Source organism: Mycobacterium sp. NGS41, from assembly GCF_059812725.1.
The window spans coordinates 112859-228201 of sequence record NZ_JCALDF010000005.1 but is presented as its reverse complement, the minus strand read 5'-3'; the positions used below and the strand labels follow the sequence as shown (position 1 = coordinate 228201).

Here is a 115343-nt window from a genome sequence, read left to right as displayed (position 1 = left end):
CCGAATGCATCGACGACGGAGATCTGGAGGGCGCAGCTGCGCTGTTCGAGCATGCCCGGATCCGGATCAGCCCTGACGCCGACCACGACACCATCGACGCCGGCGCGCTGCTGGGGATCTGGAAGTCGCTGATCGTGCTACACGAGGACGGCACACCTCGAACCAAGCACGTGGTCAGCAATCCGATCATCCAGGTCGACGAACACGCCGGCACGGCCGACTGCCGTAGCTACTACACCGTGCTGCAGCAGACCGACGATTTTCCGCTGCAGACGATCGTCACCGGCCGCTATCACGACCGCTTCGAACGCGTCGACGGCCAGTGGCGTTATTGCTACCGCGATCTCACGCTCATCGACATGGTGGGTGACGTCAGTCACCACCTCACTCATCCGATTGCGCCCCGGGTCAGGTGACGCGTCGGGATAAAAACCGTCTGAGTTGGCTACCTGGACTACGGTTACCTAGACGATGTCTTGCCTAGGCCGAACGGCCGCTGATCCAAAGGCTGGGACAATTCTGGTTTCTTTCCCCGACGCAGGAGGTTACGGGATGAGCAAAGCGCACCACCGCGCTTCCTGGTGGTCATGGTCGGTCAGCGTGCTGGCTGCGGTGGGGCTGGGCCTGGGCCTGGTCACCGCGCCGGCAAACGCCGGGACTGGGGCGTCCACGCTGGCGCTCGGCAGCTTCGCCGAACGACCTCCGCTACCGCTCGATCCCGCCTCGATGGTGTCGCCGCAGGTCGTCAACATCAGCACGAAGTTCGGCTACAACAACGCCGTGGGAGCCGGGACAGGCATCGTCATCGATCCCAACGGCGTCGTGCTGACCAACAACCACGTGATCTCGGGTGCCACCGACATCAACGCTTTCAGCGTCGCCGACGGCCGCAGCTATGGCGTCGACGTGGTCGGCTACGACCGCACCCAGGATGTCGCGGTGCTGCAGCTGCGCGGCGCCGGAGGCCTGCCCGCCGCCTCCATCGGAGGCGGGGTTGCGGTCGGTGAGCCGCTGGTGGCTCTCGGTAACGCCGGGGGCGCGGGCGGAAAGCCCAGTGCGGCGGCGGGGCGGGTGGTCGCGGTCAACCAGACCGTGCAGGCGACCGACACGCTGACCGGCGCCACCGAGACATTGGGCGGGTTGATCCAGGTCGACGCCGCGATCAAACCCGGTGATTCGGGTGGGCCCCTGGTCAATCAGGGTGGGCAGGTAGTCGGAGTGAACACCGCCGCCACCGAAAGCTACAAGATGTCCGGCGGGCAGGGCTTCGCCATTCCGATCGGTCAGGCGATGGGGGTCGCCAACGCTATCCGGGGCGGTGCCGGCTCGAACACCGTGCACATCGGCCCGACGGCCTTCCTCGGGCTGGGAGTGGTGGACAACAACGGCGGCGCGCGCGTCGAACGCGTCGTGAGCACCGGCCCCGCCGCGGGAGCCGGGATCTCCGTCGGCGACGTCATCACCGCGATCGACGGCGTGCCGATCAACTCCGCCACCGCGATGACCGATGTGCTGGTCCCGCATCACCCCGGCGACACCATCGCGGTGACGTTGCGCGCCAAGTCGGGCGGGGACCGCACCGTGAACGTCACGTTGGCGGACGGCCCCCCGGCCTGACGTCGCGTATACTGCTCGTCCGCCCAATTCGATTGTGGCTAACCATGTTTCCCGCCGTGATTCCCGAGGCCGCACCTCGGGTACACGTGGCATCGTGGATTTGATGAACGGCGCACAGGGGGCTGTCGAGGTTGTCGAGCACCATTCCCACCATTCCGGAGAGGGCAGTCACGTCGAGGGCGGCGTGGTCGAGCACCCCAATGTCGAAGATTTCGGCAACGCCACCAAGCTCCCCGCCGACCCGACCTGGTTCAAACACGCAGTCTTTTACGAGGTGCTGGTCCGGGCGTTTTTCGACGCCAGCGCGGACGGTTCGGGGGACCTGCGCGGACTGATCGACCGCCTCGACTATCTGCAGTGGCTCGGCATCGACTGCATCTGGCTGCCGCCGTTTTACGACTCACCGCTGCGCGACGGCGGGTACGACATCCGCGACTTCTACAAGGTGCTGCCCGAGTTCGGCACCGTCGACGATTTCGTCGCGCTGATCGACGCGGCCCACCGGCGGGGTATCCGGGTGATCACCGACCTGGTGATGAATCACACGTCTGAATCGCATCCGTGGTTCCAGGAGTCGCGGCACGACCCCGACGGGCCCTACGGCGACTACTACGTGTGGAGCGACACCAGCGAAAAGTACACCGACGCCCGCATCATCTTCGTCGACACCGAAGAGTCCAACTGGACGTTCGATCCGGTCCGCCGGCAGTTCTACTGGCACCGGTTTTTCTCGCACCAGCCGGATTTGAACTACGACAACCCTGCCGTGCAGGAGGCGATGATCGACGTCCTGCGCTTCTGGCTCGGTCTGGGTATCGACGGGTTTCGGCTGGACGCGGTGCCCTACCTGTTCGAACGTGAGGGCACCAACTGCGAGAACCTGCCGGAGACGCACGCTTTCCTCAAGCGGTGCCGCAAAGTGGTCGACGACGAATTCCCGGGCCGGGTGCTGCTGGCCGAAGCCAATCAGTGGCCCGCCGACGTGGTCGAGTACTTCGGCGATGCGACCACCGGCGGCGACGAGTGTCACATGGCGTTTCACTTCCCGCTGATGCCGCGCATCTTCATGGCGGTCCGCCGCGAGTCACGCTTCCCGATCTCGGAGATCCTGGGCCAGACGCCACCGATTCCGGACATGGCTCAGTGGGGGATCTTCCTGCGCAACCACGACGAGTTGACGCTGGAAATGGTCACCGACGAAGAACGCGACTACATGTATTCCGAGTACGCCAAGGACCCGCGGATGAAGGCGAATGTCGGCATCCGCCGCCGGTTGGCGCCACTGCTGGACAACGACCGTAACCAGATCGAGTTGTTCACGGCGTTGCTGTTGTCACTGCCCGGCTCGCCGGTGCTCTACTACGGCGACGAAATCGGCATGGGCGACGTGATCTGGCTGGGGGACCGCGACGGCGTCCGCACGCCGATGCAGTGGACGCCCGACCGCAACGCCGGCTTCTCCACCGCCAACCCCGGCCGCCTGTACCTGCCGCCCAGCCAGGACCCGGTCTACGGTTACCAGGCCGTCAACGTCGAGGCGCAACGCGACACCTCGACGTCGCTGCTCAACTTCACCCGCACGATGCTGGCGGTACGCCGCAGGCACGAGGCGTTCGCCGTCGGGTCATTCCAGGAGTTGGGCGGATCCAACCCGTCGGTGCTGGCCTTCGTCCGCCAAGCGCCAGGCGAGCACGGCGACACGGTTCTGTGCGTCAACAACCTGTCCCGGTTTCCCCAGCCCATCGAACTGAACCTGCAGCATTGGAACGATTACACGCCCGTAGAACTGACCGGGCAGGTCAATTTCCCGCACATCGGCCACCTGCCCTATTTGCTCACGCTGCCGGGACACGGGTTCTATTGGTTCCAGCTGTCTGCATCTGAGGAGAATCAATGAACCGCCAGCTGGCGGCCAAGCTGCCCTGGTCAGAGTGGCTTCCGCAGCAACGTTGGTACGCGGGCCGAAGTCGCGAGCTCAAGACCGCCGAGCCGGGCGTAGTCGTCCCCCTGCGGGACAATCTTGACCTGGTTCTCATCGACGTGGCCTATACCGACGGCTCGTCGGAGCGCTACCAGGTGATCGTGGGCTGGGATTCCGCGCCGATCTTCGAGTTCAGCACGGTAGCCACCATCGGCGCGGCCGATGACCGCACCGGTTTCGACGCGCTGTACGACGTCAGCGCACCGCAATATCTGTTGTCGCTGATCGACTCGTCTGCCGTACGAGAGTCGGCGGGCACCGAAGTACGGTTTGCCCCGGAACCCGACGTAAAGCTCCCGCTGGAGGAATATCCGCGTGTTCTGGACGGAGAGCAGAGCAACACCAGCGTGATCTTCGACCCGCACGCGATCCTCAAGGTGTTCCGCCGGGTCAGCAGCGGCATCAATCCCGACATCGAGCTGAACAGGGTGCTGGCCCGCGCCGGAAATCCGCATGTGGCGCGTCTGCTCGGCGTCTACGAGATCGCCGCGCCGGACGAGTCGGACCAGCCGGGATGCCCGCTGGGCATGGTGACCGAGTACGAACCCAACGCCGCCGAGGGCTGGGCGATGGCTACCGCCAGTGTCCGCGACCTGTTCGCGGAAGGCGACTTGTATGCCCACGAAGTCGGCGGCGATTTCGCCGGCGAGTCTTACCGGCTCGGCGAGGCCGTCGCCTCGGTCCACGCCACCCTGGCCGACCGGCTCGGAACCGCCCAGGCGGCGTTTCCGGTGGACACCATGCTCGCGCGGTTGTCGTCGACGGTTGCGGCGGTTCCCGATCTGGGCCAGTACGCGGCGACGATCGAAGAGCAATTCCAGAAGTTAGGCCGAGAGGAGATCACGGTTCAGCGGGTGCACGGCGATCTGCACCTCGGGCAGGTGCTGCGCACCCCGGAGAGCTGGCTGCTGATCGACTTCGAAGGCGAACCTGGTCAGCCGCTGGACGAGCGGCGGGCACCGGACTCACCGTTACGCGACGTGGCCGGTGTCTTGCGTTCCTTCGAGTACGCCGCATACGGACCGCTGGTGGACCAGGCCTCCAAAGACACAGACAAGCAGCGCGCCGCGCGCGCCCGGGAATGGGTCCAGCGCAATCACACCGCGTTCTGCGACGGCTACGCCGCCGCCTCGGGCGTCGATCCACGGGATTCGGCGCTGCTGCTGGCCGCCTACGAGCTGGACAAGGCGGTGTACGAGACCGGTTACGAGGCTCGGCACCGGCCAGGCTGGCTGCCGATCCCGTTGCGGTCGATCGCGCGCCTCACCGCTGCGTAGGGTTGGCGAATGGCCGGTGAGATTAACAACAGCGAAACGCGGCTGGCGTGGGTCCTGGCAGGGTTGGCGGGAGTGCTGGGCGCAACCGCGTTCAGCCATTCCGCTGGCTACTTCGTGACCTTCATGACGGGCAATGCGCAACGCGCCGTGCTGGGGTATTTCCGAAACGACGTGGTTCTGTCGGTGACCGCGGGTCTGCTGATGCTGTGCTTCGTGTGCGGCGTGGTGGTTGCGTCGGTGTGCCGGCGTTATTTCTGGGTGGCGCATCCGCACGGACCAACGGTGTTGACCACTTTCAGCCTGGTGCTCGCGACAGCGATCGACATCATCAAGAGTGAGTGGGACCAATCTCAGCTCGACTTCATCCCAATCATGGTCGTGGTCTTCGGGGTTGGAGCGTTGAACACGTCATTCGTCAAGAATGGCGAGGTGTCGATCCCGCTGAGCTACGTCACGGGCACGCTGGTGAAGATGGGCCAAGGCATCGAACGTCACATCGCCGGCGGAAGGGCCGCGGACTGGTTCGGGTACTTCATGATGCTTGCGACCTTTATCGCCGGGGCGACGGTGGGCGGCATCATCGCCATGTTCGTCACCGGGACCCAGATGCTGTTGATCGCTTCGGTCGTGTGCGCGGTGACCACCGGCTACACCTACTTTCACCAAGACCGCCGCGCTTTGGTGGAGAGCAGCCAGGAACGGGTGAAGTAGGAATTAAAAAGCATCGGCAGCAGCGCTGGCCGTTGCACTGCTGCCGATGCCGGCTTGGGTTACCTTTGTCTGCTCTTACGCGCGGTTGGCACCGGCATTGAGCACTTGCAGGATGTCGGGCTTCATGGCAAGGAGCTGTTGATTCCAGTAGGGCCATGAGTGCGTCCCGTTGGTCGGGAAGTTGAACACTCCGTTGCGTCCGCCCGCGGCCGTGTAGGTGTTCTGGAAGGCCTGGTTGGTGCGCAGCGTGAGGCCCTCCAGGAACTTCGCCGGCATGTTGTCGCCGCCGAGGTCGCTCGGTGTGCCGTTACCGCAGTAGACCCAGATCCGGGTGTTGTTGGCGACCAGCCGTGGTATCTGGACCATCGGGTCGTTGCGCTTCCATGCCGGGTCGGTGGACGGGCCCCACATGCTGTTGGCGTTGTAGCCGCCGGCGTCGTTCATCGCCAGGCCGATCAGCGTCGGCCACCATCCCTCGGACGGGTTGAGGAAACCCGACAGGGATGCGGCGTAGGGGAACTGCTGCGGGTAGTAGGCCGCGAGGATCATCGCCGCGCCACCCGACATCGAAAGACCCACCGCCGCATTGCCGGCCGGCGAAACCTGCTTGTTGGCCTGCAGCCAGGTGGGCATCTCCTGGGTCAGGAACGTCTCCCACTTGTAGGTGTAGTTCTGGCCGTTGCCCTGCGAGGGCTGATACCAGTTGCTGTAGAAGCTGGACTGGCCACCGACCGGCATGATCACTGACAGGCCGGACTGGTAGAACTCCTCGAAGGCCGGGGTGTTGATGTCCCAACCGTTGAAGTCGTCTTGCGCGCGAAGGCCGTCGAGCAAGTAGATCGCGTGTTGCCCGCCGCCCTGAAACTGGACTTTGATGTTGCGGCCCATCGACGCTGATGGCACCTCCAGGTACTCCACTGGAAGACCCGGCTTGGAGAACGCCCCCGCGGGCACCGTGCCACCGATGGCAGTGACGAGACCCGCCAACAGCGCAGCCCCTACACCCGCGATAGCCAGCCGGCGCGGCAAACGTGCCGTGGCACCACGCAACTTTCGCATCTCTTCGACGAACGACATAGTCCCCTAACTTTCATCTTCTGCCAGATGCCGCGGATTACGGTGGAATCTGTTCTGGGCGAGTGAAACACAGGGGAACCGCGTATCTCAGGCGTCGCGGCCGTGGTCCGACGTCGCGGTTGGCTAACGATTAAGCGTCGGCGCGGAGACGTCACAGCCGGGTCACAATGGGCCATCGGAACTGTATCGATGGCTTCAAATGCGCTAGCGCATGCGCTATTTAGGCGCGCTACGAAACGAGGCGGCGCAACAGCGTTGACGCCGAGGCGATTCCGAGCACCGCCGCCACCACCAACACAACGATGTCCAACGGGTGAAATGGCGTGCCGATCAGTAGCGCACGCAATGCGTCGACCTCGTAGCTCAGCGGGTTGACCCTGCTCAGCGCGTGCAGCCAGGCGGGCATCACGTCGACGGGATACAGGGCGTTGGACGCGAAGAACAACGGCATGGTGATCGCTTGTCCGATCCCCATCAGGCGATCGCGATTGCGCACCAGTCCGGCCAGCGTCATCGACAGGCACGCGAAGAACGCAGCGCCGAGCATGACCGTGCCCATCGCCGCCAGAATCCGCAACGGATTGACGGTCAGGCCGATGTGCATCAGATAGGCCAGCGCCATGACGCCGACGACCTGGGCGACCGATCGCACGCCGGCCGCGAATGCCTTGCCGGTGATCAGTGCCGATGCCGGGGCCGGAGTCACCATGAGTTTGGACAGGATGCCGGCGTCTCGATCCCAGATGATCTGTATCCCGTAGAAGATCGAGATGAACAGTGCCGATTGTGCGATGATCCCCGGCGCCAAAAACGCCAGATAGGGCACCGAGCCGGTATCGATGACGCGTAAGCGGCTGAACGTGGTACCGAAGATCGCCAGCCACAGCGCCGGTTGCACCATCCGGGTGAGCAGTTCGGTGCGGTCGTGCTGCAACTTCTGCAGTTCGACGATTGCGAACGTGCTGATGCAGCTCAACGTGGCGCCGACCCGTTGCCAACCGTGTGGGGCACGGACGAGCGTCACGGTGGCCTCTTCAGCGGCTTTGATGGCTGGGTTAGCCTGCACGGCGGGCAACCTTTCTGCTGGAACGGATTTCGCGGATGCCGGACGATTCCTCGGTTGCATCGTCCAACCCCGAAGCCGCGTAGTGCCGAAACACATCTTCGAGCGTGGCCTGGGCTGACCCCGTGGATATCTGGGACTTCAACGTGGCGGGCGTCCCTACGGCCCGCAATGCGCCGTGATGCATCAGCGCGACCCGATCGCACAAGGTGTCGGCCTCTTCCATGTAGTGTGTGGTGAGCAGCACGGTCATGCCGAACTGGGCCTGCATGTTCTGCACCTGAGTCCACACCTGGTCACGCGCGATCGGATCCAGCCCCACGGTCGGTTCGTCAAGCACCAGCAGCGAGGGCCGGTTGACAAGCGCCTGTGCCACTTCCAGGCGGCGGACCATGCCACCCGAGTACGTGGCCGCCAGCCGATCCGCGACGTCGAGCAGCCCCATGGCGTCCAGTGCCCCGTCCACCCGGTCGGACCGGTCGGCGCGCCGAACCCCGTACAACCGGGCGAACCACTGCACGTTCTGTCGGCCGGTAAGTGCTGGCTCGATCGAAAGCTGTTGCGGCACATAGCCGATATTGCTTCGAATATCCATGGTCTGATCGCGGGCGTCCATTCCGAAGATGCGCAGTTCGCCCTGCTGCACCGGTGTCAGAGTGGTCAGCATCCGCACTACCGTCGTCTTTCCGGCGCCGTTGGGCCCCAACAAGCCCATGGTTTCGCCCGGCCGCACCTGCAGCGTCAAGTCGTCGACGGCAGTGAACCGGCCGTAACGGAAGGTCAAGTGCCGGCAGTCGATCGCCGTCGGCAATGTTGCGCTCATGAGCGGTGCTCCTGCAATAATCGGGTCATCGTCGCAAGGACCTCCAATCCCTTTGTCAGGGCCTCGATTTGGTCGCCGTCAAGTTCGCCCAGCACTTCGGACAGCATGGCTCGCCGGGTGGCCCGAGAAGCGTCGACGACCTGCTGGGCGGGTTCGGCCAGTCGTAGCCGGCAAACCCGGCGGTCCGTTTCGCCGATGGTCCGGACCAGCAAGCCGTTGGCCACCAGTTTGGAGACCAGTGTCGACGCCGTATTGGGCACCAGCCCGAGTTCGGCAGCGGCGGCGCTGACTGAGATCCCAGGTTGACGGCCGACGAGCCACAGCAGCTCCGACTGGGACTCGGACAGATGCGTGGAGCCGAACCCGCGACCGGCTGACCGGCGCAATTGCCGTCGGAATTTGCCCACCACGCTGAACACGTCGGTGACCAGGTCGGTACGGGACTTCACTGTTTCGATAATACCTCTGTATACGAGCTATATATGTGAGTGAGCTGTGTACGGGCGTGTCGGAGGGCCGAGGCCACTTGGGCTTCGCTACTTCTCGACGCGGTGCAGGACCACATCTGCAAGAGCCGCGTTGTCGGCCACGGCCGTCATGTAGCTGCAAAACGGCTGCCGGCGGCGATCCGTCGGCGAGCCGGGATTCAGCAGGCGTAACCCTGTTTTCGTCGTCGAATCCCAAGGAATGTGGCTGTGCCCGAACACCAGGACGTCGCGGTCGGGATACAGCCGTGACATGCGTGCTTCGCGACCGGATGCGGCGCCGGTCTCATGCACCACGGTGAAACGCACACCCGCCAATGTCACGTCGGCGCGTTCGGGTAGCCGCGCCCGCAGGGCGGGGCCATCGTTGTTTCCCCAGCACGCCACCAGCCGCGGGGCCCTGGATTCCAGCGCGTCAAGCAACTCGGGGGCCACCCAGTCGCCGGCATGGAAAACAACGTCGGCTTGGGCGACTTCGGCCCATATCTGCGCTGGCAGGTCGCGTGCCCGCGCCGGGACATGGGTATCGGCGATCAACAGCAGCCGCACCTGGCCATCATGCGTCAGCACCGGTTCAGTCGGCCGCCAGCGGATGGACCTGCAGGCTGCAGAGGCCCTCGTTGGGCCCGATCGACATCGGGACGCTGAACGTCTGCCATATTCCGGGTGGTATCACGCGCAGCCGTACGTCGGTCGGATTGGGCCCGTAGGTCGGGCACACCGGGTCGTCGGCAGTGCCGGAGGCGACCCACTCGACCACCGCGTGGGCGCCGTGGCCGGGTCCCAAGGTGACCGTGCCCAGGGTCGCGCCGCCCAAGTACCCGCTCGGGGTCTGCGCGGCAGGAACTGTCGTCGTACCCACCAACGCTTCCACCGTCGGGTAGCCCGACAGCTGACACGGGCTGACGTCGGGTTGCACCGTGAAATTCAGTGGGATGGCGCGATGGCCCGCGCCGGCCTGCTGCGGGCCCGCGGCCACCGCGAGCTGCTGGATATCGCACTGCCCGATTTCTGGGTCGGCGTGGACGCGACTCGCGAAACCCATCGTGGCCGCGGCGGCTGCCAGCCACACCGCCGTGGCCAATGTGGCCTGCCTTGCTTTCATTGCATGCCCTCCGTAGTCGGTTGCCGAGTCCCGCGCCAGGGGTGCCGATAGCAAGTGGCACCATGTTGATCACCCAAGCAGAGGAGAGACCCATGCGCACCTTTGAGTCAGTCGCCGACCTCGCCGCCGCTGCGGGCGAGACCATCGGGCAGAGCGACTGGGTGACCATCACTCAGGAAGAGGTCAATCTGTTCGCAGATGCGACCGGCGATCATCAATGGATCCACGTCGATCCGGAACGGGCGGCCAAGGGACCGTTCGGCACGACCATCGCCCACGGCTTCATGACCCTGTCGCTGTTGCCGCGGCTGCAGCACCAGATGTACACCGTCAACGGCATCAAGTTGGCAATCAACTACGGCCTCAACAAGGTTCGCTTCCCCGCGCCGGTACCGGTCGGCTCGCGTGTTCGAGCGACGAGCTCGCTGGTCAGCGTCGACGACGTCGGCAACGGTGCCGTGCAGGCGATCGTGTCGACGACCGTCGAGATCGATGGCTCGGCCAAGCCGGCATGTGTAGCCGAAAGCATTGTCCGCTATATCGCCTAAGATCGACCAATGGGGAATTCCCGCGGGTTGGTGTCGGCCGAAGACGTTCGCAATGTGGTGTTCTCGCCGCCACCGGCAGGCAAGCGTGGCTACAACAGCGACGATGTGGACAGCTTGCTCAGGCAGATCGAAGCGTGCCTCGAATCGCGAAATCAGTTGTCCGCGGACGATGTTCGCAATGTGGTGTTCAGGAAGCCTCCGCTTTTTCGCCGTGGTTACAACGAAGACGAGGTCGATGAATTCCTCGAGCGTGTGGTGGCCACCCTGCAGGGCCGCGGGCGCTGAAGGTCGGCAGCCGTCAGTACTCGGCGATCGCGTGTTCCAGGCGTTCGGCCAGGCGGGCCTGAGCTTCCGCGCGACGGGTCGGGATGTGCTGTGACGGGAATGGCGTTGTTACAGGCTGGTATTCACGCAGGGTGCGACGGGCCACCGTCATCTTGTGCAGCTCGGTGGCGCCGTCGGCGATGCCCAATGACTCGGCGCCCACCAGCATCTTGACAAACGGCATCTCGTCGGAGACGCCGAGCGCGCCATGCAGGTGCATGGCCCGCTGCGCCACGTCGTGCAGCACCTGGGGCATCGCGACCTTTACCGCGGCAATGTCGCGACGGACCTTCTGATAGTCGTCGTGCTTGTCGATCAGCCAGGCGGTTCGCAGCACCAGCAGCCGGAACTGCTCGATCTGGATCCAGCTGTCGGCGATCTTCTCCTGGGTCATCTGGAGGTCGGACAGCCGCCCATGGCGGGTCTGCCGCGACACCGCTCGCTCGCACATCATGTCAAACGCCTTGCGAGCCAGCGCAATTGTGCGCATCGCGTGATGGATACGGCCACCGCCGAGCCGCGTCTGCGCGATCATGAACGCCTGGCCCTCGCCGCCCAACACGTGGTCGGCGGGAACCCGGACATTGTTGTAGCGGACGTAGGCATGGCTGGCGTGCTTGGAGGCTTCACCGCCCACACCGACGTTGCGCACTATCTCGATGCCGGGGGTCTCGGCCGGCACGATGAACAGTGACATCTTGTCGTAAGTCCGCGACTCCGGGTTGGTGACGGCCATGACGATGAAGAACGACGCGTGCTTGGCGTTAGTGGAAAACCACTTCTCCCCGTTGATAATCCAATCGTCCCCGTCGCGGGCTGCGGCCGTGACGAACATCCCGGGGTCAGAACCGCCCTGCGGTTCCGTCATCGAATAGCAGGAGGTGATTTCGCCGTCGAGCAATGGTTGCAGGTAGCGGGCCTTCTGCTCGTCGGTGCCGAACAGCGCGAGAATCTCGGCGTTCCCCGAATCCGGTGCCTGACAGCCGAACACCGACGGCGCCCAGCGGGACCGCCCGAGGATCTCGTTGAGCAGGGCCAGCTTGACCTGGCCGAAGCCCTGACCGCCGAGCTCGGAACGCAGATGCGCCGCCCACAACCCCTGATCCTTTACCTGCTGCTGCAACGGCCGCAGGATCGCCATCATCTCCGGGTTCTTCTTGTCGTAAGGATCGAGGGCGACCAGATCGAGCGGTTCGAGTTCCTCGACCATGAATTTTTCGACCCAGTCCAGCTTCGCCTGGTATTCCGGGTCCGTTTCGAATTCCCACACCGTCGCCAACCGTTCTCCGGTGCAGGCCCGCACCGGCATTGTCGGATGAAGTCACACCATCGTAGATCTGGTGCTATATGGCCCGAACGTCGGAAGGTGACCAGAAGGCCCGCATCGAGGTGATCTTGGAGTCGTCGTCGAACGTCATCAACGAGATGGGCGAGATCCTGGTGCGGCTGTCGGGAGCGATCAGCGTGAGGTGCCACAGAAACGCCGCTTCGTTGCCGTTGACCCGCAGTTCGACGAGTTCGGTCTCTTTGGGCGCATCTTGGAATCCCGCGTAGAACTCGTGGATCGCGTCGTGGCCGCGCCGGACGTCCGATCCGATCGGGTCCTCGAGCGTAGCGTCGGCGGCATAAAGGGTCAGGACATCGTCTGCGGGTCCCTTTGCGACCAGCTCGAGATAGCGGTTGACGGTCTGTGCGATGGCTTCCTGAGTCGACATGGCCTCGGACGCTACACCGTCGTTGTCCGGAACCAACGACCTTGTCCCGACGAGTGGTAAGTACTACACTGCGTAGTAGTTATGCGTCGGGGCCGGTCGAGAGTTGGGAAAGATCGTGGCCGAACAACATGTTGGAGACCGAACCCAGTGGGATCGCCGGTTCTCCTGGGCGACTGTATTTTTCGCGGTGGCACTTGGGTTGCATGCCGCCGATCATCTGCGGCGGGGCATGAATGTCGTTCCGCACGCGGTCATGGTGGCGGGCATGGTGCAAATCGTCGCGGCCGTGATCACCGTGGTGCTGGTGATAGTCGGAAATAGATGGGCTCCCTATGCGGCGGTGGTAATCGGATTTGCCAGCGCCGTGGGATTCACTGTGGCGCATCTTCTTCCAACCTGGGGTGCGTTCAGCGACAGCTTCATCAATGCATCACCGGCCGCTCGTGTCACCTGGTTCTCCTGGGCGTCGGCCGTCGTCGAAATCGCCGCCGATCTGTTGTTCGCTGCGGTCGCCCTGGCAGTCCTGTTCAGGCGCAACCGCCTTCTGCTCACCACCGGCCAATAGCTTGATCGATGCGCGAACTCGATACGGGTGGACTGACCAAGTGTTAAGGCGTCAGACGCCATTCGTGGTCTTGGGATTTCGGTGTGAATCCTTGGCTTTGCGAGTGAATCGTTGGCTTTGCGAGTGCAGCCCGGGCGGAAATGCGCGCCGGTTCGCGCCGTCAGCTCACACCCAACGTCGTCAGCTCACACCCAAAGCCGTCAGTACACACTGAATGCGCGGCGCGCGACTGAACGCGCCGATTCGTTCCGTCATCAAGGCTGCTGGCTGGGTATCAGGTAACCGCACGTCGGATTGCTAGCGTAGTCAAACGATCGCATCGGAGCTTACGCAGGAGGTGTTCGTGAACTATCGGACCGGCACAGTGCTGTCAGCCGATGGAACGGCGGTCTCCCACCGAATATTCGGCGAAGGTAGCACACCGGTCGTGCTGGTCCACGGCGGAATACAGGCCGCACAGAGCTTTCGGCGGCTCGCTGAGATGCTCAGTTCCCGCTATACCGTTTACATTCCCGATCGGCGCGGGCGCCGACCCGATGTGCCGGCCGGCAACGACTATGGGCTCGCCCGCGAAGGTGAAGATCTCGAAGCACTGCTGCGCGCAGTCGGGAGCCGCCACATCTTCGGCTTGAGTTCGGGCGCGATCATCGCTCTCTACACCGCAATTCAATATGGCGGCGTCGACAAGCTCGCCCTCTACGAGCCGCCGCTGACAATCGACGATGCCGAGCCCGCGGCTTGGTTACCGCGATTCGAGAACGCACTTGCCACTTCAGGTCTCGCGGCCGCGCTGACCGAAATATTGAAAGGGACAGGCGACCAGTCAGCGCTCAGGCGGCTGCCGAACTGGCTCCTGACCACGCTGCTGCGAATAGCTCTCAAGGTGGACGAGAAAACTCACGCTTCCGACGACATTGCCCTTCGCGACCTGGTCCCGACCATGCGGCTCGACGGCATCGCCACGAAACAGTCCGTGACGCTGGTGAATCCTCGGATCGAGGAGCTGCGGTCGCAGGTGCTGTTGCTTGGCGGAGAGAAGAGCGCCCACCCGCTCCACCTCGTGCTTGACGCGCTTTCCAGGCGTCTGCCGACTGCCAAGCGTGTCGAAATCAAAGGAACCGGGCACATCGCAGCCGATAATCGCGGCGTGCCGCATAAAGTCGCAACGCTATTAGAGGGTTTTTGGGCGGACTGAGCACCCATAGGGCCGCTGGCAGCTGATCGACACGTCTTACTGTGACCTTAATTTACTCTTATTTTTCTTAATTTTGGTGTACGGTCGCTTGCCATGGCATCCCAGGAGCGATCACCTCGACTGTTGCCGATCGCCGACGCCGCGGCCGCCTACCACCTCGTCTACCGCCGTGTCGACGCGCTGATCCGCGGCCGTGCTGAAATCGCCGAACTGACAGTGCCGGCGTGTCCTGCCTGGACCATCGGCCAGACCGTTGCTCACCTAGTCGGGGTCGCGCAGGACATCGTTTCACTCAACATGGAGGCAAAGGCTGCCAACTCCTGGACCCAGGCGCAGGTCGCGCGCCTCGGCGGGCACAGCATCGATGACCTACTCGACCTGTGGGGGCAGATGATCGACTCGGTGACAACGACGCTCGCCGTGGAAGTATCCGCGTGCCAGCTCGTCTTCGATGCACTCACCCATGAGCACGATATTCGCGGTGCACTAGGTGAACCGGGTTCCCGCACAGGCGATCTCGCGTTCATGGTCGCCCTCGGATTTTCGACGACGATGGGCGATCATTTCATCCGACACGCGGGCCTGCCGTCGCTCCGGCTGATCACCCCCGCAATGGGCTCCGTACAGCTCGGCGACCCGCACACCGCGCGAGGCCAAGTCGCCCTAGACCTCTCCGATTTCGAGGCGCTACGTGCCTTCGGTGGACGACGCAGTATCCGGCAACTGTTAGCGCTGCCCTGGCATGGAGATCCGACAGATCTACTGCCCGCCTTCACGCACCTGCTGCCCGCGTTCACCAAAGACGGGATACGACCGCCAGACGCCGACCTCCTCGAATGATCGAAACGTAGCTACACGAACGCCGAACCTTTGGGTAATACCTCAGTGGGTTGGTCTAGAGAGGAGTCGTTTTGCGCATCATCACCGTCGAAGAGCATTTTCATCACCCGCAGGTCACCAGAAGGGTCCTGGAGCTCGAGGAGTCCCCGATCGTGCCGGACGCGGGGTTCGGCGCTTTTCTGCAAGGATTCATGCCGGACCCCGGCGTCGCCGAGCGCCTCGCTGGTGCGCGGTTGACCCATATGGACAGTGTCGGCATCGACGTGCAAGTGGTGTCCCACGGCGCGAACAGCCCGGGCACGCTAACCCACCCGGAGGCGGTCGATCTGTGCCGCCAGGTCAATAACGAATTAGCTCAGCAGGTTTCGGAACACCCAACCCGATTCCGTGGATTCGCCACGTTGCCTTTGTATGACCCGACGGCCGCCGCCGACGAACTGAGGCGCTGCGTCGAGGAGTTGGGATTCGTCGGAGCCCTCGTCATGGGAACCTGCGGCGGGTTGTTCCTCGACGACGAGCGGTTCGACGCGATCCTGGCTACCGCCGAGGCCGTGGACTTGCCGATCTATGTTCATCCGGGCATGCCGGAGAACCCCGTGTCGACCGCCTACTACGCCGGAAACTGGCCCGCCGCTGTGCATTTCCTGTTCGCCGGGCCGGGGTTCGGCTGGCACGCCGAAGCCGGCATCCACGTGCTGCGACTCATCTTGTCCGGAGCATTAGACCGGCATCCGAACCTGAAGCTTCTCAGCGGGCATTGGGGCGAGTTCCTAGCCGGCTGGCTCGACCGCTTCGACGAGATGCTGGACCGGCAGGTAACCGGCTTGGAGCGCACCGTCAGTGAGTACTACCGCGAACATGTATGGGCAACGCCGTCAGGCATGTACAACTACAACCAACTGAACTTCATCGTCGCCGAGATCGGCGCCGAACGAATTATCTACTCCGAAGACTTCCCGTACGTGGTACGTGACAACGTATCGGACTTCCTCGCCCACGCCGACCTCACCGACGACCAGCGCGACGCAATCGCTCACGGGAATGCCGAAACGGTGCTGCATCTCTGAAGTGGCAACCCTCAACGCAGTTTGGGTAGGACGTTGGTGCGATAGAAGTCGATGGCGGCTAGGGGATCCTGCTGGGGGAAGTGCAGAAAAGGGACGGCTCCGACGTCGAGAACCTTTTGCACGGACTTGATGTGGGTGGCGGGGTCGGTGCCGACCGTCCAGTCTGCGAGCACCTTGTCGGTGGGGTTGGACTCGGCGGCCCGCTGGATTTCGACGGGATTGGGCTGGTCGACGGCTCCGGCGGTGAACCGCCACAACGCGGCGGCCTGGCTGGCCGCGTTCTGGTCACCGACGACGGCGAACAGTTCAACTCGCTTGCCCATTTTGGCGGGATCACGCCCGGCGGCATGCGCGCCCGCGCTGAATGCGTCGAGCAGTTTCGTGTTCGTCAGGTCGCTGGCCTGGGCGATCCAACCGTCGCCGTACTGGCCGGCCAGTTTGGCGCTCTTGGGTCCGCCGGCGGCGACGAAGATCGGCGGTGGCGTGGTCGGCAGATCGTACAACTTCAACGAGTTGGTCTGAAAGTACTTGCCACTGGATGAGATTCGTTCACCCCTCCACAGCTGGCGGATCAGCTCGATGGCCTCGATCAGCCGGTCATGACGCTCGACATAACGGCCGAACATGTTGGTGGCGGCCTGTTCGTTGAGCCGCTCACCGGTGCCCAGTCCCAAGAACACCCGTCCGGGGCTCAGGATCGCCAGCGACGCGAACGCCTGGGCCACCGTCGCCGGATGGTAGCGGTATATCGGACAGGTCACTCCGGTGCCGAATGAGATGCGGCTGGTGGCGTTTCCTACCAATGCCAGTGTCAGCCAGGGAAACATCGAGTGGCCCTCGTTGTCCTGCCATGGCTGCAGATGGTCGCTGGCCCAAAGGTACTGAAAGCCGGCCCGTTCGGCGGCCTGTGCTTGCGCCACCAGTTGATCGGTGCGGAACTGCTCGTGCGACAACACAACTCCGACGCCCTTGGTTGACGGCGCGGGCGGGGCGCCCGGCTTGCCGCGCTCGGTTTGACACCCGCTGGACACCCCGCCCGCACCGAGCACGCCCATCCCGGCTGCTATCGCACCGAACGCCCGCCTTGAGATACCGATCATCCGAGCCGAATACCCGTGACGTGGCAGGTCACACTTGCCGCTACCCTGACTCAGGTGACCCCGCAGGCACGGCCCGCGCAAAAGCCCGACCTCCGCGCGCTGTCACGTAGTCTGGCCCGTGCCTTCTACGACGATCCGGTCATGCTGTGGCTGTTTCCCGACGACAAGACCCGGCTCGCGCATCTGGGCCGGCTATTCACGACAATGACCCGACATCACCATCTGCCTCGCGGCGGTGTCGAGGTGGCCTGCGACGGCGCGGACATCGGCGCGGCAGCACTGTGGGACCCACCGAATCAATGGCGAGAATCGCACCGCGGTGAATTGGCGATGGCGCCGACCTTCGTGCGGGTGTTCGGGCGCCGGATGGGGATAGGACGTGCCGTGCAGGAAGTGATGAAGCGCGCGCATCCCGAAGAGCCGCACTGGTATCTGGCCGTCATCGGTAGCGACCCGACAGTGCGCGGCCAGGGGTACGGCCAGGCGCTGATGCGGTCTCGGCTCGAGCGTTGCGATGCCGAATACTGTCCGGCGTACTTGGAGTCGTCCAAGCCCGAAAATGTGCCGTACTACGAACGTTTCGGTTTCACAGTTACCGGCGAGATCCTACTGCCCCACGGCGGTCCGCCGATCTGGCCGATGTGGCGCGAGCCTCGATAACGGCAGCCGCACAACTCAGGGGCTGCTGCGCCAACCGGCGACACCGATGGCGATCATGCGCAACTGCTTGACGGCGATGCGGTGAATCTCGTCCAGCGCCTCGGTGCTTTGGGCGTCCTCGATGGCCTCGGCGGTGACGATCATCGCGTTGACGAAAAGACTTGCCAGCACATTGAGATCCTCTGTGCTCCATTCGTTCAGCCGCGGGAAGCGCGCCAGGTCGGTCGCCAGCTCCGAGGTGATCAGCCGAATCTCGGTGCGAATCGCATAGCGCAGCACGGACACGCCGGTCGAGCGTTCGCGGGCAATAAAGCGCCAGTGCTCACGTTGCTCGGCCACACTGCCGACCAGGATCTCGACGGATGACTCGATAACCCGGCTCGGGTCGAGCTTGCCGGCGCGTGCTCCGCGCAATGTGTCACGCAGGCTGCGAAACGACTCGTCGATCAGGACCAGTCCGAGGGCCTCCATCGACTCGAAGTGACGGTAGAAGGCCGCGGGCACGATCCCGGCCTCGCGGGTCACCTCCCGCAGGCTCAGGTTGCTGAAGCTGCGGTCGTTGAGCAGCTTGAGCGCCGCGGAGATGATGGCGCGCCGCGTGGCCTCTTTGCGCTCCTCGCGGGAACGACTGTCCCGGCCTCTATCACGGGCCTTATCGCTGCCCGACCGTCGGGGATGTGAGCTAGGAGTACGGCTGTTCACTATGTGAACCGTAACACAGAGCTGCCAAAACCCTTGACCACCTGCGCAGAGCAATGCCACGGTGTACACATGTTCACTCAAACTTTCACTCGGACGATCGCGCGGCGAGTCTTGAGTTCTGACCTCGTTGATCTGCTCACCGGCCCGCACGGCGTTGACCGGTACACCGAGCTTGTGACGCCGACATGGACGTCGGGCGAGGCCCGCGCCAAGGTGGTCGACGTGCGGCGGACCACACCGCGCAGCGTCACCCTGACGCTGGTGCCGAACGCCGCGTTCACTGAGCGCAATACCGTCACGGCGGGTCAGTTCGTCAACGTCACCGTCGAGATCGACGGTCGCATGTACTCGCGGTGCTACTCGCCGGCCAACGCGGAAGGCGGCGAGCAGCTCGAGCTGACGATCGGCCACCACGAGGGCGGCCTGGTGTCGAACTACCTGTATGAGCGCGCCCGCCCCGGCATGGTGGTGGGGCTGGACGCTGTCGGCGGCGACTTCGTGTTGCCGGAGCAGCGACCGCGGCGGATCCTGTTCGTCTCCGGCGGCAGCGGCATCACGCCCGTCATGGCGATGCTGCGCACGCTGCTGGCCGAAGGCCACTTGAACAACGTGGGCGCTGAGATTGCGTTCGTGCACTACGCGCGTACCCCCAAGGAGGCCTGCTACCGCGATGAGCTGGCCGCGATGCCCCGGGTCCGGGTGCTGCACGGGTACACCCGATCGGACGCCGGCGACCTGGTGGGGCGCTTCGGAGCAGAGCATCTGGCTGCCGCCATGCCGTCACCCGACGCGGTGTTCGTCTGCGGGCCAACAACTTTGGTCGAGGCGGTGAAAGAGCACTGCCAGAACGTGTACACCGAGAGTTTCGTGCCACCGGTGTTCGACGCGCCAGCGAATCCATCGGGCGGACGAATCACCTTCGCGGACAGCGCCGTTGACGTCGTCGACGACGGGCGCTCGCTGCTGGAGCAGGCCGAATCGGCGGGCCTGACGCCGCAGAACGGCTGCCGGATGGGCATCTGCCACACCTGCACACGGCGCAAGATCTCTGGCGCCGTACGCAACCTGACCACCGGCGCGGTCTCGACCGGACCCGACGAAAACGTGCAGATCTGCGTCAGCGTCCCCGTCGGCAACGTCGATATCGCCCTCTAGTTCTAGGAGAAAAGCCATGTCAAACAAGATCACCCTGACCAAAGACCAAGCCGACGCCTTCGGCCGCGAGCTCGACGCCATCAAGGAACGTGTGATGGCAGACCTCGGCGAAGAGGACGCGGAGTACATCCGCCGCGTCATCAAGACCCAGCGTGCCCTGGAAGTCGGCGGCCGCGTGCTGCTGTTCCTGCCGCCAGCCTGGCTGGTGGGCACCGCGATGCTGGGCATCGCGAAAATCATGGACAACATGGAGATCGGCCACAACATCATGCACGGTCAGTACGACTGGATGCGTGACCCCACCATCTCCGGTCGCGACTTCGAGTGGGACACGGCCTGCCCGGCCGACCAGTGGCGGCACTCGCACAACTACATGCACCACACCCACACCAACATCGTGGGGATGGACCGCGACATCGGCTACGGCATCATCCGGATGAGCGAAGACCAGCCCTGGGAACCCTACTTCCTGGGTAACCCGGTCTACGCGTTCCTGCTGATGGTGCTGTTCCAGTACGGCGTCGCGTTGCACGAACTGGAAACCGAGCGGATCCGCTCCGGCGAGATCAAGCTCCGCGACAAGCGCGAGACGCTGCGGGAGATCTGGAAGAAGACCCGCCGGCAGACGCTCAAGGACTATGTCGCCTTCCCGCTGCTGGCCGGCCCGTTCGCGCCGTTCGTGTTCACCGGCAACCTCACAGCCAACCTGATGCGCAACGTGTGGTCGTACATGATCATCTTCTGCGGCCACTTCCCCGAGGGCACTCAGGAATTCACCGTCGAGGAAACCAAGGACGAGTCCCGCGGCCAGTGGTACTTCCGTCAGGTGCTCGGATCGGCAAACCTCACCGGCGGCAAGGTCTTTCACCTGCTGTCCGGCAACCTGTCGCACCAGATCGAGCACCACCTGTTCCCGGACATGCCGGCCCGGCGGTACGCCGAGATCGCGCCCGAGGTGCAGGAGATCTGCGAACGCTACGGCATCCCCTACAACAAGGGCCCGCTGTTGCAGCAGTTCGGCACCGTCGTCCGCAAGATCGTTCGGCTGACCTTCCCCGATTCCTGGAAATTCCGTTCGCGCGGGAAGACCACGGTCTCCGCTGAAAAGGAGCTCGTGGCCGCATAGCGCGTCATCGAGGCTGCGCTGACGGCGCCGAGACTGCGTCCAGGGTCTGCCCGCTCGACATCGGGCCACCCTGGGCGCAGTCTCGCGTCACACCGGGGGCGAGCTATGGCCGCGATGAGAGCAGAATGGGCGCCGTGGAATGGACCGGCGCACGCTATGCGGACAACCCGACGGTAGAGGGCTCAACGTGGATCGACGCCGATCCCGGGCGGGTCTGGAGCCTGGTCTCCGATATCGAGTTGATGCCGACCCTCAGCACCGAGCTGCAGGCGGTGGAGTGGGCCGACGGCGCCGATAGACCCCGACTCGGCGCTCGTTTCGTCGGCCACAACGAACACCAATCATTCGGACAATGGAGCACTACCTCGCACATCGTCGCCTGCGATAAGCCGCGCGAATTCGCCTGGGCCGTTGGTGATTCCGACAACCCCGCGGCGACCTGGCGCTTCCTGCTGACCCCGCGGGACGGCGGGACGGCGCTGACCTACCGGGCGCAGATGGGACCCGGCCGGTCTGGCTTGTCGTTGGCCATCGATGCGATGCCCGACAAGGAACAGAAGATCGTGTTTGTCCGCATGCGCGAGTTCGAGGCCGCAATCGGCAAGACGCTGGCGGCGATCAAGAGGCTGGCCGAACACGGGGTGCGTTGATGCGCACCGCCACGACGGTCGAACTCTCGGGGTCCGGCCCGGATGTGGTCGAGTTCGTGGTCGAGGCCGAAAAGCTGGGTCTGGACGTCTGCTGGGTCGCCGAGGCGTGGGGTACGGACGCGCCGTCGGCACTGGGGTATATCGCCGCGCGGACGCACCGGATGCTGCTCGGTTCGGGTGTGCTGCAGGTCGGCACCCGTTCGCCGGTGGTCGTCGCACAGACCGCGATTACGCTGTCCAACTTGTCATCCGGCCGTTTCCTGCTCGGCTTGGGGGCTTCCGGCCCGCAGGTGATCGAGGGACTGCACGGGGTGTCCTTCAGCCGGCCGCTGGCTCGGATCCGCGAGACTGTCGACATCGTTCGGCAAGCGTTCACCGGCGGCAAGATCTCCTACTCCGGCGACGAGTTTCAGATCCCGCGGCCGGGCGGTGAGGCGGTGCCCATGCGGTTGTCGACGCGGCCTGAGCATACGATCCCGATCTATCTGGCCGCGCTGTCGCCGGCGATGCTGCGGTTGACCGGACAGGTCGCCGACGGCTGGCTGGGCACCAGCTTCGTTCCGGAAGGCGCCGCGCGCGCTTACTTCGCCCACCTCGACGACGGGCTGGCCGCCGCTGGTCGCAGTCGCGCCGATATCGACATCTGCCAGGGCGCCGAGGTTGCGTTCGCGGTCGACGACGGCGAGCTGGCTGGCATCGTCGCTGGTCGGAAAATGGAGCTCGCGTTCAGCCTGGGCGGGATGGGCTCGTCGACGACCAACTACTACAACCAGGCCTATAGCCGCCAGGGCTGGGCCGGTGTCGCCGCCGAGGTGCGGGAGCGCTGGCAGCGCGGCGACCGCGACGGCGCGGCTGGGCTGGTGACCGACGAGATGGTACTGGCCACGACGCTGATCGGGACCGAGGAGATGGTCCGCACGCGGCTGGCGGTCTGGCGAGACGCCGGTGTGAACACCGTGCGGCTGTATCCCGCGGGCGACACGCTTGACGCCAAGCTGCAGACCCTGGGCCGGGCCATCGAATTGGTCCGCGAGGTTGGTGCGCCGTACTAGCGTCAGGCTGCATGGTCTCCATGCCCGCACTGGACGGCGTCGAACACCGGTTTGTGGATCTGGACGACGGTGTCACGATCCATGCCGCAGACGCCGGGCCGACCGACGGCCCGGCGGTGATGCTGGTGCACGGCTTTCCGGAGAATTGGTGGGAGTGGCACGAACTGATCGGTCCGCTGGCCGCCGACGGATACCGGGTGCTGTGCCCGGATCTGCGCGGCGCGGGCTGGAGCTCGGCGCCGCGTTCGCGATACCTGAAGTCCGATATGGCCGACGATTTGGCGGCCGTACTGGACCGGCTGGGCGTTGCCTCAGCCAAACTCGTCGCACACGACTGGGGCGGACCGGTCGCATTCATCATGATGCTGCGTCATCCCGCGAAGGTGTCCGGATTCTTCGGGGTGAACACGTCGGCGCCGTGGGTCATTCGCGACTTGGGAATGATCCGGCACATGTGGCGCTTCTGGTACCAGATCCCGATGGCGCTACCGGTGATCGGCCCACGGGTGATCGCCGACCCCAAAGGCCGCTACTTGCGAACGCTCGCCGGCGGATTCGGCGTGCCGGAAGCGGACGTCCGCATGTACGTCGAGTGCATGCGCCAGCCCGGTCACGCGGTAGCCGGATCGCGGTGGTACCGCAGTTTTCAGACCACGGAGATGTTGCGCTGGATGCGCGGCGAATTCGACGGCGGCCACGTCGACGTCCCGGTCCGCTGGCTGCATGGCATGGGCGATCCGGTGATCACGCCCAACCTGCTGCGCGGGTACGCCGACCGGATAAGCGATTTCGATGTCGAGCTGGTCGATGACGTCGGCCATTGGATCGTCGAGCAGCGGCCGGAGCTGGTGCTGGACCGGATCCGCGCCTTTCTTCGCCTCGAGACATAAACTGCTGCGGCGTTCTTACCAGTGCTCAGGGCTGGACCAGGATCCGGATCGGGTTGCCGTCCTGACGCTCCAGCTTCTCGATACCCGACTGGACGTCTTCAAGCGGCACGATCTCGCTGATCGACCGCGAAAGATCAAGGCGCCCAAGTGAAACCAGCTTCGCCAGAGTCTCGATGTCGACGTTCTGGTAGCCGAGGTGGCCGAGCACCTGCTTGCGGGTCAAGCCGAACATCGCGGTGGGCCCGACGGTCGGCGACTCGGCGCTCATCCCGACGCCCACCAGCCGGCCACCGGGCGTCAGACAGTCCAGCGCCTGCTCGAACGTCACCTTCAGCCCGACGGCGTCGAAGGCCACATCCAGCAGCCGACCGCCGGTGATCTCGGCGATCTTGTCCCTGAGCCGGTCTTCGCGGGAGCTGAAGGCGTAGTCCGCGCCCAGCTCGACGGCGCGGTCCAGAACTACCGGGTTGATGTCGACGGCGATCACCGGCACCGCGCCGACCAGCCGCGCGAGCTGGACGATGTGAGTGCCCACCCCACCGACGCCCCACACCCCGACCGATTCCCCCACCGCCACCTTCCCGGTCCGGACCACGGCGCCGAACGGCGTCGACACCGCGTCGGCCAGGATCGCGGCCTGCTCCAGCGGCACGTTGTCCGGCACACGGGTCAGGCCCGCCGCTTGCGCCACGGTGTATTCGGCCCACGCGCCGTCGTAGGCGAAGGCCATCAACTGGATCCGCTGGCAATTCACCACGTCACCGCGACGGCAGTTCGGGCAGCGCTGGCATGGTCGGCCGGCGGCGACCACGACCCGGTCGCCTTCCGCCCAGCCGGTGACGTCCGGACCCAGCTTCGCGATGGTGCCCGATGCCTCGTGGCCCTGAGTCACCACCGGTGCCTGGGCCGGGAACGTTCCGTTGATCAGGCTCAGGTCCGAGTGGCAGATCCCGCAGAAGGCAACCTTGACCAGCACCTCGCCCGGTTCCGGCTCCGGGATCGGAACGTCTTCCAGCGCAACCTTTTTAGTGTCGGCGTAGAAGCGCTCTGCGCGCATGGTGGACGCCATGACTACTCGACGCCGATGGTCACCTCTGTCGATTTGACGAACACCGTCGCGGGCCGGCCGACCTCGAGGCCGAGGTCGAGGGCGGCGTCTTTGGTGAGCGAGGACGTGACGACCTGGTCGCCGCCGTCGAGCCGAACCTTGACGATTGCCATCACATTGCCGAGGTCGACCTCGGTGATGGTTCCGGTGAGCTGGTTGCGGGTCGATAGCTTCATCGCAGTCCTCCTGGTCGAGGGTCGGGAATCTGAGCCTAGCCCCGGGGGCCGAGCAGGGCGATAGACGCATCTACCGCCGGTTCCACGATTTCCCGCACCGGCCGTCCGTCTTCGACGGCCAGCGCGACCAGTTCCCGCAGACCGCCAACCAGAATCACCGCCAGCGGAGCCGTCAGCGGTCGCAGGCCGGCGCGCCGCAACCCTGGGCTGCCGCTCAGGTCGATCAGCAGGTTGGTCAGCAGCTCCAAACCCTGACGCTGCACGGGCCGGGCGACGTCACCCAGCGACGGGAGTTCACGGATCCAGCTCAACGTGAGGGCCGGCCGGGACTCGATATGGCCGACGTAGCCCTCCACAGCCTGACGAATCTGTCGGTGCCACTCGGCCTCTGGATCGACGGCCACCCGGATGTCTTCGGCCATGACCGCGATCTCTGCCTCCAGCAGGTGCAGGAAGCATTGCTCTTTGCCGGCGAAGTGGTCGTAGAACGTGCGTTTCGATGTGCGGGCATGGCGGACGATGTCGGCGACGGTGGTGGCGCGGTACCCGCGCTCGCGGATGGAAGCGGCGAGGCCGTCGAGCAGCCGCAGCCGAAATGGGTCAGCAGCAACGAGATCCGCGTCCTCCGCCGCTGGTGCCACTGATGTCATCGATCGCGCCCTTTCGCCCTTGTCAGGCTTGGTACCACAGAGTACCGTACCGGGAAAGGCTCGCGGTACACCGTCGTACCACCCCGATCTAAGGGTCAGATATTGGGAGCATCAGCGTCATGACCGAAGTAGTCACCGCACCATCGGCTTCCCCCGCAGTCAGGCTGCCACCGGCGACCCGGCTGCCCAAGGTCGTCCAGGGCGTCATCTTTGCCATGTCGCGACGCTGGATGTTCCGGCGGCTGACCCGCCGCTACGGCAGCGTCTTCATGCTGAACGTCCCGATTTTCGGTCGCGTCGCGGTGGTTGCCGACCCGCAGTTGGCCAAGCAGGTCTTCACGACCAGCCCAGAGGAACTCGGCAACATCCAGCCCAATCTGAGCCGATTGTTCGGCTCCGGCTCGGTGTTCGCCCTCGACCGTGACGATCACCGCCGGCGGCGCCGGTTGTTGGCTCCGCCGTTCCACGGCAAGAGCATGAAGCACTACGAGAGCATCATCGAGCAGGAAACCCTGCGCGAGTCAGCCAACTGGCCAGAGGGACGGCCCTTCGCGACGCTGCCGTCAACCATGCACATCACCCTCAACGCCATCCTGCGCGCGATCTTCGGGGCCGACGGTGCCGAACTCGACGAACTGCGCCGGATCATCCCGCCGTGGGTCACCCTGGGCTCGCGATTGGCAGCGATGCCGAAACCGGAACGGAACTATGGCCGGTACACCCCGTGGGGGCGGCTGGCCGAGTTTCGGCGGAAATACGACGTCATCATCGACAAGCTGATCGACGCCGAGCGATCGGACCCGAACTTCGCCGACCGGAACGATGTGCTGGCGCTGATGCTGCGCAGCACCTACGACGACGGTTCGGTCATGTCGCGCAAGGACATTGGTGACGAGCTACTCGCCCTGCTGGCAGCCGGGCACGAAACCACGGCGGCCACGCTGGCCTGGGCATTCGAGCGGATAACCCGGCACCCGGACCTGCTGGCGGCGCTCGTCGAGGAGGCCGACAACGACGGCTCGGAGTTGCGGCAGGCCACGATCCTGGAAGTCCAGCGGGCCAGGACCGTCATCGACTTCTCCGGTCGCCATGTCTATCCAGAGGTTTACCAACTCGGCGAATGGGTTCTGCCACGCGGGGATTCGATCCTCATCAGCATTTCGCAGATCCACGACAACCCCGACGTCTTCCCCGACCCGGAGCGGTTCGACCCACAGCGTTACATCGACAGCAAGCCGCCCACGTTCGCGTGGCTCCCGTTCGGCGGTGGCACCCGTCGTTGCGTGGGAGCCGCCTTCGCCAACATGGAGATGGATGTGGTGCTTCGAACTGTGTTGCGGCACTTCACCCTTGAGACCACCAGCGATCCCGCAGAACCGTGGCACTGCCGGGGGGTCGCCTACACCCCGAAGTACGGCGGACGAGTCGTCGTACACCGGCGCTGAGCCGCGCCGGAAAGGGCTTTCAGCGGTTGGCGTCGGCCCGTCGCGGCAGTTTCCAGCCGGGGCGCACGTAGTGGCAGGTGTACCCGTGGGGATAGCGCTGCAGGTAGTCCTGATGCTCGGGCTCGGCTTCCCAGAAATCCCCGGCGGGGCTGACTTCGGTCACCACTTTGCCGGGCCAGAGGCCGGATGCCTCGACATCGGCGATGGTGTCCAGCGCGACGCGCTTCTGCTCGTCGTCGACGTAGAAGATCGCCGACCGGTAGCTGGTTCCGCGGTCGTTGCCCTGCCGGTCCTTCGTCGTCGGATCGTGGATCTGGAAGAAGAACTCCAACAGCGTGCGGTAGTCGGTGGCCGACGGGTCGAAGACGATCTCGACCGCCTCGGCATGCGTGCCGTGATTGCGGTAGGTCGCGTTGGGAACGTCGCCGCCGCTGTAGCCGACGCGGGTGGAGACCACCCCGGGCTGCTTGCGGATCAGGTCCTGCATTCCCCAGAAGCAGCCGCCGGCAAGGATGGCTCTTTGCGTGCTTGTCATTTCTCGTCCTCCTAGCCGGGCCGGGATCCGCTAACGACCCAGGCTACACTCCGGCCGTGAGGTGTAACGGCTCGTGAGCAGCCCAGAGTTCTCCCGCAGCGAATTGGCCGCAGCCTTCGAGAAGTTCGAGAAGACGGTTGCCCGGGCCGCCGAAACCCGGGACTGGGACGCCTGGGTCGAGCACTACACGCCCGACGTCGAATACATCGAACACGCCGCGGGCACGATGCGCGGCCGCGAGCAGGTTCGCGACTGGATCCGGCGGACGATGACGACCTACCCGGGTAGCCACATGGTCGCGTTCCCGGCGTTGTGGTCGGTCATCGACGAGCCGACCGGGCGCATCATCATGGAGCTGGACAACCCGATGCGCGACCCCGGCGACGGCAGCGTAATCAGCGCGACGAACATCTCGATCGTCACCTATGCCGGCGACGGCCTGTGGCGCCGTCAGGAGGACATCTACAACCCGCTGCGCTTCTTGAAGGCGGGGCTGAAGTGGTGTCTCAAGGCGCAGGAACTGGGCAAGCTCGACGACGACGCAGCCCAGTGGCTGCGGGATCACGGCGGCGGCACCAAGTGAGCGCAAAACCCAAGCTGGTGATCGGCGCCAACGGCTTTCTGGGCTCACATGTGACCCGCCTGCTGGTCGAGGACGGCGCACAGGTCCGGGTGATGGTTCGGCCCACCGCGAACACCCGCAGCATCGACGACTTGGAGGTCGCCCGGTTTCACGGCGACGTCTTCGACACCGCCACCGTGCGCGAGGCGATGGACGGCTGCGACGACGTGTACTACTGCGTCGTTGACACTCGCGCGTGGCTGCGCGACCCAACGCCACTGTTCCGCACCAACGTCGAGGGGCTGCGCAACGTTCTGGACGTCGCGAAGGAAGCCAACCTGCACAGGTTCGTCCTCACCAGCAGCTACGTGACAGTGGACCGGCGGCACGGGCACGTGGCGACCGAATCCGACCGGATCAGTCCGGATCGGCGGGTCACCGCCTACGTCCAATCCCGGGTGCAGGCAGAGGATTTGGCGATGCAGTATGTCGCCGAGCATGGCCTGCCCGCCGTCGCGATGTGCGTTTCGACGACGTACGGCGGCGGCGACTGGGGCCGCACCCCGCACGGCGCCTTCATCGCCGGGGCGGTGTTCGGCAAGCTGCCGTTCCAGATGAACGGCATCCAGCTGGAGGCGGTGGGCGTCGACGACGCGGCCAGGGCGCTGATCCTGGCCGCCGAACGCGGGCGCGACGGCGAGCGCTACCTCATCTCGGAACGAATGATCGCGTTGAGGGAGGTCGTCCGGATCGCGGCGGACGAGGCGGGTGTGCCGTCGCCGCGACGGTCGATTTCGGTCCCGGTGCTCTATGCCCTGGGTGCGCTGGGCAGCCTGAGGACGCGGCTTACCGGCAAGGACGCCGAGCTGAGCCTCGATTCGGTGCGGATGATGCGCGCCGAAGCCGACGTCGACCACGGCAAGGCGGTCCGCGAATTGGGCTGGCAGCCGCGCCCGGTAGAGGAATCGATACGTGAGGCGGCGCGATTCTGGGCGGCGATGCGCAAGCCGGAAGCGGCACGCGATCTTTTCAAGCCCAGTTGATCTTGAATAGGCTCGCGTCAATGGAACGCGTTCGTGTCGACCTCGATGGCCCACCGCAGACGATGCTCGCGACGCTTTACGCTAAAGCCCTCGACGCCGACTTCGCAAACCCGGTGCTGGGGGACCGGTACGCCAAGGAGGCCGTCGAACGCATCGACTACGACTGGAAGAACACCACGATCACCGCGCGCAACTCCGCGTCGGTGACGACGCGGACCGCGCATTTGGATATTTGGGCCCGGCAGTTTCTCGCGGCGCACACCAAAGCCGTAGTCCTGCACGTGGGTTGCGGGTTGGACGGCCGGTATTTCCGGCTGCAGCCGGGCCCGGAAGTGGACTGGTATGACATCGACTACCCGGAGGTCGCCGAACTGCGCTCAAAGCTCTATCCCGTCCGGGACCACTACCGCGTCGTCGCTGCCTCGGTAACCGACCCGGCCTGGCTGGCAGAAATCCCCGATGACCGGCCCACGCTGATGATCGGTGAGGGGCTGACCATGTACTTGAGCGAGCAGGACGGCGTCGGGTTACTGCGACGTGTGGTCGACCGCTTTCCGTCTGGCGAGTTGCAGTTCGATGCTTTCAACCGGCTGGGCGTCAAGTCGCAATGGATGAACAGAGTCGTGCGCCGATCCGGATCGACGTTGCGCTGGAGCATCGAGGGGCCCGGCGACATTCTTCAAGCGGTGCCCGGTACCCGGCTGCTGGCCTGGATGCGCTGGTTCGAATCCGACACTTTCGCGCGGCTGCCGCGCGCCTACCAGCTACTGGGCCGGGTCATGTCCGTCGTCCCGGCCGTGGCGAACATGTCCCAATATCACCGCTACGCGTTCTGACGGGAATGTCGACGGCCGGGCCACGTTGAACCGAAGACAGACCCAAGCCAGACCCAAGCCAGAGAGGTGAATCATGAGCCATCCAGAAATCAAAGAACCCAGCGCCGGTCATCCGATCACCATCGAGCCGACCAAGGGCCGGGTTCAGGTGCGCGTCAACGGCGAGCTGGTCGCCGACACCACCGCCGCGCTGCAACTGCAGGAGGCCACTTTGCCTGCCGTGCAATACATTCCGTTTGCCGACGTCGTCCAAGACCGGCTTACCCGCACCGACACCAGCAGCTACTGCCCCTTCAAAGGTGACGCCAGCTACTACAGCGTGACGACGTCGGGCGGCGACACCGTCGACGACGTGATCTGGACCTACGAACAGCCCTATCCGGCGGTGGCCGCGATTGCCGGGCACGTCGCCTTCTACCCCAACAAAGCCGAAATCAGCGTCGTCGCGGGCTAAGCCAATTCGGGAAACACTTTGACGAGCGATCGGGGATCGGTGTATTCGCGCATCGATACGATCAGCCCGTCGCGAGTCTCGAAGACGAAAACGAACGGGCTCTCGTAGTAAATGCCGTCGGTGCTGGTTCCTTCGCCCTGCCCCTCGACGACCACCGTCTCGCCCTCGTTGATGCAGCGCACAAGCTCGATTTTGACTTCGAGGGTCTGCTTTTGTTTCTCGATCCCGCGCCGCAAAGTCTCTTTGTCATAGCCGGTCCGGGTGACGATGCTCCAGTAAGTGAACTCGTCGCTGAGCAGCGCGAAGCCCTCGTCGAGGTCGCCGCCCTCGCATAGGCTCTGCAGGAACATCCAGGCCAGTTCGGCTTGCGGGTCATCGAACGGCGTCGTCACACCCGCAATATTGTCTTGGCGGACTGTTGCTGGTCAAACGAATGGAGCAAACGGTGGCGAGCGCGCGGACCGTCACGTTCCCCGGAGCGGCCAGCTTCGGGCATACGCTGGCGCCTCTTCGCCGGGGTCCTCGGGATCCGTGCTTTCAGCTGCCGGGGGACGGCACGATCTGGCGGACCAGCTTGCTGCCCAGCGGGCCCGTCTCAGCGCGGATCAGCCGCGCGGCCGCCAACGCCGCCCGCTGCGAGGCGTGGGGCGGCGGAGCCGAGGAATTCGTCGAGATCCTGCCCGCGCTGCTGGGTGCCGAGGATGATGTGTCGGATTTCGTACCGCGGGATCCGACGGTCGCTGCCGCCCATCGGCGAGTTCCGCACTTCCGGCTCGGCCGGACCGGCGGGGTACTGGAAGCCCTTATTCCGGCGGTCATCGAGCAACGGGTGCCGGGCGCAGACGCGTTCCGGTCGTGGCGGGTGCTGGTGACCAAATTCGGCACACCGGCCCCGGGGCCGGCCCCGGCTGGGATGCGGGTGCCGCCGTCGGCCGACGGGTGGCGACACATTCCGTCCTGGGAGTTCCACCGCGCCAATGTCGATCCGCGGCGCTCGCAGACGGTGGTGAGTTGCGCGCGACGGGCAACGGCGCTGGAGCGGCTGGTAGCGCAGCCGGCGGAGCAGGCACGCGAGGCGTTGCAGTCACTGCCCGGCGTCGGGGTGTGGACCGCGGCCGAGACCGCGCAACGCGCATTCGGCGACGCCGACGCCGTGTCGGTGGGCGACTACCACATTCCGAAGATGGTCGGCTGGACGCTGATCGGCCGCCCGGTTGACGACGACACCATGCTCGAGTTGCTGGAGCCGATGCGACCGCACCGCCACCGGGTGGTGCGGCTGCTCGAAGTCAGTGGCCTGGCCTACGAGCCGCGGCGCGGCCCCCGGCTACCGGTTCAGCAAATCCACTCGCTGTAGTAGAGGAGCCAACGTGGGCGTGCAGTTCTACGACAGCGCGGACGACTTTCGTCGCGTCGCTGTCGACATCTACCGCCGCGACCCGATTGAGGCGACCGTCGAACTGACGGTTCTGCGCGACATCTCAACCGACGGCAACGAGCCGCCGCTGCTGCTGACCGTCAGCGACGACAGCGGACGGCTCGTCGGCGCGGCGCTGCGAACACCACCATTTCCTTTGGCGTGTAACGGATTACGCGATGCACCTCTCGACGAGGTGGTTGACGCGCTGGTCAGTGAGGTCGGCCATCTCAATGGAGTGCGTGGGCGCAGCGACATCGCGAGCCGATTCGCCGCGGCATGGTCGGACGCCACGGGAGCTCATGGCACCGTCACTATGCGCGAGCGGCTCTACCGTCTTGATGCCCTGCGTCCGCCGGTTGGAGTGAGCGGGGAACCGCGACCGGCCCAGGATGCCGACATTGGGCTTGTCGCCAAGTGGATCAGTGACTTTCGCCGCGAAGCCTTCGGCGTCTCACCTGACCTGGCGACCGTGGCGGAGTCGGTGGTCGCCGCCCAGGCGCTGGGCGACGTTTACCTCCTTTGGATCGTGAACGACGAGCCCGTCAGCTTGGCTGGAGCGCGGGCGCCGGTGGCCGGAGTGTGCCGAGTCGGGCCGGTCTACACACCACCCGCTCGTCGAGGTCACGGATACGGCTCAGCGGTAACTGCGGCCGTCGCAACGTGGTGTCACCGCAACGGTGGCAGCGACGTCGTGCTGTTCACCGACCTCGCAAACGAGGTGTCAAACGCTATCTACCAGCGCATCGGATTCCGGCCAGTCAGCGACTCGGCACGTATCGACTTCGCCATGCCGGCGGGCTAGCGGCACCGCAGGTCACGCGTCGTTGTTTCCGTCGATGGCCATCGGGTAACCCTCCGAAGAAGTGACCGCAGGCGGAACTCAGGAAGACTCAGGAGATTTGATGGCGCAGTTCACGATTCCGGGATTGACCGACAAGCAGGGAGCGCAGCTCGCCGAACTGCTGCAAAGGCAGCTGAGCACCTACAACGACCTTCATCTCACGCTAAAGCATATTCACTGGAATGTGGTGGGGCCGAACTTCATCGGCGTGCACGAGATGATCGACCCGCAAGTTGACGCGGTGCGCGCATATGCCGACGAGGTTGCCGAGCGGATAGCCGCTCTTGGCGCGTCACCGCAGGGCACGCCGGGCGCGATCATCAAGGACCGTGCCTGGGACGACTATTCGGTCGGCCGTGACACCGTGGAGGCGCATCTGGCTGCGCTAGACCTGGTCTACACCGGCGTCATCGAAGACATCCGCAAAGCCATCGATGAGACCGAAGAGATCGATCCGGTCACGCAGGACATCCTGATCGACCACGCCGGGCACCTGGAGCAGTTCCAATGGTTCGTTCGGGCGCATCTGGAGAGCGCCGGTGGGAAGCTGGCCCATGAGGGCAAGACCACCGAAAAGAGTGCCGCTAAGACCGCCAAAACCGCGCGCCGCAGGTCCTAGTTTCCGGCTTCGGAAGATTGCCGCCAGGCGCGTTTAGCAAAGGCGCGTAATCCTTTCAGGAAGTTAGGCTGCCAAAACGACGCGGACGCCAATTTTCTCGTATGTGTCTTTGGCTCGAGCATCGCGTGTGGCGAGTTCCGCCCGGTGCTCGGCGGCGGCCAGCGCCACCAGCGCGTCATAGACAGCGCCCCCAGCAATCTCGTAATCAGCGAGCACGCGTGGGAGATGCTCAGCGGTGCGGGGACTTAACAACAAAGGTGTCGCAAAGCGTTCGGCGAGTAGCCGCGCGGCATCCATCGGCGCTAGGCGTAAGTCTTGCGGTAGACGGGTCAGCACTGAGTAGGTCTCGGCCACGGCGTGGCCGCACAGCGCTACCTCTCGATGTGCCCACCAGCGAACAACGGCTCCATGCGCAGTATGGGTTCGTACCAGCAACGGAATCGCTACGCTGGTGTCCAATGCCAGCGTCGAATTCACCTTCGACCGGTATCGATAAGGCCGAACACGATCTCATCGTCGATCGTGGCCTCACCGGTGGCCACCAGCACCCCGTCCTCCTCTTCAAGACGCGCCGTCCGTCCACTGGGGATTAGGTGAAGGCCAGCGCCGTAGCGAGATATTTCCACGGTGGATCCCGATCGCAATCCCATGGCCTCCCGCAGCGGCTTCGGTACGACGATGCGGCCAGCGGCATCTACAACAGCTTTCATGGGAATACGATACCATCGCGCTCCCACTCCGGTCTGCGCGTTTGGTGACCCTGCCCTGACTCGGCGTCCGCGCGTCTCCGCCAGCCAAGAGGGAATAATCGGACTGCGGTCCGGTTATATCGGTAACTCTAGAAAGGGAGATCGATATGCCTGCAATTACCGCAGACACCCTCACATTGCCCAAGGTGGGCGCGGCCGGCCCCACCGACACCGAGCGCCCCGTCCGATCCGTCACTACCGGCCCGCGCGGCTACGAAGGTGAGGGCTTCCCGGTCGTCCGTACCTTCGCCGGCGTCAGCACCGCTGCGCTGGACCCGTTTGTGCACATGGACCAGATGGGTGAGGTGGAGTACGAGCCAGGAGAGCCCCGCGGCACGGATTGGCATCCGCATCGGGGCTTCGAGACGGTCACCTACATGATCGACGGGAAGTTCGCGCATCAGGATTCGCACGGCGGCGGCGGCTTGATCACCGACGGCGCGACGCAGTGGATGACGGCCGGTTCGGGCATTCTGCACATCGAGACTCCACCCGCCGAATTGGTGGAAAGCGGTGGTGTGTTCCACGGTGTCCAGCTCTGGGTGAATCTGCCGAGGAAAGACAAGTTCGCGACACCCCGGTATCAGGCGATCGAGGGCAATGAAGTCAAACTGCTCTCCTCCGACGACGGTGGAGCGCTGGTTCGCGTCATCGCCGGTGAGATCGACGGCCACCGCGGCCCGGGAATCACCCACACGCCGATCACGGTGGCGCACGCGACGATCGAAAACGGGGCGCGACTCAACATTCCCTGGCAGCGCGACTTCAACGCGCTGGTCTACGTGTTGTCCGGCCGCGGACAGGTCGGTCCGGTCGGATACCCGATTCAGCAGGGTCAGTTGGCTGTTCTCGGCCCTGGCGACCGGATTACCGTGGCTGCCGCGCCGGCCCAGGACTCGTATCGCACGACGGCACTTGATGTGCTGATCCTCGGCGGGCTGCCGATTCGGGAGTCGGTATTTCACTATGGGCCTTTCGTGATGAATTCCCGGGCCGAAGTGATCGATGCACTTGAGGACTACCAAGCCGGCAAGTTCGGTCAGGTCCCACCGAATGCACTTATGCCGCACCGGAACGGTGGCACAATTCGGTAATGCCGCCTACGGCCAGTCGTCGGCCGGGTCGTCCGCCCGCCGCGAAGGCGGACGAGACGCGGAAGCGCATTGTGACCGCGGCTCGTCAGGTGTTCAGCGACCACGGCTACGACGGCGCGACTTTCCAGGCCATCGCCGTGCGTGCCGATCTGACCCGACCGGCGATCAACCACTACTTCTCCAGCAAGCGGGTGCTGTACGGGGAGGTGGTGGACCAAACCAACGCACTCGTCGTCACAGCCGGAATCGACCGGGCCCGCAACGAGAGCACCGCAATGGGACGGCTCTCGGCGTTCATCGCCGCGGCCAACCAGGCCGAAAACGAAAACCCTTGCACGGCGGCCTTTTTAGTTACCGCGGTAATGGAATCGCAACGGCATCCGGAATTGATCCCTCCAGAAAACGACCCGGCGCGACTCAGCCGGGAATTTCTGACGTGGACCATCCACGACGCGGTCGAGCGCGGCGAAGTTGCCGCCGATACGGACGTTTCGGTATTAACCGAGACATTGCTCGCGGTGTTGTGCGGCGTGGGATTCTATGCCGGTTATCTCCGCAGCTACCAAGAGATGGAGACCGTCACCGCGTTGTTGCAGCAGCTGCTGGCCGGCCAGCTCTGGCGTCGCGCAACCTGAACGGGGTCCGGCTTGGTGTTACGCAAAGCACATAGCTTGCCTAACTTATTCGGGTACGATGGTCGCGACATGACTGATCTCGGCGGCGCCTGTCCGCGCTGAGGGGCGCGGATGCGCGGTGGGAATCGGCCGACTGAACAGATCACTACAGACCTGGAGCACGCGATGAGTTCACTGCGCACCCACGACGACACCTGGGACATCAAGAGCAGCGTCGGTACCACCGCGGTGATGGTGGCCGCCGCCCGGGCCGTCGAAACCGAGCAGCAGGACCCGCTGATCCGCGACCCATACGCCAAGCTGCTGGTCACCAGCGCCGGTGCGGGCGTGTTGTGGGAGGCCATGCTCGACCCTGATATCGCGGCCAAGGTGGAAGCCCTCGACACCGAATCCGCGGCCCATCTCCAGCACATGCGCAGCTACCAGGCGGTGCGGACAAACTTCTTCGACACCTACTTCAACGATGCTGTTGCCGCCGGGATCCGGCAGGTGGTGATCCTGGCGTCGGGACTGGATTCGCGCGCCTACCGCCTGGACTGGCCGGCCGGCACCACCGTGTATGAGATCGACCAGCCCCAGGTGCTGGACTACAAATCCACGACGTTGGCGGAAAACGGCGTGACGCCCTCATCCGATCGCCGAGCGGTCGCCATCGATCTGCGCCAGGACTGGCCCGCCGCGCTGCGGGCCGCGGGATTCGACCCGTCGGCGCCAACCGCGTGGCTGGCCGAGGGCCTGTTGATGTACCTGCCGGCTGAGGCGCAGGACAAGTTGTTCACCCAGATCCGCGAGCTGAGCCCGGCGGGAAGCCGGGTCGCGGCCGAAACCGCGCCCGCGCACGCCGACGAGCGGCGGCAGCAGATGCGCGAGCGGTTCAAGAAGGTGGCCGCCGAGATCGGCCTGGAGGAGACCATCGACGTCGGCGAGTTGATGTACCGCGACGAGCACCGCGCGGACGTCGCGGACTGGCTCAACACCCACGGCTGGCGCGCCCACGCGCAGCCCGCGGTGGACGAGATGCGCCGGGTGGGCCGGTGGATCGAGAATGTCCCGCTGGCCGACGACAAGAACGCATTCTCCGACTTTGTAGTCGGGGAGCGGTTGTAGTGGCACGCACCGCGGACGACTCCTGGGACATTGCGACCAGCGTCGGCGCGACCGCGGTGATGGTAGCGATGGCGCGTGCCGTCGAGACCGCCAGCGCTGATCCCCTGATTCGGGACCAGTTTGCAGAGTTGCTGGTCTCCACGCCTGAGCTCGCGGGAGTCCGCGAGCAGGTGAACTCTTGGTGGGCTGGGGATCCGGATGACGAGGTGGACTTCGCGGTCGGTGCCCAGCAAATGATCAACTATCAGGCGGTGCGCACCCACTTCTTCGACGCCTACTTCGCCGACGCGACCAACGCCGGCATCCGCCAGATCGTGCTGCTGGCGGCGGGTCTGGACTCGCGCGCGTACCGGCTGGCCTGGCCGGACGGCACCGTCGTCTACGAGATCGACCTGCCCAAGGTCCTGGACTACAAGGCCCAGACGCTGACCCGCCACGGCGCCGAGCCGAGGGCCGACCGTCGCCCCGTGGCCGTCGACCTGCGCCACGACTGGCCGCAGGCATTGCGCGACGCCGGGTTCGACCCCGCCCGTCCGACAGCCTGGCTGGCCGAAGGCCTGTTGCCGTTTTTGCCGGCGGCCGCGCAGGAGGCCATGTTCGCCTCGGTCGACGCGTTGAGCGCGCCGGGCAGCCGGGTGGCGGTCGAAATCTTCGGCGCCGACCCAGAGAAACGCAAAGAGGCGGAACAGAAGTGGTCCGAACTGCGGGCCAAACGCGAAGCCCGCGGTGAAGACACCTCGTTCAACCCGTTCGACCTCTGGTTCGACCACGGGGGCCGCTCTGAACCGGCCGATTGGTTCGCGGCGCAGGGCTGGGCCACGGACTCGGTGAGCGGTCGCGAGGAGGCGGATCGGTTGGGCCGGCCCCCGGAATCGGACGCGCGGCCGTTCGTGAACAGCTTCGTCACCGCCGCCAAGTCCTGACTCTGAGCGGCGGGTCTGGCGGCCGGGATTTGTCGTAGGTGGCTGCGATGATGGCGTCATGTCTTCGACCGCATCCGCTGGCGCCGTGGCGGTGAGTCCTGGCGAGCGTCTTGAGGTGCTGTTCGAGGAGCTGGCGGAGTTGACCGGTCAGCGCAACGCGATTGACGGGCGCATCGTTGAGATCGTCGCCGAGATCGATCGCGACCAATTGTGCGGTGTCACCGGCGCGCGGTCGGTGCCGGCGTTGGTGGCCTGGAAGACCGGCTGCTCGCCGGCAAACGCCCACACGATCGCCACCGTCGCGGGCCGGCTGAAGCAGTTCCCCCGCTGCGCCCAAGGCATGCGGGAGGGCCGACTGTCGCTAGATCAGGTCGGGGCCATCGCGGCGCGGGCCGGCGAGGGATCCGATGAGCACTACGCGGCGCTGGCCGGCGTGGCGACGGTCAATCAGCTGCGCACCGCTTTGAAGCTGGAACCGCGACCCGAACCCGAACCTCGACCCGAGCCCGAGCGCGCGATCACCAAGACCACCAACGAGCAGGGCAGCTGCTACCGGATCACACTTCCCCTCCATGACGCCGCGAAGTTCGACGCCGCCTTGCAGTCTCATCGTGATGCGCTGATCGCCGAGTGGAAACTCGATCGCGAGGACCGCGGGCGCCCAGCAGATTATTCACTGCCGTTTCCTACCACCGCGGAGGCGTTTATGCGTCTGGTCGAGGCCGGGTGGGACGCCGAGGCGGCCCGGCGCCCGCACGGGCAGCACACCACCGTGGTGATGCATGTCGACGTCAACCAGCGCGCCGCGGCGCTGCATGTGGGTGCGCTGCTCACCGACGCCGAACGCCGATACCTGACCTGTGATGCCACCTTTGAAGTGTGGTTCGAACGCGACGGGCAGGTCATCGGTGCCGGGCGTACGACACGGCAGATCAACCGGCGGCTTCGCCGCGCGCTCGAGTACCGCCACCCCAGCTGTGCGGTTCCCGGGTGTGGTGCCACCCGCGGTCTGCACGCCCACCACATCCGACACTGGGAAGACGGTGGCCCCACCGAGTTGTTCAACCTGGTGCTGGTCTGCCCGTATCACCACCGGCTACACCATCGCGGCGTCATCACCATCACCGGACCCGCAGGCGCTCTCCTCGTCACCGACAGCGCAGGCCGACCACTGAACCCAGGATCGCTGGCGCGCCCACCAACTCAACCCCGGCCCGCGGTGGCGCCCTGCCCGGGACCTACCGGCGAGCGCGCCGACTGGTGGTGGTACGAACCCTTCCAACCCCAACCACCACCGACAAACAACTAGCTTGGTCACCGGGACCGGCCGCCGCAGTCGGAGGATCGGCCGTTTGCCAACAGATTCGTGACGGCAACCCAGCCCTGAGTGAGCTTCAGCCGGATCTTTCCTATTGCTCTTCCAGCGCGGTGGCTAGGATCGCGGTTATCACCGATGTGTGACGGCGTGAACGAGCGCGGGCACTTCCGGGGAGGTCCGAGAAGGGAAGACGACGATGACTACCGAATCGGTTTCACCAAAGACCCAAGAAGCCCAGGACGAGGCCGCCGCCACCAACGGTGCGCCCGAGGCCAGCGAAGTCGCCGCCACGGTGGCTCGGCTGCGCAAGACCTTCGCCAGCGGGCGGACCCGCAATATCGAGTGGCGCAAGCAGCAGTTGCTGCAGCTGGCGAAGTTGATGGAGGAGAACGAGGACGCGATCGCCAAGGCGCTCGCAGAGGATCTGGACCGCAACGCGGCTGAGGCATTCATTGCCGACGTGGCCGGCACCGTCGCCGAAGCGAAGTACGCGGCCAAGAAGCTGCGCAAGTGGACGCGTCGCAAGTACTTGCTGCTCGAGGTGCCACAGCTGCCCGGTCGCGGCTGGATCGAGTACGAGCCGTACGGCACCGTGCTGATCATCGGCGCCTGGAACTACCCGTTCTACCTGACGCTGGGCCCGGCGGTCGGGGCCATCGCCGCCGGAAATGCCGTGGTGCTCAAGCCCTCTGAAATCGCGCCGGCGTCGTCGCGACTGATGGCCGAGCTGGTACCCCGCTATCTCGACAAAGACGCGATCGCCGTCGTCGAGGGCGACGGCATGGTGAGTCAGGAGCTGATCGCGCAGGGCCTGGACCGCGTGATGTTCACCGGCGGCACCGAGATCGGCCGCAAGGTCTATGAAGGCGCGGCAACACATCTGACGCCGGTCACGCTGGAACTCGGCGGGAAGAGCCCGGTGATCGTGGCTGCCGACGCCGACGTGGACGTCGCGGCCAAGCGGATCGCCTGGATCAAGATCATGAACGCCGGCCAGACCTGCGTGGCACCCGACTACGTGCTGGCCGACGCGAAGATCCGCGACGAACTCGTCGACAAGATCGGCGCGGCCCTGACCAAGTTCCGGTCCAAGGACGATCCGAGCGGGATGCGCATCGTCAACCAACGCCAGTTCGACCGGCTCAGCGGCTACATCGCCGAGGCCGAGGCGGACGGGAAAAGTAAGGTGGCCGCGGGCGGCAAATGCGACGCGTCGAATCTGCGCATCCAACCGACCGTGGTCGTCGACCCCGACCCGGACGGGTCGCTGATGAAAAACGAGATCTTCGGGCCGATCCTGCCGGTGCTGACCGTCGAATCACTGGACGAGGCAATAGGTTTCATCAACAAGCGGGCCAAACCGCTGTCGGCCTACGTGTTCACCAAGGCGCGCGAGACCCGCGAGCGGGTGATCAAGGAGGTGTCGGCGGGCGGCATGCTGGTCAACCACCTCGCGTTCCAGGTATCGACGGCCAAGCTGCCGTTCGGCGGCGTCGGGCCGTCGGGCATGGGTGCTTACCACGGCAAGTGGGGCTTCGACGAGTTCAGCCACCGCAAGTCGGTGCTGACCAAACCGACCCGGCCCGACTTTTCGAGCATGCTCTATCCGCCGTACACCGAACGAGCGCTCAAGCTGGCTCGTCGGCTGTTCTGACGTCAGCCCGGCCGGCTGTTTGCGGCCGGCGCCGACGGTTTTTCTCTCACCTTTATCCAGGAAGGAATCTCTATGCCCGGAGTGCAGGATCGTGTCGTCATCGTCACCGGAGCCGGCGGGGGACTGGGGCGTGACTACGCCCTCACGCTCGCCCGGGAGGGCGCCAGCGTCGTCGTAAACGACCTCGGCGGGGCCCGTGACGGCACCGGCGCCGGTTCGGCCATGGCCGACCACGTCGTCTCCGAGATCCGCGAAGCGGGCGGGCGTGCGGTGGCCAACTACGACAGTGTGGCCGAAGCCGACGGCGCGGCGAACATCGTCAAGACCGCGCTCGACGAGTTCGGCGCCGTGCACGGTGTGGTGAGCAACGCCGGCATCCTGCGCGACGGCACCTTCCACAAGATGACGTCGGAGAACTGGGACGCGGTGCTCAAGGTGCACCTTTACGGCGGGTACAACGTGATCCGGGCGGCGTGGCCGCATTTCCGCGAGCAGAGTTACGGCCGGGTCGTTGTCGCCACCTCCACCAGCGGGCTGTTCGGCAACTTCGGTCAAACCAATTACGGCGCAGCCAAACTCGGCCTGGTCGGCCTGATCAACACGCTGGCGCTGGAAGGGGCCAAGTACAACATTCACGCCAATGCGTTGGCTCCGGTCGCGGCCACCAGGATGACCGAAGACATTCTTCCGCCCGAGGCGCTGGAGAAGCTCACGCCGGAGTTCGTGGCGCCGGTGGTCGCTTACCTGTGCACCGAGGAATCCGACGACAACGGGTCGGTCTTCGTCGTTGGCGGCGGCAAGGTGCAGCGCGTGGCGCTGTTCCAGAACCCGGGCGTCAACTTCGACAAGCCACCGTCGGTGGCCGATATCGCCGCGCAGTGGGGCGAGATCACCGACCTGTCGAAGGCGGAGAAAGCCGGCTTCAAGCTGTAACGCCGTCGGCGTCGTTAGTAGATCTCGCCAATCAGGTTGAACTCGGCCAGCGTGCGGGCAGCCAGCTCACGCAACGCGGCCTTGGTGTTCTCGGCACCCGGTTGGTAGGCGTTGAAGGTGAAGTAGATCTTGGAGCCCCCTCCAACCCGCCAAGACTGCAGGGTCATCTGGCCGCCCGTTAACTCGAGCCACTGTCGCGTTACGCCTTGCCCAGTGACCCGCGTGAGGATGATCTCGCCTTCGGTGCCGTCGGGGCGGTACACCGTCGGGTCGAACTCGTCGAGATTCGAACAAAGCATGGGGGCATCGGGGTCGGTGAGCCCCGCATCGACCATCCGTTTCAGTGCCAGCTTCGGCGTGAACGGGATCAGCGGCCGCACCTGCAGCGACTCGTCTGGCGTCTCCCGCAGGGTGCGCAGTGCCTCCCTGATGGCGGCGCGGATGTCATGCAGATCCGTCGTTACCTCGGTCGGGTCGACGCGGAGGGTCGCAATCGACATTGCGTTCGCACGCGTATCGCCCGCGGTGCGATCGTTCATCGGGAGGTGCAAGGTCACGAGGCCGTCGCCGGCACGTCGTCGCCCGATGCCCTCGGCGAGTTTCGCAGCCAACGCTACGATCAGCGTTTTACCCGTTCCGCCAAGAGCTTTCGCACGGGCATCCCACTCATCCAGGTCGATTTGGATCGAGACAGCCGGCACGACGACCGCATCATCGCCGTCGTCTGCGCGGAGGGCGACGGGTCGCGGTGCCGGTGGTCGGGCAGCATCCTGCCGCGCACCTAACTGCTTTCGGGCCAGTCGTGCCGTCGCGACAATCGCCCGGCCAACCTCCGGCACGTCCCGCGCCGTTTGGCGGGCATCCTCAACCATCGCGCGCCGTCTCGTGCGTGAATGCGGCGGTGGGTAGCCGAGGTCGTGAGTCTTGCCCTGGCTCGCATCGGCTACCACGAGGTGGAGCCCGAGGCCGTCGACCACGTAGTGGGAAAGCACCATGCTGACTGCGGTCGTGCCGTCGGTAAGGGGAAGGACGCCGAAATGCCAGCCGGGCCCCCGTTCCGGATCGATTGGCAACTGTGAGCGTTCATCGGCCCAGTCGCTGAGCTCAGCGCGTGGGCGGGCGCACTCAGCGACATCGATGTCCGACGGCCCCCGATCTATGACCCAACGAGGCCGGCCGAACGGCAGCGGTGACCGTTCGATGAGCCGACCCAACATCCCGTACCCGAGATTGCGGTTGAGCCGCCTGAGCCCATCGAGGTCGACATCGTGCTGGTAAAGCCATACGACTTGGATGACCAGGTTGATGCCGGCGGCACGATGCCCCGCGACCAAGCCCTGGTCCACCAACGCCAGCCGATTGTCCAGCCGCGCATCCTCTTTGGAGGTGCGGCCTTTCAAAGATTCACGTATACGACGTATCCGGGCCGCCACGAGGAGGGCAACACCGCGCGGCACCGGGGGGACGTCCTTAGTGTTCATCCCACGCAGACTAGTCGACACCGCAAGGTACGCTTTCGCGATGTCAAAATCCTCGTCGAGGAAGGCCGAGTGAACGAGATAACTAGAGAGTGCCGACTATGCGGATCGACTGGTCCGCATCAAACTATTGTCGTTCGCGAGATGATGTTCGGAACCCAAGAGCGGTTTGAATATTATATCTGCGTTTCGTGCGAGACATTACAAATTGTGAATGCGCTCGAGGGCGACGAGCTCATGCGTCATTATCCCGACGGTTATCACTCGTACAACGAGCCGGGAATTCTTCGATGGCTCATCACGCAGCAAGATCGCCATAAATTTCATGCCGGCGGCCGGCTAGTCGGTGCCCTCTTAGCGAGGCGCTTGCCCGACGGTATCCTCCGCGTTCTTCTCGGAGGAGACGTCCTCGGAATGCTCGCCCAGCTTCCGCTTGAACGGAACGCGCGAATCCTGGACGTGGGCTGTGGTAGCGGTTTGCTGCTCGAGCGATTGGCCAGAGTGGGATTCAGCAACTTGTCTGGCGCAGATCCGTTCATCGCAGCCGATCACGAGACCCCTAGTGGAGTGCCGCTGATGAAGCGGGATTTGAGTAACGTGACTGGTGAATTCGATCTGATCATGTTCAATCACTCGCTTGAACATGTTCCCGACCCGATCGCGACCCTCAAGTTGGCATACGAGAAGCTTGCTGCCGGAGGCATTTGCTTGGCACGCGTGCCGACGACCTCATCCGAAGCATGGACTACTTATGCGGCGGACTGGGTGCAGATCGATGCGCCCCGACATTTCGTCATACCGTCACGTAAGGCAATGGCGTTGGCAGCTGACAGGGCCGGGCTGCGAGTGGAGCAGACGTTCGATGACTCGAATTTAGGCCAGTTCATGGGAAGCGAAGCCTACCAACGTGATGTTGCGGTGACCGACCCGCAAATCCTTCGATTGTTTAAACCCAAGCAAATCTGGAAGTGGGAAAAACGCGCGGATCGACTCAACGAGCAGGGCCGTGGTGACCAGGTCGGTTTTGTCTTGCGGGCCAAGTGAGTAGGTTAGGGACAAGTCCAACGGGGACCAAAAAGGCGATGATGACAGCATACGAGCGGATCACCCTACCGGCGAAATTCTCGGATTCCGAGTTGCAGGCCGAGCGCACGCAGTGACACGCACATCTCGAAACGCCTTGTCTCAGCCCGCTAAACGCCGCGATGCTATGGTTCCCGCCATGGCAAAAAGGGGGGCGCTCAGGGCCCGCCTCGCGCAGTGGGCGGTGAGCAGCCCGTTGCAAACTCCGTATTGGCTTGCGCGGATTCTCCTACCCGGTGCCTACGCCAGCGACGGGTTGATCAGTATTCACCGCCACGCCTTTCTAGACGACCCCGCATTCCAGCGGGCTTACCAACGCGGCGTGCGCGCCCTGGGCGGCCAGGACTTCTATCGCTGGCAGTGGCGTGTGCACATCGGGCTGTGGGCAGCGGCCAGCGCGAGCCGGCTCGACGGCGATTTCGTCGAGTGCGGCGTCAGTTATGGCTTCCTGAGCAGCGCCGTGATGGAATTCCTCGATTGGGATCGGCTGGGCAAGACTTTCTATCTGCTCGACACCTTTTCAGGACTTGATCCTCGGTTAGTCACAGACAGCGAACGGGCCGGGACCATCAAGAAGAACGAGCGATACCTACGCTACGGTTTCTATGCCAACTCGGTTGACGGCGTCCAGGCCAACTTCGCCCAGTGGCGCAACCAGCGCATCATCGTCGGCGCGATTCCGGAAACACTCGACCAGGTCGACGCTCGCGCCGTGGCTTTCCTACATATCGACATGAACTGTGCCGCACCAGAAGTCGGCGCGCTGCGCTTCTTTTGGCCGCGCCTCTCTCCCGGTGCTTTCGTGCTGCTCGACGACTACGCCTTCCTCGGCTACGACGAGCAGCGCCTCGCCATGGATGCGCTGTCCAGCGAACTGGACGTGCCGATATGCGCATTGCCCACCGGCCAGGGTCTGCTTATCAAGCCGGCGCACTGATCGCAGCAGATGCCGCCGGCTTCGTAGTCACGGGCCTCAGATGTTGCCGATGCCGTTGGCCAGCAGCGAGATTCCGCCCACTGCGCAAATGCCTATGACGATGTGATGCCGGTGGGCCAACGCCCAGTCGTGCAGCGGTCGCAGGACCGCTTGGGTTTTCTCTGGCGCGACCACATAGCTGACGATGGAGATCTCGGCAACCGCCAGTACCCCTGCGACGAACCCGGTGGCGGCAATGACCTGCGCGCCGATTGTTGCTCCCGAAGTGACGATGATCGTGAGCGCGAGTAGCGCCAGCTCGGGTGCCACCCCGCCAAATCCGAAACCGATTACCACCGCAACCCACAGGGATCCGTTTTCCCACGCATTGTGGACGCGGCCAAGCAGCCGCCGGATTGGAGATCCGCCCTCCGCCGCCGCATCCCGCGCACGGTGCAGCAGGCGCGAGATTACGTTCTGCTCATTTGATTCCGGCGCTCGGGCCGAGGTGTTGCCGACGGGAGTCGGCACGGGTGTCCGACGACGCATCCAATGGCGCACGGTAATCAGCGCGGCGATCGATAGCGCAAGAACGCCCATGGCGAGTTGAATGTGCCCGAAGGTCGAGCTCGAGGCCCAATTTTGCATAAAAGATTTAAAGCTTGGTGTGATATGTAGCAGCGTCAGCGGAACGGCCACGCTGGGAAGAAACGCCGTTAGGCAGCCGGTCCAGTAGGCGATGAGGTTTTGCACGGGCCGCGGCCTGGAGATGACGAGAAGGGCGATGCCAAGACGCATCGGATCGAGGCCTGTCAGAAGTCCAAGCACCAGCACCGAGCTCAGCATGCCCCGGAACACTACCTTGTCGATTCTTCGTCGTTCTGTCTGTCTTCGTTCCGAAACCGCAGGGTCTCAACCCAACCGCGCGACTAGATGACGCCCGCGCCCCTGACCACCAGCCAGATCCCAACCGCTGCCAGGATGACTGCCACGACCTGCGCACGGTGAGCTGAAGCCCATTCGTGCAGCGGTCCCAGCACCGCTTGGGTTTTCGCCGGCGCGAGGAGATAGCTGACGAGGGTGATCTCGAAAACAGCGAACATCCCGAGGACGAACACGCAGGCGGCGATGACCTGCGTGCCAATCGAGGCTCCCGAGGCCGCGATGCTGGTGTCTACGAATAGAACTATGGCGGGACCCGGCAAAAATGACATACCGGCCAATAGCGCAATCCACAACGATCCGTTCGCCCACGCCTTATTGGCGCGGTCGACCAGGCGCCGGAATGCAGATCCGCGCTTCGTCGACCCATCTTGGTCGTCCTGCGCCAACGAAATTGCAGTCGGTGTACGGGAGTCCGGCTCCCCACTCGAGGCGTTGCCGACCGGCACGTATTCTCGCTGACGCGTACGAAGGCGCACTGCGATCAGCGCGGACACCGATAGCGCGAGTATTCCCATTACCAAATGAATGTGCCGGGCGGTGGAGTTTGTGCCCGCGGTAGCCAGATTATGTGCAGTAGATCTGAACACCGGCATGTAATTCAGCAGCAGCAGCGGGACCAGCACCGCGGGAACATTTGTTATCAGCAAACCGATCCAGTAGACCAGCAGATTTTGCAACGGTCGCGGCCGGGAGATCACGAGCAGGACGATGACGAGAAGCACAGGATTGAGCGTCCACATAAGCGCCATGCCCAGCACGGGACCCCACACAGCGCGACACACTACCTTGTCAAGATCCAGCCTTCGGGCGGTATTCCGGATCCGGATGCCGGGGCATGAGATTGCGGGGCTTTAACAAAGGGCCGCAGTTACCACATCAGTCGATATGCCGTGAGCGGGCGAAGCTTTCCAGTAGATCAGCGGCATTGGCAACGCTTTCGGCGGGTTTGGTCGTCTGGGTGGCGACTTCGCGGGCTCGGGCGACATATTCGGCGTCGAGGATCCGACGCAGGTCGGAGACCAGCGATTCCCGGCTAGCACTAGAAAAGCGCCGCCCAGAGCCGACCTTCAGTCGTTTGACCCAAGCTGCCCAGATCGCCTGATCGGGTGTCATCCACAGGGCCAGCATCGGGACTCCGGCGCGCAGGCCGGCGGCCGTGGTGCCCATGCCACCGTGGTGCACGACCGCCCGGCAGGCCGGAAAGACGGCGGCGTAATTCATGGCGTCGACCACCTTGACGTGCTCGAAATGGGGCACGTTGCTGAAGTCGCTTCGGCCGGAACACACCAACGCCCGCTCGCCCAACTCCGCACAGGCCGCACCAATCATGGCGAGCGTAGCGGCGGGAGATTTGATCGGTGTACTGCCAAACCCGAAGAAAATCGGCGGTGTGCCCGCCGCAATCCACGACGCGACCTCCTCGTCGGCATCGGTGGCCAGCTCCAGCGTCAGCGCGCCCACAAATGGTCGCTGGCCGCCGTAACTCGCCCATTCGGCTGCCAGGCCGGGGAAGCAAACTTCTTCGTAGGCCTGAATTTCCAACCACCCGTGCTCGGTGATCCGTCGCGCGGCGGAACGCGTCGCCCTTGGCAGGCCCAGTTCACGGCGCTGCGCGTCATCGAACCTCTTCACGCTGCGCCAATTCACCCACTCGTACGCCGACACGGCGTGACGGCTCAATGACGACGGCAGGAATGGCAGGAACTGGCCGTTGGTCCGCGCCGGGGAGATATGCAGCGTGGCCAACGGAATGTCGAAATATTCGGCGACATTGGCAGCGGGCTGCTCGAAATTCAGAAAGGTGACCAGCAGATCGGCCCCGTCGGCCAGGGAGCGGAGCGTCGTGGTGATCTCCTCCCAGTACTGGACGACGGACTCCCCAATCTCGCGCCACAACCTGATCAGATCCCGGATCTTCCAGAAGTTGCGGAATGAACGGGCCCAGAAGTCGCGGTGCGCACCCCACCACTCCTGCGTATCCGGACCGTAGGCGACGGCCGTCAGCCCAGCCGACTCCGCGAAGCCAACCAGGTCAGGCGGGACTGCGATGCGCACGTCGTGCCCGCGACGCAGCAGTTCACGGCCGACCGCGACGCAAGGCTCTACATCGCCACGCGTGCCGTAGCTTGCCAGCACACATTTCATCGCGGATCTTTCGGCATCGATCTCCCTCTGATCTGCAGCGAATTGCGCTGTATTGCTGCCGCTGGAAAGTTAACGGCTAACCCACGACAGTGCGGTGTACTGCGAGATGTGACTATAACTTAGAAGCAATTAACCCTAGACTTTGCGAGTGCATCCTGCCAGGCAACCAACCACGTAGGCCGGGAGATCACGAGAAGTTGACCGCGAGACGCAGGTTTGGCCAGCCGTTTATGGCGATGAATGACAGCGTCCGTTGTCCTTTTGGGGTGAACCGCTCCAGAGAAATGCGGTCGCAAGTACGGTACGACGATGGACAACGTACTCGACCCGCTTGACCAACTCACGTTTGACGTCGAGCGAGCGACGGGAGTCGCATCGTTGCCGCATCCTTTCTGGGTCTACAACCGCCCGGTTGACATCGACGGTCTGCGAAAGTTCCATCACCACCTACAGCAGGGGTGGTTGCCCCGCCGCATCGAACCGTCGCCATTGCGGTTCGGCCGTCACCGCTGGGTAGCAGCCGACCCGCCATCCGACCTCGAGATCGCGACGCCTCGCCCGCGCGCAGAACTCGACGCCTGGCTCGACGAGCAGGCCACCGCTCCCATCGATCCCGTGCACGGACCCCCATGGCACCTTGCGATGCTGCCCTTCACCGACGGGGGTGGCGCGGTGAGCTTGGCCGTATCACATTGCCTTGCAGACGGTGTCGGACTGTTGGAGGCAATGGCCGATGCGGCGGATGGCCGCGATGCGCCGATCAGCTGGCCTGCCGCCGGGTCGCGTCGGCGGGGGCAAGCCCTGCGCGAGGACGCCCGTCAAACTGTGCGCGACATTCCCGCTCTCGGACGCGCCGCGGTTGCGGTGGTACGGCTCGCCCGGCATGCCCGCCGCGAGGGCAAAAAAGCCGCGCCGTCGACCACGCCACTGAGGCTGCCCGCCGGCGCCGACCAACCCGTCACGCCCCCAACGGCAACGGCTTTTGTCGATGCCGAGAAGTGGGAGGCCCGGGCCCGCGCACTGGGCGGGACGAGCAACGCGCTGCTTGCGGGATTGGCTGCCCACCTGGCCGGGCGAATGGGGCGGGTCACCGCAGACGGTTTGGCCCTGGTGAAGATGCCCGCCAATTTGCGCGCCGAGGGTGATACGCGCGCCAACGCGGTCAGCCATCTCACCATCGTCGCCGACCCCCAACTTGCCACGACGGACCTGCGCGAGATCCGGGGCGCCATCAAACAAGCGCTGATCAGCTACCAGAAGCTGGGCGACGACGAGCAAGCAGTGATGTCCTTCGTTCCCCTGCTGGGCCTGTTGCCCAAGGGGCTGGTCAGGCTCGTCGACAACACCGTCGTCTCATCCAACATCGGTGTGGTCAACGCGGCCGTCATCCGGCCGGACGGCACGGACGCCGACCTCTTCGCCTCGAGGCTTTCCTACCGCGGCGTGACCAAAGCGTTGATAAGCCGTCTGGGTGGCGTGCTGTACGTGTTGTCGGGAATTGCGCAGGGACAGGTCTTTGTCTCGGTCACCGTTTATCAGCCTGGCTATGCGAACTCGAATGAAGCTTTGCGACAAGACCTTTCGGACGCGTTGAATGACTTCTCGCTCACCGGAACGTATATCGGAGCGCCCCCAATCGCACACCAGTAGTGAAAGGCTGAGACCCGCGATGAAGTTCGTGCTGGCATGCTATGGAACCCGCGGCGACGTCGAGCCCAGCGCCGCCGTCGGGCGTGAGCTGCTGCGCAGAGGCCACGACGTGCGAGTGGCAGTAGCCCCTGACCTGGTTGGCTTCGCCGAGTCGGTTGGGCTTCCGGCGGTCGCTTATGGACCCGACGCGCGGGTGTGGCAGGACCTGCACCGCGATGTGTTGACGCAAGCGTTCCGCAAGTTCTGGCAGGTCCAGGATCTGCGCAGGCTGATCCGCGAAGATCGGGAGCTGTTCAACCAGTGCTGGGAGGAGGCCCGCACGACGCTGATGTCGCTGGCGGACGGGGCCGACCTGTTGCTTACCGTCGTGATTGGCGAGCAGGTCGCCGCCAACATCGCTGAGTATTACGACATTCCGTTGGCCACGCTGCATACGTTTCCGATACGGGCCAGTGGCCAGTTCGCTCCCGTCCTGCCTGCGCCGCTGGCCCGCTCCGTAATGACGACGTTCGACTGGCTGGGTTGGCCCATGATGAAGAAGCGCGACGACGCGCATCGCCGCGACCTGGGTCTGCCGAAGTCAATCGGTCCCGTGTCGCGACGGGTCGTCCAGCGCGGATCACTGGAAATTCAGGCCTACGACGAGGTTTGCTTTCCGGGACTGGCTGCCGAATGGGCGAAATACAACGAACATTCAGGATCTGCCGGCCCGCGGAGGCCCTTTGTCGGCGCGTTGACGACGGAGTTGGCAACCGACGCCGATGAGGAGGTGGCCTCCTGGATTGCCGCAGGAACACCGCCGATTTTCTTCGGCTTCGGCAGCACGCTGGTTCTCTCTCCGGCCGACACGGTCGCCATGATCAGCTTAGCCTGCGCGCAGCTGGGTGAGCGGGCCTTGATTTGCTCGGGCGACACCGACTTCAGCCAGGTGTCACATTCGGACGACGTCAAGGTGGTGGATGCGGTCAATTACGCGGCCACCTTTCCGGCCTGCCGCGCCATCGTGCACCACGGCGGCGCGGGCACCACGGCCGTAGGCCTGCGCGCCGGAGTCCCCACACTGATCCTTCCGACCTGGGGCGACCAAACGATCTGGGGCGCTGTGGTCAAACGACTGAAAGTGGGTACCGCCCGGCGCTTTTCGGCCACCACCCGCGAGTCGCTGGTCGCGGACCTGCGCACCATTCTGGCTCCGGAGTACGTCACCCGGGCCCGCGAAATCGCCACTCGGATGAGCAAACCCGCCGAAAGCGTCACGGCCGCCGCTGATCTGATGGAGAATTTCGCTCGCGCGCATCGAGCCGGCTGATCGGGAGCGGCCTGGTTTGATGCCCCGGCTGTAGCTGGGTGATTCGCCGAGGGAGGGGGGCGGATGACAACCGTCTTGTTCGTCCTGGGCATGTCTCGAACCGGCACTTCCGCGTTGACACGCGTCCTGTCGCTGTCCGGGGCCGCGCTTCCGCCCGGCATGATCGGGTCCGCGCGGGGCAACCGGCGCGGCTACTGGGAACCACGTCAAGCCCATTACCTCAACGAGAAAATCCTCCGCCGCCACCGCAGCGACTTCCTCGACCCCACCCTGGGTCTCCACGACGGACCCGCCGAGAGCCGGGACATTGCCGAGATCAACGCCTACCTCACCGCACTGCCGCCAAAGAAGCTCTACGTCATCAAAGACCTACAGGTAACCCCGATGGCCCCGTGGTGGTTCGAAGCCGCTCGCATCGCCGGTTACAACGTCGGCGCGCTGGTCGCGGTACGCCACCCCCAGGAAGTCATCAAGTCCGCGACCGCGATGGCGCCCGCCGTCAAACCCGAACTCGCCGCCGCGCTCTGGCTGAAATACAGCCTGCTTGCGGAACGCTACACACGCGGGCTGCCCCGCACTTTCGTGGAATTCGTCTACCTCCTTGAGGATTGGCGGCGAGAGGTCGAAAGGATCTCCACGGCCCTGGACATCGAGCTGAACCCCGACGAGACCGCGATCAATGAATTCCTCGCTGCCGATGACTGTCACCAGCAGGCCGACGGACACGCATGCCCGGAGCCATTCGGCACCGATTGGCTGACCACGATCTATCACAATCTGCACCTGGCCGCGGGCGGCGACACGTGGAGCCAACAGGAGTTGGACCGCGTCTTCTGCGACTACCGGGACAGCGAAGAACGCTTGCGCACAGCGCGTGACAACTATCAGCGCGTCACCAAGACGCAGCGCTTCGTTCCCGGCAAGCTCATCCTCGAAATTGCCGCACTCGCGCCTGGGTGCGGCTGGCGACAGGTCGCTCAGACCTTCGCCGCGCCCGGGCCAGTCCCCCACCGGCGCAAAGGCACCTGGGCCTGAAACTCGTCGAAAGCGCTACGGCCGCCGCTGATCTGATGGAGAACTTCGCTCGCGCGCGCAGTGTTGGCTGACCGGGAGTGGTCGGTGCGATGCGTTACTTCACCCCGTCGAGAGTGAATATTGCACTCACGTACAATTTGCCCGTCCGACGGGGCCTGGTTTGACGCCCCGGCTTGTAGCTGAGTGATTCACCAAGGTAGGGACTGATGACAACTGTCTTGTTCGTCCTGGGCATGGCCCGATCCGGCACCTCCGCGATCACCCGCGTCCTGTCACTTTCCGGGGCCACGCTTCCGCCCGGCATGATCGGCGCCGCGAAAGCCAACCCGCGCGGCTTCTGGGAACCACGCCAAGCCAGCTACCTCAACGAACAGATCCTGCGCCGCCACCACAGCACCTCTGCCGACCCCACACTGCGCCTCCACGATGAACCCGCCGACGAACAAGACATCGCCGAGATCAACGCCTACCTGACCTCGCTGCCGCCGTCGGACCTTTACGTCATCAAGGATCTACAGATGACGCCGATAGCCCCGATGTGGTTCGAAGCGGCTCGCATCGCCGGTTACAACGTCGGCACCGTGATCGCGCTACGCCACCCCCAGGAAGTCACCAAGTCCATCGCCGCGATGATGCCGATCGTCAAACCCGACCTCGCCGCCGCGCTCTGGGTGAAGAACAGCCTGCTCGCCGAGCGCTACACACGCGGGCTGCCGCGCGTTTTCGTGGAATATGCATACCTGCTTGAGGATTGGCGCCGAGAGGTCAAAACGATCTCCACAGCCCTGGACATCGAGCTGAACCCCGACGAGACCGCGATCAATGAATTCCTCGCTGCCGATGAATGCCACCAGCAGGCCGACGGACACGCATGCCCGGAACCATTCGGCACCGATTGGCTGACCACTATCTATCACAATCTGCACCTGGCCGCGGGCGGTGACACATGGAGCCAACACGAGTTGGATCGTGTCTTCTCCGAGTACCGGACCAGCGACCAACACATGCAAACCGCGCTTGACAACTATCAGCGCGTCACCAAGGCGCAGCGCTTCATTCCACGCAAACTCATCCTCGAAATTGCCGCACTCGCCCACCGACGCAAAGGCACCTGGGCCTGAAGATTTCAGGTCGTTAGGGCCGGGTATCGGGTTAAACTGCGGCCGCTGATCCCTGGGCGCGAGGCTGAAAGGGCAGGATTCGCGATGAAATTTGCGTTGGCATGCTTCGGCAGTCGTGGCGATGTCGAGCCTTGCGTCGCTATCGGTCGGGAGTTGCGGCGCCGAGGCCACGACGTGCGCATGGCTGTCCCGCCCGATCTGGTGGGTTTCGTTGAGTCGGTTGGGCTGGCGGCGGTCGCTTACGGACCGGAGGTGCAGCCCATTCTGGAAGCGCACCGCGAGTTCTGGAAGCGTTTCTTTCGCAACTTCTGGAAAGTCCGGGATCTGATCGAGTTGCGGCGCGAAATCGCGGCGCCAGTTATCCAGAACTGGGAAGAGATCTGCGCGACGCTGACATCATTGGCGGATTGGGCCGACTTGTTGGTTACCGGCGCGAATTTCGAGCAGCCCGCCACCAACGTCGCGGAGCGCTACGACATTCCGCTGGCCACGGTGCATATGTTTCCCATGCGAGCCAACGGACAGTTCATGTCCTTCTTACCGGCGCCGCTGGGCCGCTCGGCCATGAAGGCGTACGAGTGGCTGGGGTGGCGCCTGGCAAAGAAGCTCGAGGACAAGCAGCGCGGTGAACTGGGTCTACCAAAAGCCACCGGCTCGGTGCCGCGAAGGATCAGCGAACACGGATGGCTGGAAATTCAGGCCTACGACGAGGTTTGCTTTCCCGAGCTGGCTGCCGAATGGGCCAAATTGGATGGGCGGCCATTTGTGGGCGCGCTGGTGTTGGACTTGCCGACGGACGCCGACAAAGAGGTGGCGTCGTGGATTGCGGCGGGAACACCGCCCGTTTTCTTCGGCTTTGGCAGCATTCCAGTGGAGTCTCCGGCCGACACGCTCGCCATGATCGCCGCGGCCTGTGCGGAGTTGGGCGAGCGGGCGTTGGTCTGCGCGGGTTGGACTGACTTCAGCAATGCCGCCCAGTTCGAGCACGTCAAAGTGGTGGGCGCGATGAATTACGCCGCCGCATTTCCGGCCTGCCGCGCGGTCGTGCACCACGGTGGCACGGGCACCACGGCCATCGGCCTATGCGCCGGCATCCCCGCGCTGATCCTTTCGACGGACGTCGATCAGACGCTGTGGGGATCTCGGGTGAAACGACTGAAGGTGGGCACTGCGCGTCGTTTGTCGCGCGCGACGCGGGATTCGCTGGTCGCGGACCTGCGCACCATCCTCGCTCCGGAGTACGTCGCCCGGGCCCGCGAGATCGCCACTCAGATGACCAAACCCGCCGAAAGCGTCGCGGCCGCCGCCGATCTTGTCGAAAAGTTGGTCTGCCTCAGTCCTCGATGACTACCCGCCCGAAGCATCGGGGAGGTAGTCAATCACGCAGTTTGACCGAACCAGCATGTCTTGAATGCAAAGGTGCTAGCCTCACCGAGTTGGGAGGGTTCGGACCTTTGGTCGGGTTCGGGTCCTCCAACGTTCGTCGGAGCGACCTTTCAGTTCTCGGACGCCTCGGCCGAACGGTTGGCATTTTAAACAAGGGGATTCCGGGGGCGACGGAGGTTTAGACCAGTGACCCGTGCCGACCAGCCCGAAAGGGTTTAAGCATGGCATCTGACTACACGAACCACAGGAAGATCCGCTCCTTTTCGGATATCGAGGAATTGTGTCGCCGCGACGACACTATCGTGACATTGTGCGGCGGCGGATTAGACAGTGCGTATCTCCTGGCGCAGCTGTCGAAACTTGATGTGCATATTATTGCGCTATCCGTCGATGTCGGGGACGACTTCGATATCGAACAATTCTCATACATCGCGGACAAACTTGACGTAGACATCACCCGAGTCGACTACCGAAAAGTATTCGTCGAGGAGTTTGTGTATCCGTCGATTCTTGCTGGCGGCCGATATCTCGGTCAGCATCCCATCAGCGCATCGCTGTCACGACCGTTGATTGCCCGGGTCGGCGTGGAGTTCGCGCGATCAGTCGGTGCCAAGTGTCTGCTCCACACAGCCAATCAGTCGCAGAACAGCTTGCGGAGGCTCAACGGAGCTATTTCCGACCTGGGTTTCGAAGGTTACTTCGGATCGCCCTACGAATTCGATGCCCTGGCCCGCGACTTCAAGCGGTTGGAACTCCGAGAGTCGTTTGGCATCTCTGGTTTCGCGGATCGGTTGATCAGTGTCGACACCAACGTGTGGTGCAGAGAGTTCGAGAGCGGCACTCTCGAGGATCCCGAAAGTTTCGCCATCGACGAAAACCTGTACCAGTGGTCCGTCGCATCTGAAACGGTAAGTCGCGTAATAGAGCTCCGCTTCGATAGCGGGCATCTCGTGTCGGTGGACGCGGAACCTGTCACTGACCTTGTCGACCTGATCTCCAGCCTCAACGCCAAAGTCGGCCGTTACGGTATCGGACGGTTCTCCAGCCTGGAGCATCTAGAAGGTGGTGAGAAGGTACTCGAGGTCCGTGAGGCGCCCGCGGCGACACTCATCCTCGAAGCTTTCGCTCAGCTCGCGTCAGCGACGGTCGAGGTGGAGACGCTTCGTTGGATGCGCACCCTCGGCGAAGCCTTGATCATGGAGGCCGTAGAGGGGCGATGGTTCCGCAGTCTCCGAAAGGCGTTGCAGTCCTTCCTTGAAGTGAGTGCTCACCGCGTCAGCGGAGACGTTCGATTCGCTCTTCGGAACGGGGGATTTGAACTCGCGGGCCTGAAGGCCGAATCACCGCTTTACATTCGTGATCGGGAGCAGTGGGAGTACCGCAAAGCCGCTGCGGCGAGGTCTGTGACTACAAGTCAGCTCGACGGCTCTTCCATCTTCACTTAGCGCGGCATCGGTGTTGGCCCGGCGTCACGTTCGCCGAGCTCGTGGGCGAGACGTCCTTGATCACCCGGACTTCGATGCGCGCGCCACGATGCGGCACGAAGGTGACGTGCTTCAGAGCCGGCTTCTCATCGGCTGCCGTAGTGGTGTTCAACTCGACCCGCCGCAGGATCTCACGCAGCGCGACGTGCATCTCGACCATGGCGAAGGTGGCGCCGAGGCAACGGCGGCTTCCGCCGCCGAACGACACCCAGGTGGTCGGGCTCAGGTTGGCGTCGATCATCCGCTCCGGATCGAACTGGTCCGGATCCGGATACAGGTCGGCGTTCTGATGCACCAGCCCGATCGCCGCGCTCACTGTGACGCCGGCCGGCAGTCGGTAGCCACCCACCTCGGTCGGCTCGGTCAGAAGCCGGGCCGAGCTGAATACCGCCGGGCGGCTCCGCAGCGTCTCCTTTATCACCGCTTCGAGGTACTCGTCGCCGGCCGGATCGCCCGCAGCGCTGGCGCCGGCGGCCCGCACCGCCTTGGCCAGCGCCGCCGGGTGGCGGGTCAGCCGCTCCAGCGCCCAGGCCAGCGACGACGCGGTGGTCTCGTGGCCGGCGCCGATCAGCGTCAGCAGCTGGTCGCGCAGTTCGCGGTCGTCCATCCCGCGCCCGTCGTCGTCGGCAGCGCGGACCAGCATCGCCAGCACATCGGTGCGTTCGGCCAGGTTGGGGTCGGCGCGACGCTCGGCGATCTCGGCGTACAGCAGGGCGTCGACTTCTGCGAATCGCCGGCCCAACCCCCGCCACGGGCGACGGTGCCGCAGGTTCGGCTGCACAATCGCCGGCGTCTCCCACGGGCGCAGATAGAGGAGCGCGGGTACGACCTTGCGCAGCGCGGTTAGCCGCGCCGGGTCGGTAACGCCGATGACGGTCCGCAGGATCACCTCGAGGGTGATCTCGGTCATCCTGGCCGCCACCGGAAAGCTTTTGCGCACCGGCCATCCGGCGATGTTCTCGGCTGCGATCGCGGCCATCTGATCGGCGTGGTTCGCGACGGCGTCTCGATGAAACGCCGGCATCATCAGACGACGCCGGTCGCGGTGCTCGTCCTCGTCAAGGACAAACAGAGAACTCTTGCCGAGTATCCCGCCCAACATCGAGTTCGCTTCGCCGGCATGAAAGACCCGCGGATCGCCGGCGAACACCGTCTTGATGTCGTCGGGATTCGCGAGATACACCACGGTGCCCTTCAGCGGTTCACGCACCGCGAACACGTCGCCGTAGCGGCGTTGACATGCGACCAAAAAGCGCAACCCGTAGCGCAAACTCAATAGAGACTGCACAAACAGGGGGAGGGGTGGTCCGGGCGGCAGCGTGGTAGACACGGCATCGGCCATCCGCCGATCCTAGCTATCTGGGATAGACAGGAATGCCCGGGGCTGATCGCCATCGGCGCTACCGCCGCTGCGGTCGCTAGGCGCCGCAGAGCCGACTCCCACCCAATCCCCATAAATGAGGAAACTTTTGTAGAAACGCTTACTCACGCCGTTAGCTTCCCTTACGATTTGGCACGGTAATCGTTTCAGGGGGGTCGGATGATACGGAGAACTGGTGAGCATGAGCCCCTTCGGAGACGACAACGGCAGCTTGTTCGTTGTGATCAAAGAGGAGCAGCACAGCTCGTGGACCGCCTTCGCTGAGGTTCTAACAGGCAGGCGGCACGTTCACGGCGAAGCGGACCGCGCTGCACGTCTCGAGCACATCAAACAGAGCTGGACCGATACCCGGTTGAAGAGACCGCGCGCGAGGTTGGTACAGGGCCAGGCTTTAGCTAAATAGGCGGCGCGGGACCTCCTATGGAGTTTGATGACCGCGCCCACCCGCTGACGCGCGCACAGCGAGAGATTTGGCTTTCGCAGGAAACGGGTCACTCCGGTACGGAGTGGCAGATCGGCATGCTCGGTCGAATTGAGGGTCCGCTCGACCCTGGTCTGCTCGAGTTGGCGGTCCGTCAAGTGGTTCACGAGGCCGAACCGCTTAGAGCCGCCTTTTTCCAGGTCGACGACCAGGTTTTCCAACAGGCGGTTGACTATCCGGACCTCGAGCTTGCCTGGTATGACCTCACCGACTCGCAGGATCCTGTGCAGGACGTCTATCGGCTGACAGCATCGATCCAAAGCGCTCCGATGCCGCTGAGCGGCCCGCTGTTCAAATTTGCGTTGATGCAGACGCGGGTTGATGACTTCTATTTGCTCGTGTGCTGCCATCACATTGTCATCGACGGAATCGGTATAGGACTCATTTCTCACCGGCTGGCAACCGTCTACACCGCAATTGCTACCGACGCAGCGGTCCCCCCTGCTTTTTTTGGTTCGCTGAATGACCTGATCGAGTGGGAGCGAGAATACGAAGCTTCCGACGACTATCTCGATGATCAGGCGTATTGGGCAAAGAATCTTCCGCTCGAAAGCGAACCGCGTTATCAGGTGGCTCAGGCCGCGGCCGGCCAGCGCCAAAGGCACGCGCCCAGTGCACCCGTCGAACTGGATCCTGTCGTCGTCGCCGCGGCCCGTGAGTTGTCGCACGCGTTGGGGGTGCGCCGCGCGTCGGTGATCACTGCCGCGTGCGCGCTGCTGGTGCGCGGGCGCGATATCGGAGGCTCGGAGGTTGTGCTCGATTTCCCGGTGAGCAGACGGGTGCGTCCGGAGGCACTGACGATGGCCGGAATGCTTTCCGGGGTAGTGCCGCTGGTGTTGAAAACTTCGCCGTTGTCCACGGTCGCCAGTTTTTGCGAACACGTCGACACGCGAATACAAGAAGCGCTGCAGCATCAGCGGTTCCCGGTGCGCGCTATCGAGAGCAAGGCGAGTTTCCGCGGGTCCGCGCAAGGATCGAATCGTGTGGTCATCAATTTCATTCCGACTACACGTTTAGCGGAGTTCGCCGGCGCTGCCGGATCGGGAACGGTGACCGATACCGGCCTGGTGGATCAGTTCGGCCTGGTCATTATCAGGAACGACGATCAGCTTTTCCTCAGCACGACCGGTGTTGGGGAACTGTTTTCCACTTCTGACGCCCGCGATTTAGCCAAGCGGCTGGAGCGGGTGTTGCTGGCGATGACCACCAACCCGGAGCGGGCGTTGTCGTCGGTGGCGCTGCTCGACGACTTCGAAAATGCCCGGTTGGCTGCATGGGGCAACACCACGGCGTCGGTCCGGCCGGCGGCCGGCGCGTCCATCCCGGTGCTGTTCGCCGAACAGGTCGCGCGCACGCCGGAAGCGGTGGCGGTGACCTTCGAGGGTCGCTCCATGACCTACCGCGAGCTCGACGAGGCCGCGAACCGGTTGGCGCACGTGCTGGCCGGCCAGGGTGTGGGCCCGGGTGAACGGGTGGCGCTGCTGTTTTCCCGGTCGGCTGAGGCGATCGTCGCGATCTTGGCGGTGCTCAAGACCGGCGCGGCCTATCTGCCGATCGACCCGGCGGTGCCCGACGCGCGGCTGGAGTTCACGCTCACCGATGCCGCGCCGGTCGCCGCGATCACCACCGCCGGGCTAGCCCATCGGCTGGCCGGTTGCGAGCTGCGGGTCATCGAGATTGACGCCCCCATCGACACGCCAGCCGACACGCCACCCGACACGCCACTGCCGTCGCCGGCGCCCGATGACATCGCTTACCTCATATATACGTCGGGTACGACGGGTGTCCCCAAGGGCGTCGCGATCACCCACCACAACGTGACCCAGCTGCTGGAGTCGCTGGACTCCGACATCGAGCGCGCGGGGGTGTGGACGCAGTGGCATTCGTTGGCCTTCGACGTCTCGGTGTGGGAGATCTTCGGCGCGCTGCTGGGTGGCGGGCGGCTGGTGGTGGTGCCCGAGTCGGTGGCGCGCTCGCCGGAAGATTTCCACGCGTTGTTGGCCAGCGAACAGGTCAGTGTCTTAAGCCAGACCCCGTCGGCGTTCTACGCGCTGCAGTCTGTCGATGCGCTGCAGCCTGAGCCGGGACGCCAGCTCGAGCTCGAGGCGGTGATGTTCGCCGGCGAAGCGCTGGAACCGCACCGGCTGCGCAGTTGGCTGCGCGACCACCCGGAATCACCGCGCCTACTCAACCTGTATGGAACCACCGAGACGACGGTGCACGCGTCGTTCCGGCAGATCGTGGCCGGCGACGTCGACAGCAATGCGAGTCCCATCGGTGTGCCGCTGGCTGGCCTCGGCTTTTTGGTGCTCGATGGGTGGCTGCGCCCGGTGCCGGCGGGCGTGGTCGGTGAGTTGTACGTGACGGGTGCCGGGGTGGGCGTCGGATATGTCGGCCGGGCGGGCCTGACCGCCTCCAGGTTTGTGGCCTGTCCGTTGGGGGGCGCTGAGACCCAGGGACACCGTATGTATCGCACCGGGGACCTGGTGTGCTGGGGCGCAGACGGGCAACTGGAGTATCTGGGCCGCGCCGACGAGCAGGTCAAGATCCGCGGTTACCGCATCGAGCTGGGCGAAATCCAGGCGGTGCTGAACGGGCTGGACGGCGTCCAGCAGGCGGTGGTCATCGCCCGTGAGGACCGTCCGGGTGACAAGCGCCTGGTGGGCTATGTGACCGGGACGGCGGATCCGGTCGGGCTTCGTGCCGCGGTGGCCGAACGGCTGCCGGCGTACATGGTGCCGTCCGCTGTGGTGGTGCTCGATGCGCTGCCGTTGACCGTGAACGGCAAGCTCGACAAACGGGCCCTGCCGGCGCCCGAGTACCACGGCGCCGAGCGCTACCGCGCCCCGGCCACCGCGGTCGAGGAGATCCTGGCCGGCATCTACGCCCAGGTTCTGGGGCTGGATCGGGTCGGGGTCGACGAGTCGTTCTTCGAGCTGGGCGGCGACAGCATCTTGTCGATGCAGGCGGCGTCGCGGGCCCGGGCCGCCGGCGTGCTGTGCCGGCCGCGCGACATCTTCGTCGAGCAGACCGTGGCCCGGCTGGCCAGGGTGGCCAGGGTGGCCGACGGCGCCGACGGCACGGTCGATGAGGGCCTCGGACCCGTGCTGGCCACCCCGATCATGCGCTGGTTGCGCAGCGTGGACGGCCCGGTTGAGCAGTTCAACCAGACGGTAGTGATCGAGGCACCCAGCGGGGTGACCGAGGCCGACGTGGTTGTCGTGCTGCAAGCCTTGCTGGATCGGCATGCCATGCTGCGGCTGTGCGCCGAGGACGACGGCGCCGGCGGCTGGTCGTTGCGGGTGCCCGACGCGGGGTCGGTGGATGTGGCCGCGTGCCTGCAATCGGTCGACGTGTTATCCGATGAGGCGCTGGTGGGCGCGCGGTTGCGGTTGAACCCGATGACTGGGACCATGCTCAGCCCGGTCTGGGTGGCGCCCACCAACCAGCTGGCGCTGACCATTCATCACCTGGCCGTCGACGGGGTGTCCTGGCGGATCTTGCTGGAGGATCTCAACCTCGCTTGGGCCCAGCATCGCAGCGGCGAACCGGTGACACTGCCGACCGGCGGGACATCGTTTGCCCAGTGGTCAGCGCTGCTCGATGAGCATGCACGCAGTCCCAAAGTCGTTGGCCAGGCGGACCTGTGGCGGCAAGTGGCGGCGGCGCCGGCCGCATTGCCGGCGGTGCGTCCCCAGGTGGACACCTTTGCCACTGCCGGGCAGCTGTCTGCGTCGTTGGATGCAGAGACCACCCGAACGCTTCTGGGTGCGGTGCCGGCGGCCTTCCATGCCGGGGTCCACGACATCTTGTTGATCGCGTTCGGGCTGGCACTGGCCGAATTTCTGGGCAACCGTGGTGCGCCGATCAGCATTGGCGTCGAGGGTCACGGACGTCACGAAGAGCTGTTCGCCGATGTGGACTTGTCGCGCACAGTGGGGTGGTTCACCACCAAATACCCGGTGGCTTTGAATGTCCGGGGGCCCGACGGTGAGCTGAGTTGGGCGCATGTGGTGGCCGGCGATGCAGCACTGGGCGCGGTGATCAAGCAGGCCAAAGAGCAGCTGCGGGCCCTCCCCGATGACCTGACCTATGGTGTGCTCCGCTACCTGAACGCCGACGTTGACTTGGCCGGCTCCGACCCGCCGATCGGGTTCAACTATCTGGGACGCCTGGGTGGTGCCGTCGAGCTGTCCGACGATCTGTGGCGGATCTGCCAGGATGCCATGTCGTTGACGGCGGCGGCGACGGCAGTGCCGCTGCCGCTGACACACACCCTGGACCTGAACGCCGCCACCGTCGACACCGACGCCGGTCCGCGCTTGCGTGCCGACTGGACGTGGGCGCCGTCGGCATTGGACGGCGCGCAGGTCAGTCGGCTCAGCCAGCTGTGGTTCGAGGCGCTCGCCGGTATCTGTGCGCACGTGCGAGATGGTGGCGGCGGGCTGACTGCGTCGGACATTGCGCCCGCGCGACTGAGCCAGCAGCAGATCGACGAGCTTGCGCGGCAGTATCGGATCGCCGACGTGCTGCCGTTGACCGCTTTGCAGCAGGGGCTGCTATTCCACTCCACAACTGCGCGCGATGCTGGCGACGACCTCTATGCGATGCAGTTGGATATCACCGTCGGCGGCGACCTTGATCGGCACCGGCTCCGCGATGCGCTGCAGACGGTAGTCAACCGGCACCCCAACCTGGTGGCCCGATTCTGCGAGCGGTTCGACGAGCCTGTGCAGATCATCCCGGCTGATCCCGAAGCGGGGTGGCGCTATGTCGAGCTGGATGCCGGTGATCACGACGAAGAGATCGAGAAGCTGCGTGCCGCCGAACGCGCCGCGGTCTGCGATCTGGCCGAGCAGCCGGCTTTTCGTTTGGCCGTGATCCGCACAGCGGATCACCAACACCGGATTGTGCTGACCGTTCACCACACCGTGGTCGACGGTTGGTCGCTGCCGATTCTGCTGCAGGAGCTCTTCGCCGGCTATCAAGGGAAGCGGCTGCCCGCGGCCCCTTCGTACCGCCGGTATGTCAACTGGCTGGCCGACCGAGATCTCGATGCCGCGCGTGCGGCCTGGCGCGGGACGCTCGCCGGTTTCGACACGCCGACCTTGGTCGGGCCGCCCGCCCGGCCGCGGCTCGGGACGCGAGGAGTCACGTCATTTCGGGTGCCGCAGGAGACCACCGGCGCACTCGGTGAGCTGGCCCGCTCGCACCACACCACGCTCAGCACCGTGCTGCAGGGTGCGTGGGCACAGGTGCTCATCTCGCTGACCGGCCAGCATGATGTCGCCTTCGGCGTTGCGGTCTCGGGCAGGCACGACGAATTGCCCGGCGCGGAATCGATGGTTGGCCTGTTGATCAACACGGTGCCGGTGCGGGCGAACGTCAGCGCGGCGACCACCACCGCCGACCTGCTCGAGCAACTGCAACGTGCCCACACCGACACACTCGAGCATCAGCACCTGGCGCTGAGCGAGATCCATCACCTCACCGGTCACCATCAGCTGTTCGACACCCTGTTCGTGTTCGAGAACTACCCGCTCGATACCGCGGCTTTGGTGGAGATCGGCGGCTTGAGCGTGGCCGGCTTCACCAACCACGAACGCAACCACTACCCGCTTGCGATGCAAGTGCTGCCCGGCAGCGAGCTCGACCTTCGCGTCGAATTCGACACCGACGTGTTCGATGCAGAGAGCATCGAAGCCCTCGTCGAGCGGTTGCAGACGGTGTTGGTGGCGATGACCGCCGACCCGGGGCGCCGGCTGTCGTCGGTGAATCTGCTCGATGCGGCCGAGCACACCCGGCTGGATGGCTATGGCAATCGGACGGTGTTGACCCAGCCGACGACGCCGGCGTCGGTTCCGGTGTTGTTTGCCGAACAAGTCGCGCGCACCCCCGGGGGGGTGGCGGTGACCTTCGACGGTCGCTCCATGACGTACCGCGAGCTTGATGAGGCGGCGAACCGACTGGCCCATCTGCTGGTCGGTGAGGGTGTGGGCCCGGGGCAGTTTGTGGCGCTGCTGATGGACCGCTCGGCGCAAGCGGTCGTGGCGATTCTGGCGGTGCTCAAGACCGGGGCTGCGTATCTGCCGATCGACCCGGCCCACCCCGATGTGCGTATCGAGTTCATGATCGCCGATGCCGCGCCCGCGGCGGCAATCGCGACGCCCGAGTTGGCCGGGCGCCTGGACGGGTGTGACGTCGTGGTCGTCGGTGTCGATGATCCCCGCATCGACGCCCAACCCAGCACCGCACTGCCGGCACCGGCGCCCGAGGACATCGCGTATCTGATCTACACCTCGGGCACCACCGGTGTCCCCAAGGGGGTGGCGATCACCCACCACAACCTGGCCCAGCTGCTGGAGTCGCTGGACACCTGGCTGGCACCGGAATTGGTGTGGTCGCAGTGGCATTCGCTGGCCTTCGACATCTCGGCGTGGGAGATGTGGGGTGCGCTGTTGCGCGGTGGGCGGCTGGTGGTGGTGCCCGAATCGGTGGCCCGCTCACCGCAAGACCTCAACGCGTTGCTGGTCAGCGAACACGTCAGCATGCTCATCCTGACGCCGTCGGCGCTGGGGATGTTGCCGCTGCAGGGTTTGGATTCGGTGACGTTGGTGGCGGCAAGTGAGAGCTGCCCGACCGAGGTGGTCGATCGGTGGTCGCCTGGACGGCTGATGGTCCACACCTACGGCCCGACCGAGACCACGGTGTACACGTCCCGGAGTGCGGCCCTGGCAGTGGGGTCGGGGGTGCCACCGATCGGCTCGCCGGTGGCGGGGGCGGCCTTTTTCGTGCTGGACCCCTGGCTGCGCAAGGTGCCGGCGGGTGTGATCGGTGAGCTGTATATAGCCGGTGCCGGGGTGGGCTGCGGGTATTGGCGCCGGGCGGGGTTGACCGCCTCACGGTTTGTGGCCAGTCCGTTCGGTGCTGCTGAGGCGCCGGGACAACGGATGTATCGCACCGGGGATCTGGTGCGTTGGCGCGCAGATGGGCAGCTGCAGTTCGTCGGGCGTGCCGACGAGCAGGTCAAAATCCGCGGCTATCGCATCGAGCTCGGTGAGGTGCAGAACAACCTGACCGCGCTGGATGGGGTGGAGAACGCGCTGGTGATCGCCCGCGAAGACCGCCCCGGCGACAAACGGTTGGTCGGCTACATCACCGGCACAGCCGACCCGGCCCAGATCCGCGCCCAGCTGGCCGAGCGACTCCCGACCTACATGGTCCCAGCCGCGGTGGTCGTGATCGACGCGCTGCCGATGACGGTCAACGGCAAACTCGACACCCGCGCCCTACCGGCGCCGGATTACGTGGGCGACAGTTACCGCGCCCCGGCCAGCCCGGTCGAGGAGATTCTGGCCAATATCTACGCGCAGGTCCTCGGTGTGGGCCGGGTCGGTGTGGACGACTCGTTCTTCGATCTGGGTGGGGATTCGCTGTCGGCGATGCGCCTGATCGCCGCGATCAACAAGTCGTTGGACGCCGGCCTTGCGGTGCGCACCGTGTTCGAGGCGCCCACGGTGGCCCAGCTGGTGCCCCGCATCGGCAGGGATGAGAGTCGACCGGAGCCACTGGTGGCTGTCGAGCGGCCGCCGGTAGTGCCGTTGTCGTTTGCCCAGTCCAGGCTGTGGTTCCTGGACCAGTTGCAGGGCCCCTCACCCGTCTACAACTTGACGGCCGCACTTCGGATCGGTGGGCTCCTGGACGTGGCGGCCCTCGGTGCGGCGCTGGGCGATGTGGTGGGCCGTCATGAGAGCCTGCGCACGCTGTTTGCCGAGGTTGACGGGGTTCCCCGGCAGGTGGTTCTCCCGGTGGAGCGGGCCGGTTTCAGCTGGCAGGTGATCGACGCCACCGACTGGGCGGACGCCCGCCTCGACGAGGCCGTCGGCGCTGCGGCCCGCGCCACGTTTGATTTGGCCACCGAGATCCCTTTGCGGGCAACGCTTTTCCGTCGGGCCGAGGATGAGCACGTGCTGGTCGCGGTGGCTCACCATATCGCCGCCGACGGCTGGTCGGTCACCCCGCTGGTCGCTGATCTGGGGGTGGCCTATGCCAGCCGGTGCGCGGGGCAGGCGCCGGGCTGGACGCCGCTGGACGTGCAGTATGTGGATTACACGCTGTGGCAGCGCGGCCAGCTGGGTGATCTCGACGATGGCGATAGCCGTATCGCCGAACAGCTCGCCTATTGGCAGCAGGCGTTGGCCGGAATGCCCGAGCGGCTGGCGTTGCCGACTGATCGACCGTATCCGCTGGAGGCGGATCAGCGGGGCGCCACGGTGGCGGTGGAATGGCCGGCCGAGCTGCAGCAGCGGGTGCGCGCGGTGGCCGGTGAGCACGACGCGACCAGCTTCATGGTGATGCAGGCCGCGCTGGCGGTGTTGCTGGGCAAGCTGAGCGCCAGCAGCGATGTGGCGGTGGGGTTCCCGATCGCCGGGCGTCGTGATCCGGCGCTGGATGAGTTGGTCGGGTTCTTCGTCAACACGCTGGTGTTGCGGGTGGATCTGGCCGGCGACCCCAGCGTGGACGAGGTGTTGGCGCAGGTGCGAGCCCGCAGCCTGGCCGCCTATGAGCATCAAGATGTGCCCTTCGAGGTGCTGGTGGAGCGGCTCAACCCGACCCGATCGTTGGCCCATCACCCACTGGTGCAGGTGGCGTTGGCCTGGCAGAACTTTGCTGGTGACGCGGCAGCCGGGTTGGCGTTGGGCGATCTGCAGGTCACCCAGCTGCCGGTGGACACTCGCACTGCCCGCATGGATCTGTCGTTTTCGCTGGCGGAACGTTTCACCGCGACCGGTGAGCCCGCCGGGATCGGCGGGACGGTGGAGTTCCGCACCGACGTCTTCGATGCGGCCAGCATCCACGCACTGATCGGGCGGCTGCGGCAGGTGCTGGAGGCGATGACCGCCGATACGGCCGGGCGCTTGTCGTCGATCGATGTGCTCGACCCCGGTGAGCGTGCCCACCTGGACCAGATCGGCAACCGGGCCGTGTTGAGCGCGGCGGCACCTTCTGCCGTGTCGATTCCGGCGTTGTTTGCTACGCAGGTGGTCCGCGCCCCGGCGGCGGTGGCGATCAGCGACGGCGAGCGCTCGTGGACCTATCGGGAAGTCGATGCGGCCGCTGACCGGTTGGCACACCAGTTGGTCAGCCATGGCGTGGGTCCGGGGCAGTGTGTGGCGCTGCTGTTTGCCCGGTCGGCCGAGGCGATCGTGTCGATGCTGGCGGTGTTGAAGGCCGGTGCGGCGTATCTGCCGATCGACCCGGCAGTGCCCGCGGCGCGGATGGAGTTCGTGGTTGCCGATGCCGCACCGGCAGCCGCGATCACCAGTACCGATCTGGCGAGCCGGTTGGACGGCTATGACCTGCTCGTCGTCATCGACGTCGGTGATATAGGTGATATCGAGACCTCGCCGATGGACGCCCCCGCACTGCCGACACCGGCCCCCGATGACGTCGCGTACCTCATCTACACCTCGGGCACCACCGGCGTGCCCAAGGGGGTGGCGATCACCCACCGCAACGTGACCCAATTGCTGGAGTCGCTCGATGCCGGGCTCCCGGCAGCGGGCGTGTGGCCGCAGTGTCACTCGTTGGCCTTCGACGTCTCGGTGTGGGAGACCTTCGGCGCGCTGCTGCGTGGCGGGCGGGTGGTTGTCGTACCGGAAGACGTTGTGGGCTCGCCGGCCGACTTCCACGCTTTGCTTGTTCGCGAACAGGTCGACGTGCTCACCCAGACCCCTTCCGCGGTAAGGGTTTTGCCGCGTGAGGGTTTGGATTCGGCCGCGTTGGTGGTGGTCGGCGAGGCCTGCCCGCCCGAGGTGGTCGATCAGTGGGCGCCCGGTCGGGTGATGATCAACGCCTACGGCCCCACCGAGACCACGATGTGTGTGGCGATCAGTGCGCCTTTGACCCCCGGCTCGGGGGTCCCGATCGGCTCGCCCGTGCCGGGGGCCGCGTTGTTCGTGCTCGACAGCTCGTTGCGGCCGGTGCCGGTGGGCGTGGTTGGTGAGTTGTATGTGGCCGGCCATGGTGTCGCCGACGGGTACGTGGGCCGGGCGGGATTGACGGCGTCGCGGTTCGTGGCGTGTCCGTTCGCGGGAGCACCGGGGGCACCGGGGCACCGGATGTATCGCACCGGGGATCTGGTGTGTTGGCGAGCCGATGGGCAGCTGGACTATCTGGGCCGTGCTGATGAGCAGGTCAAGATCCGTGGCTATCGCATCGAGCTGGGCGAGGTCCAGGCGGCCCTGGCCGGCCTGGATGGGGTCGAGCAGGCGGTGGTGATCGCCCGCGAGGACCGCCCGGGCGACAAGCGCCTGGTCGGTTACGTGACCGGCAACGCAGAGCCGGCCACCGCCCGCGCGAAGCTCGCCGAGCGCCTTGCCCCGTACATGGTGCCGGCCGCCGTGGTGGCGATCGACGCGCTGCCATTGACCCCTAACGGCAAATTGGACGTCCGCGCCCTGCCGGCGCCGGAGTACCGAGACGCCGACCGTTACCGCGCCGCGACCGACGCGGTCGAGGAGGTCCTGGCCGGCATTTACGCCGAGGTGCTCGGGCTTGATCGGGTCGGGGTCGACGACTCGTTCTTCGAGTTGGGTGGGGACAGCATTTCGGCCATGCAGGTGGTGGCGCGCGCGCGTGCCGCCGGGTTGGTGTGCAGGCCGCGCGACATTTTCGTCGAGCAGACCGTGGCCAGGCTGGCCCGCGTGGCCGGTGTGGCCGACGACGCGTCTGGCGTGGTCGACGAGGGTGTCGGGCCGGTGGTGGCCACCCCGATCATCCGGTGGCTGGAAAGTGTCGACGGTCCGGTTGACCAGTTCAATCAGACGGTGCTGGTGCAGGCCCCCACGGGGGTCACCGAGGCCGACGTGGTGGTCGTGCTGCAGGCACTGCTGGATCGGCATGCCGCGCTGCGGCTGCGCGTCGATGACGACGGCGCCGGCGGTTGGTCGTTACTGGTGCCCGAGGCGGGGACGGTGGACGCGGCCGGGTGTCTGCGGTCGGTGGACGTGTTGTCCGACGAGGTGTTGGTGGCGGCGCGGTCGCGGTTGAACCCTGGCGCCGGGGCGATGCTCAGCGCTGTATGGGTCGAGTCGACCAGCCAGCTGGTGTTGACCATCCATCACCTGGCGGTCGACGGGGTGTCGTGGCGAGTTTTGCTGAATGACCTCAATATCGCCTGGAGCCAGCATGACAGCGGGCAGCCGGTGGCGTTGCCGGCGCGGGGGACGTCGTTCGCCCGATGGGCGTCGCTGCTGGCTGAGCACGCGCGACACCCGGACGTCGTCGACCAGGCGGACGCCTGGAAACAGGTGGCGGCGACCCCTGCCACGTTGCCGGCGGTGCAGCCCGATTCGGATACGTTTGCCACGGCTGGGCAGTTGGCGGCGGAGCTGGACGTCGAAACCACCCGCATGCTGCTCAGTGAGGTGCCGACTGCGTTCCATGCCGGAGTACACGACATCTTGTTGATCGCGTTCGGGCTGGCGTTGGCGGAGTTTTCCGGCAAAGGCGGTCCGGCCGGGATCGACGTCGAGGGCCACGGGCGCCACGAGGAACTGGCCTCCGACGTGGACTTGTCGCACACCGTGGGCTGGTTCACCACCAAATACCCGGTGGCTTTGAATGTCGGGGGGCCTGGAAGTGGCCTGTCCTGGGCGCAGGTGGTGGCCGGCGAAGCCGCGCTGGGGGCGGTGGTCAAAGACGCCAAGGAACAGCTGCGCGCCCTGCCGGATCCGTTGTCCTTTGGTTTGCTGCGCTACCTGAACCCCGACGTGGACCTGGCCGGATCCGACCCGCCGATCGGATTCAACTACCTGGGGCGCCTCGGCGGCGCAGCAGCCGGGGACGGGTCCGGTGATGTGTGGCGGATCTGCCAGGAAGGTCTGTCGCTCACCGGCGCCAGCGCGGCGGTGCCTATGCCGCTGGCGCATACCGTCGAACTCAACGCCGGCACCATCGACACCGATGCCGGCCCACACCTGCACGCGAACTGGACCTGGGCGCCCTCGGCGCTGAATGGCGAGCAGGTCAGCCGACTCAGCCGCCTCTGGTTCGACGCTCTGACCGGCATCTGCGCACACGTGCGGGCCGGTGGGGGCGGGTTGACGCCGTCGGATATCGCGCCCGCCGCGCTGAGCCAGCAGCAGATCGACGAGCTGTGCGGGCAGTACGACGTCGCAGACATTTTGGCGCTGACTCCGCTGCAAGAGGGGCTGCTGTTCCACGCCAGCGCTGGGCACGAATCAGGCGATGTGTATGCGGCCCAACTCGACATCACGTTAAGCGGTCGGCTGGATCGGGACCGTCTACACGATGCGGTGCACGCGGTGGTCAATAGGCATCCAAACCTGGCGGCGCGATTTTGCGACCAGTTCGACCAACCGGTGCAGATCATCCCCGCTGACCCGGTGGTGGAGTGGCGCTATCTCGATCTTGTCGACGGCCTCGATGTTGCCGACGGCCACGATCTTGTCGAAGCCGCCGATCAGCAGGTCGAGCAATTCTGCGCCGCCGAACGCGCCGCCGTCTGCGACCTCGCCAATCCGCCCGCCTTTCGGCTGGCGTTGATCCGCACCGCACCAGACCAGCACCGGTTCGTGCTCACCAATCACCACATCGTGCTCGATGGTTGGTCGCTACCGATCCTGCTGCAGGAAATATTCGCCGGCTATCACGGGCAGCGGCTGCCGACGGCCGCGCCGTATCGCAGCTTCATCGCCTGGCTGGCCGATCGCGACCTCGATGCCGCGCGCGCGGCATGGCTCGAGGTGCTGGCGGGTTTTGCCACCCCCACCTTGGTCGGCCCCTCGCAGGGGTCGATGCTCGGCGCGCGAGGCGTTGCGTCGTTCCGGATCTCCGAGCAGACCACGCGGGGCCTTGACGAACTGGCGCGCTCGCGGCACACCACCGTCAACACCGTGCTGCAGGGCGCCTGGGCGCAGATACTGATGTGGCTGACCGGCCACCACGATGTCGCATTCGGCGTCGCGGTCGCGGGGCGGCCGGCCGAGGTGCCCGGCGCCGACGCGATGGTGGGGCTACTACTCAACACGGTGCCGGTCCGCGCGCATATCACCACCGCAACCACCACCGCCGACCTGCTGGATCAGCTGCAAAGCGCGCACAGCTACACGCTTGAGCACCAACACCTTTCGCTCACCGAGATCCATCGGATCACCGGCCACGACCAACTGTTCGACACCCTTTTCGCCTTCGAAAACTACCCGGTCGACACCACCGCATTGGCAGGCGCCGACGGGCTGGCCATCACCGAGTTCGCCAGCCGCGAATCCACCGACTACCCGCTGACAATCCAGGCTCTGCCGGGCAGCGAACTGGGCCTGCGCCTCGAATACGACACCGACGTGTTCGACGCCGAGTTCATCGAAACGCTCATCAACCAGCTGGAGCGGGTGTTGGTGGCGATGGCCGCCGATCCCGCCCGGCGGCTGTCGTCGATGGATGTGCTGGATGACGATGAGCGCGCCCGCCTGGATCGGTGGGGTAACCGGGCGGTGCTGACTAAGTTGCCGGCGACGGCATCGGTGCCGGAGTTATTTGGTGCACAGGTGGCCCGGGCCCCTGAGGCGGTCGCGCTGGTCTGCGGCGAGCGTTCGTGGACCTACCAGGAGCTGGAGGAAGCGGCGAACCGGTTGGCGCACCTGCTGGCCGGTCACGGGGTGGGCCCGGGCGAGCGGGTGGCGTTGATGTTCCCCCGGTCGGCCGAGGCGATCGTGACGATTTTGGCGGTGCTCAAGACGGGTGCGGCCTATCTCCCAATAGACCCGGCGTTGCCGGCGGCCCGGGTCGAGTTCATGCTGACCGACGCCGCGCCCATAGCCGCGGTCACCACCACTGATTTGGTCGACCGGTTCGATGGGCACCGGATGTTGGTGCTCGACGTGAACGACCCCGCCGTTGCTGCGCAGCCCAGCACAGCGTTGCCCGCGCCGGCCCCGGACGAGATGGCCCACATCATCTACACGTCGGGTACCACCGGGTTGCCTAAGGGGGTAGCGGTCACCCAGCGCAACGTGACGCAGCTGTTCAACTCGCTGCAGATCGGGGTGCCGTTGGAGCCGGGGCAGGTGTGGACGCAGTTCCACTCGTATGCGTTCGACTTCTCGGTGTGGGAGATCTGGGGTGCGCTGCTGTATGGCGGGCGGTTGGTGGTGGTGCCCGACTCGGCGACCCGCTCCCCGGAAGACTTCCACGCCTTGCTCGTGCGTGAACAGGTCACGGTGCTGACCCAGACGCCCTCGGCGGTGGCGGTGCTGCCGGTGCAAGGCCTGGATGCGGCGGCGTTGGTGATCGGTGCGGAGCCCTGCCCGCCGGAATTGGTGGATCGCTGGGCGCCGGGGCGCGTGATGGTCAACGTCTACGGCCCGACCGAGACCACGATGTGGTTGTGTGCCAGCGCACCGCTGGCGGCGGGATCGGGGTCCCCGCCGATCGGGGCGCCGGTGGCATGGGCGGCGTTCTTTGTGCTCGACGAGTGGTTGCGCCTGGTGCCCGCGGGTGTGGTTGGGGAGTTGTATCTGGCCAGTGCCGGTGTGGGAATCGGGTATTGGCGCCGCTCTGGGTTGACCGCGTCGCGGTTTATGGCCTGCCCGTTCGGCATGCCCGGGGCGCGCATGTATCGCACCGGCGATCTGGTGCGGTGGCGTGCCGACGGGCAACTGGACTACCTGGGCCGGGCCGACGAGCAGGTCAAGATCCGCGGGTATCGCATCGAACTCGGTGAAATTCAGTCCGCCCTGGCCGCGCTGGATGGGGTGGAGCAGGCGGCGGTGATCGCCCGCGAGGACCACCCCGGCGACAAGCGCCTGGTGGGCTATATCACCGGGACAGCCGATCCGGTCAGGCTGCGTACCGTGCTCGCCGAGCGGCTACCGGCCTACATGGTCCCCACGGCGGTCGTGGTGGTGGCGGCGCTGCCGGTGACGGTCAACGGCAAACTCGACGTCCGCGCGCTACCGGCACCCGACTACCAGGACGCCGCTCAGTACCGCGCCCCGGCCAGCCCCACCGAGGAGATCCTGGCCGGCATCTACGCCCAGGTCCTGGGCGTCGAGCGGGTCGGCGTCAACGACTCATTCTTCGACCTGGGTGGGGATTCGCTGTCGACAATGCGCCTGGTCGCCGCCGTCAACGCCGGTCTGGATGCCGGCCTTTCGGTGCGCACCGTGTTCGAGGCGCCGACGGTGGCGCAGTTGGCGCCCCGTATCGGTGGGGATGAAGGGCGGCTGGAGCCCCTGGCGCCAAAGCTGGCCGGCGATCGGCCCGCGCAGATTCCGCTGTCGTTTGCCCAGTCCCGGTTGTGGTTCATCGACCAGTTCCAGGGACCCTCACCGGTTTACAACATGGCGGTGGCGCTGCGACTGGATGGGCGCCTGGATGCCGACGCGTTGGGGGCTGCGCTCGCCGATGTGGTGGGTCGCCACGAGAGCCTGCGCACACTGTTTCCGGCGACCGACGGCATACCGCAGCAGCTGGTCGTGCCGGTCGAGCGAGCCGACTTCGGCTGGCAGGTCGTCGATTCCGCCGCGTGGTCCGCGGCCCAACTAGCCGAGGCCATCCAGGAAACCGTGAGCCACAGTTTCGACCTGGCCGCCGAGATCCCGCTGCGGGCAAGGCTTTTCCGCGTCGGTGCGGACGAGCACGTGCTGGTTGCGGTGGTGCACCACATCGCCGCCGACGGCTGGTCGATCACCCCGCTGGTGGCCGACCTGGGTGTCGCCTACGCCGGCCGGTGCGCGGGACACGCCCCGCAGTGGGCGCCGTTGCCGGTGCAGTATGTCGACTACACGCTGTGGCAACGCGCGCAGTTCGGTGATCTGGCCGATAGCCAAAGCCGTATCACGACCCAGCTTGCCTATTGGCAGGACGCGCTTACCGGGATGCCCGAGCGGCTGGTGCTGCCGACCGACCGGCCCTACCCGACGGTCGCCGATCAGGTTGGCGCCACTGCGGACGTGGCCTGGCCCGTCGAGTTACAGCAGCGGGTACGCGAACTGGCAGCCAAGCACAACGCGACCAGCTTCATGGTGATGCAGGCCGCCCTGGCGGTGCTGCTGTCCAAGCTCAGCGCGAGTTCCGATGTGGCGGTGGGGTTCCCGATCGCTGGGCGCCGCGACCCTGCCCTGGACGAGCTGGTCGGGTTTTTCGTCAACACCTTGGTGTTGCGTGTCGATCTCACCGGCGATCCCACCGTCGCCGAGCTGCTGGACCAGGTGCGACGCCGCAGCCTGGCTGCCTATGAACATCAAGACGTGCCCTTCGAGGTGCTCGTGGAGCGGCTCAACCCCACCCGGAGCCTGGCCCATCATCCGCTGGTCCAGGTGATGTTGGCGTGGCAGAACGTTCCCGGGCACGCCGGCGGTGCCGGGGCCGGGTTCGCGTTGGATGACCTGCACGTCACCCAGGTGCCGGTGGACACCCATACCGCCCGCATCGACCTGAGCTTCTCCTTGTCCGAACTGTGGAGCGAGGCTGGTGAGCCCGCCGGGATCGGCGGAATGGTGGAATTCCGCACCGATGTGTTCGACGCGGCCAGCATCGAAGGCCTGATCGCGCGGCTGGAGCGGGTGCTGGCGGCAATGACGGCCGATCCGACTCGGCGACTGTCTACGGTCGACCTGCTCGACGCCGACGAGCACGCCCGTCTCGACGAGATCGGCAACCGGGCGGTGCTGACTCGGCCCGGACCGGCGCCGGTGTCGGTACCGATGGTGTTCGCCGATCATGTGAACCGCGCCCCCGGAGCGGTGGCGGTGACCTTCGACGGCCGCGCACTGACGTATCGCGAGCTCGATGAAAGCGCCAACCGACTGGCCCACCTGCTCGCGGCTCAGGGAGCCGGCCCTGGTCAGTGCGTGGCGCTGCTGTTGGAACGTTCCGCCGACGCGATCGTGGCGATGCTGGCGGTGCTCAAGACCGGAGCGGCGTATCTGTCGATCGACCCCGCACTGCCCGACGCGCGGGTCGACTTCATGCTCACCGACGCCGCGCCCGCCGCGGTCATCACCACGGCCGCGCTGCGATCGCGGCTGGAGGGCCATGACCTGCTGATCGTTGGCATCGGTGGTGCCGCGGTGGACAGCCAGCCCAGCACGGCGTTGCCGATGCCGGCCCCGGATGACGTCGCGTACCTCATCTACACCTCGGGCACCACCGGTGTCCCCAAAGGTGTGGCCATCACCCACCAGAACCTGGTGCACTTGGCCGAGTCATCGTCCGAACACCTGCCGGCCGCGCAGGTATGGACGCAATGCCATTCCTATGCCTTCGACTTCTCGGTGTGGGAGATCTGGGCCGCGCTGCTCGGCGGTGGTCGGCTGGTGGTCGTGCCCGAGTCGGTCACCGGCTCCCCAGACGATTTCCACGAGCTGCTGATCAGTGAGCAGGTCAACGTGCTCACCCAGACCCCTTCGGCGGTAAACGCGCTTCCGACAGAGGGTTTGGAGTCGGTGGCGGTGCTGCTCGGCGGTGAGGCGTGTCCGGCCGAGGTGGTCGACCGGTGGGCGCCCGGGCGGGTGGTGATCAACGCCTACGGCCCCACCGAGATCACGGTGTATGCGTCGATGAGCGCGCCGCTGCGAGCGGGGTCGCCCGAGGCGGCGCCGATCGGTGCACCGGTATCGACGGCCGCGCTGTTTGTCCTCGACGAGTGGCTGCAGCCGGTTCCGGCCGGAGTCGTCGGTGAGTTGTACGTCGCCGGCCGCGGCGTGGGCGTCGGATATGTCGGCCGGGCAGATTTGACGGCGTCGCGCTTTGTGGCGTGCCCCTTCGGAGGCCCGGGAGCGCCCGGTATCCGCATGTACCGCACCGGGGACCTGGTGCGGTGGGGTGCCGATGGGCAGCTGCAGTACCTGGGTCGCGCCGACGAACAGGTCAAGATCCGCGGGTATCGCGTCGAGCCCGGTGAAGTCCAGGCCGCGCTGGCCGAATTGGACGGCGTCGAGCAGGCGGTGGTCATCGCCCGTGAAGACCGCCCCGGCGACAAGCGCCTGGTCGGTTACATCACCGGGACCGCCGAACCCACCAAGATCCGCAGCACGCTGGCCGAGCGGCTGCCCGCCTACCTGGTCCCGGCCGCGGTGATGGTGATGGACGCGCTGCCGTTGACGGTCAACGGCAAACTCGACATTCGCGCCCTGCCGGCACCGGAATACCAGGACGCCGCCCAGTACCGCGCCCCGGCCAACGCCGTCGAGGAAATTCTGGTCGGCATCTACGCCCAAGTCCTGGGCGTCGAGCGGGTCGGCGTCGACGACTCGTTCTTCGACCTGGGCGGCGATTCGTTGTCGGCGATGCGCCTGGTCGCCGCGGTCAACGCGGGCCTGGACACCGGCCTTGCCGTGCGCGTCGTGTTCGAAGCACCCACGGTGGCCCAGTTGGCGCCTCGTATCGGCGCGGGGGGCGGCGGCCTGGAGCCCCTGGAGCCGAAGCTGGCCGGCGAGCGGCCCGCGGTGATTCCGTTGTCGTTCGCCCAATCCCGACTGTGGTTCCTTGACCAGTTGCAGGGGCCGTCGCCGGTCTACAACATGGCGACAGCGCTTCGGATCAGCGGAGCACTGGACGCCGACGCGATGGGTGCGGCGCTGGCCGACGTGGTGGCCCGCCACGAGAGCCTGCGCACGCTGTTCCCCGCGGTCGAGGGGATACCCCGGCAGCTGGTCGTCGCGCAAGACCAGGCCAACTTCGGTTGGGATGTCATGGACGTCGCCGGCTGGCCGGAGGACCGGTTGGCAGAGGCCGTCGGCGCCGCGACACGTTACGCATTCGACCTGGCTACTGAGATCCCGCTGCGGGCAAGGCTTTTCCGCGTGGCCGAGGACGAGCACGTCTTGGCGGGTGTGGTGCACCATATCGCCGGCGACGGCTGGTCCATCGCCCCGCTGCTGCGCGATCTGGGTGTCGCCTACGCCAGTAGGTGCGCGGGGCAAGCCCCACGGTGGGCCGAATTGCCGGTCCAGTACGTCGATTACACGCTGTGGCAGCGCGCCCAGTTCGGTGACATCGACGACGCCGACAGTTCCATCGCCAGGCAGTTGGCCTATTGGCACGACGAGCTGGCGGGCATGCCCGAACGCCTGCAGCTGCCGACCGACCGGCCCTACCCGGCCGTCGCCGATCAGCGCGGCGCCACGATGGACGTGGATTGGCCCGTCGAGTTGCAGCAGCGGGTGCGCGAGGTGGCCGCCGAATACAACGCGACCACCTTCATGGTGATGCAGGCCGCGCTGGTGGTGCTGCTGTCCCAGTTGAGCGCCAGTTCCGATGTGGCGGTGGGGTTCCCGATCGCCGGGCGCCGCGACCCCGCCCTGGACGAGCTGGTCGGGTTCTTCGTCAACACCCTGGTGTTGCGGGTCGATGTGGCCGGCGATCCCACTGTGGCCGAGTTGTTGGCCCAGGTGCGACGGCGAAGCCTGGCCGCCTACGAGCACCAGGACGTGCCCTTCGAAGTGCTCGTCGAGCGGCTCAACCCCACCCGGTCGCTGGCCCATCACCCGCTGGTCCAGGTGGCGTTGGCATGGCAGAACCTTCCCGGACACGACGGCAACGAACCTGCCGGGCTGACGTTGGGCGATCTGCAGGTCACCCAGCTGCCGGTGGACACCCACACCGCCCGCATGGACCTGAGCTTGTCCTTGTCGGAACGTCGGACCCAGGCCGGTGAGCCCGCCGGGATCGGCGGAACGGTGGAATTCCGCACCGACGTCTTCGACCCGGCCAGCATCGAAACCCTGATCGCACGGCTACAGCGGGCGTTGACCGCTATGACGGCCGACCCGGGCCGGCGGTTGTCATCGATCGACCTGCTCGACGCCGAGGAGCGTGCCCGCATCGACGCGATGGGCAACCGGGCGGCGTTGAGCCCGCCCGCAGCCCCGCCGATGTCGGTTCCCGAGTTGTTCGCTGCGCAGGTCGCCCACTGCCCACAGGCGGCGGCGGTGACTTACGACGGCAGCTCCATGACGTATCGGGAGCTCGACGAGGCCGCCAACCGATTGGCCCACCTGTTGACCGGCCACGGCGCGGGCCCGGGCCACTGCGTGGCTCTGCTGCTGGAACGCTCGGCCGAAGCGATCGTGGCGATGTTGGCGGTGCTGAAGTCCGGGGCGGCCTATCTGGCGATCGACCCCGCGATACCGTCGGCCCGGCTCGAGTTCATGCTGAGCGATGCCGCGCCGATCGCCGCGATCACCACCGTCGGATTGGCCGGCCGCCTAACGGGATGCGATCTGCGGGTCATCGACGTCAGTGATCTTGGGGCTCCCGCGATCGACACCCAACCCAGCACCGGACTCCCGGCGCCGGCCCCCGAGGACATCGCCTACCTCATCTACACCTCGGGCACGACCGGTGTCCCCAAGGGCGTAGCCGTCACCCATCAGAATCTGGCGCACCTGGCGGAGTCGTCGCCCGAACACCTGCCTGCGGCGCAGGTGTGGACGCAATGCCATTCCTATGCCTTCGACTTCTCGGTGTGGGAGATCTGGGCCGCGCTGCTCGGCGGGGCGCGACTGGTGGTGGTGCCCGAATCGGTAGCCAGCTCACCGGACGACTTGCATGCCCTTCTGGTCAGCGAGGACGTCAACGTGCTCACCCAGACCCCGTCGGCGGTCGCGGCGCTTTCCCCCGAAGGTTTGGAGTCGGTCGCGCTGCTGCTGGGCGGTGAAGCCTGCCCGGCCGCAGTCGTGGAGCAGTGGGCGCCCGGGCGGGTGGTGATCAACGCCTACGGCCCCACCGAGATCACGGTGTATGCGTCGATGAGCGCGCCGCTGCGGGTGGGGACGCCGGGGGCGGTGCCGATCGGTGCGCCGGTGTCGACCGCGTCGCTGTTCGTCCTCGACGAGTGGTTGCGGCCGGTGCCGGCCGGCGTGGTCGGCGAGTTGTACGTGGCCGGTCGCGGCGTGGCGGCCGGCTATGTGGGCCGGCCGGGTTTGACGGCAGCGCGGTTTGTGGCGTGCCCGGAAGCGCCGGGACAGCGCATGTATCGCACCGGCGACCTGGTGTGTTGGCGTGCTGACGGGCAACTGCAGTATCTGGGCCGCGCGGACGACCAGGTCAAGATCCGCGGCTACCGCATCGAACTCGGCGAAGTTCAGGCCGCTCTGGCCGCAGCGGATGGCGTAGGGCAGGCGGTGGTGATCGCCCGCGAAGACCACCCCCAGGTCAAACGCCTGGTCGGCTACGTCACCGAAGCGGTGCCCGGAGCGGTGGACCCGGCCGGGATACGGGCCGCGTTGGCCGACCAGCTACCCCCGTACATGGTCCCGGCCGCGGTCATGGTGATCGACGCGGTGCCGTTGACGATCAACGGCAAACTCGACACCCGCGCCCTGCCCGCACCGGAATATCAGGACGTCAATCGGTACCGCGCCCCGGCGGACGCGGTCGAAGAGGTCCTGGCCGGCATCTACGCCCAAGTCCTCGGCCTCGAGCGGGTGGGGGTCGACGACTCGTTCTTCGACCTCGGTGGCGACAGCATCTTGTCGATGCAGGTGGTGGCCCGCGCCCGCGCGACCGGACTGCTGTGTCGGCCGCGCGACATTTTCGTCGAGCAGACCGTGTCCAGACTGGCCCAGGTGGTCGGGGTGGTCGGCAGCGACGCCGGCCCGGTTGACGAGGGCGTCGGACCGGTGGCGTCGACCCCGATCATCAGTTGGCTGCACGACGTGAACGGCCCCGTCGACCAGTTCAACCAGACGATGGTGGTGCAAGCTCCGGCGGAGGTGACCGACGCCGATGTGGTGGTCGTGCTGCAGGCGCTGCTGGACCGACACGCCACGCTGCGGCTGCGCGTCGACCCCAGCGTCACCGACGGCGCCGGCGGCCGGCTGCTGCGGACGGGGGAGGCTGGTGCGGTCAATGCCGGCTCATGCCTGCAGGTGGTGGACGCGCTGTCCGACGAGGTCGTGGCGGCGGCCCGGTCCCGGCTGAACCCGACCGCGGGGACGATGGTCAGCGCGCTGTGGGTGGCCTCTACCAGCCAATTGGTGCTGATAGTTCACCACCTGGCCGTCGACGCGGTGTCGTGGCGAATTCTGTTGGAGGACCTCAACATCGCGTGGGCCCAGCATCGCAGCGGCGCGGCGGTGACACTGCCGGTCGGCGGGACGTCGTTCCAGCGGTGGGCATCGACGCTCAATGAACAGGCGCACGCGCCGGCAGTGGTGGATCAGGCCGACAGCTGGCGACGTGTACTGGAGACCCCGCCCGCGCTGCCGGCGCCGCAGCCGGAGCTGGACACCCACGCGACCGCGGGCCACCTGACGACAGCGCTGGACGTCGAGACGACCAGGATGCTGCTCGGCGAAGTCCCCGCGGCCTTCCACGCCGGGGTGCAAGACATTCTGCTGGTCGCCTACGGACTGGCGTTGGCGGAGTTCCTGGACACCCTGGACGCCAACGCCGCGTCGGTCGCCATCGATGTCGAAGGACACGGCCGCGACGAAGATCTCGCCGACGATGTCGACCTGTCCCGCACCGTCGGCTGGTTCACCGCGAAGTATCCGGTGGCGTTGAACGTCGGGGGGCTGCGCTGGCGCCAGGTGGTGGCCGGTGAGCCGGCGTTGGGCCCGGTGATCAAGGACGCCAAGGAACAACTCCGCGCGCTACCCGACGGCCTGACCTATGGGCTGCTGCGGTACCTCAACCCCGGCATCGACCTGCCCGGCGCCGACCCCACCATCGGGTTCAACTACCTCGGCCGGCTGGGCGCGGCCGCGACGACCGACCAGCAGACCGTCGCTGAGCTGTGGCAGGTCAGCCAAGACGGGTTGACGCTGGCCGCGGCCGCCGCTGCGGTACCGATGCCGTTGAACCACACCGTGGAACTCAACGCCAGCACCGTCGACTCCGACACCGGCCCGTCCCTGCACGCCACCTGGACGTGGGCGCCCTCGACACTGGACGACGCCCAGATCAGCCGACTCAGTCAACTTTGGTTCGACGCGCTGACGGGCATCTGCGCCCACGTCCGCCAGGGCGGTGGCGGCCTGACCCCGTCCGACATCACCCCGGCGCGGCTCACTCAAGACCAGATCGACGAGCTGAGCCAACCCGACCCGATTGCCGACATCCTGCCCCTGACCCCGCTCCAGCAGGGGCTGCTATTCCACGCCAATGCCACCAGTGGCAGCGGCAGGGGCAGCGGTGACGTCTACGCGATGCAACTCGACATCGCCTTCACCGGCCCCCTGGATCCGGCCCGGCTGCGCGAGGCCGTGCACAACGTGGCCAACCGCCATCCCAACCTGGCCGCCCGGTTCAGCCAACGATTCGACGAACCGGTGCAGGTCATTCCCGCCGATCCCAGCGTCCCCTGGCGGTACGTCGAGCTGGCGAGCGACGACACCGATGTCGATGAGCAGATCCAGCGGGTGTGCGCCGCCGAACGCGCCGCGGTCTGCGACCTCGCCCACCAGCCGGCATTCCGTGCGGCGTTGTTCCGCGCCCCCGACGGCGGGCATCGGTTTGTTCTGACCAATCACCACATCGTGCTCGACGGCTGGTCGCTGCCGATCCTGCTGCAGGAGATCTTCGCCGGCTACCACGGGCAGCGACTCCCCGCCGCCGGTTCCTACCGCAGGTTCATCACCTGGCTGGCCGATCGTGACGTCGACGCCGCCCACACCGCCTGGCGCGAAGTCCTGGCCGGATTCGACACGCCCAGCCTGGTCGCCCCGCGGAGTACGACGGGACCGGGGCGGCGCGGCACCGAATCCTTCCGGTTGCCCGCCGAGACCACCCGGGCCGTCAATGAACTGGCCCGCAGCTGCCACACCACCGTCAACATCGTGCTGCAGGCCGCCTGGGCGCAGCTGCTGACCTGGCTGACCGGCCACTACGACGTCGCGTTCGGCATTGCGGTCTCGGGGCGGTCAGCCGAGGTGACCGGCGCGGAGTCGATGGTCGGTCTGCTGATCAACACCGTGCCGGCCCGGGCCACCATCACCCCGGCCACCACCGTCGCCGGCCTGCTCGACGACCTGCAACGGCGTCAGAACGACACCCTGGACCACCAGCACCTGGCGCTCAGCGAGATCCACCGGGTCACCGGCCACGATCAGCTGTTCGACACCCTGTTCGTCTATCAGAACTATCCGGTGGACAGCGCCGCGCTGGTCGGCGCAGACGGGTTGGCGGTGACCGAGTTCAGCGGCCACGAATACAACCACTATCCGCTGACCCTGCAAGCCACACCCGGCACCGAGCTGGGCCTGCGGGTCGAATTCGACACCGATGTGTTCGACACCGGCCGCATCGAATCCCTGATGGCGCGGCTGCAGCGGGTGTTGACGGCCATGGTCGCCGACCCGGCGCGGCGGTTTTCGGCGATCGATGTGGTGGATGCCGATGAGCGCGCTCGGCTGGATAGGTGGGGCAATCGGGCGGCGTTGACCCAGCCGGCGAGTGGGCTGTCGATTCCCGCGCTGTTCGACGCGCAAGTTGCCCGTGCTCCCGAGGCGGTGGCGCTGACCTGCGACGGCCACTCGGTGACCTATCGCGAACTCGATGAGGCCGCAAACCGGCTGGCGCACCTTCTGATCACGCATGGTGTGGGCCCGGGTGAGCGGGTGGCGCTGTTCCTTCCCCGGTCGGCCGAGGCGATCGCGGCGATCTTGGCGGTGCTCAAGACCGGTGCGGCCTATCTTTCGATCGATCCGACGGTGCCCGACGCGCGGCTGGAGTTCATGCTCACCGATGCCGAGCCGATCGCCGCGATTTCCAGCACCGATTTGCGGACCCGGCTGGACGGGCATGAGCTGCTGATCGTCGACGTCGACGGTATCGACGCCCCCGTCGTCGACAGCCAACCCGGCGCCCCGCTACCGGTTCCGGGCCCGAACAACATCGCCTACCTGATTTACACCTCCGGCACTACCGGTGTGCCCAAAGGCGTGGCGATCCCGCATCGCAACGTGACCCGGCTGCTGGAAGTGCTCGGTGCCGACTTGGAGTTCTCGCCGAATCAGGTATGGACGCAGTGTCATTCGCTGGCCTTCGACTTCTCGGTGTGGGAGATCTTCGGCGCGCTGCTGCATGGTGGCCGGCTGGTGATGGTCTCCGAGTCGGTGACGCGTTCACCGGAAGACTTCCATGCCCTGCTGGTCGCGGAGCGGGTCAACATCTTGAGCCAGACCCCGTCGGCGTTCTATTCGCTGCAAACCGCGCTGCAAGCCGGCCGACTCGAGCTCGACGCGGTGGTGTTCGGCGGCGAGGCGCTGGAGCCCGGGCGCCTTGGGACGTGGTTGGACAGTCACCCGCGCGGGCCGCGGTTGATCAATATGTACGGCATCACCGAGACGACGATCCATGCCTCGTTCCGCGAGATCGTCGGTAGTGATGTCGACAGCACCGCCAGTCCCATCGGGGTGCCATTGGCTCACCTCGGCTTTTTTGTGCTCGACGGATGGCTGCGGCCGGTGTCCGCCGGTGTCGTCGGCGAGTTGTATGTGGCCGGCGCCGGGCTGGCATATGGCTACGTGGGCCGCGCGGGGTTGACTTCGTCGCGGTTCGTGGCGTGTCCGTTCGCCGGGTCCGGTGAGGCGGGCAGTGCGGGAGCACCGGCACAACCGGGACAGCGGATGTATCGCACCGGGGATCTGGTGTGTTGGAGCCGCGATGGGCAGTTGCAGTATCTGGGACGCGCCGATGAGCAGGTCAAGATCCGCGGGTATCGCATCGAGCTGGGTGAAGTCCAGGCCGCGCTGGCCGGGCTGGACGGGGTGCATCAGGCGGTAGTGATCGCCCGCGAGGACCGGCCCGGTGATAAGCGTCTGGTCGGGTATGTGACCGGAACCGCCGATCCGGACGCGGCGCGTACCGCACTGGCCGAGCGGCTGCCGGCGTATATGGTGCCGACCGCGGTGGTGACCATCGAGGCGCTGCCGTTGACGGTCAACGGCAAACTCGACCGACGCGCTCTGCCGTCACCCGAATATCACGACGGCGGTCGTTACCGCGCCCCGGCGGGGCCGGTCGAGGAGATCATGGCCGGCATCTACGCCCAGGTCCTCGGGGTCGAGCGGGTCGGCGCCGACGACTCGTTCTTCGACCTCGGCGGAGACTCGCTGTCGGCGATGCGTCTGGTCGCCGCGATCAACAAATCGTTGGATGCCGGACTTGCGGTACGCGCGGTGTTCGACGCGCCCGCGGTGAGCCAGTTGGCGCTCCGAATGGGCGGAGACCACGATGGGCTGGAGCCGTTGGCGCTCGTCGAACGGCCCGCGGTGATGCCGCTGTCGTTCGCTCAGAACCGGTTGTGGTTGATCGGCCAATTGCAAGGGCCCTCACCGGTTTACAACCTGGCGGTGGTGTTGCGGCTGCAGGGACGCCTTGATGTCGACGCCTTGGGAGCGGCGCTGGCCGATGTGGTGCGCCGTCACGAGAGCCTGCGCACGCTGTTTCCGACGGTCGACGGGATGCCTCAGCAGCTGATTGTTTCCGCCGAGCTGGCCGAATTTGCTTGGGAGACAGTGGATGCGACCGAATGGTCGGTAAGCCGGCTGCAGGAAGCCGTTGAGGACGCGGCGCGGCACAGCTTTGACCTGGCGATTGAGATCCCGTTGCGGGCAAAGCTTTTCCGGGTCGGCGAGGACGAGCATGTGCTGGTGGGCCTGGTGCACCATATCGCCGCCGACGGCTGGTCGATGACGCCGCTGGTGGCTGATCTGAGTGTGGCGTATGCCAGCCGGTGTGTGGGGCAGGCCCCGGGCTGGGCGCCGTTGCCGTTGCAGTACGCCGATTACACGCTGTGGCAACGCGACCAGCTTGGTGATCTCGATGACAGCGGCAGCCGCATCGCTACCCAGCTGCGTTACTGGGAGGACGCGCTGGCCGGCATGCCCGAGCATCTGGCGCTGCCGGTCGATCGGCCCTACCCGCTGGTGGCCGATCAGCGCGGGGGCACTGTGGCCGTGGACTGGGACGCCGAACTGCAGCAGCAGGTTTCCCGGCTGGCCAGTGAGCACAATGCGACCTGCTTCATGGTGGTGCAGGCGGCCTTGGCGGTGCTGCTGTCCAAGCTCAGCGCCAGCTCTGACGTGGCCGTCGGGTTCCCGATCGCCGGGCGTCGCGACCCCGCCCTGGACCAGCTGGTCGGCTTTTTCGTCAACACCTTGGTGCTGCGGGTCGACCTTGCCGACGATCCCAGTGTCGCCGCGGTGCTGGCTCAGGTACGAGCCCGCAGCCTGGCCGCCTATGACAACCAAGACGTGCCCTTCGAGGTGCTGGTGGAGCGGCTCAACCCGACCCGGAGCCTGGCCCATCACCCGCTGGTGCAGGTGATGTTGGCTTGGCAGAACGCTCCCGGGCGGACCGGCGATCCCGCCATGGCGTTGGGTGATCTGCGGGTCACCCAGCTGCCGGTGGATACCCACACCGCCCGCATGGACCTGTCGTTCTCCCTCTCCGAATGCTGGACCAAGGCCGGTGAGCCGGCCGGGATCGGCGGAACGGTGGAATTTCGCACCGACGTGTTCGATGCGGCGGGCATCGAAACGCTGATCGAGCGGTTGCGGCGGGTGCTAGAGGCGATGACCGCCGATTCGCAGCGGCGGTTGTCGTCGATGGATGTGCTCGATGAGCCGGAGTACGCCCGCTTGGCGGAGTGGGGCAACCGGGCGGTGTTGGACCGGCCGGCGCCGGTGGCGGCGTCGATTCCGCAGCTGTTCGCCGCGCAGGTGGCGCGCGTCCCGCAGGCGGTGGCGGTGACCTTCCAAGACCGCTCGATGACATATTCCGAGCTTGATCAGGCAGCGAACCGGTTGGCTCATCTGTTGGCCGCTCATGGTGTGGGTCCGGGAGCCTGTGTGGCGCTGCTGTTTTCCCGCTCGGCTGAGGCGATCGTGTCGATTATGGCGGTGCTCAAGACCGGGGCGGCGTATCTGCCGATCGATCCGGGGGTTCCGGAGGCGCGCATCGAGTTCGTGGTGACCGATGCCGCGCCGATCGCCGCGCTCACCACCCCCGATCTGCGCCCGCGGCTACAGGGGTGCGATGTGCCGATCATCGATGTCGGTGCTATCGGAGCCGTCGTCGACGGACAACCCAGCACCCCACCCCCGGCGCCGGCCGGCGATGACCTTGCCTACCTGATCTACACCTCGGGCACCACCGGGGTCCCCAAGGGGGTGGCTGTCACCCATCACAACGTGATCCAGCTGCTGGAGAAGCTGGATCCGGACCTGCCGGCAGCAGGCGTGTGGTCGCAGTGGCACTCGTACGCCTTCGACGTTTCGGTGTTCGAGATCTTCGGAGCGCTGCTGCGCGGCGGGCGGCTGGTGGTGGTCCCTGATTCGGTGGTCCGTTCACCGGCAGACTTCCACGCCTTGCTGGTCACCGAACAGGTCAGCGTCCTAAGTCAAACCCCCTCGGCGTTTTACGCGCTGCAAACCGCCTTGCAAGAGGGCCGAGCCATGGCTCCTGAGCTGGGACAACAGCTCAAGCTCGAGACCGTGGTGTTCGCCGGGGAGGCGCTGGAGCCCCAGCGCATTGAGACTTGGTTGAACCACCATTCCGGATCCTCGCGTCTCATCAATATGTATGGCACCACCGAGACGACGGTGCATGCCTCGTTCCGGGAGATCGCCTACAGCGACGTCGACAGCAATGTCAGCCCCATCGGGGTGCCGTTGCCGCATCTGGCGTTTTTCGTGCTGGATAGATGGTTGCGGCCGGTGCCGGCGGGTGTGGTCGGTGAGTTGTATGTGGCCGGTGCCGGGATGTCGTACGGATATGTGCGGCGGGGCTCGTTGACCGCGTCGCGGTTTGTGGCCTGTCCGTTCGGCGGCGCGGGAACGCCGGGAGCACGCATGTATCGCACCGGGGACCTGGTGCGGTGGGGCGCCGACGGACAGCTGCGGTATCTGGGGCGCGCCGATCAGCAGGTCAAAATCCGTGGGTATCGCATCGAACTCGGTGAAGTCCAGGCCGCGCTGGCCGGGCTGGACGGGGTGGACCAGGCGGCGGTGATTGCCCGTGAGGATCGTCCCGGCGACAAGCGTCTGGTGGGTTATGTGACCGGCACGGCGGATCCGGCCGGGATACGCGCCGCGCTGGCCGACCGGCTGCCGCCGTATATGGTGCCGGCCGCGGTAGTGGTCATCGAAGCGTTGCCGTTGACGGTCAACGGAAAACTGAACACCCGGGCCCTGCCGGCGCCGGACTATCAGGAAGACGATCATTACCGCGCCCCGGCCAGCTCGGTCGAAGAGATTTTGGCCGGGGTCTACGCCGAAGTCCTCGGCCTCGAGAGGGTGGGCGTCGACGACTCGTTCTTCGACCTGGGCGGCGACTCGCTGTCCGCGATGCTGGTTGTGGTCCGGGCTGGGATCGCCGGTGTGAAGTGCCGGCCGCGCGATGTTTTCGTCGAGCAGACGGTGGCCCGGCTGGCCCGGGTAGCCAGCACGGTCGGGGGCACGGATGGCCCGATCGACGAGGGCCTGGGCGAGGTGGCGGCCACTCCGATCATGCGCTGGCTGCAGGGCGTGGACGGCCCGGTTGACCAGTTCAACCAGACGGTAATGCTGCAGGCTCCCGAGGGAGTGACCCTCGCCGACGTGGTGGTGGTGGTGCAGGCCTTGCTGGATCGGCACGCCATGCTGCGGCTGCGTGCCGAGGACGGCGCCGGGGGCTGGTCACTGTGGGTGCCTCAGCCGGGGTCGGTCGACGCGCAAAGCTGCGTGCACGCGGTGGACGTGTTGTCCGATGAGGCTGTGGTGGCGGCCCGGTCGCGGTTGAGCCCAGCCGCCGGCGCGATGCTCAGGGCTCTGTGGGTGCGCTCGACGGGTCAGCTGGTCTTGATCATTCACCATCTGGCCGTCGACGGGGTGTCGTGGCGGATTGTGGTGGAGGACATCAACATTGCGTGGACGCAGCATCGCAGCCAGCGGCAGGTGGTGCTACCGGCAGGCGGAACGTCGTTCCAGCGATGGGCGGCACTGTTGGTCGAGCACGCGCACGCACCGGCGGTGGTGGAACAGGCCGAGACCTGGCGGCAGGTCGCGTCGGTCCCCGCCGCGCTGCCGGCAGTCCAGCCCGCGACAGATACCTTCGCCACGGCCGGGTACCTGTCGGAGACGCTGGATGTCGAGACCACCCGGATGCTGCTGGGTGAGGTTCCCGCGGCGTTTCATGCCGGGGTGCACGACATATTGCTGATTGCGTTCGGATTGGCGGTGGCGCAGTTCTTGGGTGCTGCCGACGGGCCGGTGAGCATTGACGTCGAGGGCCATGGGCGCCACGAAGAGTTGGGCGACGACGTGGAGTTGTCGCGAACGGTGGGATGGTTCACCACCAAGTACCCGGTGGCGTTGAATGTCGCGGCACCCGACGTCGAATTGACCTGGGCGGAAGTGGTCGCCGGTGAGGCGGCGTTGGGGGACGTGGTCAAGAACGCCAAAGAGCAGCTGCGGGCGATGCCCGATCCGCTGACCTATGGTGTGCTGCGCTATCTGAATCCCGACGTCGACCTGGCCGGATCTGACCCGACGATAGGGTTCAACTATTTGGGGCGCATGGGTGCCCCGGCGGCCTACGCCTCCGGTGACGTGTGGCGTTTCAGCCAGGAGGGCCTGTCGTTGACCGGCGCCGCGGCTGCCATCCCGATGCCGCTGATGCACACCCTGGACCTGAACGCCAGCACAATCGATACCGACGCCGGCCCGAATCTGCATGCCAACTGGACATGGGCCCCCTCGGCACTGGACGGCGAGCGGGTCAGCCGGTTGAGCCGGTTGTGGTTTGACGCGCTCGCGGGCATCTGCGCGCATGTCAGGCGCGGCGGCGGCGGGTTGACGCCGTCGGATATCGAGCCTGCCCGGCTGAGCCAGCAGCAGATCGACGAGCTGTGTCAGGGCCAGCGGATCGCTGACGTGCTGCCGCTGACTCCTCTACAGCAGGGCTTGCTCTTTCACGCCAGCGTCGCGCAGGGTACCGGCGACGACGTGTATGCGGTGCAGCTGGATATCGTGCTGAACGGCCCGGTCGACCAGCACCGGCTCCGCGACGCCGTACAAAAAGTAGTCGAACGGCATCCCAACCTGGTGGCCCGGTTCTGCCCGCAGTTCGACGAGCCGGTGCAGCTCATCCCGGCTGAGCCCGTGGCGCCGTGGCGGTATGTCGAACTGGACGCCGAGGACCCCGATCAGCAGATCGAGCGCGTGTGCGCCGCCGAACGCGCCGCGGTCTGCGACCTCATCGACCAGCCCGCCTTCCGGCTGGCGCTGATCCGCGTCGCAGCAGATCGGCACCGGCTTGTGCTCACCAATCACCACATCGCACTGGACGGCTGGTCGACGCCGATCCTGCTGCAGGAGATTTTCGCCGGTTACCACGGGGAGCGGCTGCTGGTGGCCACGCCGTACCGCAGCTACCTGACCTGGCTGGCCGACCGGGACCGCGCTGCCGCCGAGGCGGCCTGGCGCGAGGCGTTCGCCGGTTTCGACACCCCCACCCTGGTCGGGCCGCCGCAGATGTCACTGGCGGGGCCGCGACGGGTTGAAACATTCCGGGTGCCGGCGAAGACGACGCGGGCCGTCAGCAGGCTGGCGCGCTCGGAGCACACGACCGTCAACGTCGTGCTGCAGGGCGCCTGGGCGTTGCTGCTGACCTCGCTGACGGGCCAAAACGATGTGGCATTCGGCACCGTGGTCTCGGGGCGGCCGGCCGAGGTTGCCGGTGTGGAATCGATGGTGGGGCTGTTGATCAACACCGTGCCGGTGCGGGCACGTGTCACACCGGAAACCACCACAGCCGACCTGCTGAGCCAACTGCAAACTGGCCGCAACGACACACTGGATCACCAACACCTGGCGCTCAGCGACATCCACCGTGTCACCGGACAGGACAAACTGTTCGACACCGTTTTCGTGTTCGAGAACTATCCCGCCGACGCCGGCACGCTGACCGGTCCCCACGAGTTGGTCATGACCGAGTTCAGCAGCCGCGACTATTACCACTACCCGCTTGCGGTGCAAGCCGGACCAGGCAACGAACTGGAACTTCGCGTCCAATTCCGGACCGATGTCATCGACGCGGACAGCGTCGAAACGCTGATGGATCGATTCAAGCGGGTGCTGGTGGCCATGACGTCCGATCCGACGCGGCGGTTGTCGGCGACGAATGTGCTGTCCGCCGGTGACCGCGCCCGACGGAACCGGCGGGGCGGCCAGGCGCGGTTGACCCGGCCGGCGAGCGCTGTGGCGTCGGCAGTCGAATCCCACGACACCTATGGCGAATATCGGGCCCCGGCCAACCTGGTCGAGCAGATCCTGGCCGGCATCTTCGCCGAGGTGCTGGGTGTAGACCGCGTCGGCGTCGACGAGTCGTTCTTCGACCTCGGCGGTGATTCGCTCGCCGCGATGCGCGCGATCGCCGCGATCAACGCGGCCCTCAATTGCCGCCTTGCGGTCACCGCGTTGTTCGATGCGCCGTCCGTTCGAAGCCTGAGCCAGCCGTTAGCCCGATATGTCCCGGCCGGACATCAATGAGAGGCCCACGCGCCGCCGTCACCACACAAGTGGCACCAGGCGGTAGCGCACCTTCCGGGTGTACTCGCGATATCCGTCCAACTCTTCGTGGAGGAGCTTTTCCTCGTCGCGGATGCGCCAGGCGAGCGCGATCAGGCAAGGCACCACGAAGACGAGTCCCCAGTAGGAACCGACCGCAAGGGGGACGCCGAGCAGCAGGACGACGTTTCCCGCGTACATCGGGTGCCGCACCAGGCCATACAGACCGGTGGAGACGACCTGCTGACCTGCTTCGACCCGAATGGTTGCGGCCGCGTAGCTGTTCTGAATGATCACCAGCAATGCCACCCCAAGGCCAACGGCCACCAGGAAATCGCCGACCAGGCAGATCGCCGTTGGGACCGATGACCAGCCAAAGCGACGGTCGAGGCCGCCGACCACGATCATTGCCGCCAGCGATAGCCACACACCAGCCATGACGACCTTCTGCGCCATCCGCGTCTCCGCTGCCGGCCCGCCGCGTATACGCCGCTGAAACGCATCGGGATTCGTTCGCAGCAAGTAGATGCCGGGGATACAGGTCGCAAGGGGTATCAGCGAAAACACCCATGCTTGCCAATAATCAAACGTGCCGGCGGATACAAACAGCAGCAGGCCAAATGCGACCGCCTGAACAACCGTCGACGCCAACAGTTGAAGAACGGCTTTCACGGACCTTCCTTACGAGCGTCGGATAGCGCTCACGCGAGCAGGGCGTTGCGCAACCGATCTACATCAGCCGCACTGATGCCCGCGTCGCGCAGATAGTTGTCCAGCGACCCGAAGGTCTGATCGATCGTCTCCCACGCGGCGGACAGGTATTCCGCCCGCACCCCGAGGACCTCGTCGGACAGCCTGGCCTCGGTGAAGGTCAGCACCTCGGGGGTCAACTCGGTGTCTGAGCGCTGCTGGATCATCTCAGAGATCTGGCTCCGCAATTGTGGTGCCGCGTCGTTGCTGCGCAGGTAGTCGGCGACGATGGTGTCGCGATCCAGACCGATCGTTTCCAGCACCGTCGCGACCACGAATCCGGTGCGATCCTTGCCCGCGAAACAGTGCGTGAGCACCGGCCGTCCGGCGGCGAGCAGGGTGACGACCCGATGCAACGCGCGTTGTGCGCCATTGCGCGTCGGGAACTGCCGGTATTCGTCGATCATGTAGCGGCCCGCGGCGTCGGCGATGGACTCGCCTTCGGGGCTCTCGGTCAGCAGTTTCTGAAATGCGTGCTCGTGCGGTGCTTCGCCGTCGGTGGGATCCTCGTCGCCGAGATCGGGAAAAGGCAGCAGGTGGATGTCCACGCTGTCGGGAACCCGCCCGGGACCGCGGCGCGCGACTTCCCGGGTCGCGCGCAGGTCGGCGACGTCGGTGATGCCAAGCTGCCGCAGCGCCGCCCGGCCGTCGTCGTCGAGGCGACTGAGCTCGCTGGACCGGAACAACCGCCCGGGCCGCAGCGCCGTGGCACCTTCGGCAACGTCACGGAAGTTCCACGCGCCGGACAGTACTGGGGCCATGTCAGGTGACCGCCGCGGCGAATGCTGACTGCTCCCCGCCGATCTCGGCGCGTGCGATGGTTCGCATGTGGACCTCGTCGGGTCCGTCGAAGATGCGCATGGCCCGATGCCAGCTGTAGAGCCGCGCCAGCGGGGTGTCGTCGCTGACCCCGGCGGCGCCATGGACCTGAATCGCCCGGTCGATGACATCGCACGCCACCCGCGGAGCCACCGCTTTGATCTGCGAGACCAATAGGTGGGCGGCCTTGTTGCCGTGCTGGTCGATAGTCCAGGCCGCTTTCTCGCATAACAGCCGGGCCTGGTCGATCTCGTTGCGGGACTTGGCGATTGTCTCTCGCACCACGCCCTGCTCGGCCAGCGGGCGGCCGAACGCGACGCGGTTTCGGGCCCGGTCCACCATGAGCGCCAGCGCCCGCTCGGCCCCGCCGAGCGCTCGCATGCAGTGGTGGATGCGGCCCGGTCCCAGCCGGGCCTGAGCGATCGCGAAGCCGGCTCCCTCTTCGCCGAGCAGGTTGGTGACCGGTACCCGCACGTTGTCGTAGTTGATCTCGCAGTGCCCGTGCTGGTCCTGCCAGCCAAACACCGGAGTCGAGCGGACCACGGTCACGCCCGGGGTGTCGATCGGGACCAGCACCATCGACTGCTGTTGGTGGCTTGCCGCGTCAGGGTTGGTGCGGCCCATCACGATGAGGATCTTGCAGCGCGGATCGGCGGCGCCCGAGGTCCACCACTTGCGGCCGTTGATGACGTAGTCGGCGCCGTCGCGCACGATGGAGGTCTCGATGTTGCGCGCATCGCTGCTGGCGACCGCCGGCTCGGTCATCGAGAAGGCGCTGCGGATCTCACCGTTCAGCAACGGCTCCAACCACTGCTTGCGCTGCTCGTCGGTGGCGAACAGGTGAAGGGTTTCCATGTTCCCGGTGTCGGGTGCGGCGCAGTTGAGCGCCTCGGGCGCGATCTCCAGGCTCCAGCCGGTCTGCTCGGCCAGCGGTGCGTACTCCAGGTTGGTCAGGCCCGACTCCGCCGGCAGGAACAGGTTCCACAGCCCGCGCTCTTTGGCCTTGGCCTTAAGTTCCTCGATGATCGGCGGCACGCTGTGGTCATGGGGCCCGGCCTCGTGGCGATAGCGGTCGTATTCGGCTTCGGCGGGAAAGACGTGCTCCGTCATGAAGTCGGACAACCGCTTGTGGTAGTCGCCGGCCTTGTCTGACATCGCGAAGTCCATAACGGCCACGATATGACACACGTAATTAGGTGGCGCGACCAGACGCAGAATCGCATGCGGGAGCGCGGATTTGTGCGATTCCGCGTCTGCTCGCCGTAGTTTCGGATGGTGACCGAGAGCCGCCCGCCATTCCCGCCGTTCACCCTCGAAACCGCCACCCAGAAGGTCCAGGCCGCGGAGGACGCCTGGAACACCCGCGACCCCGAACGCGTCAGCGCGGCCTATACGACTGGCTCGCAATGGCGAAACCGCGACGAACACCTCGTCGGCAGAAACGAAATAGTGGCCTTCCTGACCCGCAAGTGGCAGCGCGAACTCGACTATTCGCTGCGCAAGAGCCTGTGGAGCTATCACGACAACCGGATCGCCGTTCGGTTCCAGTACGAGTGCCATGACCACACTGGTCAGTGGTTCCGCAGCTACGGCAACGAACTTTGGGAATTCACGCCGACCGGGTTAATGTCACGCCGAGAAGCCAGCATCAACGACGTGCTGATCGCCGAATCCGAGCGACGATACTTCGGGCCCCGTCCGGCAGCCGAGCACGGCCGGGAGATTCCGCTCTGGTAGCCGGTAGGGTGGCTGAGCGATCAGGTCGGGTTGACTAACGAAAGAAGATGTACGCGCCATGACAGATGCGCAGACTGTGCTCGTCAAAGTCGGGGTGGTCGCCGAATCCGGGCCCGACGAGCGGCGCGTTGCGCTGGTGCCCAAGGCGGTCGCGTCGCTGGTGAACAGTGGTGTGACAGTCGTGGTCGAGTCCGGCGCCGGTGAACGCGCCCTGCTGCCCGACGAGCTCTACACCGAGGCCGGCGCCGAGATCGGTGACGCGTGGGCCGCCGACGTCGTCGTCAAGGTAGCGCCGCCCACCGCCGACGAGGTCGGCAGGTTGCGCAGCGGTCAGACGCTGATCGGATTCCTGGCGCCGCGCGACGCCGAAAACTCGATCGGTGCGTTGCAGAAGGCCGGCGTCCAAGCCTTCGCACTCGAGGCCATCCCGCGGATCTCGCGGGCGCAGGTGATGGACGCCTTGTCGTCGCAGGCCAACGTCTCCGGATACAAGGCCGTGCTGCTCGCGGCCTCGGAGTCGACCCGGTTCTTCCCCATGCTGACCACCGCGGCGGGAACGGTGAAGCCGGCCACCGTGCTGGTGCTCGGGGTCGGCGTCGCCGGGTTGCAGGCGCTGGCGACGGCCAAACGGCTGGGTGCCCGCACCACCGGATACGACGTGCGTCCCGAGGTGGCCGACCAGGTGCGCTCGGTTGGCGCGCAGTGGTTGTCGCTCGGCGACAAAGACGTGGCTGCGGCCGGCGAGGGCGGCTACGCCCGGGAGCTGACCGACGAGGAACGGGCGCAGCAGCAGAAAGCGCTGGAAGAAGCGATCAGCGGGTTCGACGTGGTGATCACCACCGCGCTGGTCCCCGGTCGCCCGGCGCCGCGGCTGGTGACGGCCGGGGCGGTGCAGGCCATGAAGCCCGGCAGTGTGGTGGTGGACCTGGCCGGGGAGACCGGCGGCAACTGCGAGCTCACCGAACCCGGCCAGACGGTGGTCAAGCACGACGTCACCATCGCCGCACCGCTCAACCTGCCAGCGACCATGCCCGAGCACGCCAGCGAGCTCTACAGCAAGAACATCACCGCACTGCTGGACCTGCTGATCACCGACGGCAAGCTGGCCCCCGACTTTGACGACGAAGTCATCGCCGAGTCGTGTGTGACGCGCCAGACCAGCGGAGCCGGCGACGATGCAGAGCGCAGCGATGAGGAGGAGCGGCGCCAGTGAACCGAGAGGACTCCTAAATGCACGGCATGTATGACGAGCTGCTATCCAACCTGGCGATCCTGGTGCTGTCCGGGTTCGTCGGTTTCGCGGTGATCTCCAAGGTGCCCAATACGCTGCACACCCCGCTGATGTCGGGGACCAACGCCATCCACGGCATCGTCGTGCTCGGCGCGCTGGTGGTGTTCGGCGAGGTTGAGCACCCGTCGCTGGCCGTGCAGATCATCCTGTTCGTCGCGGTGGTGTTCGGAACCCTGAACGTCATCGGCGGCTTCATCGTCACCGACCGGATGCTCGGCATGTTCAAGGGCAAAAAGAAAGCCTCGGCCGCTAAGGCCGAGAAAGCGGAAGCGCCGGCGGCCAAATGAACTACTTGGTGATCGGCCTCTACGTCATCTCGTTCGCCCTGTTCATCTACGGCTTGATGGGCCTGACCGGGCCCAAGACCGCGGTGCGGGGCAACCTGATCGCCGCAGTCGGCATGGCGCTGGCCGTGACGGCGACTCTGATCAAGATCCGGCACACCGACCAGTGGGTGCTGATCGTCGTCGGCCTGGTGGTGGGAATCGTGCTCGGCGTGCCACCGGCGCGGTGGACCAAGATGACCGCCATGCCGCAGCTGGTGGCATTCTTCAACGGCGTCGGCGGCGGCACCGTGGCGCTCATTTCGCTTGCCGAGTTCATCGAGACCAAAGGTTTCTCCGAGTTCCAGCACCACGAAGAGCCGACCGTGCACATCGTGGTGGCCTCGCTGTTCGCCGCCATCATCGGGTCGATCTCGTTCTGGGGGTCGATCATCGCGTTCGGCAAGCTGCAGGAAATCATCTCCGGCCGCCCGATCGGCCTGGGCAAACTACAGCAACCAGTCAACCTGTTGCTGCTGGCCGCGGCGATCGCGGCCGCGGTGGTAGTCGGCATCCGTGCCCATCCGTACACCGGCGGAGCGTCATTGTGGTGGATGATCGGCCTGCTGGCCGCCGCGGGTGTGCTGGGTCTGATGGTGGTGCTGCCGATCGGCGGCGCCGACATGCCGGTGGTGATCTCGCTGCTCAACGCCATGACCGGGTTGTCGGCCGCGGCGGCGGGCCTGGCGTTGAACAACACCGCGATGATCGTGGCGGGCATGATCGTCGGTGCGTCCGGTTCGATCCTGACCAACCTGATGGCCAAGGCGATGAACCGCTCCATCCCGGCGATCGTCGCGGGCGGTTTCGGCGGTGGCGGCGTGGCCCCCAGCGCCGACGGTGATGGTCAAGGCGGCGGTAAGCATGTCAGGTCCACCTCGGCAGCCGACGCCGCGATTCAGATGGCCTACGCCAACCAGGTGATCGTGGTGCCCGGCTACGGCCTGGCAGTCGCGCAGGCCCAGCACGCAGTGAAAGACCTGGCCAGCATGCTGGAAGACAAGGGCGTGCCGGTCAAATACGCCATCCACCCCGTCGCCGGCCGGATGCCCGGGCACATGAACGTGCTGCTGGCCGAGGCCGAAGTGGACTACGACGCGATGAAGGACATGGACGACATCAACGACGAGTTCGCCCGCACCGACGTCACCATCGTCATCGGCGCCAACGACGTCACCAACCCGGCGGCCCGCAACGAAGCGTCCAGCCCCATCTACGGCATGCCGATCCTCAACGTGGACAAGTCGAAGTCGGTCATCGTGCTCAAGCGGTCGATGAACTCGGGGTTCGCCGGCATCGACAACCCGCTGTTCTACGCCGACGGAACCACGATGCTGTTCGGCGATGCCAAGAAATCGGTGACTGAGGTGGCCGAGGAACTCAAAGCCCTATAAACCTGACCGACGTCCGTCTCGGGCGTCGGTCAGGGTGCTCGCAGATCGTTAGACGGGCGGGTACGCAGGTGGCGGGTATCCGTTCCCGTCTTCAACCCCCCGCAATCCCCAGGTGAGGTACCTGAAGAAGTATTCGATCTCGTCGCTCACGTCGTAGTCCGGATTCGGATCCATCAGCCCACCTTCCCGCACGCAATCGGATCGCGACCAAGTTCGTGAGTGAAGTCTAGTCCCATGCGTGTCTGTGCGACAGCCACCGGGGCCTTGCTTAGACTGTCCAACCAGTTGATTGGTAACTTTTGTTAGCCGGACCTGCACCGCCGCCCCCGGCGGCAGTGCGATACAGACGACAGAGAGTTAGCGATGCCATCCGAGAACGGGCTGACGCGCCGCGAAGAGCTGCTGGCCGTTGCCACCAAGCTGTTCGCCGCCCGTGGCTACCACGGCACCCGGATGGATGACGTGGCCGATGTGATCGGGCTGAACAAAGCGACCGTCTACCACTACTACGCCAGCAAGTCGCTGATCCTGTTCGACATCTACCGCCAGGCCGCTGAGGGCACACTTGCCGCCGTGCACGACGATCCGTCCTGGACGGCCCGCGAAGCGCTCTACCAGTACACCGTCCGGCTGCTCACCGGCATCGCGGGCGATCCCGAGCGGGCCGCCGTCTACTTCCAGGAGCAGCCCTACATCACCGAGTGGTTCACCACCGATCAGGTCGCCGAGGTCCGGGAAAAGGAAGCTCAGGTCTACCAACACGTGCACGGCCTCATCGACCGCGGGATCGCCAGCGGCGAGTTCTATCCGTGCGACTCGCATGTGGTGGCGCTGGGCTACATCGGGATGACGCTGGGCAGCTACCGGTGGCTGCGGCCGAGCGGACGGCGCACGGCCAAGGAGATCGCCGCCGAATTCAGTACCGCGCTCTTGCGCGGGCTGATTCGCGACGAGTCGATCCGCAACAGTTCTCCGCTCGGGCCGTAGCCGCGTTTGCCCGACTCCGCCCGGCTAGGCCTTCACCGGCTTCAGATGCCTGTCGAGGAACGCGAGCTGGTCAGCGACGACGCGTTCGAACGCATCGTCGACGTAGATCGCGAAGTGCCCTTCGGGATACGTCTTGACCTCGCCGCGCGGTGCCTTGGCCGCGTAGCGCAGGGTGGGGCCGGGCGGTGCCACCGAGTCGGTTTCGCACACGCAGAACAGGATTGGGCAGTCGATTTTCGCGGTACTACGACCCGGGCGGTAGAACAGGATCTTCATCCCGATTCGCGCGGCGACCTCGTTGGACAGTTCCACACCGTCGGGCACCAGCCTCAAGTAGCCGCTGTACGCGTCGGGCGCCGTCATCAATGCGACCTCGCCGGGCTGGCCCGCCGTCGGGATCATGACCGGAGCTTTGCCCAGCCGGGCCCCGACGAGGTCGCGCACCGCCGCCGCCGTGATGCGTGCCGCCGTCAGCGGATTGACCGCGCGTATGGACGCGATGCCGTCGGTGAACGGACACTGGGCGACGGCGGCGGCAATGCCGGGCAGCCGGGCCGCCGACGCAATCACGTGTCCGCCCCCAAACGATGTGCCCCACAAGCCGATTCGGGTCTGGTCGATACCGGCCAGGGTGCGGGCGTAGGCGACGGCCGCGGCCCAGTCCGCCAGTTGCATGCCGATGTCGAGCAGCTGGCGCGGCTGGCCGGCGCTGTCGCCGAAGTGCCGGTAGTCGAACACCAGGCACGCGTAACCGGCCGCACTGAACCGTTCGGCGTAGGCGTCCAGCCGCATGGTGCGCACCGCGCCCAGGCCGTGGGCCATCACCAGCAGCGGCGGCTTCCCGTCGGCGCCGCTGGGTGAACCTCGGTAAAGCCACGCGTCGATCCGGTCGCCGCCGGACGTGAACTGAACATCCTCGCGCTGTGTCATAAGAATTCCAATTGTGCCCGCTGGCCCGTGACCCGCGGTAATAATCGAGGCCGGTAAAGGCGTCTCAAAAAATATGGACTAGTGTCTAGAAAGTTTTCAGCGCTCACGGACGGAGGACTCCTCATGACGATCCGCGTCGCCCATGTCGGCACCGGAAATGTCGGTCGGTTGGCGCTGACCCAACTCATCACCAACCCGCAGTTCGAGCTGACAGGGTTGGCTGTGTCTACGCCGGAGAAGGTGGGCCGCGACGCCGGCGCGCTGGCCGGACTCGATGTGGACACCGGTGTCAATGCCGTCGCCGACCTCGACGCCGTGCTGGCCACCAAGCCCGACTGTGTCGTCTACTGCGCCATGGGTGACACCCGACTGCCCGACGCGATGGCCGACGTCATGCGCATCCTGGCCGCGGGCTGCAATGTTGTCGGGTCGTCTCCGGGGCTTCTGCAATACCCGTGGGGGGTCATACCCGACAAATACATTGCCCGAGTGGAAGATGCTGCGCGGCAGGGTGATTCGAGCATCTTCATCAGCGGTGTGGACCCGGGGTTCATCAACGATCTGCTGCCGTTCGCACTGGCCGGGACCTGCCAGCGCATCGAGCAGGTGCGCTGCATGGAGATCCACGACTACGCGAGCTACGACGGCGCAGAGGTCATGCACTACATGGGGTTTGCCCGGCCATTGGACGAGGTGCCGATGCTGCTTCAGCCGGGTGTGCTCAGCATCGCCTGGGGTACGGCGATCCGGCAGTTGGCTGCCGGCCTCGGTATCGAAATTGACCAGATCACCGACTCATGCCAGCGCGAGCCGGCACCCGAAGACTTCGACATCGCGGTGGGACACGTAGCCAAGGGAACGCAGGCCGTGTTGCAGTTCGAGATCCGCGGCATGGTCGACGGCCACCCGGCCATCATTGTCGAGCACATCACCCGGCTGCGGCCCGACCTGCGGCCCGACTGGCCCCAACCCGCTTCCGGCGGCGGCTCGTATCGCATCGAGATCACCGGCGAGCCGTCTTACGCCGTGGACATCGTGCCGAGCAGCCGCAGGGGCGACCACAACCACGCCGCGATCGTGGGCGCCGCGGGGCGCATCGTCAACGCCATCCCGGCGGTGATCGCCGCGCCGTCGGGCATCAGGACGACCCTCGATCTGCCACTGGTCACCGGCAAAAGTCTCTACACGACAAACGATTTGGTGACCAGCTAAACCGAAAGGAACTTCATGGGACGGGTAGACGGCAAAGTCGCACTTATCAGTGGTGGTGCGCGAGGGATGGGTGCCTCGCACGCGCGACTGCTGGTGGCCGAAGGCGCCAAGGTGGTGATCGGCGACATCCTCGACGACGAGGGCAAGGCGCTGGTCGACGAGATCGGGGACGCCGCACGATATGTGCACCTCGACGTGACTGAACTCGAGCAGTGGGAAGCCGCGGCCGCGACGGCAACCGGCGAATTCGGCAAGCTCGACGTGCTGGTCAACAACGCCGGTATCGTCGCCCTCGGGCAGCTGCGTAAGTTCGATATGGGCAAGTGGCAGAAGGTCATTGACGTCAACCTGACCGGGACGTTCCTCGGCATGCGGGTCGCCGTCGACCCGATGACGGCGGCCGGCGGCGGTTCGATCATCAACGTCTCGTCGATCGAGGGACTGCGCGGTGCTCCGGCCGTGCACCCGTACGTGGCGTCCAAGTGGGCGGTGCGTGGCCTGACCAAGTCGGCGGCTTTGGAGTTGGCGCCGTTGAACATTCGGGTCAATTCGCTTCATCCCGGCTTCATCCGTACCCCGATGACTGCCAACCTGCCCGACGACATGGTCACCATCCCGCTCGGCCGTCCGGCCGAGTCGCGCGAAGTGTCGACGTTCGTCGTGTTTTTGGCCAGCGACGACTCGTCCTACGCGACCGGCAGCGAGTTCATCATGGATGGCGGCCTGGTGACCGACGTGCCGCACAAACAGTTTTAGTGGCGGTATGACCGCAAGCTTGCTGCGCAGCCTGGCGGGTGCGGTCGGAGCCAATCATGTCATCACCGATTCCGACGTGCTGGCCGGCCGTAGCGTCGACCACACCGGACGCTATCGGGGCCGGGCCGGGGCCCTGGTGCGGCCGGGTTCGGCCGACCAGGTCGCAGAGGTGCTGCGGGCGTGCCGCGACGCGGGTGTATACGTCACCGTCCAGGGCGGCCGGACGTCGCTGGTGGCCGGCACCGTCCCCGAACACGACGACGTACTGCTGTCCACCGAACGGCTTTGCGCGGTAAGCGATGTCGATATCGTCGAGCGCCGCGTCGAAGCCGGTGCCGGAGCCACACTGGCGGCGGTGCAGCACGCGGCGAGCGCGGCCGGTCTGTTGTTCGGCGTGGACCTGGGGGCACGCGACACCGCGACAGTCGGCGGCATGGCCTCGACCAACGCGGGCGGCCTGCGCACGGTCCGCTACGGCAACATGGGCGAGCAGATCGTCGGCTTGGACGTGGCCTTGCCCGACGGTTCGGTGCTGCGCCGCCACAGCCGGGTGCGCCGCGACAACACCGGCTACGACCTGCCGGCGCTGTTTGTCGGGGCCGAAGGCACCCTGGGCGTCATCACCGCGTTGGATCTGCGGCTGCACCCCACCCCGTCGCATCGGGTGACGGCTGTGTGCGGGTTCGCCGACCTCGAAGGGCTTGTCGAGGCCGGCCGCGCGTTTCGGGATGTGGACGGGATCGCCGCGTTGGAGTTGGTCGACGCTCGCGCGACCGCGTTGACCGGCGAACGTCTTGGGGTCTATGCGCCGGTGGTGGGCGACTGGATGCTGTTGGTGGAGTTGGCCGCCGATCACGACCAGACCGAGCGACTTGCCGCCCTGCTCGACAGGGTGCAGCTGTGCGGCGAGCCCGCGGTCGGTGTGGATGTCGCTGCGCAGCAACGGTTGTGGCGTGTACGGGAGTCCGTGCCCGAGGTACTGGGTGTCTACGGACCACCATTGAAATTCGACGTCTCGTTGCCGTTGTCGGCGATCGGCGGATTCGTAACGGATGCAGGCGCATTGGTCCAATCTCGAGTGCCTGCGGCGCTGCCGCTGGTGTTCGGTCACATCGGTGAGGGCAACCTGCACTTCAACGTGTTGCGTTGCGCGGTCGATGCCGAACCAGAACTGTATGCGGCGATGATGGACCTGATCGCGGAGTATGGCGGCAACGTCAGCTCCGAACACGGCGTCGGCAGCCGCAAGCGGCCTTACCTGTCGATGTCGCGAGAGGCCGCCGACATCGCCGCGATGCGGACGGTCAAGTCGGCATTGGACCCCAGCGGTTATCTGAATGCGGCCGTGCTTTTCGACTAGGCCGGACCGAAACGGCTGACATCGGCGTCGAGTGTGAAAAGGCGGCTTTAATTGTGTACTCAGGGCGGCCAAATCGTCCAGATCCCGCCCTACGTACACGCCCAAAGCCGTAGGCTCACACCGAAAGCCGTGGGTTCACACCGAAAGCCGTGGGCTCCACGTCACATCCGCCACACCAGTCTCTCGAACTAACCCGGGTTTTTGATGCCGACGGCGTGGCGCAACTGCGCCAAAAACTGGTCGCCGTCGTCGCTTCTGACTATGTAGTGCGAGATCGCGATCCGGATCACCGTCGCGGCTTTCACCGCGGCGTTGGGTCCGGGCAGTAGCCGTTGCAGACCCTCGCGCATCTCCGGGATCACCCGCGAGACTTGTCCGATGACGTGTTCGGGTTCCACGTCGACCATCCGCACGCCGGAGTACGAGTACTGCCATTCGACGATGAATCGTAGTGCGGCATCCAGTCTTTCGACACCCTTGAGTCCTGAGGTTGCCTTGGCCAGCCCGCTTTCGAAGCTGTGCCGCTCGTAGCGGGAAAAGGCGGACAGCAACTCCTCTTTGGAGGCGAACCAGCGGTAGAGCGTGGGACGGGAAACTCCGGCCTGGGTCGCGACTTCGGAAAGACTCAGCTTCGTCGTCCCACTGCGTCCGAGTACCTCCGCGGTGGCCGCGAGAATCCGTTGCCGAGTCGAGGGGTCGGTCCCGCCGAAGTCTGTCGCCTGGGCCGCCTGGCTCATATTTGAGACCCTAACCGCGTCCGGGGCGAAGTGATCATTTGCCCTTCTCCGAGCGATCCGGTCGCCTGCGCACCAGTACCGACTCCTGAATCGCGCCGACCGCGCCCTGCTCGTCGAACAGCGTGCCGACCGTGGCCCCGATGCCGTCCGGCCCGTAGCTGGTTTCCGCGCGAATACCGATCCAATCGCCCTCGGGTATCCGGAACACGTGCACGGCCACATCGGTGTTGAGGAACGTCCACTTGGTGATGTCCAGTTTGCTGCCAATGCCGTTGGCGCAGTCGGCCACCGCGAACAGTCGCTCCAACTGGGTCATGGCCTCGCCCTTGACCAGGTCGACCGTGGGTTTGATCCAGGATTCACCCGGGCCTGGTGTCATCGGTTCGGTCAGCCAGAGCCACTCCAGGCTGTGCACATAGTTGCGGTCCCACTTTTGCGGCGCGAGGTTGCGTGGGTGGGCCTCGGCCACCGGACAGGGCGGCAATGTCGCCGCATGAGCCACGGCCTGGGTGTCCTGCTGCTGCAACCGCCAACCACTGGCCCGGGCGACGGCCCTGGGCTGGCCGTCGGGGCCGGCGGCCAACATCTCGGCGGTGACCAGCTCGATCTGCTTGCCGCCGCGTTCCAGCTTGGGACGGACCCACAGGTCGCCCTCGGCCGGCACCGGCCCGAGCAGATCTATGACGACCCGGCTGAGCCTCGTGTCGTCGCGCCGTTCGCAACGCTCCAGCGCGCGCACCAGCAGCGCCGACACGGGCGCGCCGTGCTGTATCGACGCCGACCAGGTGCCCCGGGCCAGGTCTGTGGCCCGGAACTTCTCGCCCAGCGCGTCGGCCTGGCCGGTCGGGTCGATCAGCTCGTAGTACGAGTCGGACATGCATTCACCTTTGCTAAAGCTGGTTGTTAGGGCAGGCCGGCACCGGGCGTGGCAACCGTGACGGCGTCGAGCCGGGAGAGCCGGGTGCCAACCAGACGTTGGGGATAGGCGTCCGTGCTCGACAGCAGAAACAGCGTGCGGCGCTCGGGGCCGCCGAGCGTGCAAGCGACGGCGACCCGGTCACCCATGTCGATACGGTCCGTCACGGCGCCGCCCTCGACGATCCGCTCGAACTGATGTGCCAGCGTCATCGACGTCCATACTGCGCCCTCGGCGTCGAGCGCTATGCCGTCGGGCGGGCCGTCGAGCCCGTCGGCGAAGACCCTGCGGTTGCCGAGCGTGCCGTCGTCACCGAGGGTGAACGCCGTCAGGCGCCGGGCAATCGACTCGGCGACGATCAACGTCGAACGATCCGCAGTGATGACCATGCCGTTGGGAAAGTCCAGGTCCTCCGCCACCACGGTGGCACTGTCGTCGAGGTCGAGCCTTACGATCACACCGCCCTTAAAGGCCTGCGAACCGATGTAGGCGCGACCTGCGTCGTCGACGACCATGTCGCCCAGGTTGGCCGGCACCAGGGCGCTGAGGTCGGCGACGGTGACCACCGTTTCGCCGTCGTAGCGCAACACCTGCCGGTCTTCGGTCGAGACGATCAACAGCGAGCCGTCGGGCCGGAACCCCAGGCCCGACGGCGAGTGTCCGGGCAGCGGCAGCGTGGTCAACGAGCCGCGCATGTCCGAGGTGTGTACGGCTTCGCCCAGCATGTCGGAGAACCACAGCAGTCCTTCGAACCAGCGTGGCCCTTCGCCGAAGCAAAAGCCCTGGGCCAGCGCCGTGGGCGTCATCGTGCCGTTACAAATCACTGCAGAAGTGTCATGCACCGACGGTATCGGTGTCAACGCGGGGTCCGCCGCGCACGAGCTTTACAAGCAAGGCGCAAAGTGTCACGCTGAGCCGTGAGTTCGGGAGCGAGAGGTGAGCGTGTGACGACAGAATCTGATCAAGCCCAGTGGTCCGTCGACAGCCTGCTCGATCTGTTCGACGTCCAGGCCAGCGGGTCAGACCAGTTCACCGGCGACACCGGTATCACCGGCCAGGACGGTCGGCAGGTGGTGGAAGGCACCCAGGTGGTCGCGCAGGCGATTGTCGCTGCGGCAAAACGATTCCCGGACAAGTCGGTGCGATCGGCGCACGCGGTGTTCTCCCGTGCCGTCACGGTTGGCCCGCCGGTCGAACTCGTCCTCGACGTGGTTGCCGAGGGCCGGTCCACCGCGACCGCGATCGTCGCCGCGCAGCAGAACGGCCGCCGCTGCATGAGCGTGACGGTGCTGGCCGATGTCCCGACGGACGACGTCATCCGCCACCACCTGCCGCGGCCCGACGTGGCCGGGCCTGCCGATGCCCACCACTCCGAGATGCCCATGGAGGGGCGGGAGCTGCGGGTCGTCGACGTCGTCGACGTCAACAGCCCCGACGAGGTCGGACCGCCGGAACTGTATGCGTGGCTGCACTACGACCCGATCCCAGCGCGTGACGATCTGGCCAAGGCGCTCGTCGCCTACTTCACCGGCCACCTGGGCATTTCCGCCACCATGCGGGCGCACCCCGGCATCGGGACCAGCCAGGCGCACCTGACCGTGTCCACCGCGCCGATGACCATCTCGGTCGCGTTCCACGAGCCGGTGCGCTGGGACGGCTGGCTGCTGTACTCCCACGAGAGCACGCAGGTCGGAGCGGGGATGTCCTACGTCCGCGGTGCGGTGCACACCGAGGAGGGCGAACTCTTGGCGTCCTTCGCCCAGGAATCGCTGATTCGTCCGCTGCGCACCACCGACAGCGCGATCGACTCGCGAGCACGTTTCTAGCGTTCGAGAAGGCCATGTTTTTCACCATCACCCACCCGATGCACAGCCATCCCTACAATCCGGAGTTGTTGAGCGGCGACAGTATTGCCGCGGTGGCGGCGGCGGCCGAAGACGCGGGCTTTCATGGGTTCGGGTTCACCGACCACCCCGCGCCGTCCCAGCGTTGGTTAGAGGCGGGCGGACACGACGCGTTAGATCCTTTTGTCGCATTGGGTTTCGCCGCCGCTCGGACGACGCGGATACGATTGGTGCCCAATATCGTAGTGCTGCCGTATCGAAATCCGTTCGTGGTGGCCAAGTCTGGCGCGACGCTGGACCTGCTCTCGGATGGCAGATTCACACTTGCCGTCGGCGTGGGATACCTCAAGCGGGAATTCGCGGCACTCGGTGTGAACTACGACGAGCGCGCCGACTTGTTCGAGGAAGCCCTGCAGGTGATCCGGGCGATATGGACCGCCGACGATATTTCCTTTGAGGGCAAGCATTTCAGTGCGCGCGGCATCACCGCGCATCCGCGCCCGACCAGTCAGCCGCATCCGCCGATATGGATCGGCGGCAATACGGCGGCGTCGCGGCAGCGCGTCGCGCAGTACGGCGACGGATGGTGTCCATTCCCCGCTCCGGCCCAGTTGGCCGCGACCGCGGGCACCTCGGTCATTGACTCCGTGGAGCGCCTCGCCGAAGGCGTCGAAGATCTGCGCCGGCGATGCGATGCGGCAGGCCGAGACTGGTCGGCTATCGATATCACCTTCAGCAATTTCGAGGGGGGCAGTCCCGCCAGTGACGAGTTCGATGCCGGCGGCTACCTGAGCGGCCTGGAAAAGCTTGCGGCGATTGGCGTTAACTGGGTGCAGGTTCACCTACCCGGTGACAGCCTGGAGCACACGCTGGACAGCATCGACCGGTTCCGGTCGCTCGTCATCGACGTGATGTAGATGGACTTCTCGCAGGTCACACTCAGCGCCGACGACCAGGACTTCTTCGACAAGACCCGGGCATTCCTAGCCGAGCATGTCACCGACGAAGTGCGCCGGCGTGATCGCGAGTTCGGCGAAAACTTCGATGAGCGAGTGCATTTGGCACTGGGCGAAGCAGGTTATCTGGCCGCGGATTGGAAACTCGAGTCCGAAGGTGGATTCGACGCCGTGCGCCGCCGGATCTTCGAACTCGAGATCGCAAGGGCTCATACGCCTTGGTACCACTGGGGCACCACGTCCGTCGTCGCGCGGTTGGTGCAGCAGTTCGGCAGGCCGGAGCTCAGCCGACAGGTGTTGCCCGGAGTTCTGTCCGGCGAAATCCGGCTGTGTCTGGGCTACACCGAGCCGGAGGGCGGCTCCGACGTCGCGACCTGCAAGACCCGCGCGGTGCGGGAGGCGGATGGGTCGAGCTGGATCATTAATGGCTCCAAGATGTTCACGTCGAATGCGCAGAACGCCAGGTACGTCTTCCTGCTCACCAACACCGACCCGCAAGGGCCGAAACACAAGAACCTGACCATGTTTCTGGTGCCGCTGGATTCGACGGGCATCGAGATCCAGGGCATCCGCACTCTAGACGGCGATCGCACCAACATCGTCTTCTACAGCGACGTGCGCGTCGACGACTGCTATCGGATCGGCGAGGTCAACGGCGGCTGGACCGTGATGCGGGCGGCTCTGGACTCCGAGCACGGCATCGTCGATCCGGAAGACCATGGCCTGCAGAACATTGCGGCGATGTCCGGCCACGGCATGCTGATGGCCGAGGCTGTGGACACGGTCGCAGGTCTGGTCGCGGACGTAGCCGACGACTCGGTGAAGTACCGGCTGGGCCGCAGCTTTGCCCGGATCGAGGCGGCGCTGTCCACTCCGGGTATGTTCGGTCGTGTTGCGATGGCTCAGACGATGCGCGACATCTCCGGCGATTTGATGGACATCTTGGGGGCGGCATCGGCATTGCCGACCGATACTCCAGGTGCCGTCGGCGACGGTGCGGCGGAATATCTTTTCCGGCTGGCGCTACCGATGGGGATCTACGGCGGCACGCTCGAAGTGTTCCGCAACATGATCGCGCAACACAAGCTCGGGCTCGGACGTCCTACCTATCGGGCGTGAGCGGAAGCTCGGCGGCAACATCGACGCGGTCGGCGTCGAAGCTCAGAAACCCTTTGATACCAAGGCTTTCCGGAGGCGGCTCCGGGTAGCTCCAGGCGACGTCTTCGACGACGGTGTCGTTGCAGACCGCCGACCAGTACGTCGCCACGCCCTTGTAGTTGCAGTAGCTCGTCGTATCGGTTTGTCGTAGCAGGTCGGTGCGAACATGGGTGGGATCCACGTAAAGCCGCGGGTCGAGGGCCGTCTCGAAAAGGATGACGGTGTCGTGCGTATCCACCAGCACGGTGTCGCCGACCGACACCCGCAGCCGGCGCTTGGTTGGACGGCAGTCCACCCGGTGGTACGGATTCGGCGGGTAGTGGACGAGTTTGCGACCTTCTTCCAGCCAGGTGTCGACGGAATCCCATGGGACGTGGACGAAGCCGGGCGCCTCCGGCTCGGGTTCGGCCAGCAGTCCGGCGACTTCGTCAGCCGGGAAGACATAGCTCAGCGGGTGACCTTGCCGATGCACCATCAGCGCCCGTTCGGTGTCGATCACCACACTGCCTCGTCGAAAAGCCTGAATTCGTCGCGGATGTGGCTCGATATAGACGAGGTTGGTGGGTACTGCGGGAGCGAACCGTCCAGCTGGATCCTTGCTTAGCGGACCACGTCCGGCCACCAGACTCATGGTGTTCCTCCCATCGCTCGCAGCGGTGCATCCCGCTCCGGCATCAGTCGTCTCTACGTTACAAACTCCTCGAATCGCGGCCCGTCGGCTAGCTGCCGTTAACGGGCGCAGTACGGCGCGTCAGATGTGCATTGCATTGCTCGCATGCGTATTTCTCTTGGCTGACCGGCACCGTCTGCAAATGCCAGCATTGCGGACACCTCACGTTCGCGCCCGCCGCGGGCGCCGGGCCCAGGAGGCCCGCTTCGAAATTGAGTAGGGCAGCGAACTGCGGGGCGTTCATGATTGTGAAGCCCGTAGCGGTGAGAACCGAGAAACGGAAGTCAAAGGCGCCATGCGGCACGGTGGAGTAAACGAACTTCGTGTTTGGCCCTTCGATCGTCACATGGACGCGCCGGTCGTCGCTGTGGTCAGTCTTGGCGCCGGTGTTCTTGACCTTGGCGGTGAGCCCTCGCAGCGGAATGCGCGGAGCGTCCGTCCCGTAGCCCTTGATCAGCTCGGTCCTGGTGATGCGAAGCTCGTGGAACGAAGCGATGACACCATCCGCTCGGTTCTGTGCGCTCGGGTTAAAGCCGAGGACTTTCTTGATGGCGGCGGTATGCACGTAACGGCTTATGTAGGTCACCGCGAAACAGACGATGATTACGGGAGCAAAAGCAGCCTTACTAAAAATTAGTTGGTGAGATACACCTAATGCGGCCATGATGCCCATGCTGGCGCCGGCGAGGACGAGAATGACCAGCACCATGGCGACTTTGTATCCGGACCCCCCTGTCGCTTCACGCAGGACCTCCCGCTCGTTTTTATCGAGTTCGCTTCGGGGTCTGGCCATTGCTGAGTCCTTTCCAGCGAATGTGCTCCATCATGCGCCGTAGTCGATTGGGCTGGCCGACTATGCATAGGATCCGGCAGGACTCTTGAAAGATCCTTGGAGTTTCTTGCATCTGCGCCGTCGGCGCGCGAGCGGTCGGCGCCTCGACGACCGAAGCTTTCGTCGGGCGATCGCTACCAACATCTGCTCAAAATGTTTTGGCATTGGACCGCTGCACGGCCGCACATGAAATCTCCTGAGAAATAGGCGAATTCGCCGTTTGAGCGGAATACGAAAACGCTCGTTCGGCGTGCCCAGCTATTCGATGTAGACGTGGTCGTGGCGGGCGAACCACTCCCGACGCTCGTCGTCGGTGAGTTCGCCTAGGTGAGCGAGTCCCTCGAAGAACTGAGTCCTCGGCGCGGCGGGGGCGAACAGAACCTTTCCGTCGTGGAACTCGACCGTCCCGGAGAGGAGAAATAACGCCTCGGACATGGTGCGGTGCAAGTGCGGCGCGGGCCCGCCGCAGTTCGGCCCGAGTTCCACGCGGTAGAGGACGCGGTAGAGGACGTAGTCTCCGCCGGTCTGCTTCTGGTCGGCGAGATAGTGGTACTTGGCCTGGTTCGCCAGACGGCCCTGGTAATCGGGCGGTGCGTCACCGCGCCGAACCCAGGCGCTCGCCTCCGCCTGGTTCTTCGTATACCGGATTGGGGGATAGGGCGGTAGTTTTACCAAAATCCGTGTGCGCGCGCTACCGATGCCCGATAATTTCGGGACCAGCACACGGGGGAGGGTATTCAATGTCCTACCAACCGCCTCCCGGCAACTACCCACCGCCGCCGGGCAACCAACCTCCGCCCGGCAACTACCCGCCGCCGCCGGGCAACCAACCTCCGCCCGGCAACTACCCGCCGCCCCCGGGGGGCGCGGGCTATCCGCATGCGGGCTATGGACCGGTGGCCGGCGCGGTGGGCAACCTGCCGCAGCAGGCCTATGCGTCGTGGGGTATCCGCGTCGTCGCGTACGTGATCGACTTGCTCCCGGTCTGGGTCCTCTACGGTATCGGGGCTGGCATCCAGATGTCCGCCTCCGCCACCACCAGCTGCGTCTCCGGAGAATGCACGGGGCCTTCGCCCATGGCGTCGCTCGTTTACCTGTTTGTGTGGTTGCTGGCACTCGTGTATCAGCTCTGGAACCGGGGCTACCGCCAGGGCAAGACGGGTCAAAGCATCGGCAAGTCGGTGATGAAGATCAAGCTGGTGTCTGCGGCGACCGGTCAGCCGATCGGTTTCGGCATGTCGTTTGTGCGCGACCTCGCCCACATAGTCGACGCGATCATCTGCTACGTCGGCTTTCTTTTCCCGCTGTGGGACGCCAAGCGCCAGACCATAGCCGACAAACTGATTTCGACGGTGGTACTGCCGATCTCGTAGCGGCGATCACCGCCGGGCCTGATGGCGGCGATTCGCTGTGCCTAGCTCGACCGCGCTCTGTTGGATAGCCCGACGCTCCGTTTTAGCGACTGGTTAGGGTCGCACTCATGGCTGGACCGGTGGAAGGCATTAAGGTCGTCGAGCTCGGAGTTTGGGTGGCCGGGCCGGCCACCGGCGGCATCCTGGCCGACTGGGGGGCCGACGTCATCAAGATCGAGCCACCGACCGGCGATCCGGGCCGAATCTTCGGGCGGATGCTGGGCTGCGACCTCGGGGTCAACCCGCCGTTCGAAATGGACAACCGCTCCAAGTGCAGCATCGTGCTGGACCTCACCACCGCCGACGGCCGCGACACCGCATTCGAATTACTCTCCGACGCAGATGTTTTCGTCACCAATGTGCGCCCAGGAGCGCTGCAGCGGCTCGGGCTGGACTACGAGTCGGTACACGGACGGAACCAGCGGCTGGTCTACGGGCTGATCACCGGCTACGGCGAAACCGGCCCCGACGCCGACCGCGCGGCCTACGACGTGGCGGCGTTCTGGTCCCGCGGCGGTATCGCCCATCTGCTCACTCGGCCCGGCGACACGCCGCCGTTCCAGCGTGGCGGCATGGGCGACCACTCGGCGGGCATGACGTTGGCCGCGGCGGTGTGCGCGGCGCTGCTGGCCCGCGAGCGGACCGGTGAAGGACAACTGGTGACCACATCGCTGTACCGCCAGGGCGCCTACACCGTGAGCTTCGACCTCAACACCTACCTGCTCACCGGTCAACCGATCGCGGTCGGACAGCGGGAGTCGATGGGCAACCCGTGCATGAACAACTACGTCGCCGGCGACGGCCGGCGGTTCTGGATCGTCGGGCTACAGGTCGATCGGCATTGGCCCGCGCTGTGTCGCGCCGTCGGCCGGCCGGACTGGCTTACCGACCCGCAATACATCGACGCCCGATCCCGGGCCGCCAACGCTGTGCAGCTCATCGCCGCCTTGGACGAGATTTTCGCGACGAAGTCGCTGGACGAATGGGCTGCGGTCTTTGCAGAAGAGCCAGATTTCTTCTGGTCGCCGGTCAACACGCTCGAGGACATCGTTGCCGACGAGCAGTTTCATGCCGCCGGCGGGATCGTGCAGGTACCGTGCGGCCCGGAGACAAACGCCACTATCCCGATGGTCGCCACCCCTGCGGATTTCCATGGCACACCGTGTGCGCCGCGTTCTCCCGCACCGCAACTGGGGCAGCACACCGACGAAGTGCTCGCCGAACTCCAAACGCGCCGCGGGTTCTGACCGACCCCAATCGGACCTTTACAAATTTGCCTCGAAGTGTCACGCTGTCCGGTGAGCCGCGTCACCCGGTTGGGCCGCACGGTGCGGCGGTGACAGCCCATAACAAGCGCCCACGCCAAGCCATAGGCACCGATTCGTGGCAAGAGGAATGGATGGATGGTCCCTCTCACTTTCGACATCAGCGACTACCGGAAACGTGACACGGCAGGGCGACCTCGCGCCGATGCAGAGAGTCTGCGCTACCGACTCGACGTCGTGGCCGCGAGCCCGAGCGACGCCGTGCGGGCCGCCGGCGGGTGGATATATGACCGGGTGATGGCCGGTTGGCTGGTGACCGTGCTCCTGCCGGACGGCTGTGACGCCCGGCCGTTGCGGATCCTCGGGGCCGGGTCGGTGGATCTCGATTCGTGGTTCACCCGTCCCGCGAGCCAGGGTCTGGCGGTCAGCGCCGAGGTGTTCGCTGCGGACACGAGCGTTCAGGCCCGGGTGCTCAAGGCACTTGATCACCGGTCGACCGAAGTCGCGTTGTGGGGTGACGGCTGGCCGCTCGAGGTGGACCGCGGGATGGCCAGAGCGCAGCACGCGCTCAGCGACGCGGCGCGGGCCTTCAAAGGCTACGCCCTGGCGGCGGCCGGGATGGCCTGCGACGCAGTCGATCCCACTGAAACACTGTTGCGCGAAACCGCAACTGGCTTGCCGGTCGAATCGGAGCTGATCCGGCTTGGCTAGCAACATGAAGAAGTACCACCGGCATGCGCTGCTGTATCTGCACGAGACGATCGCCCTGGGGTCCGGGCGAAGCGACCGTTTCAGCGAGGTGTTTGCCGACATCTATCAGCCGATGATGGACGAGCTCGGCGCGCGACTGTTCGCGATCTGGGAATGTACCGCCTACAACGGTCACTGGCCGCAGGTGACGATCATTTGGGAGATCGACGGCTTCGCCGACTACGCACGGATCGGAGCCGCGCAGGCCCGCGGCGGCAGCCATGAGGTCGCGGCCGGGAAATGGTCGGCGTTTCTGGCCGACATCGGTGCGTCGGGGGAGGGGCGGATCATGTATCCCGGGCCGAGCAACAAAACGCTGGCTCAGCTACGGGAAGCTAATTTCGTTGCGCCGCTTGTGATTCAAGAGATCATGCAGACGAAGCCGGGGCGCCAGGACGATTACATCCGCGAGCTGGAGCGTTTGTACGTCCCATGGTCGGAGCGAACGGGCAAACGATGGCTGGGTTCGTTCACCACGACGTTCCGCTACAACGAGGTCATCCACTACTGGGCGCTGGACGGCGGCTGGGACTGCTTCGAGCAGCATTACCCGTCGTGGAAGGAGAACCCGCCCGCCGAGATCGTCACCTGGATGAGTGTGGCGCCGGCACTGCGCGACGGTTGGGAAGACTCGATTCTGCAAGCGCTGCCACCGTCGCCACTGCAGTGACGAGTCCCTCTGGCTTTCACTACGATCCTTTCGATGCAGAGGTGATGGCAAATCCGCTGCCCTACTACCGGATACTGCGTGACCAATATCCGGCGTATTACATGCCGCAGTGGGACACCTTCGCCCTCTCCCGTTTCGATGACATCTGGCAACTGCTAGAAGTGAACGACGGGACATTCGTTGCGTCAGAAGGGACTTTGCCCGCGGCCTCGGTTCTGGCCAGCCACAACAACGGGCCGGTCGACGACCCGCCGTTGCATCCGCTGCCGTTTCACGCGGTGTTCGACGCCGATCTGTATGGACAGATCCGCCGCGCGCATTCGCAACCGTTGCGGCCCCGGGCGGTTGCCGGACTGGAGGCAAGAATTCGCGCCCTGGCCAACGAGCGACTCGATCTGCTGTTGCCGCAGGGCTCCTTCGACCTGACCCAGGACTACGGCGGTGTCGTGGTGGCGTCCGTCGTGTGCGAACTACTGGGAATAACAACCGATCTCGCACCCGAGGTGTTGGCTGCCGTCAACGCCGGCAGCCTCGCCGAACCCGGCGTTGGCGTCGACACCGCAGAAGCCCGGCCCAACTATCTCGAGTTCCTGATACCCGTGGTCCGGCAGCGACGGGCCACCCAATCCGACAGTGCCCTACCAGTTGTCGACGGCTTGCTCGGCTATCGGCTGCCGGATGGCAGCGACCTCGATGACGTAGAGGTCGCGACCCAGATGCTGTGCATCTTCATCGGCGGGACCGAAACGGTGCCCAAGATCGTTGCCCACGGCTTATGGGAACTCAGCCAACGGCCCGAACAGTTGGCGGCGGTGCGCGCCGACCCTGCCGCCAATGTGGCGGTCGCGCGCGAGGAGATGCTTCGCTTCTGCGCGCCCGCGCAGTGGTTTGCCCGAACGGCCAGGAAGCCCTTCACAATTCACGGAGAAACCATCGAGCCGGGCCAACGCGTCATCACGCTGCTGGCTTCGGCCAACCGCGACGAGCGGGAGTATCCCGAACCCGACGAGTTCGTCTGGAATCGGCCCATCCGTCGCTCCTTGGCATTCGGCCGCGGCCAGCACTTCTGCATCGGCTACCACTTGGCCAGACTGGAAGTCGCGGTGTTACTCGAGGAATGGCTGCGGCGGGTCCCGGACTTCGCGATCCGAAGCGAGCAGGCCACCCGGCTACCGTCCAGCTTCCAATGGGGATGGAACAAGATTCCGGTGGAGGTTTGACATGTGGTCCTACCGGATCGTCGCGCCCTATTTGTTCGAGCGGACGCAGATCGCCGACAAGACCCCCGGCTCCCTGGCCGACGGTCAAGTGCTGCTGCGATTCGTTGCCGCCGGCGTGTGCGGAAGCGACCTGCCCGCGTTCCGCGGTGCCCGCGGCCGGCTGCCGGGAGACGACGGCCGCAGCGCAGCGGAAAAGGATGGTTTCCCGGTGCACGAAGTGGCCGGTGAGGTGATCGCCAGCCGCCATCCTGAACACCGGCCAGGCGACCGCGTGGTGGGCTGGGCCTCGGGATTCGACGGCCTGATGGAGCGCGTGGTCACTGACGGCGACGGGCTGGCACCCTACGAACCATCGCTGACTGCGGCGCAGGCGGTCGGGCTGCAACCGCTGGCGTGCGTCCTGTACGCCTGTGAGCAATTGCCGGACCTGGCCGGGCGTCGCGTCGCGATCATCGGTCAGGGCTCGATCGGGCTGCTGTTCTCCTACGTCGCCAAAGCCGCCGGGGCCAGGCGTGTCACCGGGGTCGATCCCCTCGACCGCGAAAAGCTTTCCAGCACATTCGGAGTCGACGACGTGGTGCGTGC

General features: G+C 65.6%; 91 protein-coding genes and 1 pseudogene (2 of these 92 running past the window's edge). 59 read left to right on the top strand and 33 right to left on the bottom strand.

Annotated elements, in window-relative coordinates:
• From AC5Y21_RS07690 to AC5Y21_RS07670, 5 genes are all read left to right on the top strand, one after another.
• Positions 1-416 carry the 3' portion of a nuclear transport factor 2 family protein gene (locus AC5Y21_RS07690; protein ID WP_499910909.1) on the top strand. 43 nt of this gene lie to the left of the window's left edge, so the window shows 416 of its 459 coding nt (coding positions 44-459); its start codon lies beyond the left edge, outside the window; its stop codon occupies positions 414-416.
• Positions 417-552: 136 nt separating this feature from the next.
• Positions 553-1617, top strand: a complete 1065-nt coding sequence (locus AC5Y21_RS07685) for a S1C family serine protease (RefSeq protein WP_499910907.1) — start codon at positions 553-555, stop codon at positions 1615-1617.
• A gap of 103 nt (positions 1618-1720) precedes the next feature.
• Positions 1721-3514, top strand: a complete 1794-nt coding sequence (gene treS, locus AC5Y21_RS07680) for a maltose alpha-D-glucosyltransferase (protein ID WP_499910905.1) — start codon at positions 1721-1723, stop codon at positions 3512-3514.
• Positions 3511-4875, top strand: a complete 1365-nt coding sequence (locus tag AC5Y21_RS07675; RefSeq protein ID WP_499910902.1) for a maltokinase N-terminal cap-like domain-containing protein — start codon at positions 3511-3513, stop codon at positions 4873-4875. The genes treS and AC5Y21_RS07675 overlap by 4 nt, the downstream gene beginning before the upstream one ends.
• 9 nt (positions 4876-4884) lie before the next feature.
• Positions 4885-5586, top strand: a complete 702-nt coding sequence (locus AC5Y21_RS07670; protein ID WP_499910900.1) for a YoaK family protein — start codon at positions 4885-4887, stop codon at positions 5584-5586.
• A gap of 75 nt (positions 5587-5661) precedes the next feature.
• Here AC5Y21_RS07670 and ag85C read toward each other — a convergent pair whose 3' ends face one another.
• The 6 genes from ag85C to AC5Y21_RS07640 form a co-directional block, all read right to left on the bottom strand.
• On the bottom strand, positions 5662-6663 hold the full coding sequence (ag85C, locus tag AC5Y21_RS07665) for a diacylglycerol acyltransferase/mycolyltransferase Ag85C (RefSeq protein ID WP_499910898.1): 1002 nt from the start codon (positions 6661-6663) through the stop codon (positions 5662-5664).
• 229 nt (positions 6664-6892) lie between these two features.
• Entirely contained in the window at positions 6893-7711 is an 819-nt protein-coding gene (locus AC5Y21_RS07660) for an ABC transporter permease (protein WP_499910977.1), read from the bottom strand.
• A gap of 7 nt (positions 7712-7718) precedes the next feature.
• Positions 7719-8549, bottom strand: coding sequence for an ATP-binding cassette domain-containing protein (locus AC5Y21_RS07655; protein WP_499910896.1), 831 nt, complete (start codon positions 8547-8549; stop codon positions 7719-7721).
• A complete protein-coding gene (locus AC5Y21_RS07650) occupies positions 8546-9007 on the bottom strand; it encodes a MarR family winged helix-turn-helix transcriptional regulator (protein WP_499910976.1) in 462 nt (153 codons plus the stop codon). The genes AC5Y21_RS07655 and AC5Y21_RS07650 overlap by 4 nt, the downstream gene beginning before the upstream one ends.
• Before the next feature lie 78 nt (positions 9008-9085).
• Positions 9086-9583, bottom strand: a complete 498-nt coding sequence (locus AC5Y21_RS07645; protein WP_499910974.1) for a metallophosphoesterase family protein — start codon at positions 9581-9583, stop codon at positions 9086-9088.
• A gap of 25 nt (positions 9584-9608) precedes the next feature.
• Positions 9609-10139: a DUF4232 domain-containing protein gene (locus AC5Y21_RS07640; protein WP_499910895.1), complete on the bottom strand. Its 531-nt coding sequence runs from the start codon at positions 10137-10139 to the stop codon at positions 9609-9611.
• 92 nt (positions 10140-10231) lie between these two features.
• On the opposite strand from AC5Y21_RS07640, the gene AC5Y21_RS07635 reads away from it, so the two are divergent.
• Together AC5Y21_RS07635 and AC5Y21_RS07630 are read left to right on the top strand one after the other, a co-directional pair.
• Positions 10232-10687, top strand: a complete 456-nt coding sequence (locus tag AC5Y21_RS07635) for a MaoC family dehydratase (protein WP_499910892.1) — start codon at positions 10232-10234, stop codon at positions 10685-10687.
• Positions 10688-10696: 9 nt separating this feature from the next.
• Positions 10697-10972, top strand: coding sequence for a DivIVA domain-containing protein (locus AC5Y21_RS07630; protein WP_499910890.1), 276 nt, complete (start codon positions 10697-10699; stop codon positions 10970-10972).
• A gap of 13 nt (positions 10973-10985) precedes the next feature.
• Here AC5Y21_RS07630 and AC5Y21_RS07625 read toward each other — a convergent pair whose 3' ends face one another.
• Positions 10986-12281: an acyl-CoA dehydrogenase family protein gene (locus AC5Y21_RS07625; RefSeq protein ID WP_499910971.1), complete on the bottom strand. Its 1296-nt coding sequence runs from the start codon at positions 12279-12281 to the stop codon at positions 10986-10988.
• Between the two features lie 73 nt (positions 12282-12354).
• Positions 12355-12726, bottom strand: coding sequence for a nuclear transport factor 2 family protein (locus tag AC5Y21_RS07620; RefSeq protein WP_499910888.1), 372 nt, complete (start codon positions 12724-12726; stop codon positions 12355-12357).
• Positions 12727-12841: 115 nt separating this feature from the next.
• Here AC5Y21_RS07620 and AC5Y21_RS07615 point away from each other — a divergent pair, with 115 nt between their 5' ends.
• From AC5Y21_RS07615 to AC5Y21_RS07600, 4 genes are all read left to right on the top strand, one after another.
• Positions 12842-13291 (top strand): hypothetical protein, encoded by a 450-nt coding sequence (locus tag AC5Y21_RS07615; RefSeq protein WP_499910887.1) that lies wholly within the window; start codon positions 12842-12844, stop codon positions 13289-13291.
• Between the two features lie 343 nt (positions 13292-13634).
• Positions 13635-14486, top strand: a complete 852-nt coding sequence (locus AC5Y21_RS07610) for an alpha/beta fold hydrolase (RefSeq protein WP_499910885.1) — start codon at positions 13635-13637, stop codon at positions 14484-14486.
• Positions 14487-14579: 93 nt separating this feature from the next.
• Positions 14580-15326, top strand: a complete 747-nt coding sequence (locus AC5Y21_RS07605) for a maleylpyruvate isomerase N-terminal domain-containing protein (RefSeq protein WP_499910884.1) — start codon at positions 14580-14582, stop codon at positions 15324-15326.
• Positions 15327-15397: 71 nt separating this feature from the next.
• Entirely contained in the window at positions 15398-16393 is a 996-nt protein-coding gene (locus tag AC5Y21_RS07600; protein WP_499910883.1) for an amidohydrolase family protein, read from the top strand.
• Between the two features lie 11 nt (positions 16394-16404).
• On the opposite strand, the gene AC5Y21_RS07595 is transcribed toward AC5Y21_RS07600, so the two are convergent.
• On the bottom strand, positions 16405-17493 hold the full coding sequence (locus AC5Y21_RS07595; protein ID WP_499910881.1) for a F420-dependent hydroxymycolic acid dehydrogenase: 1089 nt from the start codon (positions 17491-17493) through the stop codon (positions 16405-16407).
• Positions 17494-17547: 54 nt separating this feature from the next.
• Between AC5Y21_RS07595 and AC5Y21_RS07590 the strand changes: the two genes are divergently transcribed.
• Positions 17548-18153 (top strand): GNAT family N-acetyltransferase, encoded by a 606-nt coding sequence (locus AC5Y21_RS07590; RefSeq protein ID WP_499910880.1) that lies wholly within the window; start codon positions 17548-17550, stop codon positions 18151-18153.
• A gap of 15 nt (positions 18154-18168) precedes the next feature.
• Here AC5Y21_RS07590 and AC5Y21_RS07585 read toward each other — a convergent pair whose 3' ends face one another.
• Entirely contained in the window at positions 18169-18855 is a 687-nt protein-coding gene (locus AC5Y21_RS07585) for a TetR family transcriptional regulator (protein ID WP_499910878.1), read from the bottom strand.
• Positions 18856-18924: 69 nt separating this feature from the next.
• Between AC5Y21_RS07585 and AC5Y21_RS07580 the strand changes: the two genes are divergently transcribed.
• The 5 genes from AC5Y21_RS07580 to AC5Y21_RS07560 all read left to right on the top strand — a co-directional run bounded on the left by AC5Y21_RS07580 (position 18925) and on the right by AC5Y21_RS07560 (position 23728).
• On the top strand, positions 18925-20010 hold the full coding sequence (locus AC5Y21_RS07580; protein WP_499910876.1) for a ferredoxin reductase: 1086 nt from the start codon (positions 18925-18927) through the stop codon (positions 20008-20010).
• 16 nt (positions 20011-20026) lie between these two features.
• The gene (locus tag AC5Y21_RS07575) at positions 20027-21136 is read left to right on the top strand and encodes a fatty acid desaturase family protein (RefSeq protein ID WP_499910874.1); all 1110 of its coding nucleotides are present in this window, start codon (positions 20027-20029) and stop codon (positions 21134-21136) included.
• 125 nt (positions 21137-21261) lie between these two features.
• A complete protein-coding gene (locus AC5Y21_RS07570; protein WP_499910872.1) occupies positions 21262-21786 on the top strand; it encodes an SRPBCC family protein in 525 nt (174 codons plus the stop codon).
• Positions 21786-22838: an LLM class flavin-dependent oxidoreductase gene (locus tag AC5Y21_RS07565; RefSeq protein WP_499910870.1), complete on the top strand. Its 1053-nt coding sequence runs from the start codon at positions 21786-21788 to the stop codon at positions 22836-22838. The genes AC5Y21_RS07570 and AC5Y21_RS07565 overlap by 1 nt, the downstream gene beginning before the upstream one ends.
• An 11-nt stretch (positions 22839-22849) precedes the next feature.
• Positions 22850-23728, top strand: coding sequence for an alpha/beta fold hydrolase (locus AC5Y21_RS07560; protein ID WP_499910869.1), 879 nt, complete (start codon positions 22850-22852; stop codon positions 23726-23728).
• A 25-nt stretch (positions 23729-23753) separates the two neighbouring features.
• Here the strand turns inward: AC5Y21_RS07560 and AC5Y21_RS07555 are convergent, their stop codons facing one another.
• Genes AC5Y21_RS07555 through AC5Y21_RS07545 form a run of 3 tightly spaced genes read right to left on the bottom strand, consistent with a single transcriptional unit; the run spans position 23754 to position 25662 of the window.
• A complete protein-coding gene (locus tag AC5Y21_RS07555) occupies positions 23754-24797 on the bottom strand; it encodes a zinc-binding dehydrogenase (RefSeq protein ID WP_499910867.1) in 1044 nt (347 codons plus the stop codon).
• Between the two features lie 2 nt (positions 24798-24799).
• Positions 24800-25012 carry a TOBE domain-containing protein gene (locus AC5Y21_RS07550; protein WP_499910866.1) on the bottom strand — a complete coding sequence of 71 codons (213 nt, stop codon included), beginning with the start codon at positions 25010-25012 and terminating at the stop codon, positions 24800-24802.
• A 35-nt stretch (positions 25013-25047) separates the two neighbouring features.
• Positions 25048-25662 carry a TetR/AcrR family transcriptional regulator gene (locus tag AC5Y21_RS07545; protein ID WP_499910865.1) on the bottom strand — a complete coding sequence of 205 codons (615 nt, stop codon included), beginning with the start codon at positions 25660-25662 and terminating at the stop codon, positions 25048-25050.
• Between the two features lie 119 nt (positions 25663-25781).
• Here AC5Y21_RS07545 and AC5Y21_RS07540 point away from each other — a divergent pair, with 119 nt between their 5' ends.
• Positions 25782-27107 carry a cytochrome P450 gene (locus tag AC5Y21_RS07540; RefSeq protein WP_499910863.1) on the top strand — a complete coding sequence of 442 codons (1326 nt, stop codon included), beginning with the start codon at positions 25782-25784 and terminating at the stop codon, positions 27105-27107.
• Positions 27108-27126: 19 nt separating this feature from the next.
• Here the strand turns inward: AC5Y21_RS07540 and msrA are convergent, their stop codons facing one another.
• Positions 27127-27642, bottom strand: a complete 516-nt coding sequence (gene msrA, locus AC5Y21_RS07535; RefSeq protein WP_499910861.1) for a peptide-methionine (S)-S-oxide reductase MsrA — start codon at positions 27640-27642, stop codon at positions 27127-27129.
• A 73-nt stretch (positions 27643-27715) separates the two neighbouring features.
• Between msrA and AC5Y21_RS07530 the strand changes: the two genes are divergently transcribed.
• The 4 genes from AC5Y21_RS07530 (at position 27716) to AC5Y21_RS07515 (ending at position 30537) form a co-directional block, all read left to right on the top strand.
• A complete protein-coding gene (locus AC5Y21_RS07530; protein ID WP_499910860.1) occupies positions 27716-28225 on the top strand; it encodes a nuclear transport factor 2 family protein in 510 nt (169 codons plus the stop codon).
• Positions 28222-29247 carry an NAD-dependent epimerase/dehydratase family protein gene (locus tag AC5Y21_RS07525; protein WP_499910858.1) on the top strand — a complete coding sequence of 342 codons (1026 nt, stop codon included), beginning with the start codon at positions 28222-28224 and terminating at the stop codon, positions 29245-29247. Before AC5Y21_RS07530 ends, AC5Y21_RS07525 begins: the two co-directional genes overlap by 4 nt.
• A 20-nt stretch (positions 29248-29267) precedes the next feature.
• A complete protein-coding gene (locus AC5Y21_RS07520) occupies positions 29268-30083 on the top strand; it encodes a class I SAM-dependent methyltransferase (protein ID WP_499910857.1) in 816 nt (271 codons plus the stop codon).
• 73 nt (positions 30084-30156) lie between these two features.
• Positions 30157-30537, top strand: coding sequence for a DUF427 domain-containing protein (locus tag AC5Y21_RS07515; RefSeq protein ID WP_499910856.1), 381 nt, complete (start codon positions 30157-30159; stop codon positions 30535-30537).
• Here AC5Y21_RS07515 and AC5Y21_RS07510 read toward each other — a convergent pair.
• Complete coding sequence (locus AC5Y21_RS07510; protein ID WP_499910969.1) at positions 30534-30887, bottom strand: nuclear transport factor 2 family protein; 354 nt, start codon at positions 30885-30887, stop codon at positions 30534-30536. The genes AC5Y21_RS07515 and AC5Y21_RS07510 overlap by 4 nt on opposite strands.
• A gap of 95 nt (positions 30888-30982) precedes the next feature.
• Here AC5Y21_RS07510 and AC5Y21_RS07505 point away from each other — a divergent pair, with 95 nt between their 5' ends.
• The 3 genes from AC5Y21_RS07505 (at position 30983) to AC5Y21_RS07495 (ending at position 33417) form a co-directional block, all read left to right on the top strand.
• Positions 30983-31894, top strand: a complete 912-nt coding sequence (locus tag AC5Y21_RS07505) for a DNA-3-methyladenine glycosylase family protein (RefSeq protein ID WP_499910854.1) — start codon at positions 30983-30985, stop codon at positions 31892-31894.
• Between the two features lie 13 nt (positions 31895-31907).
• Positions 31908-32759, top strand: a complete 852-nt coding sequence (locus tag AC5Y21_RS07500) for a GNAT family N-acetyltransferase (protein WP_499910852.1) — start codon at positions 31908-31910, stop codon at positions 32757-32759.
• Positions 32760-32859: 100 nt separating this feature from the next.
• A complete protein-coding gene (locus tag AC5Y21_RS07495) occupies positions 32860-33417 on the top strand; it encodes a Dps family protein (RefSeq protein WP_499910850.1) in 558 nt (185 codons plus the stop codon).
• Between the two features lie 63 nt (positions 33418-33480).
• Here AC5Y21_RS07495 and AC5Y21_RS07490 read toward each other — a convergent pair whose 3' ends face one another.
• Together AC5Y21_RS07490 and AC5Y21_RS07485 are read right to left on the bottom strand one after the other, a co-directional pair.
• Complete coding sequence (locus AC5Y21_RS07490; protein ID WP_499910848.1) at positions 33481-33894, bottom strand: type II toxin-antitoxin system VapC family toxin; 414 nt, start codon at positions 33892-33894, stop codon at positions 33481-33483.
• Positions 33891-34127, bottom strand: a complete 237-nt coding sequence (locus tag AC5Y21_RS07485; protein WP_499910846.1) for an AbrB/MazE/SpoVT family DNA-binding domain-containing protein — start codon at positions 34125-34127, stop codon at positions 33891-33893. The genes AC5Y21_RS07490 and AC5Y21_RS07485 overlap by 4 nt, the downstream gene beginning before the upstream one ends.
• A gap of 146 nt (positions 34128-34273) precedes the next feature.
• On the opposite strand from AC5Y21_RS07485, the gene AC5Y21_RS07480 reads away from it, so the two are divergent.
• The 7 genes from AC5Y21_RS07480 (at position 34274) to AC5Y21_RS07450 (ending at position 41830) form a co-directional block, all read left to right on the top strand.
• A complete protein-coding gene (locus AC5Y21_RS07480; protein WP_499910844.1) occupies positions 34274-35260 on the top strand; it encodes a pirin family protein in 987 nt (328 codons plus the stop codon).
• Entirely contained in the window at positions 35260-35895 is a 636-nt protein-coding gene (locus tag AC5Y21_RS07475; RefSeq protein WP_499910842.1) for a TetR/AcrR family transcriptional regulator, read from the top strand. Before AC5Y21_RS07480 ends, AC5Y21_RS07475 begins: the two co-directional genes overlap by 1 nt.
• 174 nt (positions 35896-36069) lie before the next feature.
• Positions 36070-37002 (top strand): class I SAM-dependent methyltransferase, encoded by a 933-nt coding sequence (locus tag AC5Y21_RS07470; RefSeq protein ID WP_499910967.1) that lies wholly within the window; start codon positions 36070-36072, stop codon positions 37000-37002.
• A 59-nt stretch (positions 37003-37061) separates the two neighbouring features.
• Positions 37062-37925, top strand: a complete 864-nt coding sequence (locus AC5Y21_RS07465; protein WP_499910965.1) for an SAM-dependent methyltransferase — start codon at positions 37062-37064, stop codon at positions 37923-37925.
• Between the two features lie 58 nt (positions 37926-37983).
• On the top strand, positions 37984-39234 hold the full coding sequence (locus tag AC5Y21_RS07460) for an HNH endonuclease signature motif containing protein (protein ID WP_499910841.1): 1251 nt from the start codon (positions 37984-37986) through the stop codon (positions 39232-39234).
• A 205-nt stretch (positions 39235-39439) separates the two neighbouring features.
• Positions 39440-40897 (top strand): aldehyde dehydrogenase family protein, encoded by a 1458-nt coding sequence (locus AC5Y21_RS07455; RefSeq protein WP_499910840.1) that lies wholly within the window; start codon positions 39440-39442, stop codon positions 40895-40897.
• 72 nt (positions 40898-40969) lie between these two features.
• A complete protein-coding gene (locus AC5Y21_RS07450; protein WP_499910838.1) occupies positions 40970-41830 on the top strand; it encodes an SDR family oxidoreductase in 861 nt (286 codons plus the stop codon).
• A 14-nt stretch (positions 41831-41844) separates the two neighbouring features.
• Here AC5Y21_RS07450 and AC5Y21_RS07445 read toward each other — a convergent pair whose 3' ends face one another.
• Complete coding sequence (locus AC5Y21_RS07445; RefSeq protein ID WP_499910964.1) at positions 41845-43263, bottom strand: condensation domain-containing protein; 1419 nt, start codon at positions 43261-43263, stop codon at positions 41845-41847.
• Positions 43264-43452: 189 nt separating this feature from the next.
• On the opposite strand from AC5Y21_RS07445, the gene AC5Y21_RS07440 reads away from it, so the two are divergent.
• Positions 43453-44352 (top strand): class I SAM-dependent methyltransferase, encoded by a 900-nt coding sequence (locus AC5Y21_RS07440; RefSeq protein ID WP_499910837.1) that lies wholly within the window; start codon positions 43453-43455, stop codon positions 44350-44352.
• 178 nt (positions 44353-44530) lie between these two features.
• The gene (locus tag AC5Y21_RS07435) at positions 44531-45328 is read left to right on the top strand and encodes a class I SAM-dependent methyltransferase (RefSeq protein ID WP_499910963.1); all 798 of its coding nucleotides are present in this window, start codon (positions 44531-44533) and stop codon (positions 45326-45328) included.
• A gap of 36 nt (positions 45329-45364) precedes the next feature.
• Here the strand turns inward: AC5Y21_RS07435 and AC5Y21_RS07430 are convergent, their stop codons facing one another.
• The 3 genes from AC5Y21_RS07430 to AC5Y21_RS07420 all read right to left on the bottom strand — a co-directional run bounded on the left by AC5Y21_RS07430 (position 45365) and on the right by AC5Y21_RS07420 (position 48397).
• Positions 45365-46153 (bottom strand): GAP family protein, encoded by a 789-nt coding sequence (locus tag AC5Y21_RS07430; RefSeq protein WP_499910835.1) that lies wholly within the window; start codon positions 46151-46153, stop codon positions 45365-45367.
• Between the two features lie 83 nt (positions 46154-46236).
• Positions 46237-47001 (bottom strand): GAP family protein, encoded by a 765-nt coding sequence (locus AC5Y21_RS07425; protein ID WP_499910961.1) that lies wholly within the window; start codon positions 46999-47001, stop codon positions 46237-46239.
• A 127-nt stretch (positions 47002-47128) separates the two neighbouring features.
• Positions 47129-48397, bottom strand: coding sequence for a glycosyltransferase (locus AC5Y21_RS07420; protein WP_499910833.1), 1269 nt, complete (start codon positions 48395-48397; stop codon positions 47129-47131).
• 309 nt (positions 48398-48706) lie between these two features.
• Here AC5Y21_RS07420 and AC5Y21_RS07415 point away from each other — a divergent pair, with 309 nt between their 5' ends.
• The 6 genes from AC5Y21_RS07415 to AC5Y21_RS07390 all read left to right on the top strand — a co-directional run bounded on the left by AC5Y21_RS07415 (position 48707) and on the right by AC5Y21_RS07390 (position 56343).
• A complete protein-coding gene (locus AC5Y21_RS07415) occupies positions 48707-50047 on the top strand; it encodes a wax ester/triacylglycerol synthase domain-containing protein (RefSeq protein WP_499910831.1) in 1341 nt (446 codons plus the stop codon).
• Positions 50048-50066: 19 nt separating this feature from the next.
• On the top strand, positions 50067-51356 hold the full coding sequence (locus AC5Y21_RS07410; protein ID WP_499910829.1) for a glycosyltransferase: 1290 nt from the start codon (positions 50067-50069) through the stop codon (positions 51354-51356).
• 63 nt (positions 51357-51419) lie between these two features.
• On the top strand, positions 51420-52391 hold the full coding sequence (locus tag AC5Y21_RS07405) for a sulfotransferase family protein (protein WP_499910826.1): 972 nt from the start codon (positions 51420-51422) through the stop codon (positions 52389-52391).
• 206 nt (positions 52392-52597) lie between these two features.
• The gene (locus tag AC5Y21_RS07400; protein WP_499910824.1) at positions 52598-53512 is read left to right on the top strand and encodes a sulfotransferase family protein; all 915 of its coding nucleotides are present in this window, start codon (positions 52598-52600) and stop codon (positions 53510-53512) included.
• Positions 53513-53596: 84 nt separating this feature from the next.
• Positions 53597-54859 carry a glycosyltransferase gene (locus AC5Y21_RS07395; protein WP_499910822.1) on the top strand — a complete coding sequence of 421 codons (1263 nt, stop codon included), beginning with the start codon at positions 53597-53599 and terminating at the stop codon, positions 54857-54859.
• Between the two features lie 260 nt (positions 54860-55119).
• Positions 55120-56343: an argininosuccinate synthase-related protein gene (locus AC5Y21_RS07390; protein WP_499910820.1), complete on the top strand. Its 1224-nt coding sequence runs from the start codon at positions 55120-55122 to the stop codon at positions 56341-56343.
• Here AC5Y21_RS07390 and AC5Y21_RS07385 read toward each other — a convergent pair.
• Complete coding sequence (locus AC5Y21_RS07385; RefSeq protein WP_499910818.1) at positions 56336-57724, bottom strand: cytochrome P450; 1389 nt, start codon at positions 57722-57724, stop codon at positions 56336-56338. The genes AC5Y21_RS07390 and AC5Y21_RS07385 overlap by 8 nt on opposite strands.
• 220 nt (positions 57725-57944) lie before the next feature.
• Here AC5Y21_RS07385 and AC5Y21_RS07380 point away from each other — a divergent pair, with 220 nt between their 5' ends.
• Both AC5Y21_RS07380 and AC5Y21_RS07375 read left to right on the top strand, forming a co-directional pair.
• Complete coding sequence (locus AC5Y21_RS07380; protein WP_499910959.1) at positions 57945-58166, top strand: MbtH family NRPS accessory protein; 222 nt, start codon at positions 57945-57947, stop codon at positions 58164-58166.
• A gap of 17 nt (positions 58167-58183) precedes the next feature.
• A pseudogene (locus AC5Y21_RS07375) lies at positions 58184-90703 on the top strand (non-ribosomal peptide synthase/polyketide synthase); the annotation flags it as partial.
• Positions 90704-90769: 66 nt separating this feature from the next.
• On the opposite strand, the gene AC5Y21_RS07370 reads toward AC5Y21_RS07375, so the two are convergent.
• Genes AC5Y21_RS07370 through AC5Y21_RS07360 form a run of 3 tightly spaced genes read right to left on the bottom strand, consistent with a single transcriptional unit; the run spans position 90770 to position 93493 of the window.
• Complete coding sequence (locus AC5Y21_RS07370; protein WP_499910816.1) at positions 90770-91441, bottom strand: methyltransferase family protein; 672 nt, start codon at positions 91439-91441, stop codon at positions 90770-90772.
• A gap of 29 nt (positions 91442-91470) precedes the next feature.
• The gene (locus AC5Y21_RS07365; RefSeq protein ID WP_499910814.1) at positions 91471-92280 is read right to left on the bottom strand and encodes a tyrosine-protein phosphatase; all 810 of its coding nucleotides are present in this window, start codon (positions 92278-92280) and stop codon (positions 91471-91473) included.
• A gap of 1 nt (position 92281) precedes the next feature.
• Positions 92282-93493, bottom strand: a complete 1212-nt coding sequence (locus AC5Y21_RS07360; RefSeq protein ID WP_499910957.1) for an acyl-CoA dehydrogenase family protein — start codon at positions 93491-93493, stop codon at positions 92282-92284.
• 120 nt (positions 93494-93613) lie between these two features.
• Here AC5Y21_RS07360 and AC5Y21_RS07355 point away from each other — a divergent pair, with 120 nt between their 5' ends.
• Genes AC5Y21_RS07355 through AC5Y21_RS07340 form a run of 4 tightly spaced genes read left to right on the top strand, consistent with a single transcriptional unit; the run spans position 93614 to position 97083 of the window.
• Positions 93614-94075 carry a nuclear transport factor 2 family protein gene (locus tag AC5Y21_RS07355; RefSeq protein WP_499910812.1) on the top strand — a complete coding sequence of 154 codons (462 nt, stop codon included), beginning with the start codon at positions 93614-93616 and terminating at the stop codon, positions 94073-94075.
• Between the two features lie 58 nt (positions 94076-94133).
• On the top strand, positions 94134-95288 hold the full coding sequence (locus AC5Y21_RS07350; RefSeq protein ID WP_499910809.1) for a Re/Si-specific NAD(P)(+) transhydrogenase subunit alpha: 1155 nt from the start codon (positions 94134-94136) through the stop codon (positions 95286-95288).
• A 26-nt stretch (positions 95289-95314) separates the two neighbouring features.
• Positions 95315-95653 carry an NAD(P) transhydrogenase subunit alpha part 2 gene (locus AC5Y21_RS07345; protein WP_499910954.1) on the top strand — a complete coding sequence of 113 codons (339 nt, stop codon included), beginning with the start codon at positions 95315-95317 and terminating at the stop codon, positions 95651-95653.
• Positions 95650-97083, top strand: coding sequence for an NAD(P)(+) transhydrogenase (Re/Si-specific) subunit beta (locus AC5Y21_RS07340; RefSeq protein WP_499910808.1), 1434 nt, complete (start codon positions 95650-95652; stop codon positions 97081-97083). Before AC5Y21_RS07345 ends, AC5Y21_RS07340 begins: the two co-directional genes overlap by 4 nt.
• Before the next feature lie 48 nt (positions 97084-97131).
• On the opposite strand, the gene AC5Y21_RS07335 is transcribed toward AC5Y21_RS07340, so the two are convergent.
• Positions 97132-97260 (bottom strand): hypothetical protein, encoded by a 129-nt coding sequence (locus tag AC5Y21_RS07335; RefSeq protein ID WP_499910952.1) that lies wholly within the window; start codon positions 97258-97260, stop codon positions 97132-97134.
• Between the two features lie 186 nt (positions 97261-97446).
• Between AC5Y21_RS07335 and AC5Y21_RS07330 the strand changes: the two genes are divergently transcribed.
• Positions 97447-98070: a TetR/AcrR family transcriptional regulator gene (locus AC5Y21_RS07330; RefSeq protein WP_499910806.1), complete on the top strand. Its 624-nt coding sequence runs from the start codon at positions 97447-97449 to the stop codon at positions 98068-98070.
• 24 nt (positions 98071-98094) lie between these two features.
• On the opposite strand, the gene AC5Y21_RS07325 is transcribed toward AC5Y21_RS07330, so the two are convergent.
• Positions 98095-99000, bottom strand: coding sequence for an alpha/beta hydrolase (locus AC5Y21_RS07325; RefSeq protein WP_499910805.1), 906 nt, complete (start codon positions 98998-99000; stop codon positions 98095-98097).
• 123 nt (positions 99001-99123) lie between these two features.
• On the opposite strand from AC5Y21_RS07325, the gene AC5Y21_RS07320 reads away from it, so the two are divergent.
• Genes AC5Y21_RS07320 through AC5Y21_RS07310 form a run of 3 tightly spaced genes read left to right on the top strand, consistent with a single transcriptional unit; the run spans position 99124 to position 102328 of the window.
• The gene (locus AC5Y21_RS07320; protein ID WP_499910804.1) at positions 99124-100212 is read left to right on the top strand and encodes an NAD(P)H-dependent amine dehydrogenase family protein; all 1089 of its coding nucleotides are present in this window, start codon (positions 99124-99126) and stop codon (positions 100210-100212) included.
• Positions 100213-100227: 15 nt separating this feature from the next.
• Positions 100228-100968: a glucose 1-dehydrogenase gene (locus AC5Y21_RS07315; protein WP_499910802.1), complete on the top strand. Its 741-nt coding sequence runs from the start codon at positions 100228-100230 to the stop codon at positions 100966-100968.
• A gap of 19 nt (positions 100969-100987) precedes the next feature.
• Positions 100988-102328, top strand: coding sequence for an FAD-binding oxidoreductase (locus tag AC5Y21_RS07310; protein WP_499910951.1), 1341 nt, complete (start codon positions 100988-100990; stop codon positions 102326-102328).
• A 188-nt stretch (positions 102329-102516) separates the two neighbouring features.
• Here the strand turns inward: AC5Y21_RS07310 and AC5Y21_RS07305 are convergent, their stop codons facing one another.
• From AC5Y21_RS07305 to AC5Y21_RS07295, 3 genes are read right to left on the bottom strand one after another with little or no spacing between them, the layout of a single operon-like run.
• Complete coding sequence (locus AC5Y21_RS07305; RefSeq protein ID WP_499910801.1) at positions 102517-103065, bottom strand: TetR/AcrR family transcriptional regulator; 549 nt, start codon at positions 103063-103065, stop codon at positions 102517-102519.
• Positions 103066-103099: 34 nt separating this feature from the next.
• Positions 103100-103942, bottom strand: a complete 843-nt coding sequence (locus AC5Y21_RS07300) for a thioesterase family protein (RefSeq protein WP_499910800.1) — start codon at positions 103940-103942, stop codon at positions 103100-103102.
• A gap of 26 nt (positions 103943-103968) precedes the next feature.
• Positions 103969-104787, bottom strand: coding sequence for an SMP-30/gluconolactonase/LRE family protein (locus AC5Y21_RS07295; protein ID WP_499910798.1), 819 nt, complete (start codon positions 104785-104787; stop codon positions 103969-103971).
• Between the two features lie 138 nt (positions 104788-104925).
• Between AC5Y21_RS07295 and AC5Y21_RS07290 the strand changes: the two genes are divergently transcribed.
• From AC5Y21_RS07290 to AC5Y21_RS07280, 3 genes are read left to right on the top strand one after another with little or no spacing between them, the layout of a single operon-like run.
• Positions 104926-105807, top strand: a complete 882-nt coding sequence (locus AC5Y21_RS07290) for an acyl-CoA thioesterase (protein WP_499910797.1) — start codon at positions 104926-104928, stop codon at positions 105805-105807.
• A gap of 14 nt (positions 105808-105821) precedes the next feature.
• Positions 105822-106742, top strand: a complete 921-nt coding sequence (locus tag AC5Y21_RS07285) for an LLM class F420-dependent oxidoreductase (RefSeq protein WP_499910795.1) — start codon at positions 105822-105824, stop codon at positions 106740-106742.
• On the top strand, positions 106743-107900 hold the full coding sequence (locus AC5Y21_RS07280) for an acyl-CoA dehydrogenase family protein (RefSeq protein WP_499910793.1): 1158 nt from the start codon (positions 106743-106745) through the stop codon (positions 107898-107900).
• Here AC5Y21_RS07280 and AC5Y21_RS07275 read toward each other — a convergent pair.
• From AC5Y21_RS07275 to AC5Y21_RS07265, 3 genes are all read right to left on the bottom strand, one after another.
• Entirely contained in the window at positions 107884-108570 is a 687-nt protein-coding gene (locus tag AC5Y21_RS07275; RefSeq protein ID WP_499910791.1) for a DUF427 domain-containing protein, read from the bottom strand. The genes AC5Y21_RS07280 and AC5Y21_RS07275 overlap by 17 nt on opposite strands.
• 88 nt (positions 108571-108658) lie before the next feature.
• Entirely contained in the window at positions 108659-109402 is a 744-nt protein-coding gene (locus AC5Y21_RS07270; protein ID WP_499910789.1) for a hypothetical protein, read from the bottom strand.
• Positions 109403-109699: 297 nt separating this feature from the next.
• Complete coding sequence (locus AC5Y21_RS07265; RefSeq protein ID WP_499910949.1) at positions 109700-110119, bottom strand: cupin domain-containing protein; 420 nt, start codon at positions 110117-110119, stop codon at positions 109700-109702.
• A gap of 62 nt (positions 110120-110181) precedes the next feature.
• Here AC5Y21_RS07265 and AC5Y21_RS07260 point away from each other — a divergent pair, with 62 nt between their 5' ends.
• From AC5Y21_RS07260 to AC5Y21_RS07235, 6 genes are all read left to right on the top strand, one after another.
• Positions 110182-110814, top strand: coding sequence for an RDD family protein (locus AC5Y21_RS07260; RefSeq protein ID WP_499910787.1), 633 nt, complete (start codon positions 110182-110184; stop codon positions 110812-110814).
• Between the two features lie 107 nt (positions 110815-110921).
• Positions 110922-112100, top strand: a complete 1179-nt coding sequence (locus AC5Y21_RS07255) for a CaiB/BaiF CoA transferase family protein (RefSeq protein ID WP_499910785.1) — start codon at positions 110922-110924, stop codon at positions 112098-112100.
• 156 nt (positions 112101-112256) lie between these two features.
• Positions 112257-112829, top strand: coding sequence for a hypothetical protein (locus AC5Y21_RS07250; RefSeq protein WP_499910783.1), 573 nt, complete (start codon positions 112257-112259; stop codon positions 112827-112829).
• A gap of 4 nt (positions 112830-112833) precedes the next feature.
• Positions 112834-113538, top strand: coding sequence for an NIPSNAP family protein (locus AC5Y21_RS07245; RefSeq protein ID WP_499910782.1), 705 nt, complete (start codon positions 112834-112836; stop codon positions 113536-113538).
• A gap of 44 nt (positions 113539-113582) precedes the next feature.
• The gene (locus tag AC5Y21_RS07240; RefSeq protein WP_499910780.1) at positions 113583-114758 is read left to right on the top strand and encodes a cytochrome P450; all 1176 of its coding nucleotides are present in this window, start codon (positions 113583-113585) and stop codon (positions 114756-114758) included.
• Between the two features lies 1 nt (position 114759).
• Positions 114760-115343 carry the 5' portion of a zinc-binding dehydrogenase gene (locus AC5Y21_RS07235; RefSeq protein ID WP_499910778.1) on the top strand. The gene runs 385 nt beyond the window's last position, so the window shows 584 of its 969 coding nt (coding positions 1-584); the start codon lies at positions 114760-114762; its stop codon lies beyond the right edge, outside the window.

What these genes read in the sequence shown, in the direction of transcription:
- AC5Y21_RS07385 (WP_499910818.1), bottom strand. Translation starts at nt 57,724, where the DNA reads ATGGCCGATGCCGTGTCTACCACGCTGCCGCCCGGACCACCCCTCCCC.
- AC5Y21_RS07635 (WP_499910892.1), top strand. Translation starts at nt 10,232, where the DNA reads ATGCGCACCTTTGAGTCAGTCGCCGACCTCGCCGCCGCTGCGGGCGAG.
- AC5Y21_RS07420 (WP_499910833.1), bottom strand. Translation starts at nt 48,397, where the DNA reads ATGAAATGTGTGCTGGCAAGCTACGGCACGCGTGGCGATGTAGAGCCT.
- AC5Y21_RS07455 (WP_499910840.1), top strand. Translation starts at nt 39,440, where the DNA reads ATGACTACCGAATCGGTTTCACCAAAGACCCAAGAAGCCCAGGACGAG.
- AC5Y21_RS07425 (WP_499910961.1), bottom strand. Translation starts at nt 47,001, where the DNA reads ATGGCGCTTATGTGGACGCTCAATCCTGTGCTTCTCGTCATCGTCCTG.
- AC5Y21_RS07520 (WP_499910857.1), top strand. Translation starts at nt 29,268, where the DNA reads ATGGAACGCGTTCGTGTCGACCTCGATGGCCCACCGCAGACGATGCTC.
- AC5Y21_RS07405 (WP_499910826.1), top strand. Translation starts at nt 51,420, where the DNA reads ATGACAACCGTCTTGTTCGTCCTGGGCATGTCTCGAACCGGCACTTCC.
- AC5Y21_RS07315 (WP_499910802.1), top strand. Translation starts at nt 100,228, where the DNA reads ATGGGACGGGTAGACGGCAAAGTCGCACTTATCAGTGGTGGTGCGCGA.
- AC5Y21_RS07655 (WP_499910896.1), bottom strand. Translation starts at nt 8,549, where the DNA reads ATGAGCGCAACATTGCCGACGGCGATCGACTGCCGGCACTTGACCTTC.
- AC5Y21_RS07560 (WP_499910869.1), top strand. Translation starts at nt 22,850, where the DNA reads ATGGTCTCCATGCCCGCACTGGACGGCGTCGAACACCGGTTTGTGGAT.
- AC5Y21_RS07555 (WP_499910867.1), bottom strand. Translation starts at nt 24,797, where the DNA reads ATGGCGTCCACCATGCGCGCAGAGCGCTTCTACGCCGACACTAAAAAG.
- msrA (WP_499910861.1), bottom strand. Translation starts at nt 27,642, where the DNA reads ATGACAAGCACGCAAAGAGCCATCCTTGCCGGCGGCTGCTTCTGGGGA.
- AC5Y21_RS07400 (WP_499910824.1), top strand. Translation starts at nt 52,598, where the DNA reads ATGACAACTGTCTTGTTCGTCCTGGGCATGGCCCGATCCGGCACCTCC.
- AC5Y21_RS07285 (WP_499910795.1), top strand. Translation starts at nt 105,822, where the DNA reads ATGTTTTTCACCATCACCCACCCGATGCACAGCCATCCCTACAATCCG.
- AC5Y21_RS07295 (WP_499910798.1), bottom strand. Translation starts at nt 104,787, where the DNA reads ATGACGCCCACGGCGCTGGCCCAGGGCTTTTGCTTCGGCGAAGGGCCA.
- AC5Y21_RS07390 (WP_499910820.1), top strand. Translation starts at nt 55,120, where the DNA reads ATGGCATCTGACTACACGAACCACAGGAAGATCCGCTCCTTTTCGGAT.
- AC5Y21_RS07360 (WP_499910957.1), bottom strand. Translation starts at nt 93,493, where the DNA reads ATGTCAGACAAGGCCGGCGACTACCACAAGCGGTTGTCCGACTTCATG.
- AC5Y21_RS07575 (WP_499910874.1), top strand. Translation starts at nt 20,027, where the DNA reads ATGTCAAACAAGATCACCCTGACCAAAGACCAAGCCGACGCCTTCGGC.
- AC5Y21_RS07465 (WP_499910965.1), top strand. Translation starts at nt 37,062, where the DNA reads ATGGTAGCGATGGCGCGTGCCGTCGAGACCGCCAGCGCTGATCCCCTG.
- AC5Y21_RS07595 (WP_499910881.1), bottom strand. Translation starts at nt 17,493, where the DNA reads ATGATCGGTATCTCAAGGCGGGCGTTCGGTGCGATAGCAGCCGGGATG.
- AC5Y21_RS07270 (WP_499910789.1), bottom strand. Translation starts at nt 109,402, where the DNA reads ATGGCCAGACCCCGAAGCGAACTCGATAAAAACGAGCGGGAGGTCCTG.
- AC5Y21_RS07605 (WP_499910884.1), top strand. Translation starts at nt 14,580, where the DNA reads ATGGCATCCCAGGAGCGATCACCTCGACTGTTGCCGATCGCCGACGCC.
- AC5Y21_RS07685 (WP_499910907.1), top strand. Translation starts at nt 553, where the DNA reads ATGAGCAAAGCGCACCACCGCGCTTCCTGGTGGTCATGGTCGGTCAGC.
- AC5Y21_RS07410 (WP_499910829.1), top strand. Translation starts at nt 50,067, where the DNA reads ATGAAGTTCGTGCTGGCATGCTATGGAACCCGCGGCGACGTCGAGCCC.
- AC5Y21_RS07245 (WP_499910782.1), top strand. Translation starts at nt 112,834, where the DNA reads ATGAAGAAGTACCACCGGCATGCGCTGCTGTATCTGCACGAGACGATC.
- treS (WP_499910905.1), top strand. Translation starts at nt 1,721, where the DNA reads ATGAACGGCGCACAGGGGGCTGTCGAGGTTGTCGAGCACCATTCCCAC.
- AC5Y21_RS07510 (WP_499910969.1), bottom strand. Translation starts at nt 30,887, where the DNA reads ATGTTCCTGCAGAGCCTATGCGAGGGCGGCGACCTCGACGAGGGCTTC.
- AC5Y21_RS07640 (WP_499910895.1), bottom strand. Translation starts at nt 10,139, where the DNA reads ATGAAAGCAAGGCAGGCCACATTGGCCACGGCGGTGTGGCTGGCAGCC.
- AC5Y21_RS07260 (WP_499910787.1), top strand. Translation starts at nt 110,182, where the DNA reads ATGTCCTACCAACCGCCTCCCGGCAACTACCCACCGCCGCCGGGCAAC.
- AC5Y21_RS07350 (WP_499910809.1), top strand. Translation starts at nt 94,134, where the DNA reads ATGACAGATGCGCAGACTGTGCTCGTCAAAGTCGGGGTGGTCGCCGAA.
- AC5Y21_RS07545 (WP_499910865.1), bottom strand. Translation starts at nt 25,662, where the DNA reads ATGACATCAGTGGCACCAGCGGCGGAGGACGCGGATCTCGTTGCTGCT.
- AC5Y21_RS07450 (WP_499910838.1), top strand. Translation starts at nt 40,970, where the DNA reads ATGCCCGGAGTGCAGGATCGTGTCGTCATCGTCACCGGAGCCGGCGGG.
- AC5Y21_RS07255 (WP_499910785.1), top strand. Translation starts at nt 110,922, where the DNA reads ATGGCTGGACCGGTGGAAGGCATTAAGGTCGTCGAGCTCGGAGTTTGG.
- AC5Y21_RS07305 (WP_499910801.1), bottom strand. Translation starts at nt 103,065, where the DNA reads ATGAGCCAGGCGGCCCAGGCGACAGACTTCGGCGGGACCGACCCCTCG.
- AC5Y21_RS07550 (WP_499910866.1), bottom strand. Translation starts at nt 25,012, where the DNA reads ATGAAGCTATCGACCCGCAACCAGCTCACCGGAACCATCACCGAGGTC.
- AC5Y21_RS07460 (WP_499910841.1), top strand. Translation starts at nt 37,984, where the DNA reads ATGTCTTCGACCGCATCCGCTGGCGCCGTGGCGGTGAGTCCTGGCGAG.
- AC5Y21_RS07540 (WP_499910863.1), top strand. Translation starts at nt 25,782, where the DNA reads ATGACCGAAGTAGTCACCGCACCATCGGCTTCCCCCGCAGTCAGGCTG.
- AC5Y21_RS07250 (WP_499910783.1), top strand. Translation starts at nt 112,257, where the DNA reads ATGGTCCCTCTCACTTTCGACATCAGCGACTACCGGAAACGTGACACG.
- AC5Y21_RS07620 (WP_499910888.1), bottom strand. Translation starts at nt 12,726, where the DNA reads ATGTCGACTCAGGAAGCCATCGCACAGACCGTCAACCGCTATCTCGAG.
- AC5Y21_RS07340 (WP_499910808.1), top strand. Translation starts at nt 95,650, where the DNA reads ATGAACTACTTGGTGATCGGCCTCTACGTCATCTCGTTCGCCCTGTTC.
- AC5Y21_RS07415 (WP_499910831.1), top strand. Translation starts at nt 48,707, where the DNA reads ATGGACAACGTACTCGACCCGCTTGACCAACTCACGTTTGACGTCGAG.
- AC5Y21_RS07325 (WP_499910805.1), bottom strand. Translation starts at nt 99,000, where the DNA reads ATGACACAGCGCGAGGATGTTCAGTTCACGTCCGGCGGCGACCGGATC.
- AC5Y21_RS07435 (WP_499910963.1), top strand. Translation starts at nt 44,531, where the DNA reads ATGGCAAAAAGGGGGGCGCTCAGGGCCCGCCTCGCGCAGTGGGCGGTG.
- AC5Y21_RS07570 (WP_499910872.1), top strand. Translation starts at nt 21,262, where the DNA reads ATGGGCGCCGTGGAATGGACCGGCGCACGCTATGCGGACAACCCGACG.
- AC5Y21_RS07630 (WP_499910890.1), top strand. Translation starts at nt 10,697, where the DNA reads ATGGGGAATTCCCGCGGGTTGGTGTCGGCCGAAGACGTTCGCAATGTG.
- AC5Y21_RS07380 (WP_499910959.1), top strand. Translation starts at nt 57,945, where the DNA reads ATGAGCCCCTTCGGAGACGACAACGGCAGCTTGTTCGTTGTGATCAAA.
- AC5Y21_RS07345 (WP_499910954.1), top strand. Translation starts at nt 95,315, where the DNA reads ATGTATGACGAGCTGCTATCCAACCTGGCGATCCTGGTGCTGTCCGGG.
- AC5Y21_RS07475 (WP_499910842.1), top strand. Translation starts at nt 35,260, where the DNA reads ATGCCGCCTACGGCCAGTCGTCGGCCGGGTCGTCCGCCCGCCGCGAAG.
- AC5Y21_RS07495 (WP_499910850.1), top strand. Translation starts at nt 32,860, where the DNA reads ATGGCGCAGTTCACGATTCCGGGATTGACCGACAAGCAGGGAGCGCAG.
- AC5Y21_RS07330 (WP_499910806.1), top strand. Translation starts at nt 97,447, where the DNA reads ATGCCATCCGAGAACGGGCTGACGCGCCGCGAAGAGCTGCTGGCCGTT.
- AC5Y21_RS07280 (WP_499910793.1), top strand. Translation starts at nt 106,743, where the DNA reads ATGGACTTCTCGCAGGTCACACTCAGCGCCGACGACCAGGACTTCTTC.
- AC5Y21_RS07485 (WP_499910846.1), bottom strand. Translation starts at nt 34,127, where the DNA reads ATGAAAGCTGTTGTAGATGCCGCTGGCCGCATCGTCGTACCGAAGCCG.
- AC5Y21_RS07440 (WP_499910837.1), top strand. Translation starts at nt 43,453, where the DNA reads ATGATGTTCGGAACCCAAGAGCGGTTTGAATATTATATCTGCGTTTCG.
- AC5Y21_RS07565 (WP_499910870.1), top strand. Translation starts at nt 21,786, where the DNA reads ATGCGCACCGCCACGACGGTCGAACTCTCGGGGTCCGGCCCGGATGTG.
- ag85C (WP_499910898.1), bottom strand. Translation starts at nt 6,663, where the DNA reads ATGTCGTTCGTCGAAGAGATGCGAAAGTTGCGTGGTGCCACGGCACGT.
- AC5Y21_RS07240 (WP_499910780.1), top strand. Translation starts at nt 113,583, where the DNA reads ATGGCAAATCCGCTGCCCTACTACCGGATACTGCGTGACCAATATCCG.
- AC5Y21_RS07275 (WP_499910791.1), bottom strand. Translation starts at nt 108,570, where the DNA reads ATGAGTCTGGTGGCCGGACGTGGTCCGCTAAGCAAGGATCCAGCTGGA.
- AC5Y21_RS07675 (WP_499910902.1), top strand. Translation starts at nt 3,511, where the DNA reads ATGAACCGCCAGCTGGCGGCCAAGCTGCCCTGGTCAGAGTGGCTTCCG.
- AC5Y21_RS07670 (WP_499910900.1), top strand. Translation starts at nt 4,885, where the DNA reads ATGGCCGGTGAGATTAACAACAGCGAAACGCGGCTGGCGTGGGTCCTG.
- AC5Y21_RS07320 (WP_499910804.1), top strand. Translation starts at nt 99,124, where the DNA reads ATGACGATCCGCGTCGCCCATGTCGGCACCGGAAATGTCGGTCGGTTG.
- AC5Y21_RS07580 (WP_499910876.1), top strand. Translation starts at nt 18,925, where the DNA reads ATGTTCACTCAAACTTTCACTCGGACGATCGCGCGGCGAGTCTTGAGT.
- AC5Y21_RS07515 (WP_499910856.1), top strand. Translation starts at nt 30,157, where the DNA reads ATGAGCCATCCAGAAATCAAAGAACCCAGCGCCGGTCATCCGATCACC.
- AC5Y21_RS07480 (WP_499910844.1), top strand. Translation starts at nt 34,274, where the DNA reads ATGCCTGCAATTACCGCAGACACCCTCACATTGCCCAAGGTGGGCGCG.
- AC5Y21_RS07300 (WP_499910800.1), bottom strand. Translation starts at nt 103,942, where the DNA reads ATGTCCGACTCGTACTACGAGCTGATCGACCCGACCGGCCAGGCCGAC.
- AC5Y21_RS07430 (WP_499910835.1), bottom strand. Translation starts at nt 46,153, where the DNA reads ATGCTGAGCTCGGTGCTGGTGCTTGGACTTCTGACAGGCCTCGATCCG.
- AC5Y21_RS07395 (WP_499910822.1), top strand. Translation starts at nt 53,597, where the DNA reads ATGAAATTTGCGTTGGCATGCTTCGGCAGTCGTGGCGATGTCGAGCCT.
- AC5Y21_RS07365 (WP_499910814.1), bottom strand. Translation starts at nt 92,280, where the DNA reads ATGGCCCCAGTACTGTCCGGCGCGTGGAACTTCCGTGACGTTGCCGAA.